The organism is Hoeflea sp. YIM 152468 (assembly GCF_029210485.1).
Lineage (GTDB): Bacteria > Pseudomonadota > Alphaproteobacteria > Rhizobiales > Rhizobiaceae > Hoeflea.
In genome coordinates, this window is sequence record NZ_JARGET010000026.1 from 1 (window position 1) to 115,343 (window position 115,343).

At 60.0% G+C, this 115,343-nt stretch carries 105 protein-coding genes (1 of these 105 running past the window's edge); 49 read left to right on the forward strand and 56 right to left on the reverse strand.

Going from position 1 to position 115,343, the window contains the following annotated elements:
* The 3 genes from PZ897_RS13470 to PZ897_RS13480 all read left to right on the forward strand — a co-directional run.
* A partial coding sequence (locus PZ897_RS13470; protein ID WP_275752893.1) for a hypothetical protein occupies positions 1-186 on the forward strand: 186 nt, incomplete at its 5' end.
* A 120-nt stretch (positions 187-306) separates the two neighbouring features.
* Complete coding sequence (locus tag PZ897_RS13475; protein WP_275752895.1) at positions 307-891, forward strand: TRAP transporter small permease subunit; 585 nt, start codon at positions 307-309, stop codon at positions 889-891.
* A complete protein-coding gene (locus PZ897_RS13480) occupies positions 884-2,713 on the forward strand; it encodes a TRAP transporter large permease subunit (protein WP_275752896.1) in 1,830 nt (609 codons plus the stop codon). Before PZ897_RS13475 ends, PZ897_RS13480 begins: the two co-directional genes overlap by 8 nt.
* Positions 2,714-2,904: 191 nt before the next feature.
* Here the strand turns inward: PZ897_RS13480 and PZ897_RS13485 are convergent, their stop codons facing one another.
* The gene (locus PZ897_RS13485) at positions 2,905-4,011 is read right to left on the reverse strand and encodes a TRAP transporter substrate-binding protein (RefSeq protein WP_275752898.1); all 1,107 of its coding nucleotides are present in this window, start codon (positions 4,009-4,011) and stop codon (positions 2,905-2,907) included.
* 296 nt (positions 4,012-4,307) lie between these two features.
* Here PZ897_RS13485 and PZ897_RS13490 point away from each other — a divergent pair, with 296 nt between their 5' ends.
* Complete coding sequence (locus PZ897_RS13490) at positions 4,308-5,072, forward strand: gamma-glutamyl-gamma-aminobutyrate hydrolase family protein (RefSeq protein WP_275752900.1); 765 nt, start codon at positions 4,308-4,310, stop codon at positions 5,070-5,072.
* 75 nt (positions 5,073-5,147) lie between these two features.
* Here the strand turns inward: PZ897_RS13490 and PZ897_RS13495 are convergent, their stop codons facing one another.
* The 3 genes from PZ897_RS13495 to PZ897_RS13505 form a co-directional block, all read right to left on the reverse strand.
* Entirely contained in the window at positions 5,148-6,122 is a 975-nt protein-coding gene (locus tag PZ897_RS13495; protein WP_275752902.1) for a 2-hydroxyacid dehydrogenase, read from the reverse strand.
* Positions 6,119-7,147 (reverse strand): LacI family DNA-binding transcriptional regulator, encoded by a 1,029-nt coding sequence (locus tag PZ897_RS13500; RefSeq protein ID WP_275752905.1) that lies wholly within the window; start codon positions 7,145-7,147, stop codon positions 6,119-6,121. Before PZ897_RS13500 ends, PZ897_RS13495 begins: the two co-directional genes overlap by 4 nt.
* Before the next feature lie 88 nt (positions 7,148-7,235).
* On the reverse strand, positions 7,236-7,775 hold the full coding sequence (locus PZ897_RS13505) for a MarR family transcriptional regulator (RefSeq protein ID WP_275752906.1): 540 nt from the start codon (positions 7,773-7,775) through the stop codon (positions 7,236-7,238).
* Positions 7,776-7,853: 78 nt separating this feature from the next.
* Here PZ897_RS13505 and PZ897_RS13510 point away from each other — a divergent pair, with 78 nt between their 5' ends.
* The 3 genes from PZ897_RS13510 (at position 7,854) to PZ897_RS13520 (ending at position 10,903) form a co-directional block, all read left to right on the forward strand.
* Positions 7,854-8,597: a creatininase family protein gene (locus PZ897_RS13510; RefSeq protein WP_275752907.1), complete on the forward strand. Its 744-nt coding sequence runs from the start codon at positions 7,854-7,856 to the stop codon at positions 8,595-8,597.
* A 206-nt stretch (positions 8,598-8,803) separates the two neighbouring features.
* Positions 8,804-9,901, forward strand: a complete 1,098-nt coding sequence (locus tag PZ897_RS13515) for a GTP-binding protein (protein WP_275752908.1) — start codon at positions 8,804-8,806, stop codon at positions 9,899-9,901.
* 12 nt (positions 9,902-9,913) lie between these two features.
* On the forward strand, positions 9,914-10,903 hold the full coding sequence (locus PZ897_RS13520; RefSeq protein WP_275752910.1) for a WD40 repeat domain-containing protein: 990 nt from the start codon (positions 9,914-9,916) through the stop codon (positions 10,901-10,903).
* A gap of 12 nt (positions 10,904-10,915) precedes the next feature.
* Here PZ897_RS13520 and PZ897_RS13525 read toward each other — a convergent pair whose 3' ends face one another.
* Positions 10,916-11,362 (reverse strand): glyoxalase superfamily protein, encoded by a 447-nt coding sequence (locus PZ897_RS13525; RefSeq protein ID WP_275752911.1) that lies wholly within the window; start codon positions 11,360-11,362, stop codon positions 10,916-10,918.
* A 296-nt stretch (positions 11,363-11,658) separates the two neighbouring features.
* Between PZ897_RS13525 and PZ897_RS13530 the strand changes: the two genes are divergently transcribed.
* A complete protein-coding gene (locus PZ897_RS13530; protein WP_275752913.1) occupies positions 11,659-12,102 on the forward strand; it encodes a sugar dehydrogenase complex small subunit in 444 nt (147 codons plus the stop codon).
* Positions 12,103-12,144: 42 nt separating this feature from the next.
* Positions 12,145-13,761, forward strand: a complete 1,617-nt coding sequence (locus PZ897_RS13535) for a GMC family oxidoreductase (protein ID WP_275752915.1) — start codon at positions 12,145-12,147, stop codon at positions 13,759-13,761.
* A gap of 53 nt (positions 13,762-13,814) precedes the next feature.
* Here PZ897_RS13535 and PZ897_RS13540 read toward each other — a convergent pair whose 3' ends face one another.
* Positions 13,815-14,981 carry an AraC family transcriptional regulator gene (locus PZ897_RS13540; protein WP_275752916.1) on the reverse strand — a complete coding sequence of 389 codons (1,167 nt, stop codon included), beginning with the start codon at positions 14,979-14,981 and terminating at the stop codon, positions 13,815-13,817.
* Positions 14,982-15,151: 170 nt separating this feature from the next.
* Here PZ897_RS13540 and PZ897_RS13545 point away from each other — a divergent pair, with 170 nt between their 5' ends.
* From PZ897_RS13545 to PZ897_RS13560, 4 genes are all read left to right on the forward strand, one after another.
* Positions 15,152-15,391, forward strand: a complete 240-nt coding sequence (locus tag PZ897_RS13545) for a hypothetical protein (RefSeq protein WP_275752918.1) — start codon at positions 15,152-15,154, stop codon at positions 15,389-15,391.
* Positions 15,392-15,690: 299 nt separating this feature from the next.
* Positions 15,691-16,584 (forward strand): LysR family transcriptional regulator, encoded by an 894-nt coding sequence (locus tag PZ897_RS13550; protein WP_275752920.1) that lies wholly within the window; start codon positions 15,691-15,693, stop codon positions 16,582-16,584.
* Positions 16,585-16,692: 108 nt separating this feature from the next.
* Positions 16,693-17,352: a DUF1007 family protein gene (locus tag PZ897_RS13555; RefSeq protein WP_275752922.1), complete on the forward strand. Its 660-nt coding sequence runs from the start codon at positions 16,693-16,695 to the stop codon at positions 17,350-17,352.
* Positions 17,349-18,368 carry a nickel/cobalt transporter gene (locus PZ897_RS13560; RefSeq protein WP_275752924.1) on the forward strand — a complete coding sequence of 340 codons (1,020 nt, stop codon included), beginning with the start codon at positions 17,349-17,351 and terminating at the stop codon, positions 18,366-18,368. Before PZ897_RS13555 ends, PZ897_RS13560 begins: the two co-directional genes overlap by 4 nt.
* 6 nt (positions 18,369-18,374) lie before the next feature.
* Here PZ897_RS13560 and PZ897_RS13565 read toward each other — a convergent pair whose 3' ends face one another.
* On the reverse strand, positions 18,375-18,599 hold the full coding sequence (locus tag PZ897_RS13565) for a phage holin family protein (RefSeq protein WP_275752926.1): 225 nt from the start codon (positions 18,597-18,599) through the stop codon (positions 18,375-18,377).
* Between the two features lie 193 nt (positions 18,600-18,792).
* Positions 18,793-19,473 (reverse strand): GNAT family protein, encoded by a 681-nt coding sequence (locus tag PZ897_RS13570; protein ID WP_275752928.1) that lies wholly within the window; start codon positions 19,471-19,473, stop codon positions 18,793-18,795.
* 83 nt (positions 19,474-19,556) lie between these two features.
* Here PZ897_RS13570 and PZ897_RS13575 point away from each other — a divergent pair, with 83 nt between their 5' ends.
* Positions 19,557-20,735 (forward strand): pyridoxal phosphate-dependent aminotransferase, encoded by a 1,179-nt coding sequence (locus tag PZ897_RS13575; RefSeq protein WP_275752930.1) that lies wholly within the window; start codon positions 19,557-19,559, stop codon positions 20,733-20,735.
* Positions 20,736-20,974: 239 nt separating this feature from the next.
* Here the strand turns inward: PZ897_RS13575 and PZ897_RS13580 are convergent, their stop codons facing one another.
* The 7 genes from PZ897_RS13580 to PZ897_RS13610 form a co-directional block, all read right to left on the reverse strand.
* Complete coding sequence (locus PZ897_RS13580; RefSeq protein WP_275752931.1) at positions 20,975-22,591, reverse strand: TRAP transporter large permease; 1,617 nt, start codon at positions 22,589-22,591, stop codon at positions 20,975-20,977.
* A gap of 6 nt (positions 22,592-22,597) precedes the next feature.
* Positions 22,598-23,278 (reverse strand): TRAP transporter small permease, encoded by a 681-nt coding sequence (locus tag PZ897_RS13585; RefSeq protein ID WP_275752933.1) that lies wholly within the window; start codon positions 23,276-23,278, stop codon positions 22,598-22,600.
* 93 nt (positions 23,279-23,371) lie between these two features.
* Positions 23,372-24,376: a DctP family TRAP transporter solute-binding subunit gene (locus PZ897_RS13590; RefSeq protein ID WP_275752935.1), complete on the reverse strand. Its 1,005-nt coding sequence runs from the start codon at positions 24,374-24,376 to the stop codon at positions 23,372-23,374.
* A 281-nt stretch (positions 24,377-24,657) separates the two neighbouring features.
* The gene (locus PZ897_RS13595) at positions 24,658-26,025 is read right to left on the reverse strand and encodes a sigma-54 dependent transcriptional regulator (protein ID WP_275752937.1); all 1,368 of its coding nucleotides are present in this window, start codon (positions 26,023-26,025) and stop codon (positions 24,658-24,660) included.
* 66 nt (positions 26,026-26,091) lie between these two features.
* Entirely contained in the window at positions 26,092-27,888 is a 1,797-nt protein-coding gene (locus PZ897_RS13600; RefSeq protein ID WP_275752938.1) for an ATP-binding protein, read from the reverse strand.
* A 74-nt stretch (positions 27,889-27,962) separates the two neighbouring features.
* On the reverse strand, positions 27,963-28,661 hold the full coding sequence (locus PZ897_RS13605; RefSeq protein ID WP_275752940.1) for a tellurite resistance TerB family protein: 699 nt from the start codon (positions 28,659-28,661) through the stop codon (positions 27,963-27,965).
* A 181-nt stretch (positions 28,662-28,842) separates the two neighbouring features.
* Positions 28,843-29,481: a 2-dehydro-3-deoxy-phosphogluconate aldolase gene (locus PZ897_RS13610; RefSeq protein WP_275752943.1), complete on the reverse strand. Its 639-nt coding sequence runs from the start codon at positions 29,479-29,481 to the stop codon at positions 28,843-28,845.
* A 142-nt stretch (positions 29,482-29,623) separates the two neighbouring features.
* Between PZ897_RS13610 and PZ897_RS13615 the strand changes: the two genes are divergently transcribed.
* Genes PZ897_RS13615 through PZ897_RS13625 form a run of 3 tightly spaced genes read left to right on the forward strand, consistent with a single transcriptional unit; the run spans position 29,624 to position 32,834 of the window.
* Positions 29,624-30,565, forward strand: coding sequence for a rhodanese-related sulfurtransferase (locus PZ897_RS13615; protein WP_275752944.1), 942 nt, complete (start codon positions 29,624-29,626; stop codon positions 30,563-30,565).
* Positions 30,562-31,806 carry an FAD-binding oxidoreductase gene (locus PZ897_RS13620; RefSeq protein WP_275752946.1) on the forward strand — a complete coding sequence of 415 codons (1,245 nt, stop codon included), beginning with the start codon at positions 30,562-30,564 and terminating at the stop codon, positions 31,804-31,806. The genes PZ897_RS13615 and PZ897_RS13620 overlap by 4 nt, the downstream gene beginning before the upstream one ends.
* A 23-nt stretch (positions 31,807-31,829) precedes the next feature.
* On the forward strand, positions 31,830-32,834 hold the full coding sequence (locus PZ897_RS13625; protein ID WP_275752947.1) for a 4-hydroxyproline epimerase: 1,005 nt from the start codon (positions 31,830-31,832) through the stop codon (positions 32,832-32,834).
* Here the strand turns inward: PZ897_RS13625 and PZ897_RS13630 are convergent.
* The 5 genes from PZ897_RS13630 to PZ897_RS13650 all read right to left on the reverse strand — a co-directional run bounded on the left by PZ897_RS13630 (position 32,782) and on the right by PZ897_RS13650 (position 39,010).
* The gene (locus PZ897_RS13630; RefSeq protein WP_275752948.1) at positions 32,782-34,197 is read right to left on the reverse strand and encodes a GH1 family beta-glucosidase; all 1,416 of its coding nucleotides are present in this window, start codon (positions 34,195-34,197) and stop codon (positions 32,782-32,784) included. The two genes, PZ897_RS13625 and PZ897_RS13630, sit on opposite strands and share 53 nt — an antisense overlap.
* 42 nt (positions 34,198-34,239) lie before the next feature.
* Positions 34,240-35,037, reverse strand: a complete 798-nt coding sequence (gene pcaD / locus PZ897_RS13635) for a 3-oxoadipate enol-lactonase (protein WP_275752950.1) — start codon at positions 35,035-35,037, stop codon at positions 34,240-34,242.
* Between the two features lie 140 nt (positions 35,038-35,177).
* Positions 35,178-36,488: a xylose isomerase gene (gene xylA / locus PZ897_RS13640; RefSeq protein ID WP_275752951.1), complete on the reverse strand. Its 1,311-nt coding sequence runs from the start codon at positions 36,486-36,488 to the stop codon at positions 35,178-35,180.
* Complete coding sequence (gene xylB / locus PZ897_RS13645) at positions 36,485-37,939, reverse strand: xylulokinase (RefSeq protein WP_275752952.1); 1,455 nt, start codon at positions 37,937-37,939, stop codon at positions 36,485-36,487. The genes xylA and xylB overlap by 4 nt, the downstream gene beginning before the upstream one ends.
* Positions 37,940-37,987: 48 nt before the next feature.
* Positions 37,988-39,010, reverse strand: a complete 1,023-nt coding sequence (locus PZ897_RS13650; protein WP_275752954.1) for a LacI family DNA-binding transcriptional regulator — start codon at positions 39,008-39,010, stop codon at positions 37,988-37,990.
* 273 nt (positions 39,011-39,283) lie between these two features.
* Here PZ897_RS13650 and gltX point away from each other — a divergent pair, with 273 nt between their 5' ends.
* Both gltX and lysS read left to right on the forward strand, forming a co-directional pair.
* Positions 39,284-40,756, forward strand: coding sequence for a glutamate--tRNA ligase (gene gltX, locus PZ897_RS13655; protein WP_275752956.1), 1,473 nt, complete (start codon positions 39,284-39,286; stop codon positions 40,754-40,756).
* A 4-nt stretch (positions 40,757-40,760) separates the two neighbouring features.
* Positions 40,761-42,257 (forward strand): lysine--tRNA ligase, encoded by a 1,497-nt coding sequence (gene lysS / locus PZ897_RS13660; protein ID WP_275752959.1) that lies wholly within the window; start codon positions 40,761-40,763, stop codon positions 42,255-42,257.
* Between the two features lie 12 nt (positions 42,258-42,269).
* Here lysS and PZ897_RS13665 read toward each other — a convergent pair whose 3' ends face one another.
* From PZ897_RS13665 to PZ897_RS13690, 6 genes are all read right to left on the reverse strand, one after another.
* The gene (locus PZ897_RS13665) at positions 42,270-42,899 is read right to left on the reverse strand and encodes a hypothetical protein (protein ID WP_275752960.1); all 630 of its coding nucleotides are present in this window, start codon (positions 42,897-42,899) and stop codon (positions 42,270-42,272) included.
* Positions 42,900-43,017: 118 nt separating this feature from the next.
* Positions 43,018-44,307 (reverse strand): amidohydrolase family protein, encoded by a 1,290-nt coding sequence (locus PZ897_RS13670; protein ID WP_275752962.1) that lies wholly within the window; start codon positions 44,305-44,307, stop codon positions 43,018-43,020.
* A complete protein-coding gene (locus tag PZ897_RS13675) occupies positions 44,304-45,248 on the reverse strand; it encodes an ABC transporter permease (protein ID WP_275752963.1) in 945 nt (314 codons plus the stop codon). Before PZ897_RS13675 ends, PZ897_RS13670 begins: the two co-directional genes overlap by 4 nt.
* Before the next feature lies 1 nt (position 45,249).
* Positions 45,250-46,299, reverse strand: a complete 1,050-nt coding sequence (locus PZ897_RS13680; RefSeq protein WP_275752965.1) for an ABC transporter permease — start codon at positions 46,297-46,299, stop codon at positions 45,250-45,252.
* Positions 46,289-47,839: an ABC transporter ATP-binding protein gene (locus PZ897_RS13685; RefSeq protein ID WP_275752967.1), complete on the reverse strand. Its 1,551-nt coding sequence runs from the start codon at positions 47,837-47,839 to the stop codon at positions 46,289-46,291. The genes PZ897_RS13680 and PZ897_RS13685 overlap by 11 nt, the downstream gene beginning before the upstream one ends.
* Entirely contained in the window at positions 47,839-48,867 is a 1,029-nt protein-coding gene (locus tag PZ897_RS13690) for a BMP family protein (RefSeq protein WP_275753157.1), read from the reverse strand. The genes PZ897_RS13685 and PZ897_RS13690 overlap by 1 nt, the downstream gene beginning before the upstream one ends.
* Before the next feature lie 319 nt (positions 48,868-49,186).
* On the opposite strand from PZ897_RS13690, the gene PZ897_RS13695 reads away from it, so the two are divergent.
* The 13 genes from PZ897_RS13695 (at position 49,187) to PZ897_RS13755 (ending at position 64,967) form a co-directional block, all read left to right on the forward strand.
* Positions 49,187-50,356: an acetate/propionate family kinase gene (locus tag PZ897_RS13695; RefSeq protein WP_275752968.1), complete on the forward strand. Its 1,170-nt coding sequence runs from the start codon at positions 49,187-49,189 to the stop codon at positions 50,354-50,356.
* Positions 50,357-50,567: 211 nt separating this feature from the next.
* The gene (locus PZ897_RS13700) at positions 50,568-51,530 is read left to right on the forward strand and encodes a D-glycerate dehydrogenase (RefSeq protein ID WP_275752970.1); all 963 of its coding nucleotides are present in this window, start codon (positions 50,568-50,570) and stop codon (positions 51,528-51,530) included.
* A 448-nt stretch (positions 51,531-51,978) separates the two neighbouring features.
* Positions 51,979-52,662, forward strand: coding sequence for an HAD family hydrolase (locus PZ897_RS13705; protein WP_275752971.1), 684 nt, complete (start codon positions 51,979-51,981; stop codon positions 52,660-52,662).
* A gap of 4 nt (positions 52,663-52,666) precedes the next feature.
* A complete protein-coding gene (locus tag PZ897_RS13710) occupies positions 52,667-53,623 on the forward strand; it encodes a sugar-binding transcriptional regulator (RefSeq protein WP_275752972.1) in 957 nt (318 codons plus the stop codon).
* Between the two features lie 164 nt (positions 53,624-53,787).
* Positions 53,788-55,095, forward strand: a complete 1,308-nt coding sequence (locus tag PZ897_RS13715; RefSeq protein ID WP_275752974.1) for a sugar ABC transporter substrate-binding protein — start codon at positions 53,788-53,790, stop codon at positions 55,093-55,095.
* Between the two features lie 90 nt (positions 55,096-55,185).
* Positions 55,186-56,058 carry a sugar ABC transporter permease gene (locus PZ897_RS13720; protein WP_275752975.1) on the forward strand — a complete coding sequence of 291 codons (873 nt, stop codon included), beginning with the start codon at positions 55,186-55,188 and terminating at the stop codon, positions 56,056-56,058.
* A gap of 4 nt (positions 56,059-56,062) precedes the next feature.
* Positions 56,063-56,893 carry a carbohydrate ABC transporter permease gene (locus PZ897_RS13725; protein WP_275752977.1) on the forward strand — a complete coding sequence of 277 codons (831 nt, stop codon included), beginning with the start codon at positions 56,063-56,065 and terminating at the stop codon, positions 56,891-56,893.
* Between the two features lie 12 nt (positions 56,894-56,905).
* Positions 56,906-57,910: an ABC transporter ATP-binding protein gene (locus PZ897_RS13730; protein ID WP_275752979.1), complete on the forward strand. Its 1,005-nt coding sequence runs from the start codon at positions 56,906-56,908 to the stop codon at positions 57,908-57,910.
* 36 nt (positions 57,911-57,946) lie between these two features.
* Positions 57,947-59,455: a mannitol dehydrogenase family protein gene (locus PZ897_RS13735; RefSeq protein WP_275752980.1), complete on the forward strand. Its 1,509-nt coding sequence runs from the start codon at positions 57,947-57,949 to the stop codon at positions 59,453-59,455.
* 370 nt (positions 59,456-59,825) lie between these two features.
* Positions 59,826-60,926, forward strand: coding sequence for an ABC transporter ATP-binding protein (locus PZ897_RS13740; RefSeq protein WP_275752981.1), 1,101 nt, complete (start codon positions 59,826-59,828; stop codon positions 60,924-60,926).
* A 152-nt stretch (positions 60,927-61,078) separates the two neighbouring features.
* Positions 61,079-62,113 carry an extracellular solute-binding protein gene (locus PZ897_RS13745; RefSeq protein WP_275753160.1) on the forward strand — a complete coding sequence of 345 codons (1,035 nt, stop codon included), beginning with the start codon at positions 61,079-61,081 and terminating at the stop codon, positions 62,111-62,113.
* Between the two features lie 87 nt (positions 62,114-62,200).
* On the forward strand, positions 62,201-63,784 hold the full coding sequence (locus PZ897_RS13750) for an ABC transporter permease (RefSeq protein ID WP_275752983.1): 1,584 nt from the start codon (positions 62,201-62,203) through the stop codon (positions 63,782-63,784).
* 439 nt (positions 63,785-64,223) lie between these two features.
* The gene (locus PZ897_RS13755) at positions 64,224-64,967 is read left to right on the forward strand and encodes an ABC transporter permease (RefSeq protein WP_275753162.1); all 744 of its coding nucleotides are present in this window, start codon (positions 64,224-64,226) and stop codon (positions 64,965-64,967) included.
* Positions 64,968-65,357: 390 nt separating this feature from the next.
* Here the strand turns inward: PZ897_RS13755 and PZ897_RS13760 are convergent, their stop codons facing one another.
* On the reverse strand, positions 65,358-66,143 hold the full coding sequence (locus PZ897_RS13760) for a DeoR/GlpR family DNA-binding transcription regulator (RefSeq protein ID WP_275752985.1): 786 nt from the start codon (positions 66,141-66,143) through the stop codon (positions 65,358-65,360).
* 237 nt (positions 66,144-66,380) lie between these two features.
* Here PZ897_RS13760 and PZ897_RS13765 point away from each other — a divergent pair, with 237 nt between their 5' ends.
* From PZ897_RS13765 to PZ897_RS13785, 5 genes are all read left to right on the forward strand, one after another.
* A complete protein-coding gene (locus PZ897_RS13765; RefSeq protein WP_275752986.1) occupies positions 66,381-67,367 on the forward strand; it encodes an ABC transporter substrate-binding protein in 987 nt (328 codons plus the stop codon).
* Between the two features lie 144 nt (positions 67,368-67,511).
* A complete protein-coding gene (locus tag PZ897_RS13770; RefSeq protein ID WP_275752988.1) occupies positions 67,512-68,534 on the forward strand; it encodes a betaine/proline/choline family ABC transporter ATP-binding protein in 1,023 nt (340 codons plus the stop codon).
* Between the two features lie 8 nt (positions 68,535-68,542).
* Positions 68,543-70,561: an ABC transporter permease subunit gene (locus PZ897_RS13775; protein ID WP_275752990.1), complete on the forward strand. Its 2,019-nt coding sequence runs from the start codon at positions 68,543-68,545 to the stop codon at positions 70,559-70,561.
* 2 nt (positions 70,562-70,563) lie between these two features.
* Positions 70,564-71,460 carry a choline/ethanolamine kinase family protein gene (locus PZ897_RS13780; protein ID WP_275752991.1) on the forward strand — a complete coding sequence of 299 codons (897 nt, stop codon included), beginning with the start codon at positions 70,564-70,566 and terminating at the stop codon, positions 71,458-71,460.
* Complete coding sequence (locus PZ897_RS13785) at positions 71,457-73,898, forward strand: FAD-dependent oxidoreductase (protein WP_275752992.1); 2,442 nt, start codon at positions 71,457-71,459, stop codon at positions 73,896-73,898. The genes PZ897_RS13780 and PZ897_RS13785 overlap by 4 nt, the downstream gene beginning before the upstream one ends.
* Positions 73,899-73,911: 13 nt before the next feature.
* On the opposite strand, the gene PZ897_RS13790 is transcribed toward PZ897_RS13785, so the two are convergent.
* Complete coding sequence (locus tag PZ897_RS13790) at positions 73,912-74,544, reverse strand: class I SAM-dependent methyltransferase (RefSeq protein ID WP_275752993.1); 633 nt, start codon at positions 74,542-74,544, stop codon at positions 73,912-73,914.
* 99 nt (positions 74,545-74,643) lie between these two features.
* On the opposite strand from PZ897_RS13790, the gene PZ897_RS13795 reads away from it, so the two are divergent.
* Both PZ897_RS13795 and PZ897_RS13800 read left to right on the forward strand, forming a co-directional pair.
* The gene (locus tag PZ897_RS13795) at positions 74,644-75,555 is read left to right on the forward strand and encodes a choline/ethanolamine kinase family protein (RefSeq protein WP_275752995.1); all 912 of its coding nucleotides are present in this window, start codon (positions 74,644-74,646) and stop codon (positions 75,553-75,555) included.
* Positions 75,556-76,053: 498 nt separating this feature from the next.
* Positions 76,054-76,623 carry a hypothetical protein gene (locus PZ897_RS13800; protein WP_275752997.1) on the forward strand — a complete coding sequence of 190 codons (570 nt, stop codon included), beginning with the start codon at positions 76,054-76,056 and terminating at the stop codon, positions 76,621-76,623.
* A gap of 99 nt (positions 76,624-76,722) precedes the next feature.
* On the opposite strand, the gene PZ897_RS13805 is transcribed toward PZ897_RS13800, so the two are convergent.
* From PZ897_RS13805 to PZ897_RS13825, 5 genes are all read right to left on the reverse strand, one after another.
* Complete coding sequence (locus PZ897_RS13805; protein ID WP_275753164.1) at positions 76,723-77,949, reverse strand: ABC transporter substrate-binding protein; 1,227 nt, start codon at positions 77,947-77,949, stop codon at positions 76,723-76,725.
* A 70-nt stretch (positions 77,950-78,019) separates the two neighbouring features.
* Positions 78,020-78,424, reverse strand: coding sequence for a DUF4440 domain-containing protein (locus PZ897_RS13810; RefSeq protein WP_275752998.1), 405 nt, complete (start codon positions 78,422-78,424; stop codon positions 78,020-78,022).
* 4 nt (positions 78,425-78,428) lie between these two features.
* Positions 78,429-79,478, reverse strand: coding sequence for an aldo/keto reductase (locus PZ897_RS13815; RefSeq protein ID WP_275753000.1), 1,050 nt, complete (start codon positions 79,476-79,478; stop codon positions 78,429-78,431).
* Positions 79,465-79,821, reverse strand: a complete 357-nt coding sequence (locus PZ897_RS13820) for a TIGR04076 family protein (RefSeq protein WP_275753002.1) — start codon at positions 79,819-79,821, stop codon at positions 79,465-79,467. The genes PZ897_RS13815 and PZ897_RS13820 overlap by 14 nt, the downstream gene beginning before the upstream one ends.
* Positions 79,818-80,543, reverse strand: a complete 726-nt coding sequence (locus PZ897_RS13825) for a GntR family transcriptional regulator (protein WP_275753003.1) — start codon at positions 80,541-80,543, stop codon at positions 79,818-79,820. The genes PZ897_RS13820 and PZ897_RS13825 overlap by 4 nt, the downstream gene beginning before the upstream one ends.
* 97 nt (positions 80,544-80,640) lie before the next feature.
* Here PZ897_RS13825 and PZ897_RS13830 point away from each other — a divergent pair, with 97 nt between their 5' ends.
* The 5 genes from PZ897_RS13830 to PZ897_RS13850 are packed head-to-tail and all read left to right on the forward strand — an operon-like array spanning position 80,641 to position 85,492.
* Positions 80,641-81,423: an ABC transporter ATP-binding protein gene (locus PZ897_RS13830; protein WP_275753004.1), complete on the forward strand. Its 783-nt coding sequence runs from the start codon at positions 80,641-80,643 to the stop codon at positions 81,421-81,423.
* Positions 81,420-82,151, forward strand: coding sequence for an ABC transporter ATP-binding protein (locus PZ897_RS13835; RefSeq protein WP_275753006.1), 732 nt, complete (start codon positions 81,420-81,422; stop codon positions 82,149-82,151). Before PZ897_RS13830 ends, PZ897_RS13835 begins: the two co-directional genes overlap by 4 nt.
* Complete coding sequence (locus PZ897_RS13840; protein WP_275753007.1) at positions 82,148-83,062, forward strand: branched-chain amino acid ABC transporter permease; 915 nt, start codon at positions 82,148-82,150, stop codon at positions 83,060-83,062. The genes PZ897_RS13835 and PZ897_RS13840 overlap by 4 nt, the downstream gene beginning before the upstream one ends.
* Positions 83,063-84,022, forward strand: coding sequence for a branched-chain amino acid ABC transporter permease (locus PZ897_RS13845; protein WP_275753009.1), 960 nt, complete (start codon positions 83,063-83,065; stop codon positions 84,020-84,022).
* Between the two features lie 3 nt (positions 84,023-84,025).
* Positions 84,026-85,492, forward strand: a complete 1,467-nt coding sequence (locus PZ897_RS13850) for an aldo/keto reductase (RefSeq protein ID WP_275753011.1) — start codon at positions 84,026-84,028, stop codon at positions 85,490-85,492.
* 15 nt (positions 85,493-85,507) lie between these two features.
* Here PZ897_RS13850 and PZ897_RS13855 read toward each other — a convergent pair whose 3' ends face one another.
* The 7 genes from PZ897_RS13855 to PZ897_RS13885 form a co-directional block, all read right to left on the reverse strand.
* Positions 85,508-86,812, reverse strand: coding sequence for an FAD-binding oxidoreductase (locus tag PZ897_RS13855; RefSeq protein ID WP_275753012.1), 1,305 nt, complete (start codon positions 86,810-86,812; stop codon positions 85,508-85,510).
* 1 nt (position 86,813) lies between these two features.
* Positions 86,814-88,436 (reverse strand): GMC family oxidoreductase N-terminal domain-containing protein, encoded by a 1,623-nt coding sequence (locus tag PZ897_RS13860; protein ID WP_275753013.1) that lies wholly within the window; start codon positions 88,434-88,436, stop codon positions 86,814-86,816.
* Positions 88,437-88,477: 41 nt separating this feature from the next.
* A complete protein-coding gene (locus tag PZ897_RS13865; protein WP_275753014.1) occupies positions 88,478-89,335 on the reverse strand; it encodes an ABC transporter permease in 858 nt (285 codons plus the stop codon).
* Positions 89,335-90,204, reverse strand: coding sequence for an ABC transporter permease (locus PZ897_RS13870; RefSeq protein ID WP_275753016.1), 870 nt, complete (start codon positions 90,202-90,204; stop codon positions 89,335-89,337). Before PZ897_RS13870 ends, PZ897_RS13865 begins: the two co-directional genes overlap by 1 nt.
* Positions 90,205-90,214: 10 nt before the next feature.
* Positions 90,215-91,327, reverse strand: a complete 1,113-nt coding sequence (locus PZ897_RS13875; RefSeq protein WP_275753017.1) for an ABC transporter ATP-binding protein — start codon at positions 91,325-91,327, stop codon at positions 90,215-90,217.
* Positions 91,328-91,434: 107 nt separating this feature from the next.
* Entirely contained in the window at positions 91,435-92,511 is a 1,077-nt protein-coding gene (locus PZ897_RS13880; RefSeq protein WP_275753019.1) for an extracellular solute-binding protein, read from the reverse strand.
* A gap of 206 nt (positions 92,512-92,717) precedes the next feature.
* Positions 92,718-94,190: a PLP-dependent aminotransferase family protein gene (locus tag PZ897_RS13885; RefSeq protein ID WP_275753021.1), complete on the reverse strand. Its 1,473-nt coding sequence runs from the start codon at positions 94,188-94,190 to the stop codon at positions 92,718-92,720.
* 113 nt (positions 94,191-94,303) lie between these two features.
* Here PZ897_RS13885 and PZ897_RS13890 point away from each other — a divergent pair, with 113 nt between their 5' ends.
* Both PZ897_RS13890 and PZ897_RS13895 read left to right on the forward strand, forming a co-directional pair.
* Positions 94,304-95,410: a mandelate racemase/muconate lactonizing enzyme family protein gene (locus tag PZ897_RS13890; protein ID WP_275753022.1), complete on the forward strand. Its 1,107-nt coding sequence runs from the start codon at positions 94,304-94,306 to the stop codon at positions 95,408-95,410.
* 3 nt (positions 95,411-95,413) lie between these two features.
* Positions 95,414-96,904 carry an aldehyde dehydrogenase family protein gene (locus PZ897_RS13895; protein WP_275753023.1) on the forward strand — a complete coding sequence of 497 codons (1,491 nt, stop codon included), beginning with the start codon at positions 95,414-95,416 and terminating at the stop codon, positions 96,902-96,904.
* 109 nt (positions 96,905-97,013) lie between these two features.
* On the opposite strand, the gene doeB is transcribed toward PZ897_RS13895, so the two are convergent.
* From doeB to PZ897_RS13945, 10 genes are all read right to left on the reverse strand, one after another.
* The gene (doeB, locus tag PZ897_RS13900) at positions 97,014-98,003 is read right to left on the reverse strand and encodes a N(2)-acetyl-L-2,4-diaminobutanoate deacetylase DoeB (RefSeq protein ID WP_275753024.1); all 990 of its coding nucleotides are present in this window, start codon (positions 98,001-98,003) and stop codon (positions 97,014-97,016) included.
* 6 nt (positions 98,004-98,009) lie between these two features.
* On the reverse strand, positions 98,010-99,197 hold the full coding sequence (doeA, locus tag PZ897_RS13905) for an ectoine hydrolase DoeA (RefSeq protein WP_275753026.1): 1,188 nt from the start codon (positions 99,195-99,197) through the stop codon (positions 98,010-98,012).
* A gap of 30 nt (positions 99,198-99,227) precedes the next feature.
* Positions 99,228-100,220 carry an ectoine utilization protein EutC gene (eutC, locus tag PZ897_RS13910; protein ID WP_275753028.1) on the reverse strand — a complete coding sequence of 331 codons (993 nt, stop codon included), beginning with the start codon at positions 100,218-100,220 and terminating at the stop codon, positions 99,228-99,230.
* Between the two features lies 1 nt (position 100,221).
* The gene (gene eutB, locus PZ897_RS13915; RefSeq protein WP_275753030.1) at positions 100,222-101,226 is read right to left on the reverse strand and encodes a hydroxyectoine utilization dehydratase EutB; all 1,005 of its coding nucleotides are present in this window, start codon (positions 101,224-101,226) and stop codon (positions 100,222-100,224) included.
* Positions 101,223-102,020: an aspartate/glutamate racemase family protein gene (locus PZ897_RS13920; RefSeq protein WP_275753032.1), complete on the reverse strand. Its 798-nt coding sequence runs from the start codon at positions 102,018-102,020 to the stop codon at positions 101,223-101,225. Before PZ897_RS13920 ends, eutB begins: the two co-directional genes overlap by 4 nt.
* A 54-nt stretch (positions 102,021-102,074) precedes the next feature.
* Positions 102,075-102,512 (reverse strand): universal stress protein, encoded by a 438-nt coding sequence (locus PZ897_RS13925; protein WP_275753034.1) that lies wholly within the window; start codon positions 102,510-102,512, stop codon positions 102,075-102,077.
* Between the two features lie 12 nt (positions 102,513-102,524).
* Positions 102,525-103,808 (reverse strand): TRAP transporter large permease, encoded by a 1,284-nt coding sequence (locus tag PZ897_RS13930; RefSeq protein ID WP_275753036.1) that lies wholly within the window; start codon positions 103,806-103,808, stop codon positions 102,525-102,527.
* Between the two features lie 12 nt (positions 103,809-103,820).
* Entirely contained in the window at positions 103,821-104,399 is a 579-nt protein-coding gene (locus PZ897_RS13935) for a TRAP transporter small permease (RefSeq protein WP_275753038.1), read from the reverse strand.
* A gap of 87 nt (positions 104,400-104,486) precedes the next feature.
* Positions 104,487-105,506: a TRAP transporter substrate-binding protein DctP gene (dctP, locus tag PZ897_RS13940; protein WP_275753040.1), complete on the reverse strand. Its 1,020-nt coding sequence runs from the start codon at positions 105,504-105,506 to the stop codon at positions 104,487-104,489.
* A 315-nt stretch (positions 105,507-105,821) separates the two neighbouring features.
* Positions 105,822-107,210 (reverse strand): PLP-dependent aminotransferase family protein, encoded by a 1,389-nt coding sequence (locus PZ897_RS13945; protein ID WP_275753042.1) that lies wholly within the window; start codon positions 107,208-107,210, stop codon positions 105,822-105,824.
* 65 nt (positions 107,211-107,275) lie between these two features.
* Between PZ897_RS13945 and PZ897_RS13950 the strand changes: the two genes are divergently transcribed.
* From PZ897_RS13950 to PZ897_RS13960, 3 genes are all read left to right on the forward strand, one after another.
* Complete coding sequence (locus tag PZ897_RS13950; RefSeq protein WP_275753043.1) at positions 107,276-107,776, forward strand: Lrp/AsnC family transcriptional regulator; 501 nt, start codon at positions 107,276-107,278, stop codon at positions 107,774-107,776.
* Positions 107,777-107,892: 116 nt separating this feature from the next.
* Complete coding sequence (locus tag PZ897_RS13955) at positions 107,893-109,377, forward strand: NAD-dependent succinate-semialdehyde dehydrogenase (RefSeq protein WP_275753044.1); 1,485 nt, start codon at positions 107,893-107,895, stop codon at positions 109,375-109,377.
* Positions 109,378-109,400: 23 nt separating this feature from the next.
* Positions 109,401-110,771, forward strand: coding sequence for an aspartate aminotransferase family protein (locus tag PZ897_RS13960; protein WP_275753045.1), 1,371 nt, complete (start codon positions 109,401-109,403; stop codon positions 110,769-110,771).
* Positions 110,772-111,314: 543 nt separating this feature from the next.
* Here PZ897_RS13960 and PZ897_RS13965 read toward each other — a convergent pair.
* The 6 genes in view from PZ897_RS13965 to PZ897_RS13990 are tightly spaced (at most 11 nt apart) and all read right to left on the reverse strand, a layout consistent with a single transcriptional unit that may run on beyond the window.
* Positions 111,315-111,662, reverse strand: coding sequence for a RidA family protein (locus PZ897_RS13965; RefSeq protein WP_275753047.1), 348 nt, complete (start codon positions 111,660-111,662; stop codon positions 111,315-111,317).
* On the reverse strand, positions 111,659-112,786 hold the full coding sequence (locus PZ897_RS13970; RefSeq protein ID WP_275753049.1) for an FAD-binding oxidoreductase: 1,128 nt from the start codon (positions 112,784-112,786) through the stop codon (positions 111,659-111,661). The genes PZ897_RS13965 and PZ897_RS13970 overlap by 4 nt, the downstream gene beginning before the upstream one ends.
* Positions 112,783-113,805, reverse strand: a complete 1,023-nt coding sequence (locus PZ897_RS13975; RefSeq protein WP_275753051.1) for a histone deacetylase family protein — start codon at positions 113,803-113,805, stop codon at positions 112,783-112,785. Before PZ897_RS13975 ends, PZ897_RS13970 begins: the two co-directional genes overlap by 4 nt.
* Entirely contained in the window at positions 113,802-114,293 is a 492-nt protein-coding gene (locus PZ897_RS13980) for a GNAT family N-acetyltransferase (RefSeq protein ID WP_275753053.1), read from the reverse strand. The genes PZ897_RS13975 and PZ897_RS13980 overlap by 4 nt, the downstream gene beginning before the upstream one ends.
* Positions 114,290-115,216 carry a 3-keto-5-aminohexanoate cleavage protein gene (locus PZ897_RS13985; protein ID WP_275753054.1) on the reverse strand — a complete coding sequence of 309 codons (927 nt, stop codon included), beginning with the start codon at positions 115,214-115,216 and terminating at the stop codon, positions 114,290-114,292. The genes PZ897_RS13980 and PZ897_RS13985 overlap by 4 nt, the downstream gene beginning before the upstream one ends.
* A gap of 11 nt (positions 115,217-115,227) precedes the next feature.
* On the reverse strand, positions 115,228-115,343 hold the 3' end of the coding sequence (locus tag PZ897_RS13990) for an aspartate aminotransferase family protein (RefSeq protein ID WP_275753056.1). The gene runs 1,231 nt beyond the window's last position; only the last 116 of its 1,347 coding nucleotides appear in the window; its start codon lies off the right edge, out of view — the gene reads right to left on this strand; the stop codon is at positions 115,228-115,230.

The window sequence follows — 115,343 nt, forward strand, 5'->3', positions numbered from 1 at the left end:
GCCGAGGCCGGTTCCGCCTCCGGTCACAAGCGCAATTTCGCCGGAAACATCAAACAGCTCGCTGGCCCGCACCCTCAACCCCTTTGTGTGTTGTCGCTCGATTTGTGCACGAAATTGAACAAAAACACGCCATGCGTGCCGCCGCAACTGACAACTGGTAAAGCTTATGCACCACTCGTTGCGTGATGTGCATTTTTCCTGATAAACACTGGCGCAGCATCGCTCGGCAGATCCGGGTGGTGTCAAAAGGGGAACATGGTTGATCACACTCCTATTAACTGGAGGTGAAGCAACCGGGAGAACAAGATGCAAAGTCTATTGACGTTGAGCCGGGCTATTGACCGGATCAATGAGTTTTTCGGCCGCAATGTGGCCTGGCTGGTCCTTGCAGCGGTGTTGATTAGCGCCGGCAATGCGACAATCCGGAAGATGTTTGACATGTCGTCAAATGCCTGGCTGGAAGTACAGTGGTATCTGTTCGGCGCGGTTTTCATGCTCGCAGCCGGATATACTTTGCGCAAGAACGAGCATGTTCGCATCGACGTTCTGGCTGGCAATCTTTCCAAGAAGACACGTGACTGGATCGACCTCGTCGGCCATTTCATCTTCCTGCTCCCCTTCTGCATCATGATGACCTATCTCGCCTGGCCGTTCTTCTGGCGCTCGTTCCTGTCTGGCGAAATGTCAAGCAACGCTGGCGGTCTGATCATCTGGCCGGCCAAGGCCAGCGTTCTGCTCGGTTTCATTCTGCTGACCACGCAAGCTGTGTCCGAGATCATCAAGCGCATCGCCATCATTCGTGGCCTCATTGAGGATGAGCCCGGCAGCCGCCACGACTTGCCGCCGCAAGTGGAAGCCGGGCTTGAAATGAAGGGCGACAGGGATGCTTGATCTTGTTGCTCACAATCTCGCGCCGATCATGTTCATAACCGTCATGGCGATGTTGTTGATCGGGTATCCGGTTGCCTTCACGCTCGCCGCTGGCGGCATGTATTTCTTCGTTGCAGGTGTCGAACTTAGTGAGTATTCGCCCGAAATCCGGCTTTCCTGGCCCTTGGCTCAGGCCAACATGAACCGCGTTTTCGACATCATGCGCAACGACACGCTGCTGGCGATCCCGTTTTTCACCTTCATGGGGCTGATTCTGGAACGCTCGCGCATGGCCGAGGATCTGCTCGATACCGTTGGTCAACTCTTCGGCACCCTTCGCGGCGGCCTCGCCTTTGCCGTCATCATCGTCGGCGCACTGCTGGCAGCCACCACCGGCGTTGTTGCCGCATCTGTCATCGCCATGGGACTGATCTCGCTGCCGATCATGATGCGTTACAATTACAATCCCGGGCTTGCAGCCGGCACGATTGCTGCGTCGGGAACGCTCGCGCAGATTATTCCACCATCCCTTGTCCTCATCGTCATGGCCGACCAGCTTGGCCGTTCGGTGGGCGACATGTATGTCGGTGCATTTTTCCCGGCGATGATAGTCGTTGGCATGTACTGCGCCTACATATTCGCCATTGCCCTGATCAAGCCGCATTGGGTGCCTGCGCTGCCACCGGAAGCACGGCCGCTTGGCAATGGCGGACCTTCACTGATCCTGATCCTCTTGAGCGCAGTGGCGCTGTTTGTTTTGGGCTACATTTATGTCTTCCAGGAACTGCGCTATGAAACCCGGGTCGTTTGGTCGGCGCTTGCCGCGACAATCATTCCTTACGCTTTTGCAATGCTCAACCGCACCCTGAAACTGGGCTTCCTCTCCAGGATGGCCGAGCAGGTGGTGATCGTTCTGATTCCGCCGCTTGCGCTGATTTTTCTGGTGCTTGGCACCATCTTTTTGGGCATAGCAACGCCCACCGAAGGTGGTGCCATGGGCGCCTCCGGTGCACTGGTGATGGCTTCGATGAAGCGCCGTCTGGATATGAAAACACTTGTCCAGGCGCTGGATTCCACCGCGAAACTGGCAACCTTCGTGATGTTCATCCTGATCGGCGCACGGGTTTTCTCGCTGACCTTTTACGGCATTGCCGGGGACCGTTGGGTGGAGGAGTTGATGCTCGCCCTACCGGGTGGCGAGAACGGGTTCCTGGTCACGATCTCGATCATCGTTTTCATCCTCGGCTGCTTTCTCGATTTCTTCGAGATTGCCTTCATTCTTGTGCCGCTTTTGGCGCCAGTGGCGGAAAAACTGGGCATCGACCTGATCTGGTTCGGAGTCTTGCTCGGCTTCAACCTGCAGGCCAGTTTCCTCACCCCGCCATTCGGATTCGCACTGTTCTATCTGCGCTCCGTGGCCCCCATCAAAGCCTGGCACGACAAGACGACCGACCGAATGATCGACCCCATCACCACCAAGGCGATCTACACCGGAACCCTACCCTTCATCATCATACAGATTGTCATGCTGGGCATTCTGATCGCTTTCCCCGGTCTTGTGACCCACTACAAGACCGATCCGATAATGATGGACCAGAACGACATCGACGACGCGATCAACAATATCGGCAGTGGCGGATTTGGTCTGCCCGGCTCGGGTCTGAGCCTGGACGGCGGTTTTGGTCTTCCAGGCACACCAGGCTCCGGGGACTCCGGCGATGTCGGCATGCCCGCAATGCCGAACTTTGGCGGGCCATCTCAGCCGGCCGACAGCGAAGACCTGCCCGCGCCTGAAGGCCTGCCCGCGCCGGGCGGCGCGACAGGGCTGCCCAACTTCAACTGACCAGTTCCGGGTTACCTGAAACCGGCAAGGGGGGGAATGCCTGTGGCAGCAATGCTACCGCGCCATGCATCCAGTTGGATGCGCAAGGGCGGCTGTGGCGCTTTGAAAGCTGACATGTCGCGTTCAAGAAAAAAGCCCCGGAACAGAAAGTTCCCGGGGCTTTCACTCAATTCGCGTGAAATGGCGGCCTGTTAGAGCTTGCCACCGCGCTGCTGGATCATCATGAATGTATCCATATTGTACTCAGCCAGCTGGAACCAGAGATAGCCATCGCCACGATACCCCATATAGGAATCGTGGAGTTTCTTGAACTGAGCGTTTTCTGCGCCGATTTCCGCATACACCTTGTTGGCCGCGCTGAAGCAAGCCTCGAGGATTTCCAGACTGTAGGGACGCAGCTTCGTGCCTTCCGACACCAGCGTCTTGAGTGCTGGTGGATTCAAGATGTCGTAACGCGCCATCATCACGCTGTTGGCGAGCGCTGACGCCGATTTCACGACGCCCTTGTATGCGCTTGGCAACTCATTCCACTTGTCCAGGTTGATCAGGTTCATCAGCGTCACGCCGCCTTCCCACCAACCCGGATAATAATAGTACGGGGCGACCTTGTTGAAGCCGAGCTTGGAGTCATCATAAGGGCCGACAAACTCGGCCGCGTCGATGGTGCCCTTTTCAAGCGCAGCATAGATGTCGCCACCTGGAATATTCTGCGGAACCACGCCGACTTCCTGAATGATCCGGCCGCCAAATCCGCCGATGCGCATCTTGAGGCCTTGCATGTCGGCCACAGTGTTGATTTCCTTGCGGAACCAACCGCCCATCTGGGCGCCGGTGTTACCTGCCGGGAAAGCAATCATGTTGTTGTCGGCGTAAAACTCGTTGAGCAAGTCCAGCCCGCCGCCTTCGTACAGCCAGCCATTGGTCATGCGCTGATTGAGACCGAAGGGAACACCGGTTCCGAACGCCCAGGACGGATCCTTGCCAAAGAAATAGTAAGACGCTGTATGCGCTATCTCGATCGTGCCATCGCGCACCGCGTCGGCACCTTCAAGCGCACCAACGATTTCCCCGGATCCATAGGTCTGAATCTCGAAATTACCGTCGGTGGCTTCGGAAACAGCCTGAGCGAAAACTTCCGCCGCGCCGTAGATCGTGTCGAGTGCCTTTGGAAAGCCTGAAGAGCATCGCCATGTAACCTTCGGCGTTGTCTGCGCTATGGCCGGTGCGGCCAGCGTGGTTGCAGCTGCAGCGCTTGCGCCGGCAACCCCAGCCTTCTTGATAAAGGAACGACGATCCATAAATTTCCTCCCAGTTGAAACAACGCCGGAGGGCGAGTGGTTTGTCCACCTGTTGTACCTCGACGACATGGATGTAACTAACCATGTTGCGGCTGGCCTTTCAACCGCGCGCCGGAATTTCAGCAGCGATGGTCCGTCTTTATTGCCGGTTGCCCTGATCTCGAATCAGGTTCACAATTTCATCGTTTTCCGCAGCCGGATCAGGCAGCGATGGAATTGACAAACTTCGCATGAAACGCAAGAACCAGGCATTGCGGATCGCTGCAAAGCGTCCGTCGGATCAAGGGAATTGGGCAATGCACAGTGGACTAGTCGCAATACCGGCAGATATCCGCGAGTTCGAAGGATACACATGGCATGCAGCTCCCGACCAATACATCATGGCCGCGCTCACAGGCTCCAATGTTCTGCCATTGATAATACCTGCCCTGACCGAGGGCACCGATGTCGATATGGTGCTTGACCGGGTCGACGGTGTGCTGATCAGCGGATCCCGCACCAATGTCCATCCGTCAAATTACGGTGAGGACGAGACAGACCATCACGGCCCTTTCGACCCTGCCCGTGACCTGCTCAGTATCGCCCTTATCCGACGGACCATCGAGCGCGGAATTCCGCTGCTCGCCATCTGCCGCGGCATTCAGGAACTCAACGTCGCGCTTGGCGGCTCACTGGCCACGGAAATCCAGGAGTTGCCAGGACGGATGGATCACCGCAAGCCGCCGACCGAAGAGAGAGACGAGGCGTTTGCGATCCGCCATGCCATCAAGATCACGCAAGGCAGCTGTCTGGCGGCCATCCTCGGAGAAGGCGAGGTTCAGGTGAATTCGTTGCATCGGCAAGCGATCTCGCAATTGGCGCCGCGACTGGCGGTTGACGCGGTCGCAGAGGACGGCACCATTGAGGCTGTCAGCGTGATTGGCGCGCCCGGCTTCGCGATCGGAGTACAATGGCACCCGGAATACTGGGTCGGCAGCGACGTGGTTTCGGACAAGATCTTCGCCGCTTTCGGCGACGCTGTCAGGACGCGCCATACCCACACGGCTCAAGCCGCCGAATAGAACATTTGGCTCCAAGCCGCGCTGCGCATCCCGTCCCGTATGCGGAACGGGATGCCTGTCGAGCCTGGCAAGGTTTCACCGCGCAGCGCGGTCGATGCCAGTGCACTCGGGAACCGGCGTCAGTGCCGGCCGGCCATCAAGCCAGGCGGCGAGATTGTCCACCACCAGATCTGCCATGGCGTTTCGGGTCGACACCGACGCCGACGCCACGTGCGGCAGCAGACTGACGTTCGGCAGGTCCATCAACGCCTGCGGCACATTGGGTTCATCGGCAAACACATCGAGCCCGGCTGCGGCAATCCGCCGGTCAGCCAGCGCTGCTGCCAAAGCCGGTTCGTCAATGGTCGATCCACGCCCGACACTGATCAGCACACCTTGCGGGCCCAGCGCCTCGAGAACATCGGCGTTGACCGCTTTTTCAGTTGCCGCGCCGCCGGGAACCACCACAATCAGCGTATCGACAGCCGCTGCCAGCCCGATCAGGCTCGTGTGCCAGGGGTAGTCGACATCCTTTCTCTCGGTACGGGTATGGTAGTGGATCGGCAATCCGAAAGCTTCCAGGCGCCGGGCGATCGCCAGCCCGATTCGACCCAATCCGAAAATGCCGACGGTACGATTTCTCAAGGTCAGCGGAGTGAGCGGGTAGGCCCCGTCAGTCACCCAGCGTCCGGCACGCAGATACGCCTCGGCCTTTGGAAACTCACGCAGCGTGTTGAGCAGCAATCCGACAGTCGTGTCGGCAACCTCATCAGACAGCACATCCGGCGTGTTGGTCACCATGATGCCCCGCTTGGCCGCGTGGTGTGTATCCACTGCATCGTAACCTACGCCAAAATTGGCAATAATCTCGAGATTGGGCAAAGCATCAATGAAGTCGGCCGTGATCCCGGTCATCGCAGCGATGCCCCTGACACGTCCGCGCGTTTCCTCATTGATCAACCCGGCATCCGCTGCCCCGATCGAGATCGCTTCAAATTCCGCTTCGACTCGTTCGCGAACCCTGGGATGGACCTTGCCCGGCAGCAGAACCACGCGATCCGAACCGCTCATCGGCCCGCTCCCGGATTGAGCGGTGACGTTGACTGCCGGATCCGCATTTCCGGTTTTATCAAGTGCAAGCCATCGGCTTCGCTTGATCCATTGAGTTTGTCGAGCAGTGCCCGTGCCGCGAAACGGCCGACTTCCGACTGGCCGTTCCAGACCGTCGTCAACGCCGGCGTTGCAATTGCCGCTTCTTCAAGATCATCATAGCCCGTCACCGAAATATCCTTTCCTGGTATAAGACCTGCTCGCGCAATGCCGTTCATCAGGCCAATGGCCACAAGGTCGTTCCAACATACCGCCGCCGTCGGCTTAAGCGGATTCGCAAGAAAATTCACCGCCGCCTCAAACCCGCTTCGCTTGGTTCGCGGCCCGGGAATCCTCAATGCCGGGTCGACGGCAAGCCCGGCTTTCTGGAGCGCTTCGGCATACCCTGCATAGCGATCTCGTCCGGTCGACGTATGGTCGGTTCCGCCGATCATGGCGATGCAAGTGTGGCCAAGGCTGATCAGATGGTTGGTTGCAAGCGCCGTGCCATAGGCATCATCACCGCGAAATGTCGGCACATCAATCTCCGGCACCGAGCGGGCAATCAAAATAGCAGGCATGCCATTGTCTTCGGCCAGGCGAATGTCCGTGGCAGGGGTTCCAATAGCCGGCGACATGATCACACCATCCCCGCCAAGTTGCAGCAAAGTCTCGATGAAATTGCGTTGCTTGTCGACGGAATCATAGTGATTGGACAGAATGAAGGTCTGCCGGCTGCGATCGAGCTCGGTCTCGATTGCCTTGAGAATCTCCGCGTAGAACGGGTTCATGATGTCGTGAACGACAACTCCGATGATTCCCGACCGCGAGGTTCTGAGCGAAGCAGCGCGGCGGTTGTAGATGTAACCAAGCTCTTTGGCCTTTTCCTTGATGCGGTCCCGCGTCAGGTCGGCCACCAGCGGACTGTCGCGCAAGGCGAGAGAGACGGTAGCCGTCGAAAGGCCCAGGGCCTCAGCGATGGTAGACAGTTTAACTTTTTGCGCCAAATCCGGATTCCCTTTGGCGGAGCACCTCGCCCCGATTCAAACGTTTAAAGGAAACTAAAAGGTTTAAACGGGACTGGCAATCAATCAGTTACCGAGACGAGCCATCTGCGGACAATGGTGCCTTATCCTGCGGCGGCAAAGCATCCGGCAAATCATCACAATTCAGGCTTGCCGCTATATTGGCATCGACCGCCGCCAGAACCGCAACCAGATCTCTGAGCTGTTTTTTCTTCAGCCCGGCAAACGCCATTTTTTCGGTCCTGCGCTGCGACTTGCGGACCGATTTGATCTGGTCACGCCCGGCTCCGGTCAGAAATACCAGCATCTTCCGCCCGTCATTTTGTGAACTTTCACGCCGCACAAACCCTTGCGCCGCCAGACGCCCAATGGTCTTGGTAATCGTCGGCGCCTTGACCCCCAGCGAGACCGCTATCGCACCCGGTGTCTGGCCGTCCCTCGCATCGAGGGCCAGCATGACGCTATCCTGACCGGCATAAAGGCCAATATCCATCAAATGACGGGACAAAGCGGTCCGCGTGTTGCGCGCAACCTGATTGATCATCGAAAGTGCCTCAGCAGGGACACTCGCTTTGGATTTCTTGCCCTTGATTGTCTTTGTGGCGGACATCGACAGCTCCTCCTTGCGGGCTTAGGCCCATCACCATAGGGTCCGACCCTATTCAAGCCCTAGCGGAAAAACCACCACATGACCCTACAAACCGAACCAATCGCAATCCTTCCCCTGGGAGCCCACGAACACCATGGCCCCCACCTGCCCTTCGAGACCGATGCGTTGATTGCACAAGCTGTGGCCGAACGGCTTTGTGCGGCAGCGCCGGCTGAAGTTCAGACCGAACTGCTGCCGGTCGAACCGGTCGGTTACTCCATCGAGCACATGGACGTGGAGGGAACCCGAACTCTTGGTTTCGATGAGGCGGTCAATCGCTGGCTGAATATCGCTGCCGCCTGCTCCACCCGCGGCCTGTGCCGGCTCATGTTGCTCAATGCCCATGGCGGCAACGCGCCATTGCTGACAATTGTCGCCACCGAAGCCCGGGTGCGGTTCAACATGCTTGTTGTCGCCACAAGCTGGACGCGTTTTGGCATACCCGCCGGCCTGATCCCGCCGGAAGACAAGATCCTGGACATCCATGCGGGAGACATTGAAACCTCGGTGATGCTGGCGCTCAGACCCGATCTTGTCCGGCTTGACGCGTTGCAGGATTTCCCCTCGCGGCAGGCGGACTACGCCACACGCTTCACCCATCTGCGTGCCTATGGCCCGCATGCATTCGGCTGGAAAATGTCGGATCTCAACCCCGACGGCGCCGCCGGCAAGGCCAGCAGGGCCACCGCGGACAAGGGGGAAGCGATCCTGGCGCACGCCGTGCACGGTTTGAGTGACTTGCTGACCGACATGGCATCGTTTGACGTAAACGATCTCACTTAGATCCGTCATCTCATCCCGCCCGGCCCTGCCTGGTCGGACATCAAGGCCTGTTCGCACGCAAGGCACCGGGCGGGAACCTCAAGGCCGGCAATCATCGAGGCCATAGGAGTTGGCAATGGCGCCCCAAATCATATCCTTGTGAATGGCATATGCCGTTCCAACCGCCTATATGAAGGTCAACCGCATTTTCCGGACAGAGAGATCCCATGAGCGAAGCGCCATCCCCTACCCCTGTGGCCCAGATCCCCGTCACCGTGCTGACCGGCTATCTTGGCGCCGGCAAGACCACCCTGCTCAACCGGATTCTCTCCGAGCCGCATGGCAAGCGCTATGCGGTGATTGTCAATGAATTCGGTGAAATCGGTATCGACAATGACCTGATCGTCGAATCCGACGAGGAAATCTACGAGATGAACAATGGCTGCGTCTGCTGCACCGTGCGCGGCGATCTGATCCGCGTGGTCGAAGGCCTGATGCGCCGTCCCGGCCGTTTTGACGCCATCATCGTCGAGACCACAGGACTTGCCGATCCAGTGCCGGTGGCCCAGACATTCTTCATGGACGAGGACGTCCGCGCCAAGACCAGGCTCGACGCTGTCGTCGCGCTGGTGGATGCCTTGCATCTGCCTGCCCGGCTGAAAGACAGCCGCGAGGCCGAAGACCAGATTGCCTTTGCCGATGTGGTGATCCTGAACAAGACCGATCTGGTGACCCCGGAGCAGCTCGAGGCCATCGAACGAACGGTCCGCGCAATCAATCCGTCGGCCCGCATTCACCGCACCGAGCGCGCCGCCATACCACTCGACGCCGTGCTCGACCGTGGCGCTTTTGATCTCAGCCGGGCGCTCGACAACGACCCGCATTTCCTCGATCACGATCACCCCGATCATGTCTGCACACCGGATTGCGATCATGATCATCATCATCATCACCATCATGGTCACGATCACGGTCATGACCATCACGGCCACAGCCATCACGACCATGCCGCTCCGGCCGCCATTCACGATTCAACCATCGAATCGATCTCGTTGCGCGGCGGGCCACTCAATCCGAAACGGTTTTTCCCCTGGATCGAAAAGATCACCCAATTGGACGGCCCGAACATTCTCCGGCTCAAGGGCATCATCGCCTTTGAAGGCGATGCTGATCGCTACATCATCCAGGGCATCCACATGATCGTTGAAGGTGATCACCAGCGCGCCTGGAAAGACGACGAAAAGCGCGAAAGCCGCATCGTCTTCATCGGACGCGATCTCGACCGCGAGAAGCTCGAGCGGACCTTTCTGGCCTGCCAGGCCTGAGGGGTTCAGATCATGCCAACTGTCGCCCCGATTGATCTCGATGACCATTGTCTGGCCGCAGCTTTTCTGGAGGATGTTCCGGTCTTCGCTCTGGCCTCAGGTCAGGTCGTACGCCTCGACCACGGCACCCATAGGCATGAACTGCATGACGGCTTGCTCGCCACCGCCATCACCTGGGACGGCAAGAGCCTGATCAGCGGCGGCGAAGACGGCAAGGTGATGCGGCTTGACGCAGACGGGACAGAAACCACGCTGCGCCCGTCCGGACGCAAATGGATGGGCGCTGTTGCCACCGGTCCGCAGGGCGCGGTCGCGTTTGCCGAGGGTCGCACAGCAACAGTGTTGCTGGCTGACGGAACCGAACGGACTTTCGAAGAGGCGCGCACCATCGAAGGCCTTGCCTTTGCACCGAAAGGCCTTCGGCTGGCGATGACCCGCTACAACGGCGTGTCTCTCGTTTTCGTGCACGGCAGCGCACCTGCAATCGACTTCGAATGGAAGGGTGCCCACAATCAGGTGATGTTCAGCCCTGACGGCCGGTTTCTGGTCACCGCCATGCAGGAAAATGCGCTGCATGGCTGGAAGCTGGACGGCAAGCCGGGCGGGGAACAGCGCCACATGCGCATGACCGGCTACCCCGCCAAGGTCAAATCGCTGTCCTGGTCGAACAAGGGGAAATGGCTCGCCTCCTCCGGGGCTCCCTCAGCAATCGTCTGGCCGTTTTCGGGCAAGGACGGGCCTATGGGCAAAGGACCGCTCGAACTCGGTCAGCGCGCTGACACGATGGTCACCTGCGTCGCCTGCCACCCGCTGGAAGACCTTGTTGCCATTGGTTTTGGCGACGGCATGGTCCTTGCTGTCCGCTTTGCCGACAGCAAGGAAGCACTGTTGCGACGCCCCGGCAAGGGCCCGGTCACGGCCTTGGCGTGGAACAGGTCCGGTCGCCTGCTGGCGTTTGGATCGCAAGCAGGCGATTGCGGCGTTGTCGACATAGCCGGCTGAACTCGTTCCTGATCAAGACCAGGAAATTTCCAGCTGCGGGCGTCCATTGGATGTGCGCGCGCTGCTTGTCCCATGCTTGCCGATGACGCCGTTGACCCGCTTTCGGAAGGCGGAGAAGCTGTCGAAGGTGACAACATCGATGGCTTCATCAAGATCAAGCGACACCCGAAAATGCCCAGGTGCGGATGTGATGGCCTGGATACCCACCACCTTGGCGGTGAAGGGCTGGCCCAGATAAGCTCCGCTCACCCGGCTGCCGGGTGCCAGGCTTTCAGGCCCGGGCCGGTTGCCTATCGCCGCGTACAGCGTGTTCCAGTCATTATACCCGTACTGCGCGGCAATCAGCTCCAGCGCTTTGGAATGGCCGATGGTTTCACCGCTGGATTCCAGTCGGGTTCTCAGGCGTCTGGCCTGATCCTTGAGTGTGCTCAAATTTGGCAAGGGCGTGAAGTCACGCATGGCAGATCTCCTGTCATGACATACCGTATCCAAGGGGTGTCCGCGTTCCACCATCTGGCATGTCATCAAAAAGGTGACTGCTTGAAAGCCGGAGACTTCACCATGGCAATCTGCCTGCGAACGGCCGGGGCTCCAGACCCGAGAGACGTCAAATAGGTATGCCAAAGCTGATTGTCAATCTGCGGCATGTGGCCCAGAATACCGGCCAGGAATACAGAAGGATAAATTTAGCACGGAAAGGAGGGAACCTTTTGCGAAGACGTGCGTTGGAAATCTCAACGCGCGAGGAGAATTGCATGACCCGGCCGAAATCCGCCCCCCTGCTGAGCGCCACACGACGCAGTGTGTTGACCGGAGGAACGGCTCTGGCCGTTTCCGGCTTTGCGCCATGGCCTGGCAAGGCTTTCGCCGCAACTGTCGACATAGATGATTTTCTGGATCTTTCGATAAAGCTCACCGGCAATCCAGACCTTGCGGCGGAAGATGCCGCAAAGATGCTGCAGGCTTTCAAGTCCATCGGAAAAGCCGAGGAACTTGCCGCGCTGGTGGAGGGAAATGCCAATCCGGATCTCAGCAACGGTATCGTTGCCGCCTGGTACAGCGGAGTGTCGCCCGATCCCGAGAGCAACGAAGTCATTACCTACACCGAAGCCCTGATGTGGCCGGCGATGAGTTACAGCAAGCCGATGGGCTATTGTGGCGGCGCAACCGGGTACTGGGCCGATCCTCCCGCCAGCTGACCTCTTCTCGGCCGCATTTTAAGATTTACGGGAGCCAGCACCATGGCGCATGACATCACCGCAGACATTCTCATCATTGGGACCGGCGTCGCCGGCGCGATGGCCGGCGCCAAGCTCGCAGCCAGGGGTCTGAGCGTCGCCTTTCTCGAATCGGGCAAGCGCATCGATCGCTATGACGCGGTCGAAAAATTCTGGAATGCCAAGATCAAGGTGCCGGAGTCCCCTTACCCCAATGATCCCGAGGCGTCTCATCCGCTGTCACATCGGATTGAAGACTTCTATCAGCAAAGCGGGCCGGAACTGTTCAAGTCGACCTACATCAAGGTGGTCGGCGGGACGACCTGGCACTGGCTTGGCACGACATTGCGCAATCTCCCTTCCGACTTCAGACTGAAATCGCTCTACGGGCACGGCGTCGACTGGCCGCTCAGTTACGACGATCTTGAGCCGTTCTATCTCGAAGCTGAAAACGAAATCGGTGTCGCCGGAGATTCGACCGAGGATCTCGGCTCGCCACGCTCGGGCGAATTCCCGATGCCGCAGATTGCGATGACCTATCTCGACAAGCACTTTGCCTCGGCACTGGACGGCACCCGGTATCAGGTCCGCGCCACACCGCAAGGCCGCAACTCGCTGTTCCACGCGGATCGGCCGGAATGTTGCGGCAACAATTCCTGCATTCCGATCTGCCCGATCCAGGCCAAATACGATGCCACTGTGCACATCGCCCTGGCAGAACAGGCCGGCGCCACGATCCACGACCAGACCACAGCAACAAAATTGAATGTCGGAGAAAATGGCGAAATCGGCTCGGTCGAATTCCGCCGTGCAGACGGCACCACCGGCACCGCTTCAGGCAAGGTCGTCATTGTCGCCGCCCATGCCATCGAGACGCCGCGGTTGCTGTTGAATTCCGCACAGGAGAACGCTCCCAACGGCGTCGCCAACAGCTCCGACCAGGTCGGTCGCAATCTGATGGATCACCCCACCCGCCTGAGCTGGGCCGAAGCATCTGAACCGGTATGGCCCTATCGCGGCCCGCTTTCCACATCCGGCATCGAAAACCTGCGCGACGGCGACTTCCGCAAGCAGCGCGGCGCATTCCGCATCGAAATCGGCAATGACGGCCACAGCTGGCCCACCGGCGCGCCCGCGACCACGGCGGCGGATTTGGCAGCTCAGGGTCTGCGCGGTGGGGAGCTGGATGCGGCGATCAAGGACGTCACCTCGCGTCAGATCCGGCTTGCCTCGCTGGTCGAGCAATCACCGGACGCGGAAAACCGTGTGACCCTCGACCCCGACAAACGGGACGCCAATGGCATTCCCTTGCCGCGCATCCGCTATGATTTCGACGCTTACACGCGCAACGGCCTCGAGGCCGCCGAAAAGGCACATGAGGAAGTGTTTGCGGCTCTCGGTGCCAGGAACGTTCGCCATTCGCCCGAGGCTCAGGGCGCCGGCCATATCATCGGCACGACAAGAATGGGCTCGGACTCCGCGAGCGCCGTGGTTGACGCGGATTTGCGCAGCTTCGACCACCGCAATCTTTTTCTGCTGGGGTCGGGAACCTTCCCCACCTCTGCCACGGCCAACCCGACCTTGACCATCGCCGCCCTGTCACTGCGCGCAGTCGATGCGATCGCGGCCTCCGTCAAATAGACGGGCGGCGCATTGGCCCGGCAGCGCGGAAGAACCGAGCCTGGCGCGAGAGATCAAGCAGCCGGACCGGTCGCTTCCATCACCCCGCCCAGCGCTCCTTCGCGGTATTCCGTCGGGCTCACGCCGACACGCTCCCGGAATGCGCGGTTGAAGGGCGCAAGCGACGCGTAGCCAAGACTGAAGGCATGCTGGATGATCTGCTCGCGCGCCATTTCCGGGTCTGAGAGGCGGCGTTTGGCTTCCCGAATCCGGTAATCATTCACAAAAGCTGCGAAGTTGCGGTAGCCGAGACCGCCGTTGATCAGGCGTCGCAGCCGGTGCTCGGGCACGTTGAGCACATCGGCCAGGCCACCGATGGTAAGTCCCGGCTCCAGATAGAGCCCGCCATCCATGGCCTTGATCACCCGGTCCAGTTCAAGCCGATCCGCTGCGGTCAGCTCACCGCGCCCGGCCGCTGCAACTGATCCATTGCCCGCACGCTGGAACAACCCCTCCTTCAGAGCAGTCAGCCAATAGGAAAAACCCAAGGCCAATGTGAAATAGACCGCCGAATAGGCAAGGCACAGGTCGGCATAAAGCGGCGCGTTGATGCTGATGAGGTTGGTGACGAACACCAGCAGTGTGAACGGCGGAACCGAGAACGCCAGCGCCAGACTGAAACTGCGCCGCTCATCGACCAGATCGCTGGCCCGATTGCACAAGGCCCGATAGATGATCAACCCGAACAGCGTCGCATTCATCGCCACAAGCGCCATGGTGAAAGGCCACCGCCAGTCCTCCGGTGCAAAGGCGGCACCAGCAACAAGCGGAAAAGCAACCGCTACCGGCCAGAAAATGCCGACCCGCCAGCTGAACCGGTCATCAAACAACGCCAGCACGAACCACCACAGAGCAATGAAGTGCAATTGCTGGAATGCCAGCATCAGCGCGGGTGGCGGCGCCAGCATCTCGGTGAGTGTTGGTGCGTTGAGAATGATCTCCACCAGACCCGAAACACCGAACAGGATTCCGGTCAGGCACAACGGTCCGAAATCCGGACGGCGCACAAAGCGCGCAATCACCAGCAACAATATCCCGAACGTCGCACCCCGCAGGAAGAGGTCGATAAAGCCAGCCAGAGTCAATTCAATCGACATGTTCGTATCCGTGATTTGCGCGTCACCGGCGCGGGTGCGCGTCAGCCAGTCCTCGAGATAGGTGTTGCCGGGCCAACAATCCAATCGATTCCGGAATTGTCGCCTCAGAAATGAAACTTCCGCTTCGGATTTCAAAGGAGCGCGGCATACCCGCGTCCCGGGCACCAGGTTCAAGACATCGCCGGTTTTGCTCTCCCGCACAGGGTCAGCGGAACCGGCCTGAAAATGCCAAACCACTCTTGAAGGAGATCCCCATGAAAAAGATGACCGCAGCCATGGCCTTTACACTGGCAACCCTGTTGCCGTTCACCGCAGGCTCAGCCTTTGCCGCAACCGCCACCACCCAGGCCGAACTGTGCGCCACGGCGCCGGCCAAGGCTGCAGACGCAAACATTGATTGCGCAGCCACCTCCAGCTTTGACCGCGACGCCAACGCCGCCGCGAGCAAATATCCGTCCAGCCCCATGAACTACGGCAGCGGGCTCGTGTTCTGATCAAGCTCAGACCTGTCAGCAGCGCCGCGTCTTGTGAAAGTCGCGGCGCCTGTCTGTTGGCCATGCCCGCCGGCTCGATATCCCCTCCGGTTTCAAGCGCTCTGCGCCAGGGAATGGGCGCGAGTCCCGCGCGGCACACTCTCCCATTATCAAGGTGGGCCGTGAAAACGGACGCACAAACTTGATTTGCTTGTTTTCCCTTGAAATAACCTATCATTGAACAATATCGGTTTACTGTTCGATTTGTGCAGACAATGCCCATGATTGCCAAGCCGCGACGCGCACCAAGGACCCGACCCATGGATACATTGACCCGGATTCGCGCTTTCATCGACGTGGTCGAAGCCGAAGGCTTTTCGGCCGCCGCGCGCAAGGTTGGCCGGTCCAAGGCGCTTTTGTCAAAATATGTGCGCGAACTCGAAGACGACCTCGGCGCCTTGCTGCTCAACCGCACCACCCGCCAGTTCTCGCTGACGGAAGCCGGCCACACCTACTTTCGCACCGCTTCCGACATCCTCAAGGAAATCGACAATCTGGCTGATCTGGTGCGCGAAGGTTCGAAAGACCTCAAGGGGCGCATCCGGGTATCGGCGCCGCGCACCTTTGCCGACGCTGCCATCGGCCGCTCGCTGATTGAATTTGCAGCCGCCCATCCCGACGTGACGCTGGAAATCATCTCGGATGATCGTTTCGTTGATCTGGTCGAGGAAGGCTATGACGTCGCGATCCGCATCACCAAGCTTGAGGATTCCGGCCTTATCGCCCGCAAGCTTTCATCTTTTTCCCTGATCGCCTGCGCGTCACCGGAATTTCTGGCGAAACATGGACCGATCACGCATCCGTCCCAGCTTGCAGACCTGCCCTGCATCATCGATACCAATGGCCGGTTCCTCAACAATTGGCGTTTTGAGAACAAGGACGGGTCCACTTTCTCGGTCTCGGTCAAGGGACGGCTTGAGGTCAACAGCCCGCTGACGGCGATGCGCGCAGCCGAGGCCGGACTGGGTGTCGCGATTCTCCCGAACTTCGTTTTCAAGGAGCGCCAACCGGTCGGAACGCTGGTGCCGATCCTCGATGATTTCCTTTCTACCGACAGCGGGATCTATGCGATCTATCCGCATCGCCGCTATCTTCCCGCCAAGGTTCGTGCCTTCGTCGATTTTCTGACCCAGTGGTTCAAGACCGCCGCCTGATCCCGCCTGTCCTGGTTCCAAATGTCGCGGTGACTGGCGTCTGCCGAATTTTCGTCCATATTCAATGGCAAAGCACAGCACTGATCAGGACAGACAGAATTGCGGACCATGACCCTACATTCTAAGTGGCGCTTGCCAGCCATCGCTGCTTTTGCCGCCATGCTTGTCCCCGTGCCTGCCTTGGCACATCCGCATGTGTTTGCCGACGCTCGCCTCGAGGTTGAAACGTCTGCCGATGGCAGGGTGTCGGAGTTCCGGAATGTCTGGCGTTTTGACGAAGTGTTCTCGTCCAGCATCGTCCTCGATTTCGATGAAGACTCGAATATGGAGCTCGATGCCGGCGAACTGTCAAAGATCAGCGATTTGGTCACGCATTCACTGGCAGAGTTCGATTACTACACGACAGTCAGCATCGATGGCCGGGATGTCGAGATTGCGCTTCCTGAGAGGATCAATGTTGCCTTCCAGGACGGCCAGTTGCTGATGTTCTTTGCCGTTGTTCCCAAGGAGGAGCTCCGCCTGACCGGCAAGATTGCCATCGGCGTGTTCGATCCGACCATGTATGCCTCTCTCGACTTCATTCATGATGAGGACATGGTCATAACAGGGGAGTCGGCTTCCCGTTGTGCGCGCAAAGTGGTGCGGCCGGACCCGGACGAAGTGATGGCGCAGAATCAGGAATTCCTGACCGAAGCCTTTTTTGAAACAACCACCAACAATGATTTTTCAAAGCTGTTTGCCACACGGCTGGAGCTCGATTGCAAATGAAGCCTGTCATCTCTCGCGTTGTCGTTCTGGCAGCCGTCTGTCTTGTGCTGCTGACCACTATGTCCCATGCCCAGTCATCGCTCGGCATCGGCACCGCCGAACCGATGATCCGCCCCAACGGTTTTGGCGGCCCCTTTCTCGGCTGGATCAATCAGCAGCAGCAGGCATTCTACCGCGCGCTGACCGGGACTCTGAAAGCCATGCGGTCCGATCCCTGGCAAATGTGGGGACTGGTCAGCCTGTCGTTTCTTTATGGTATCTTCCACGCCGCCGGGCCGGGCCACGGCAAAGCGGTGATTTCATCCTACATGATCGCCAATGAAGTGGCGCTCAAACGAGGCGTGGTGCTTGCCTTTTTGTCATCGATGCTGCAGGCGGTAACGGCAGTGGCACTGGTTGGCTTTGCCTATTACGTACTGCGTAGCTTTGCCATATCGATGACCGAGGCGACGCATTTCATGGAAATCACCAGCTATGCGCTGATCGCCGCCTTCGGGTTCTGGCTGCTCAGCCGCAAACTGCTGTCTTTGCGCAGCAAGCAACCCGTCGCGGTGTCAGCTGCGGGGCACCAGCACGCTCATGCCGATCATCATCAAGGCCATGATCATGGTCATCATCACCATCACCATTCAGATAGTGATGCCTGCTCCACCTGCGGACATTCGCATCTTCCCGATCCGGCGCTGATCTCCGGTCGTGACTTCAGCCTGCGCGAAGCCTGGGGCGCAGTGGTGGCGGTCGGTCTCCGGCCTTGCACGGGCGCACTGATTGTGCTGACTTTCTCGATGCTGAACGGCCTCTGGCTGGCCGGCATTGTCTCGACATTCGCCATGGCGCTCGGCACGGCAATCACGGTGTCCGCTCTGGCAACACTTGCGGTGATGGCCAAGGGGGCCGCCGTCCGCCTGTCTGGCGCCTCGATGGGAGGTCATGTCGGCACCCTCATCGAAATACTTGGAGCAGCGATTGTTCTGGCTCTCGGATTGCTGTTGCTGGCCGCATCGCTGCAGGCCTGAGCCGCTCTATTCGGGCTTGTCCTGGGGCTTTTGCTGGCGCTTGCCGCGCAGCCAGAACACGGCAAAAAATGCCAGCACGAACGCGATTCCCACCGCGTAGGAAAGCCAGGGCGAAATCTCCGCCAGGGCGATCATCATCGAGGGCATGAAATAAAAGGCCAGCCCGGTGGCGCCAAGAATCACCGCAGCAGCAATCGCGGAAGAGCGGTTCGTGGCTGTGGGTTCGCTCATGGGACTTGTCCTTTGCAAAGTGGCATTCATCCACCGATTTCATCTGTTTCTGCACCACGGCAACACACGCGGCCATTCTGCCGCATCATCTACCTGTCATTGGTTTGCCGCTGCAAGCCGTTTCACGCTTCGGCGACACCCATCAACCGGTGAACCGCACATTTTCCGGCTGCACCTGCTCGCCATAGCGGCATCATCCGACGGTCTGCCTGATATCCTCCAGACGCTTCTTCTGCCGACCGTCCGGTTGGAAATTGGATGGGGCAAGCCAGGCTTCAAAAGCCCGCTTGCGCTCCGGCCATTCACTGTCGAGCATCGAAAACCAGGCCGTATCGCGGTTCATTCCCTTGGCAACGATGTGCTGCCGGAAGACCCCCTCGAACTGGAAACCCAGACGGGTTGCCGTCACCTTCGAGGGGGCATTGTCGTTGTGGCATTTCCACTCGTAGCGCCGGTAACCGAGACCCTCGAACACATGCCGCGCCATTAGGTAATGCGCTTCAGTTGACATTGGCGACCGCGCCATTGCCGTCCCGTGCGCGACCGACCCCACCTCCACCACACCGTTTGCCGGATCAGGCCGCATCAATGACGCCATGCCGGCAATATCTCCCGTATGGCGGCTACGGAAAATACAGGTGACCCAGCCCAGATTGCGCCCGGAGCGATCCAGCCAGTCACAGAGTTCGGATGCTTGCGAATAGGGGCCATTGGGGAAATAACGGATCAGATCGTTGACGCCAGCCCCGCCCAGCGCCTCCCATAACCCGGCCTCATGAACATCGCGCCGATATGGCTCGATCATCACATACCGCCCCGTCGAAGAAAAACCCTCCGGCGCAGGCCGTGCAGTCCATTTGGTCAAATCACGCATTGGTGCCACCTGAATTGAAATCCGCGCCGGGATAGGACATGAGTTGTTGCGACAAGACAACCACTGCCGCGAGGAAAAACACGATGCTCCATCCCGTTGCCGCCTTTGACCGCATTGGCGAAGAAAATGCCTTCGCAGTGCTCGCCCGTGCTACCGATCTCGCCAACCAGGGACGCGACATCATCAATCTCGGCATAGGCCAGCCGGACTTCAAAACGCCGGAACATATTGTCGAGGCGGCGGTCAAGGCCTTGCGCGACGGTCATCACGGCTACACACCGGCCAATGGCCTGCTGCAGACCCGGGAGGCGGTCTGCCGCAGAACCCTTTTTATGACCGGTGTGGACATCTCACCGGACAGCGTCATGATCATGCCCGGCGGCAAACCCACCATGTATGCCGCCATCCGCATGCTTGGTGAACCCGGCATCGATATCCTCTATCCCGATCCCGGCTTTCCAATCTACCGGTCGATGATCGAACATGTCGGTGCGCGCCCGATCCCGGTTCCGATGCGTGAAGAAAACGGCTTTGCCTTTTCAGCCGAAGAGACACTGGCTTTGATCACGCCCCAAACCCGGCTGCTGATCCTCAATTCGCCAGCCAATCCGACCGGCGGCGTCACCCCGAAGATCGAAATCGACAAGCTGGTCGCCGGACTGGCCGCCCATCCACATGTCGCCATCCTTTCCGATGAAATCTACGACGTCATGACCTATGACGGAGAAAGCCACACCTCGCTGCTGATCTATCCGGAGATCCGGGACCGGCTGATCGTGCTCAATGGCTGGTCCAAGTCCTGGGCCATGACCGGCTGGCGCATGGGCTGGTCGATCTGGCCCGCCAGCCTGATCGGCTATGTCCGCAAACTTGCGGTCAATTGCTGGTCCTGCGTCAACGCTCCGTCGCAATTCGCGGGTATCGCAGCCATAGACGGTCCACAGGATGCGGTGGCCGGGATGCTCACGGCGTTCGACCGCCGCCGCCAGCTGGTCACCGACCTGCTCAACGATTTGCCCGGCGTGTCCTGTGTTCTCCCGAAGGGCGCCTTCTACGCGTTTCCGAACATCTCGGCCACCGGCTGGAAGGCCAAGAAACTCGCCAGCGCTCTGCTTGAAGAGGCCGGTGTCGCCCTGATTGGCGGTCCGGATTTCGGCATTCTCGGCGAGGGCTACATTCGCGTCTCTTGCGCCAACTCCGATGAAAACATCGAAGCCGCCATCGCCCGGGTGGGAGAATTTCTGGCCGTGAAGAAACCCTGAACAGAAAAGGGCGGCTTGCGCCGCCCTTATCCGTCATGCCGTTCTTGGGAGGAGTGAAATGGCATGTCTGACACTCAGGCTGCGCTCAATTAGTTAACAGCAGATTAACGTTGATAGGCCGGTTTGACCTTCAGGATCGTGTAACCTGCAGGCTTTCAGCATCCGGCAAAATGGCGGGGCGCGCATGCGTGCCGCGATCCGTTCGATTTTGCGCAATCCTGGTCTCGGGCTGCCAGTACCTATCTGGTCACGATTTCCGGCCCCATCAGACTGTAGGGCAGCCAGGTCGACAGGCCCGGCACATAGGTCACGATGATCAGGAACAGGAACAGTACCGCCACGAAAGGCAGCGCTGCGCGGACCACCTGCACCAGACTCATGCCTGTGATGCCGGAGGTGACGAACAGGTTGAGCCCGATCGGCGGCGTGATCATGCCGATCTCCATGTTGACCACCATGATGATCCCCAGATGCACCGGGTCGACGCCGAGTTCCATCGCGATCGGAAACACCACTGGCGCCACAATCAGCAGCAGACCGGACGGCTCCATGAACTGGCCGCCGATCAGCAGCAGAATGTTGACGGCAATCAGGAAGGTGAACCAGGTAAACCCGTAGCCGAGCATCAGCTGGGTGATCGCGTCAGGAATCCGCTCCGATGTCAGCACGTGGGCAAACAGCAACGCGTTGACGATGATGAACATCAGCATGATGGTGGTTTTCGACGCGTCCACCATCACCTTGCGGGTGTCTTCGTTGAAGAAAGCCTTGCCGAAATTGCGACCCATCAGGGACAGATTGCGGCTCCAGACAGGAAGCCCGGCCACCAACGCGCCAGGCACACCGGCAAGTCCCTTGTCGCCACGCCAGGCTGTGTAAGCCACCAGAATGGCAAACGAGATTGCCAGCCCCAGATTGGAGCGCCCTGCAAAGGTGATGCTATCGGAATCATTGGTGGCGAAAAACGACAGGATCATCCAGACGAAATAGAATGCCAGGGCATAGACGACCCCGGAAAACCCGGCACGGGCACTGCGTGAATCGGTCTCGCTCACCCATTTGATGCCTGCCATCGGCCCCATGTCCCGATAAATGAAGAGGGCAATAAAGAAAGAATAGACGGCGGCGACGGCAGCGGCTTCGGTCGGGGTGAAGACTCCGCCATAAATGCCGCCGATAATGATGATGATCAGGAACAGTCCCCAGCCGGCATCCTTGCCGCCCGCGACGATTTCACCAAATCCGCGCCATGGCTCCGACGGCAGGCCCTTGATCCGCGCGACGATGTAAATCGCGATCATCAGCATCAATCCCGCAACAATGCCGGGCATCACGCCAGCCAGGAACATCCGGCCGACCGACACATCCGTTGCCGCCGCATAGACCACCATGACAATCGATGGTGGTATGAGGATGCCAAGAGTTCCGGCATTGGCGATGATACCGGCTGCAAATTCCTTCGAATAGCCCACCTGCCGCATGCCGGCGATGGCGATGGTGCCGATGGCGACGACCGTGGCAGGAGACGAACCCGACAAGGCCGCAAACAGCATGCAGGCAAGCACGCTTGCCATGGCCAGGCCGCCCCGGAAATGGCCGACTGTCGCGATGGCAAAGCGGATGATGCGCTTGGCCACGCCCCCTGTCGACATGAACGCCGACGCCAGCACGAAGAACGGGATGGCGAGCAAGGTGTAGTTTTGCGATGCGGTGAACAACTGGATGGCGACTGAGGACATCGAATCGGTGGAGAAGAACGCAATCAGAAGGATCGACGACAGCCCCAGCGACACCGCCACCGGCACACCGACAAACAACAGGCCAAGAACGAGCACAAACAGAATTGTGGTTTCCATGCCGGATCAGTCCTTCAAAACGTTGCGGTTTTCGGCAACGAGGTCTTCCGCCTCATGTCCGGCAATGATCAATTCTCGGTCGCCGCGCCATATCGCGATCATGGCTTGCAGCGCCCGGAAGCCGAACAGGCCCAGGCCGATGGGGAGAATGAGATAGGCAATCCAGCGCTGCACACGCTCCCGCAGCCCGAAGCTGTCCTGCATCCAGTCCGGATAGCGCAGGTCATCAAGGCCGATGCCGATCTGGTACATCTTTGACCAGTAAACCATCGCCCCGCCGCGGGTCTCGGCGCCAAAGACGCCGAGCCACACAGATTCAATCAAAATAGCCGCGTAGAGGAAGGCGCAGACTGCGCCGAAAATTGCAAAAGCCCGGAAAACCGGTTTGGGAAACAAGCGCAGCAGCGCGTCGACGCCCAGATGCATCCCCTGTTTCAGGCCGTAGCTCATACCGAACAGGATCATCCACGCAAACAGGATTCTGGTAAACTCGAGGGCGCCGGTCCAACCGCTGTTGAAGCCGTAGCGCGCGACAACCTGAGTGAAGGAGACGATGGTGATCAGCGCCAGAATGATCGCGAGCACATTCTCCTCGAACCGGGTCACTGAATCCGGGTTGCGCCGTTCCGCGATCCAGAACAGCAAGATCACCCCGCCCATGATAAGATAAGGCAAATACGCGTTCATGGCGTCCCCCTCGATTGCCTGTTACCCGCCCGCAGTCACATGGACGGATCCGGGAGAACGGCCCCCCGGATCCGCCTTGCAGAAAGGACCGACCTAGCTTGCGTCGTTTGAAGCGACCGCAGCTTCAATCACATCGACGCCGATATCGCCTTCGAACTTTGTCCAGACCGGCTTCATCGCATCTATCCAGGCCTTGCGCTGCTCGGCATCAAGTTCGCGGATCGTGCCGCCGGCATCGAGAATGTTCTGCCGGTTTGCAGCTTCCGTCGCGGCGACCGCGGCATTGGCTTCGATCGTCACTTCATCTGCGATCTTGACAAACTGGTCGCGGAAATCGGCGTCAAGGCTGTTGAGCCATTCCGTCGAGGTCACGAGAAGGTAGGCCAGCACCTGGTGGTTCGTTTCAGTGACACCGTCCTGAACCTCGAAGAACTTCTGCGTGTAGATGTTCGACCAGGAATTTTCCTGCCCATCGACAACACCTGTCTGCAACGCGCCATAGACTTCCTTGAACGCCAGTTTCTGGGCCGAGCCCCCCATGGCTTCGATCATCGCCACGGCCACGTCTGAGGTCTGGACCCGGAATTTCAGGCCATTGGCGTCTGCCGGCGTCAGCAGCGGCTTGTTGGCCGAGAACTGCTTCAGGCCTGACGACCAGTAGCCAAGACCGGTGTAACCGACATCTTCCATGACAGTCAGCAGGCCCTTGCCGGATTCTGATTGCGTAAAGCCGTCAACCGCCTTGAGGCTCGAGAACAGAAACGGCAGATCGAACAGACGGTACTTGAGCGTATAGGCTTCGAACTTCGAAAGCGACGGTGCTGCGAGCTGGACATCGCCCAGCAGCAGAGCCTCGAGAACCTTGTCGTCGTCAAACAGCGTCGAATTGGCAAACACTTCCATGCAGGCCTTGCCGTTCATTTCCGAGTTGACGCGCTCGGCCAGCAGGGTTGCTGCGTCACCCTTGGGGTGACCGGTCGCAGCCACGACGTGGCTGAACTTGATGACCATTTCACCGTCATCGCAGTTTGCCGAAGCGGCATTGGCGGTGATCAGGAGGGCGGCGGCAGAAACCGCGCCAGAAAGAAGCTTTTTCATGAGATATCCTCCACTGGGGCAAGACTGCCCGGGACTGCACTGGCGAAGCGGAGACCGGAGAAATCCGGGAATGCCAGCACCGCGTGTGGATGCGCCCTTCCCGGCGATGTCCTCCCGCCCATCGCGTTCACAAACTATAACAGCAAATGCCATGCCATATCCTGGAATCCGCTCGGATCGCCTGGATTTACGCGCAATTTGGGCAAAAACCTGAACACCCATGGATCAAAATCACGTCTGACGGGCAGCAGACGACCCATTCGGCATCCCTCATGGGTTGCCTACGACCCATGCTCGTTGTCGCTGGCCTTGATCCCCAGCCGCCGCATTTTCTCATAAAGCCCCTTGCGGGAAATGCCGAGACCTTCATAGGTGGGCTTCAACGCACCGCCATTTCGACTGATTTCAGCCAGGATCACGGCGCGCTCGAAAGCGTCGATCCGATCCGAAAGGTGACCTGATCCGGTTTCAACACCGGCTTCGGGGTTGCGCCCGAAACCCGACCACATGCCCAGGACAAACCGGTCGGCAACGTTGCGCAACTCCCGCACATTGCCCGGCCAGTCATGAGCGAGCAGACCTGCTTCATCCTGCGGTGTTATGGCCGGGATTTCGCGGCGATAGCGTGCCCTAGCTTCCCTCGCCACGTGGAAGAACAGCAACGGAATGTCGTCCCGGCGCGCCCTAAGTGCAGGAATTTCAAGAGTAATCACATTGAGACGATAATAAAGATCGGTCCGGAACGCAGGATTGTTGTTGAGATCCGACTTGGTCGCGGCGACAAAGCGTACATCGAGCGCCACCTGCCGGTTCGATCCCAGCCGTTCGATCGAGCGGCCTTCGATCGCACGCAGCAGCTTGGCTTGCAGGTCGATCGGCATCGATTCAATTTCATCGAGAAACACGGTGCCGCCATTTGCGTGTTCCAGCTTGCCCACCCTCAATTTTTGCGCCCCGGTAAAGGCCCCGGCTTCGTGACCGAACAATTCGGATTCGAAAATCTCCGCCGGCAGCGCCGCACAATTGATGGCGACAAAATTGCCTTTTCGACGCGGACCATAATCATGCAGCGCGCGTGCCACCACTTCCTTGCCGGTACCGGTTTCCCCGGTGATCAGCACGTCTGCGTCGGTTTCCGCCACCGCCGAAATCTGCGCCCGCAGATGCTGAATCGCCGGATTGCGCCCGACCAGCCGGGAGGACAGTTCGTCGCCGCCTTCGAGCGCCGTGCGCAACGAGCGGTTTTCCAGAACCAGCCGCCGCTTTTCCAGTCCCCTCTCCACCACCGAGAATAGCCGGTTTGCGGCAAATGGTTTCTCGATGAAATCATAGGCTCCGGCGCGCATCGCCTCGACCGCCATTTGCACGTCACCATGTCCGGTAATCAGCACCACGGGAAGGGTCGGATCGATTCCGAGGATATGGCGCATCAGGTCCAGCCCATCCATGCCGGGCATCCGGATATCGGACACGATGACACCATAGAGGCTGCGCAGTGGCAGATCGCCGACATCTTCCGCACCGGCATGGCAAACCACGCTCAGCCCTTCGAGTTCGAGCGATTGCCTGAGCGCATGCCTCAACTCAGCATCGTCGTCGACCAGATGAACGACTCGATCCTGAAGCCTCAATGCGGAAGTATCGTCCAACAGCCGGCTCCTCCTCTGGGTTTTCAAGAAGACCCTGAAACCATGGCCACCCCGTCTTGTCCAGCTTCAGACAACGATGTGGCTGGAGGCAAGCCCAGGCTCTCCCCCTACCACTTCATCATCTGCATTGGCAGCCTGCAAACTGATCGTGAAACACGCTCCGCCGTCTGGATGATTGCCAACAGTGATCGTGCCGCCAAAATCCCGGATGATATTGTCGGCGATCGAAAGCCCTATGCCGATCCCCTCGCCCACCGCCTTGGTGGTGAAGAAGGGATCGAACACTTTCGGCAATTGATCCGGATCGATCCCCCGACCATTGTCGCGCACGGTGACGATCACACGGTCGCCTGCCCGTCCGGCGTCGATGTCCACCACCGCATCGGGCTGTCCAGACAACGAGTCGACCGCATTGTTGATCAGATTGACAAACACCTGGCCGAGTCTGATGCGGCCGCCGCGAACATGGAACCCGGACACGGCGTCGCCGACATGAATGGTGGATATGCCTGCCGCCCGTGCCCGCGGCCGGGCCAGCAGAAGCGCCTCTTCGATCACGGTTCCCAATGGAACCGGGCCGATGGTGGCCCCCGGTTTGCGCGAGAACGAGAGCAAGGTCCGCGATAGTTCCGCCATCCGTTCGACCAGTCCGTTTATCCGCGTCAGGTTCCCCGATACCTCCGATGTCGCACCGCGCTCGAGGAATTTCAGAGCATTGTCTGCATACGTCCGGATCGCTGCCAGCGGCTGGTTGTATTCATGACTGAGCGCAGCAGACATCTGGCCCAGAGCGGCAAGCTTGGCCGTCTGGATCAGTTCATTCTGTGTCTTGTGCAAGCGGGCTTCCGCCTGGCGCCGGACTTCAACTTCCTGACTGAGCGACCGGTTGGTGATCGACAGCGCCCGCGTCCGGTCCCGCACGACACGCTCAAGACGCAACGCAATTGCCCGGTCCCGCCGTGCCCGGATAATTCCCATCTCGTAGCGCCGCAGCACCGTCAGCATGACCAGACCGGCCAGAAGGCAGGCCAGCGTGGCGATCGCGGCCGCATTGAGCCGTGCACTCTCAACCGGCGCCGGATCCGCCAGCACATGCAGATCCCACTCAAGCAACGGCAGATGCCGCAGAAGATCCAGACGCTGTTCAAACCGTCCATTGATCAGATAGCGCCCACCTCCATCGGCCGGGCGGACATCAGAGATGTGCTGAAGTCGCCAGTCCGGATCATTGGCCAGGAACACCGTTCCGGCTTTGTCGGTCACGAAAATACGCCGCGCCGACAACGCCCAGGCCGCTTCGACGCGATAGAAATCAACATAGACGACGACGACACCGACGAACTTCCCGTCCCGGCGCACACCGGAAGAAAACGCATAGGTTCGCTCGTTTTGATCGTTGGAAAGCGCCGCACGGCCAAGCCGGCCCTGCCGGGCGACCTCAATCAGGCTCGGCAGACCTTCATCGCTTCTGGCGAAGGAACCGCGCGCATTGGCCAGCAACTCGCCGTCGGGGAAAAAGAAAGCCACATCCATCGCCGCCGACATGCCGGCGATGTTTTCCGCCATCCGCCGCGCACCGACGTTCTGGGCATTGCCTTCGGCATCCCGCACGAACAGGGTGCGTATCGAGGATTGACGCGACAAAAGCGGCGGCATCAAGCGGTATTTGTCGAGCACTCCGGACAGAATTTCGGTCTGCACCGCCAGTGTTTCGCCGGCCTTCTGCATGACCTCGGAAAGCGCACGATCTTCGGCCGAGCGAACCGACCACGCGACAATGACCGAAGCGAAGATCGCCCATAGGACAAACAGCCCGATTCTGATCCGGCGAAACTGCAATTCGATTGCGGCGCGTGACTGCATGAACCGACTTTAGAATGTTTCCCGGTCGGATTGAAACACTTCCGTTTCCAGTCCGGCAGGAACCATTAAAGGTGTCAGACCTTTGCAGCGGCAACCGTTGCCTCGATGTGATCGACCAGCGGGTCCGGCAGCCCCAGGCGTCCGGCGAGCAGGTCGAGGAACCCCCGCTCGGCGCGGCTATCTGGCTCGATCGCAAGCCGCGCTGCCGTGAACATTTCCACTTTCTCGGCCTCATTCGAAGCTGCCGCGACAATCCCGTCCATATCGACCGGCTTGGACAACTCTTGCTCGAGGAAAGCGATGGCGTCAGAGCCCAGGCCCGACAGGGCCAGCTTGTCATGAATGCGGGCCCGTTCTGCATCATCGACATGACCATCGGCACGCGCAGCGGCAATCATGACGCGGATCAGCGAGAGCATGAAATCGGTCTGTATTGCGTCGGGTTCAACGGAAAATTCGGAATCCGCAGGCGGCGGCAGCACCTCGGTGTCTTGGGTCGCCCCTTCGCCGCTCGCGGAATTGCCAGCCTGGTAGTTTTTCCAAGCCTGATAACCCAGCCCCGCAATCGCGGCCATGCCGCCAAGCCTCAACGCCGATCCGCCCAGGGCGCGTCCCGCCCCCGTTCCAAGCAGCACCGCGGCGAGGGCGCCTGTCGCGATCGGATTTTGCTTGGCAAGTTGCGTGGCCTGATTGGCCTTGTCGCGAACCGTGCCTTCGGTACCGGGAATGTTGGAACCGAGAAACTGGTCAAGCAGGGCTTTGGGATCAAACATGCAAACTGGTCCTTGTCTTCCAGGGGTGGAGCCGGAAAGTCCGACCGTCGATCTCACCTAGGAAGCACAAAAATGGCATTCAAACGGCGCTGGCAAAAAAACACCGCTTCAGCCAGTCAAGCACCGAGGCCGTCCCGAGTGCTCAACCGGGTCCCTGCCGCAGGAACTCGTCGGGGCTCGCCTAGGCCGACAGCCGGGACGCTTCGGTGGCCAGACGGGTGATGCCTTCCCAATCGCCGGCTTCGACCAGCGCGGCTGGCGCCACCCAGGATCCACCTACGCACACCACATTGGGCAAGGACAGATAGTCACGGGCATTGTCAGGCGTTATCCCGCCGGTCGGGCAAAACAGGGTGCCGGCCAGGGGCGACGACAGTGACTTGAGATAGGCCGCACCTCCCGCCTGTTCGGCGGGGAAGAACTTGAGCACTTCATAGCCCTCTTCCCTCAGCGACATCACTTCACTCGGAGTTGCGGCGCCTGGCAGCAACGGCACCGGCGATTTGCGGGCAACGTCAAGCAGTTCAAGCGTCGTGCCGGGCGAAACGACAAATTGCGACCCGGCCTCGACTGCCTGCCGATACTGACGCGCATTGAGCACTGTACCGGCGCCCGGTATCGCATCTTCAACTTCACTTGCGACCGCCTGAATTGCCTGCAGTGCCACCGGCGTTCTCAACGTGATCTCGATCGCTTTCAGCCCCCCCGCCACCAGGGCCCGCGCCAGCGGCACCGCATGAGCCAGATCCTGGATCACAAGCACGGGCACCACCGGCTGCAATTTCAGGATGGAAATGAGGGCTTGGGTTTTTTCGCCCATGGCGATTGTCCTTTCGCGACGTCAAAATGAAGCGTTTCGCATAGCCTTTCGCCGTGGCCTTGTCCATGCTGGGGGCAAGCCAGAGGCGTGCGGCGTCACAGACCGATTGCCTGAAACGCACGAACACGCTATTTCCGCAGGGATGAAAACACCTGCAACAAAACCCGTTCCGAACCAGCCTGTGGTGGTTGCCGCACTCTACCATTTCGCCCGTCTTTCAGACCACGAGGCGCTGCAGCCGCCATTGGCTGAAATGTGCTGCGATCTGGGTCTCAAAGGCACGCTCCTGCTGGCGCGCGAAGGCATCAACGGCACCATTGCCGGCTCCCGAACTGCCATCGACACAGTGCTCGCTCATCTTCGCGCCATTCCCGGGCTCGAGCGGCTCGAACACAAGGAAAGCAGTGCCGCCCGGATGCCGTTCCGGCGCATGAAAGTGCGGTTGAAGACCGAGATCGTCACCATGGGTGTTGCCGACATTGATCCGCTCGAAGGCGTCGGCGCCTATGTCGACCCGAAGGACTGGAATGCGTTGATTTCCGATCCCGACACCATCGTGATTGACACCCGCAATGATTACGAGGTCGGGATTGGCACCTTTGCCGGTGCGATCAACCCTGAGACCCAGACTTTCCGCGAGTTTCCGGGCTGGGTGGAAAAGGCCGGCCTTGACGACAAGTCCAAGCCGGTCGCCATGTTCTGCACCGGCGGAATCCGGTGCGAAAAGGCAACCGCCTTCATGCGCGCCAAAGGCTATGAGAATGTCTATCATCTCAAGGGCGGCATTCTCAAATACCTCGAGAATGTGCCGGAAGAGGAAAGCCTCTGGCAGGGCTCCTGCTTCGTCTTTGACGAGCGCGTTGCCGTGACCCATGGCCTGCGCGAAAGTGATGAAATCCTCTGTCGCGCCTGCCGCAACCCGGTCACGCCGGACGCGCAAGCCTCTCCGCTTTACGAAGATGGCGTCTCCTGCCCGCAGTGTTACGACAGCCGCAGCGAGGAAGACCGCGAACGCTTCCGCATGCGTCAGCGGCAGATGCTGGCAGGGCGGGCAGCCGCCCGCGCAGAAGCTGGAGACGCATGAGCCCGAACCGGATCATCATTGTCGGCGGCGGGATTGTCGGCATCGCCACGGCGGCGTTGCTGTCCGAGCAAGGCTTGAGCGTAACCGTGATCGACCGCTCCGGCATTGCCGAGGAAACCAGCAAGGGCAACGCGGCAGCGCTGGCGTTTTCCGACATCATGCCGCTGGCCTCGCCCAAGATCCTGCTCAAGGCGCCAAAATGGCTGCTTGATCCACTCGGACCGCTGTCGATCCGTCCCTCCTACCTGCCCAAGCTGACACCCTGGTTGTGGCAGTTCTGGAAGGCCAGCCTGCCGGCGCGCCAGGAGACCTCCATCGCGACGCAAACCGCGCTGATGCGGCTGGCCGAATCCGAAATGATGGCGCTGGTCGACCGCGCCGGTCTGGGCGGCAGGGTGCGCCATGACGGCTCGCTGGAGCTTTACGAAAGCGAAGCGGAATTCAAATCCACAGCCAATGGCTGGCAAAGGCGTAAACAGGCCGGCATCGCCTTCGAGCATGTGCGCGGTGCCCGGCTGGCCGAACTTCAACCCGGGCTTTCATCGCGATTTGTCGCCGGCACATTCGTGCCCGGCTGGAAGACCGTCTCGGAACCGCAGCACTTCGCCCAAGCGCTCTGGGCTTATGCCGAACGTTGCGGCGCTGTCTTCGAAAAGGCCGAAGTTCTGGGGCTGGAGCGCTCGGAGACCGGACCATCGGTCCGGCTTGCCGACGGGAGCGCTCGTGAGGCAGACCGGATTGTCGTGTGCGCCGGGTCCTGGTCGACGCGGCTGATCAACAAGGTGACCCGGCTGCGCATTCCGCTGGACACCGAGCGCGGCTACAACACGACCCTGCCGCGGGGTGCATTCGATCTCAAGCGCCAGTTGATCTTCGGCAATCATGGTTTCGTCATGACGCCGCTCGATACCGGAGTGCGGGTGGGCGGCGCGGTCGAACTCGGCGGGCTCGATCTGCCGCCCAATTATGCCCGAGCCAAGTCCATGCTTGCCAAGGCAGCCACATTCCTGCCTGGGCTGAAAACCAGCGGCGGCATTGAATGGATGGGCTTTCGGCCTTCCCTGCCCGACAGCCTGCCGGTGATCGGCGCGCTTCCGGAAGATCCGTCCGTGCTGCTGGCCTTCGGCAATGGCCATCTGGGTCTGACCCAATCGGCGGCGATGGGACGGCTGATCGCCGATCTCGTCGGCAACAGGACGCCAAGTATTGACATTGCGGCCTGCCGGCCCGACCGTTTCTGAAACCTCGCACAAAAGAGCAAGCCATGGCGCGCAATCGTTTCTTCTGCATCGACGGTCACACCTGCGGCAACCCGGTGCGTGTCGTCACCGGCGGCGGCCCGCAGCTTGCGGGTGCCACCATGCTGGAGCGCCGCGCCCATTTCCTTGCCGAATTTGACTGGATCCGCACCGGGCTGATGTTCGAGCCGCGCGGCCACGACATGATGTCGGGCGCCATTCTCTATCCATCAACGCGGGATGATTGCGACATCGCCTTCCTGTTCATCGAGACCTCGGGCTGCCTGCCGATGTGCGGACATGGCACCATAGGCACCGTGACCATGGCAATCGAGAACGGGCTGGTCAGCCCGCGCAATCCGGGCACGCTGGCCATCGACACGCCGGCCGGCCGAATCGTCGCCCGCTATGAGATGAAGGGCCGCAAGGTCACCGAAGTGCGTCTGACGAATGTGCCCGCATTCCTGCACTCCACCGGCATCAAGACCGATTGCGACGGGCTGGGCGAGATCAGCGTCGATGTCGCCTATGGCGGCAATTTCTACGCCATCGTCGATGCCCAGGAGAATTTTTCCGACATGGCAGATTTCTCCGCCGGCGATCTGATCCGCATGAGCGCGAAGCTGAGAGAACGCATCAACGAAGAGTTTGAATTCATCCACCCCGAAAAACCCGAAATCCGTGGCCTGACTCACATATTGTGGACCGGCTCTCCGACCAGGACCGAAGCCCATGCCCGCAACGCCGTCTTCTACGGAGACAAGGCGATCGACCGGTCCCCTTGCGGCACCGGAACCTCGGCCCGCATGGCGCAGTGGGCGGCCAGAGGGAAGCTCAGGCCGGGCGATGATTTCGTCCATGAAAGCATCATCGGCTCGCTGTTTCATGGCCGTGTCGAGGCCGCTGCCGATGTGGCGGGCAAACCCGCGATTATTCCCTCTGTTGCTGGCTGGGCCGTGGAGACCGGGCTCAACACCATCACCATCGACGACGAGGAAGATCCCTTCGCCCACGGCTTCGTGGTGCGCTGATCAGCCTTCCGCTGTGGGCCGCGATCAGATCGCGGTACCAGTATCCAGACTGCTTGATGGTTCGTCTCTGTGTTTGATAGTCGACGTGAACAAGACCGAAGCGCATCGAATAGCCTTCCGCCCATTCGAAATTGTCCATCAGGCTCCAGCCGAAATAGCCTTTCAGCGGATAGTTTTCGCTGACCAGGTCGGCTGCAACCGAGAGATGGGTTGAAACATAATCCAGGCGCATCGTGTCGCTGACAGCGCCGTTTTCAATCTCCGTATTGTCGGCAGCACCATTCTCGGTGATGTAGAAATCCGGCAATCTGTAGCGGTCATAGAGATACCGGACCACGTGGGAGAGGCCCCGGGGTTCGATCTCCCAGCCAATGTCGGTTTTTTCGGGCTTGACCGCCGGTGCGGTTGCAACATGCGGAAAACTGGAATCCGGATCGTCACGCACCCGCATTGGCGTGTAGTAGTTCAGCCCCCAGAAATCGAGCGGTTGGCTGATCGTCTCCAGATCGCCGTCCCTGATACTCTCGGCAAGATCCGGACATGCCTGGAGTACGGACGCTGGATAAGCACCCTCAAACAGCGGCCCGAAGAACACGCCATTGTGGAAATCATTGGCCCGAATCTCAGCGTTGAGGTCTGCCTCGCGCTCTGTCTCAGCCATCACGCTCATCGCGTTGAGAACAATGCCGACGGGGATTTCCGGTCGCTCGGCGCGGATTGCCCGCACGCCCAGGCCGTGAGCCAGGTTGGTCACGTGCAGCGCTGACATTGCCGCCTCGATCGACCGTTCGCCAGGTGCGTGAACACCGGTCAGGTGCCCCAGATAGACCGAGCACCAGGGCTCGTTGAAGGTGACGATGGTGTCGAGCCTGTCTCCGAGGCGCCGCGTTGCGAGACCGGCATACTCGGCGAATGCCACCGCTGTCGTGCGATCCGTCCACCCGCCGCGCCCCATCAGAGCCAATGGCAGGTCCCAATGGTAAAGTGTCGCAAAGGCCTCAATGCCACGGGATTTCAGGCCGTCGAGCAGTCGGTCATAGAAATCGAAGCCCTTTTCATTGATCGGACCTGTTCCGTCAGGCAGAAGCCGCGGCCAGGCCAGCGAAAACCGGTAGGCCTTGGCGCCCAGGTCAGCCATCAGATCGAGATCGGCCTCAAGCCTGTTGTAATGGTCGCAGGCGACATCGCCGGTGTCGCCGCCTTTGACCCGGCCCGGCATGTGTGAGAATGCGTCCCAGATCGATGGCTTGCGGCCATCAGCCTCCGCTGCCCCTTCGATCTGGTAGGACGCCGTCGCCACGCCAAACAGGAAATCGTCCGGAAAGCGGCCGGCAAGCGTTTGAGGTGAAGCGGCGCGTGTCATTTTGCGATCCGATCTCGCCGTTGGTCTGAAGTGAACGGGGCGTCAGTCTGCGGGAAGCCGGTCGATAAAGGCCTTGATGGTCTCACTCAGTTCCACCGGCTTTTCAATGCAGGGCAGATGCGCGGCACCCGGGATTTCCTGATACATCGCACCGGGAATGAGCCGTGCCAGTTCGCCCACCAGTGCAGGCGGCGTAGACCCGTCATCGCTCCCGACCACGCAGATCACCGGGATGCTCAGGTCCGCACTGGACTGGGTGAAGTCACTGTCACGGATCGCAGCACAAGTTCCGACATAGCCTTCCATCGGCGTCCGCTCCAGCATCATCCGGTAACCGCTGAATTCGGCATTGTCGGCGCTGCGATACTCCTTGGTGAACCAGCGCTCCAGAATCGCATCGGAAATGGACGCAATGCCCTGATCGGTGATTGCGGCAATGCGCGCGTTCCACATATCCGGCGTACCGATCTTGTGACCCGTGTCACACAGGATCAGCGCCCGGACCAGATCCGGCCGCTTGGCGGCCAGCCCTTGCGCGATCATCCCGCCGACCGACAGGCCGCACAGGATGACATTCTTGGCTTCAAAATGCTCGATCAGGGCGATCAGGTCATCGATGTGGTCGTCCATGGTGATGTCGCCCTCACCCGATTCTGACAGGCCATGTCCGCGCTTGTCGTAGGCGATGATGCTGTAATCGCCAACCATGCGGACAATCACATCGCGCCAGATGCGGTAATCCGTGCCCAGAGAATTGGCAAACACGATGGTTGGACGGTCCGGTGCCGCGCCAATCACCTGATGATGGAGGACAACACCGTTCAGGCGGGCAAATTGCATGGTCAGGATTCCTTCGGGCATTCTAAAGCAGGGTGGAAGCTGCTGCTTTACGCCAGAGTGCATCCCGGCGCAAATCCCGGCGGGAAATTGGCACGCGGCCTGTGTTTCTACACAACCGCCGCATGCCATTGCCACATCAGTCAGACATACCGGTTGACCACATTCTCCAGCCATTCCTGCTTGCCGGATTTCGGCTGCGGATCGATGTTGTCCGCTTCCACCCGCGCCGCGATCTGGTCGAGCGACATTGATCCATCGAGCATGGATTTGGCTTGCGCGCCGTCCCAGCCCGCATAACGGTCTGCAACAAAGGACGACAAGGCCTTGTCTTCGATCATCTTCGCGGCCGCCTTCAAACCGCGGGCACAACAATCCATCCCGCCGACATGGGCGGCCAGAAGGTCTTCCGGATCAAGCGACTGGCGCCGCAGTTTCGCATCGAAATTGGTGCCGCCGGAGGCAAACCCGCCGGCCTGCAGGATCTCGTAATAGGCCAGTGCCATTTCCGGAACATTGTTGGGGAACTGGTCGGTGTCCCAGCCCGACTGGTAATCGTTGCGGTTCATGTCGATCGAGCCGAAAATGCCCAGCGCCCGCGCGGTAGCCAGTTCATGCTCGAAGGAATGACCGGCCAGAATGGCGTGCCCCTGCTCGATGTTCACCCGCACCTCGTTTTCAAGGCCATAGCGTTTGAGGAAACCGTAAACCGTGGCGACGTCGTAATCGTACTGGTGCTTGGTCGGCTCCTGCGGCTTCGGCTCGATCAGGATGGTGCCCGTAAAGCCGATCTTGTGCTTGTACTCGACCACAAGATTGAGAAACCGGCCCATCTGGTCGAGTTCGCGGCCCATGTCGGTGTTGAGCAGCGTTTCATAGCCTTCACGACCGCCCCACAGCACGTAGTTTTCACCATGGAGGCGCTTGGTGACATCCATGCACGCCTTCACTGTCGCCGCTGAATAGGCAAACACGTCCGGATCGGGGTTGGTGGCTGCCCCCGACATGAAGCGGCGATGCGAGAACAGGTTGGCCGTGCCCCACAAGAGCTTGACCCCGGTCTCGGCCATCTTGCCTTCGAAATAATCGGCGATGGTTTCGAGATTGCGGCGGCTTTCGGCGAATGTGTCGCCTTCCGGCCGCACATCGAGATCGTGAAAGCAGAAATAGGGCGCCTTGAGCAGCGAGAACATCTCGAAAGCGACGTCGGCCTTCAACCGCGCCTGATCCATCGAATCGCCGAACCAGGGCCGTTCAAAGGTCTGGCCACCAAAGGGATCGCCGCCCGGCCAGGTGAAGGAATGCCAGTAGGCGACGGCGAAGCGCAAATGATCTTCCATGCGCTTGCCCATGACGATCTCGTCGGGATTGTAGTGCCGGAAGGCAAGCGGGTTTTTGCTGTCCTTGCCCTCGAACGGAATGGACGTGATGTTGCCGAAAAATCCAGTGCTCATGACATGGCTCCTCTGATTGCAGGATAAAGGGCACGATACTTCAGGTATGCCTCATCAAAAGCGGCTGAGTGATCGCTATTGGGGTCTATGGTTCTGGCCGTGGCCGGTGGTGTGCAAACCGAGAACGGATCTGCGCTTTCAGCCGCGATCAGTCCGAGCCGCGCGGCCCCGAAGGCGGCGCCGAAATCGCCCCCCTCGGGAATGTCGATCGGCAGGCCCAGAACGGTGGCGAGCGCCTCGATCCAGTAGCCGGACCGGGATCCGCCACCAATCGCAGTCACCCGCGACAAAGACGTGCCGGCCTGGGCCAGTGCCTCCAGACTGTCACGGAAAGCGAAAGCCACGCCCTCGACCACGGCGCGGGTCATGGCGACGCGATCGGATTCATGGCCGAGACCGGCGAAAACGCCACGAATGGCGGCATCATTGTGCGGCGTCCGTTCCCCCGAGAGATAGGGCAGGAACAGCACGGAACCCGGCGCAACCAGTGTAGCGCCAAGCTCCGCGGTCAGCGCCGAAGGCTCTGTCGAAGTAATACCCGAAAGCCAGTTCAGCGAATCCGTTGCCGACAGGATGACGCCCATCTGGTGCCAGGTGCCGGGCAGGGCATGGCAGAATGCATGCACGGCACTGTCCGGATTTGGCAGATAGCGGTTGTTGGCTGCAAACAGCACGCCCGAGGTGCCGAGCGAGGCAAAGGCCTGGCCGTCGGCCACCGTGCCCATGCCGCAGGCGGAGGCGGCATTGTCGCCCGCCCCGCCGGCAATCGGGATGCCGGCCGGCAGCCCCAGGTCCGACGCCGCTTCGGCGCGCAACGCGCCAGCACGATCGGAGCCTTCGACCAGCGCCGGCATCTGGCTGCGGTCGAGGCCCGTAGCTGTGAGAAGCCCGTCATCCCAGTCGCGTTTGCCCACATCAAGCCACGAGGTACCGGCCGAATCCGACATCTCGGAGATGGCCTCGCCGCTCAGCCAAAGCCGCAGATAGTCCTTGGGCAAGAGCACCCTGGCGACACGCGAAAAAGCCTCCGGTTCGTTGGCCGCCATCCAAATCAGCTTCGGCGCGGTGAAGCCGGGGAACACGATGTTGCCAGTCAACCGCCGGAATTGCGGATCTGCGTCGAGCTTCGCCGCCTCGCGGTAACTGCGGGTGTCGTTCCACAGGATACAGGGACGGATCACCTTGCCATGTTTGTCGATGGTCGTTGCACCATGCATATGGCCCGACAGGCCGATGCCGCGCACCTTGGCAAGCTCCGCCGCATGGGTTTTCGCAAGCTCCGCCAAGGCAGCCTTCGTTGCCGTGATCCAGCTGTCCGGATCCTGTTCCGACCATCCGGGATGCGGTCGCTCAACGCTGAGTGGCGCGCTGGCCGATCCGACGATTGTTTGTTTGCCATCGATCAAAAGTGCTTTGAGCGACGATGTTCCGAGATCAAGTCCGAGATACATGGCGGAACGTCCTTTCATGGAGAAGCAGGCTGGTCGTGACAACAGGGCTCATGGCAAATTGTCCCTGAGAAATACATCGATGCGGATGCGCTCCTGGGCGGTGAGCGGGTCCAGCCCGTCGGCCCGCGCCTTGAGCACGCGAATGGCGCTGCGCACTTCGTGGCCGCAATCCTGGTTGATGATGGCATCAAACACGCCATCGGCCAGCGCCTGGCGCGAGTGCGGTGTTACCTCATGGGCGACCACGGCAAAATTCCGGTGCCCGTGCTGCGCCAGCGCATCGATGAGGCCGCGATTTCCGGCGCCAAGATTGTAGATGGCAACGATCTCCGGTCCGGTCTCAAGCGCCATTCCGACACGCTGCCTGACGGTGTCGGCATCATCATTGGTTTCCACCGGGCCTATCACGCCAAGCTCCGGGAACTCCGCTTCCAGAACTGCCGCAAAGCCGGACGCCCTTTCCGAATGGTCGGAAAGCTTCATCGAGCCGGCCACAACCAGCACCTTGCCGGGCCGTCCCGTACAAAACCGCCCGATCAGGCTGGCAGCGGTCCGGCCGGCCGCGATATTGTCGATGCCGCAGTAATGGACGCGCTGCGAACCGGGCAGATCGGAGACAAGTGTCACCACCGGCACACCTTGTTCGACCAGCCGGTTGACCGCAGCTGTCACATCGTCAGTGTCCGTGGCGACCAGGCCAACGCCGCTGACGGTTTGGGGATCAATCGACTCCAAGACCCTGACCAAGGCTGCAGGGTCAAATGGCGGCACCGTCTCGATCCGGATCACGGTGCGCTCGATTGACGAGCGCTGAGCTGCAGCGGTGATTTCGGCGGTAAGATTTCGCAGAAAGCTGTTGGGTCCGCCAGGCACGATGAAAACCAGCGGATAGACTCGCTTGCGCGCCAGATTGGCAGCCGTCACATCCCGGACATAGCCCAGCAGACTGACCGCAGCCTCAACCTTGTCGACGGTCGTCTGCCGGACCCCGGGCCTGCCATTGAGAACGCGGTCGACAGTGGCGAGACTGACACCGGCCGTAGCCGCAATATCATGCACAGTTGGTCGCATATCTCCTCCTGAGGGGGTTCTAGGTCAATAATTGAGGTACGTAAATCATAAAATGCGAGAAAGCCCGCGGGCGCTTTGCCCTTCAGCAGCATTTCCGCTACGATCCGCGCAGTTCTTGCCCATACTTGACGCAACCGGCGCAATATGGCCTAACGCAGCGCTTGCCGGTTCCCGCCGCGCCTCGCTTGGCTGCAGTGTATCCGGTGAACGATCGCAGCCGGCACACACCGCTGCGCGCACTATTCAATCGGACCTGAAAGCGGACGAAAACACATGGCCAACACTGCAATGCGGGTGCGGATTGCCCCGTCTCCGACCGGCGAACCGCATGTCGGAACCGCCTACATCGCCCTGTTCAACTATCTTCTGGCCAAGAAACACGGTGGCGAGTTCATTCTGCGCATCGAGGACACCGATGCCGCCCGCTCCACGCCCGAGTTTGAACAAAAGGTTCTCGACGCGCTGACATGGTGCGGTCTTTCCTGGTCTGAAGGTCCCGATGTCGGCGGCCCCTATGGCCCGTATCGCCAGAGCGAGCGCAAGGACCTCTACCTTCCCTACGTCGAGAAGATTGTAGAAAACGGCCATGGCTTCCGTTGCTTCTGCACACCGGAGCGGCTGGGCGAGATGCGCGCCGAACAGCGCGCCGCCGGCAAACCGCCAAAATACGACGGACGATGCCTGAGCCTTACGGCAGAGGAAGTGACCGATCGCATGAAGGCCGGCGAGCCATCCGTGGTACGGATGAAGATCCCGACCGAAGGCTCCTGCAAATTTGTCGACGGGGTCTACGGTGCGGTCGACATTCCCTGGGAGGCCGTCGACATGCAGGTGCTGCTCAAGGCTGACGGCATGCCGACCTACCACATGGCCAATGTGGTTGACGACCACCTGATGAAGATCACCCATGTCGCGCGCGGCGAGGAGTGGCTGTCTTCGGTGCCAAAGCATATCCTGCTCTATCAGTATCTTGGACTTGAACCGCCCGTGTTCATGCACCTGTCGCTGATGCGCAACGCTGACAAGTCGAAGCTGTCGAAACGCAAGAACCCGACCTCGATTTCCTATTACGCAGCACTCGGCTTCCTGCCCGAAGCGCTGATGAACTTCCTCGGCCTGTTCTTCATCCAGATCGCGGAAGGCGAGGAATTTCAGACCATGGATCAACTGGTTGCCAGTTTCGACCCGGAGAACCTCTCCAAGGCTGGCGCGATCTTCGACATGCAGAAACTTGACTGGCTCAATGGCCGCTGGCTCCGCGAAGGTATTTCCGAGGCAGAGTTTGTCAGCCGTGTTCTGGCCTGGGCTCAGGAAAACGACCGCTTTGGCGAAGGCATGAAGCTGGCGCAGTCGCGCATCACCAAGCTGTCTGACCTGCCCGATCTGACGGGTTTCCTGCTCAAGGGTGATCTGGGCCTGACTGCGGATGACTTCTCCCGGATCAAGAAGGTTCCGCTCGAGGACGTCCTGGTTGTCCTGCAGACGGTGCAGCCCGATCTCGAGAAGATCTTTGAATGGAATGCCCAAACCATCGAGGAGGAACTGCGCGCCATTTCCGAACGCAGCGACATCAAGTTGCGCAATCTGCTGGCGCCGCTGTTCATTGCCGTTTCCGGCTCTTCGCGGTCCCTGCCGCTGTTTGATTCCATGGCCATTCTTGGCCGTTCCGTCGTGCGCCAGCGCCTCAAGCAGGCCGAAGCCGCCGTCAAGGCAGGTATCGGCGCCGCCAAAACCAACAACGGATAACACGATGAACGACACCACAACCGAGCCCGGCCTTTCCTCCGACGTCACTGAAGTGCGGGCGCAGAAGCTGGCAAAATTGCGCGACATGGTAGCCGAGGTCTATCCGGCACGTTTTCACCGCACCATGACCAGTGACGAATTCGCGGCAAAATATTCCGATATCGAGCCCGACACCCTGACCGGCGACATCATCACTGTGGCGGGCCGGGTCTATTCCTCCCGCAATTCCGGCATGTTCATGGACATCCATGACGCCTCCGGAAAGGTTCAGATTTGCAGCCACAAGGACACCACGCCGCAACAGGCACGTGATCTGCTGCCGTTGATCGATCTCGGCGACATCATTGGCGTAACCGGCGAAGTCCGGCGCACCAAGCGCGGCGAACTGACCGTCAATGCTCATGAAATCACCATGTTGACCAAGTCGTTGCTGCCGATGCCGGAAAAGTGGCACGGGCTCTCCGACATCGAATTGCGCTACCGCAAGCGCCACCTCGACATCATGGCCAATGAAGAATCCAAGCTTCGCTTCCAGCAGCGTTCGAAGATCGTTTCCGGCATCCGGCACTTCATGGAAGATGAAGGGTTCATGGAAATCGAGACGCCGATGCTGCATTCGGTCTATGGCGGCGCCACTGCCGAGCCATTCAAGACCCACCACAACACGCTCAAGCTTGACATGTATCTGCGCATTGCGCCGGAACTGTATCTGAAACGGGCGCTGGTCTCCGGCCTGACAGACAAGGTGTTCGAGGTAAACCGCAACTTCCGCAATGAAGGCGTCTCGACCCGGCACAATCCCGAATTCACCATGCTTGAGTGCTACTGGGCCTATGCCGATTATGAGGACATCATGGGTCTGGTCGAGCGGCTGTTCGAAAGCCTGGCCCTGTCAATCCACGGCACCTCCGAGTTCATGTATGGCGAGACCGAAATGTCGTTCAAGGGCCCGTTCAAGCGGATTGCCATGCCCGACGCGGTGCTGGAAGCCACAGGCATCGATTTCCGAGCCATCGCCACCGACGAGGAAGCCCGTACAGCGGCCAAGGCTGCCGGTTTCGACGTCGAAGATGACTGGACCTGGGGCGAATGCCTCGCCTTCATCTTTGAGGAGAAGGTCGAAGCCACACTGATTCAGCCGGCCCATGTCACCCATTTTCCCAAGGACATCTCGCCGTTTGCCAAGGAAGTGCCGGGCGAACCGCGTCTGGTCGAACGTTTCGAGACCTACTGCAACGCCTGGGAACTGGGCAATGCCTTTTCCGAGCTTAACGACCCGGAAGAACAGCGCAAGCGCATGATTGAGCAGCTGGAACAGGCCCACGCCCGTGGCGAAATGGAAAAGCAGCTTGATGAGGAATTTCTCGACGCCATCGACCAGGGCATGCCACCGGCAGGCGGCCTGGGCATCGGTGTCGACCGGCTGATCATGCTTTTGACCAATGCGCCATCGATACGCGACGTGATTCTGTTCCCGGCCCGCAAGGCCCGCAGCGAATAGGCAGCGGCTTTCTTAGTGGCCGCCCAAGTCTGCGGACTCGGCGGCCATTTCATCTTCGTCGACCGCAACACTTGTGAGCACGCCATCGATCATCTCGCCATGGCACCCTTCAACCAGGTCAATCTCTCGGTTGATGGCCTCTATCATCAGCATCGGCATATCGACCCGCTCGCCAAAATAGTGTCCGGTTGCTGTCGGCGCGCTGTCCACATAACGCACCTCCCACGGCTTTGACACCGCCAGAGATCGGCTCGGACGAGGCGCATAGACGATCTCCGCGCCAAGCGCAGAGCCACGCAGGTCGGCCCGCGCTGTCGGCCCCCGATAGTCCGAAACCTGGACGATCACGAGATCGGGGTTCAAAGTTTCGGAAAGATGACGGGCCACCCGGACCCCGGTCCTGACCCGCGCTGCAGGTTCGGTATCGTCGGTCGAGATGACGGCGATCAGACGTGTTTCCTCACCCCGCCGGAAATCGGACTGATAGACCGTCTTGCAATGGCCGCCGATCGTGTCCCCATACCCCGGAATCATGTGTGCCGGGGCAAACACCAGCGCGGCGGTTCCCGAAACCCCGAGGAACAGCAGGAACCCGCCTGACAGCAGGACAAGCTTGCGGGAAACGCGAAACAAACGGAACAAACTATGCTGGGCGGCAGCCATAAAAACAGAACCCTTGACGCAAAACACTTGGGGGCACTGTAGTCCAACGCAGTTTCGTAATTATTAACCCTGATTTCGACCGGTGACCCAGATCGGGTCACCGCGGATCCGGGACCAGGAACCGCCTGTCGATATCGGCTTCCCGGCCCGGAATGTTCAACCGCATCGGCGACGCCGCCCGCTGTGCAATGACCCGGCCTCTTGCCATCACCAGAAGCCGTGTGGCCCGCAAACGGATCGCCTCGATCGGATTGCCGGCATCAAGAACCACCAGGTCGGCCCGTTTTCCGACCTCCAGGCCATAGTCCGTCAGCCCCATGATCCCGGCACTTTGGGTGGTGACCATCTCGTAGCAGCGGCGCATGTCATCGGGACTGGTCATCTGCGCCACATGCAGCCCCATGAAAGCGACATCGAGCATGTCGGCGGTGCCCAGCGAATACCAAGGGTCGAGCACGCAATCCTGGCCAAACCCGACACGAATGCCATGCGCCAGCATCTCCGGGACCCGCGTCATGCCGCGTCGTTTCGGATAGCTGTCGTGGCGGCCCTGCAGGGTGATGTTGATCAGCGGATTGGGAATGGCGGCGACTTCCGCCTCTGCCATCAGCGGCAGGAGCTTGGACACATAATAATTGTCCATCGAGTGCATCGAGGTCAGATGCGATCCGGCCACCCGGCCATGAAGGCCGAGCCGCTGGGTCTCAAAGGCCAGTTGCTCGATATGCCGCGACAGCGGGTCATCGGACTCGTCACAATGCATGTCGACCATCAGCCCGCGCTGGGCCGCGATCTGGCAAAGCTCGGTCACCGACGCGCGGCCATCGGCCATGGTCCGCTCAAAGTGCGGAATTCCGCCAACCACATCGACACCGAGATCAAGCGCCCTGATGGTGTTCTGCCGCGCAGTCGGCGAGCGGTAGAGCCCATCCTGCGGAAACGCCACCAGTTGCAGATCAATGTAGTGAGAAATCTCCTGCTTGACCTCGAGCAACGCCTCGACGGCGAGCAGCCGGTCATCGCAGATGTCGACATGGGTGCGGATCGCAAGCAGACCCATCGAGGCGGCCCAGTCGCAATAGGCCAGCGCGCGTTGTTTCACCGCCTCATGGGTCAGCAGCGGCTTGAGTTCGCCCCAAAGGCCGATGCCTTCAAGCAGCGTACCCGAGCCATTGATCCGCGGCTGGCCGTAAGACAGCGTCGCATCCATGTGAAAATGCGGATCGACAAAGGGGGGTGACACCAGGTTGCCGGTGATAACAATGGTTTCACCCGCCTCGGCCTCGATGCCCGGAGCAATCGCTGAAATCCGGCCGTCCTTGACGGCAACGTCCGCGCTCGATCCGTCAGGCAGAACGCCGCCCTTGAGCAATATGTCAAAACTCATCTCTCGCCTTTCTGATAGGGAATCATCAGCGCTTTCGGGTAGGTCGCGCGACGGGCGACGACGACCAGCGCCACGATCGACAGCACGAACGGCATCATCAAAAAGATCTGATAGGGGATGACGCCGCCGGTAATCTGCTGCAGCCGCACCTGATAAGCATCAAACGCCGCGAACAGGATCGCCCCGATCAAGGCCTTGCCGGGCCGCCAGGAGCCGAACACCACCAGCGCAATGGCGATCCAGCCACGTCCGTTGATCATTTCGAAGAAGAACGAATTGAACGCCGACATGGTCAGAAATGCTCCGCCGATCGCCATCAGCGCCGATCCGGCCATCACGGCGCCGATCCTTAAAGCGGTCACCGATATCCCTTGCGCTTCCACAGCGGCCGGATTCTCGCCAACCGCCCGAACCGCCACGCCCAGCGGGGTGCGATAGAAAACCAACGCCACCGCCGCGACCGTGAAATAGGCCAGATAGGTCAGCGGCGTCTGATTGAAAAGCGCCGGCCCAAGCACTGGAATATCCGACAGCAGCGGCACGGCGAACGGCTGGAATGGCTCAATCTTTGGCGGCGAAGTCACCTCCGGCAACAAGATCCGGTAGCTGAAATAGGTCAGGCTCGAAGCCAGCAACGTCACCCCGATACCGGTCACATGCTGCGACAATCCCAAGGGAACGGTGAGGAATCCGTGCAGCAGCCCGAACATCGCACCGGTCATCGCGGCGACAAGCACACCGGTCCACAGATCGCCGCCCATATAGACCGTGAACCAGCCCGAAAACGCACCGGCCACCATGATCCCCTCAATGCCGAGATTGAGCACGCCGGCCCTCTCGCAAATCAGTTCGCCCATGGTCGCAAAAATCAGCGGCGAGGCAATCCGGATCGCCGCGACCCAGAAGCTGGCAGTGAACAAAATCTCCAGGGCTTCGCTCATGTCACCTCCAGCGCACGCGGTAGCGCATCAGCATGATGGCGGCGACCATGGTCAACAGCGATATGGCCACCATCACCTGGGCGATGTAGCTCGGAACATTGGCGCTACGGCTCATCGCATCGGCGCCGACAAAAATTCCGGCCACGAAAATGGCAGCCACGATCACCCCTAACGGGTTGAGCATCGCCAGCATCGCCACAACGATGCCTGTGTAGCCATAGCCGGGCGACAGATCGAGTGTCAGGTTGCCCTTCAGCCCGGCCACTTCCGAGAAGCCTGCAAGCGCCGCAAGACCACCCGACAGCAGCGCCGTCTTGGCAATCACCCGGTTGACCGGAATGCCCGCAAACCGCGCCGCTTCGGCATTGTGCCCGACTGCACGCATCTCGTATCCAAGGGTGGTCTTTTTCATGATCACCCAGACGATGAGTGCCGACACAACAGCCAGCACGAAACCGAAATGCAGCCGCTTGCCCTTTATCAGGCGCGGCAGTTGCGCGTCGGCGATCATTCGCTTTGATTGCGGCCAGCCCATGCCGGTTGGATCCTTCAGCGGCCCTTCAAGCAGCATCGAGACAAACAGCAAAACGATAAAGTTGAGCAGCAGGGTTGTCACAACCTCGTCAACGCCAAACCGGGTCTTGAGAATGGCAGGGCCCAATAATGTCAACGCTCCGGTCAGCATTGCCGCAATCATGATCACGGGGATCAGCCCTGCCGAAGGCAGTGCCACTGCGCCGGTTCCCAGAACCACGGTCATCACGGCCCCAAGATAGAGCTGCGCTTCGGCGCCGATATTCCACAGCCGGGCCCGGAAGGCGACTGCGACTGCCAGCCCGGTAAAGATAAGCGGCGTCGCCCGCGTGAATGTCTCCAGAAGCGCAAATTGCGATCCGGCGGCGCCCTTGACCACCAGCCAGAACACCGTGAACGGAGACGCTCCGGCTATCATCACCAGCAACGAGGATAACAAGATCGTTGCCAGGATCGCGCCAGCCGGCCAGAGCAGCGTGGCGGCCATCGAGGACGAAGGTCTTGGCTCAAGCCGCATGGCTCGCCCCTGCTTCCGTGCCGTGTCCGGCCATCAGTTCACCCAGTTCCATGACGCTGAGCTCGCCGCGGGCCGAGGGGCGCGACAGCTGACCGCGATGGATCACGGCGATACGGTCGGACAGGGTCTGGATCTCATCAAGATCCTCCGAGATCAGCAGCACGGCCGCACCGCGGTCGCGCGCCTCGATCAGCCGGGCATGCACATAGGCCACCGCGCCGACATCGAGCCCGCGGGTCGGTTGGCTGGCGATAATGATATCGGGATCACCATCCAGCGCCCGACCGAGGATAAGTTTTTGCATATTGCCGCCTGATAACAACCGCACACGCGCCTCCGGCGACGGGCATTTGACGTCATAGGCCTTGATGATACCGCTGGCAAAAGACGCCGCCGCCTTCCAGTTGAGAAAGCCGAAGCGGGAGAAACGGGGGCTGCGATAGGCTTCCGAAATCACGTTCTCGGCCACGCTCATATCGCCGATCATGCCGGTGGCGTGCCGGTCTTCCGGGATCCGGCCGATGCCGCAATCCAGCGCCGCGCGCGGAGACCAGCGAACAGTTTTCTGGCCGTGAACAACAATATCACCCCCGCGCGCTTCCAAGGTTCCCGCGATGAGAGCGGCAAGGGCCGCCTGACCGTTGCCGGAAATCCCCGCAAGGCCTGTGATCTCGCCGCCCCGCAATTGCATCGAGACCCCGTTGAGCCCCGCCCCACCCACGCTTCGGGTTGAAATGTTGTTGAGTTCGAACAGGATCTCGCGTGAGGTCGAAGGCCCAATCTCATTGACCGGCAATTGCCCGCCAACCATCAGCTCCGCCAGTTGACGCCGCGTTGCCTCCGACGTCTTGCGCTCACCGGCAAGCTTGCCGCCCCGCAACACCACCACCCGATCAGAAACCGCCTGCACTTCGCCCAGCTTGTGCGAGATGAAGATCACCGACAGCCCCGCCGCCACCAACTTCTTCAAGGTCGCAAACAAGGCTTCGGTTTCCATCGGCGTCAACACCGCCGTCGGTTCATCAAGAATGAGAATCCGCGCTTCTCGATACAGCGCCTTGAGGATCTCGACGCGTTGCCGCTCACCCACGGACAGTTCCGCAATCATCCGGTCCGGCTCCACCTGCAGCCCGTAATCGGAGGCCAGTTGCGTGATCCGTTGCCGGGCCTGCGCCTTGCCGAGATTGAACGACCATAACGGCCGCGTGCCAAGCACGATGTTCTCCAGAGCCGTCATCTGGTCGGCAAGTGCAAAGTGCTGATGCACCATGCCAATTCCGGCCGCCAGCGCCGCGTTCGGGTCACCCGACGGCAAGGCCTTGCCGAAGACTTCGATTTGCCCCTCGTCGGCGGTGTAATGGCCGAAAAGAATGTTCATCAGGGTGGTCTTGCCGGCCCCGTTTTCGCCAAGCAGCGCCACCACCTCACCGCGTTTGAGCGCCAGCGAGATGTGATCATTGGCGACCAGCGCACCGAATCGTTTGGTGATGCCCGTGAGGCGGAGAACCGTCTCCGCCTCCGGGAGGTCAGCAGTGTCCATCAGTTGGACTTGGGCTCTTCGTCGTTGACCTCGACCACCAGGTCGCCAGCTTTGATGGCAGCCTCACGCTCCATGACCAGCTTCATGGCGTCTTCGGGAACCTTGCCTTCGAAAGTTCCGAGCGGCGCCAGCGAGCAGCCGCCTTCCTTCATCAGCGAATAGATCCCGTAATTGTCGGCCTTGAAAGTGCCTGCCTTGACCATCTCGATGGCGTGGTCGAGCGTTGGCTCGAAATGCCACAGCGCTGACGCGACGACGGTTTCGGGATAGTCCGCCTGGGTGTCGATCACGTTGCCGATTGCCAGCACGCCTTTTTCCGTAGCCGCATCGGAAACGCCAAACCGTTCCGCATAGAGAATATCGGCGCCGCCGTCGATCTGGGCGAAGGCGGTTTCCTTGGCCTTCGGCGGGTCGAACCATGAGCCGATAAACGCCACCTGGAACTTTGCATCGGGCGCGGTTTCCTTCACGCCGGCCATGAAGGCATGCATCAGCCGGTTGACTTCCGGTATCGGAAAGCCCCCGACCATGCCGATATTGTTCGACTTGGTCATGGCGCCGGCAATGATCCCGGACAGATAGGAGGCGTCCTGAATGTAATTGTCGAACACGGCAAAATTCGGCGCATCGTCCTTCGGCTGAAAGCTCGATCCCATCAGATAGGCGGTTTCCGGATAATCCGCAGCCACCTGCCGGGCGGCGTCCTCGACACCAAAGACTTCGCCGATGATCAGCTCATGCCCGGCTTCCGAATATTCGCGCATGACGCGCTCATAATCATTGTTGGACGTGTTTTCGGAGAAGACGTATTCAATGTCACCGCGTTCCACCGCAGCATTGGCAGCCTTGTGGATGCGGCTCACCCATTGCTGCTCAACCGGCACGGTATAGATCGCTGCCACCTTGAGCGGCCCGTCAGCGCGAACATGGCGGACAAATCCGGGCAGGGTCAGGACTGCAGCGCTTGCGGCTGCTCCAGCAAGGAGCTGGCGGCGCTTAAGAAGTGGGAAACGGCTCTGTGGTGTCATTCTTGTCATGGCTGACGCTCCTGTTGGACAATGATTTTCTGGCTGTACCCGTGATTATTTTTGACCAAAAGATAAAACGTGCTTCCGGCCTTGGCAACCACGTTATCAGTGCTGTGCATAAACCTCGAAAGCACACCGCCGGAGCATCATGCCAGAATGGGGCTATTCACCAGACCAGCACGGTTTGGGGTTGCACATCAAAGGTAATCCGGCACAACAAACCGGGGAACAGCAATGCTGTATGATCGGCAGAGACTGCGCAAGCGCCCCGGCTGCCGGTCCCAGATGGGCGGAAATGAACCGGAAGGATGCGATCCGAATGACCGATAGCTCCCAAGAAAACCTGCTGGCGCTCAATTGCGGCTCGTCCTCGATTAAATTCGCGCTGTTTGACGCTGATTTCCAGCGCAGATTTTCCGGACTGGTTGAAGCGATCGGGCACGGCCAGACACCACGGCTCAAGACCTCGGAGGGAGATGCCGGACAGTTCGGCGCGCCCGATCAGGTGCACGCAGACGTCTTGCCGCAGCTGTTCACCCAGATCATCCTTCCCCGTGCCGGCACCATTTCGGGCATCGGCCACCGGATCGTGCATGGTGGTGAGCAGTTCGCTGCACCAGTCAAGATAGATAGCCTGGTGCAGGCCGGCATCGCTGACCTGACGCCCCTGGCTCCGGGCCATCAGCCCCACAATCTGGCAGGCATTGACGCCGCAACCCGGGCCTTGCCCGGGGTTCCCCAGATCGCCTGTTTCGACACCGGTTTTCATGCAGGCATCGCCACGGTCCGGCGCGAGATGGCGCTGCCTCGCAGCTTTGCGCGGGACGGTCTGATCCGGTACGGCTTCCACGGAATTTCCTACGAGCACGTCGCCGCAAGCCTGCCCGGTCTCGGCTTGTCTGAAGGGCGGGTGATCGCCTGCCATCTCGGCAATGGCTGTTCGATCTGCGGCATGGCCGATGGCAAAAGCCTCTGGACATCCATGGGCTTCACGCCGCTCGACGGACTGATGATGGGCCAACGCCCGGGGCGGCTTGATCCGGGAGCGGTCCTCTGGCTTGTCGAGCAGCATGGCGGCAGCACGGACGCCGTCAGCAAACTGCTTTATCAGCAGAGCGGCCTGTTGGGCGTCTCCGGATTGTCTGGCGACATGCGTACGCTTCTGGCCAGCAAGGATGCGGATGCGGGCTTTGCGGTCGAGATGTATGTTGATCGGCTGGTTCAGGAAATCGGGGCCGCGGCAACCAGCCTCGGCGGTGTCGATGCGCTGGTGTTCTCAGGCGGTATTGGTGAAAACGCCGCACCGATCCGCGCCATGACCCTGGAAAAGCTTGCATGGCTCGGATTCATGTTCGATCCGACCGCCAATGCCGCCGGCTCCATACGGTTGACGACTGAAGACAGCCCCCGCCAGGCCTTTATTGTCGAAGCTGACGAAGAGCGGGTCATCGCCCAGGCAATAGCTCGCCTGCTTCGGCAACAGGTTTGATCGCCGGCTGACAGGCAACGCGTCGCGACCGTTTGCGCACTGGTGCATGTACTTGAACTTGAAGAGTGCAAATGACAGGATGGACTAGCCTCGGTGCTGTGCGCTGCGTGAATTCCGAGGCGGCAATTGGGTTTAGAAATTTCCATCGCAAGCGTGATTTTATCCCGTATCCCTGACCATTTCTCAGATGAATTTAACCGTAGGCCAAAAAATGAGCAGCAAACCCAGACTCTGGATCACCCGCAAGCTTTCGGACGCGACACTCGAGCGCGCTGCGCGTGATTATGACACTGTTATCAATTTCGACGACGGGTTGAGCACAGCCGATGATCTGGTGAGCATGAGCGCCCAGGTCGACGCCATCATTCCCTGTCATTCCGAGCAGTTCAACGCGGACGTTGCCCGCAGGCTTGATCCACGGCTGAAAATCATCGCCAATCATTCTGTCGGCGTCGATCATTGCGATTTGCCGGCGCTGAAATCGCGCGGGATCGCGGTGACCAACACGCCCGACGTGCTTTCCGACGCAACCGCGGAAATTGCCATGCTGCTGATGCTTGGTGCGGCCAGGCATGCAATCAGGGGCGATCACCTGGTCCGTTCCGGAGGCTGGAATTTCTGGAGCCCGTCCTTCATGGTCGGCAAACAGGTGACCGGAGCCCGTCTGGGCATTGTCGGGATGGGTCGTGTCGGGCAGGCCTTCGCCCGCAAGGCGCGCGGCTTCGACATGGAGATTCACTATTACAACCGCAGCCGTCTGACGCCGGACGAGGAGTTCGGTGCGACCTATCACGATACGATCGACAGCCTGCTTGAGATTTCCGATTTCCTGTCGCTTCATTGCCCGGCCACGCCTGAAACGACCGGCCTGATGAATGCCGGCCGGCTCGCGATGCTGCCGGAGGGCGCTGTTTTGGTGAACACGGCACGTGGCGCCCTGGTCGATGAAGCAGCCCTTCTCGAGGCTATCGTCAGTGGCCGCCTTGCCGCTGCCGGCCTTGATTGCTTCGTCACCGAACCGGGCGGCAATCCGGCCTTTGCCGCACACCAGAACATTTTCATGCTGCCGCATATCGGCAGTGCAACCCGGCACACCCGCGACGCCATGGGGTTCCGGGCACTTGACAATCTGGATGCGTTCTTTCGCGGCGAGACGCCGAAGGATTTGCTGTAGCCCAAAGCCGGAGGCAGCCTTCGACCAAATCGGGATATGGCACCGACCGGCACCGCTCGGCTCACGCAACAGCAATCCCCGGCGGTGGAAGCAGCTATCAACCTGATCACTGATGCGCCATCAGACCTGATGCAGCACTCACACCCGCCGGCGCGGCCCCACCCGCTTTCGCGTCAGGTCATCCTTGCGCTTGACCCGTAAAGCGCGTCGCATCATGGCATAAGCCATCACACCCCAGACGATCTGCCACCAGACCGGAATCAGAACCGGGCTTGCCGGCACAGCGGTCAGCAGAAGTGGACGCGAGCGCGCGTCGCAAGCGTTGAACCGACAAAAAAGTTCGCACCTCAAGCACCACCGGTCGATCCCACAGGAAAGCTGCACTAATGCCAAAAGCTGTGCTATCGGCTACAAGCATTGTTTGAACACCGAGGTCTGACACGAAATCTTGCACCCTCCCGAATTGATCATTTTTGATTGCGACGGCGTCCTCATCGACAGCGAGGTGATCAGCGCCCGCGTGCTGATAGAGGCTCTGGCAGATGTCGGCGTGCCGGTTGATATGGACCATGTCCAAACCCATTTCCTTGGCCGCAGCTGGGCCAAGGTTGCAGCGGAAATCCGCACCTCGCACAGCTTCCTGCCGGGGGCGGATTTCGAGGAAAAGTACCGCACCGACCTGCTCGCCCACTTCGAAAATGAGCTGGCGCAGACCGTGGACATCGAAACATTGCTTGGCAGGCTCAAAACCAGGACTTGCGTGGCCACCAGCAGCTCGCCGAAACGGACTTTGCGCTCTCTCGAACTGACGGGATTGCTCAATCATTTCGAGGGCAGGATTTTCACGGCCTCCGAAGTCGCTCGCGGCAAGCCCGCGCCGGACCTGTTTCTGCATGCGGCTGAACGAATGTGCACCGACCCGGCCCGGTGTCTCGTGATTGAAGATTCCGTGCCAGGCATTGAAGCAGCCCTGGCCGCTGGCATGCCGGTGCTGCGCTTTACCGGCGGCAGCCATCTCAAGGGCAACAGCGAGCGGGTGCTGACACTTGGCGGAAAGGTGCAGTGCTTTGACAATTGGCAGCAATTCCCCGAAATGGTGCCTCTAGCCATTCGCAACCAAGCAGACGGGTAAACCAATGAGCAATGTGGGAGATCAGGAAACCAGCCGTCTCGATGATGCAGCCCGTGCCGGGTGGCTCTACTATGTTGCCGGCAACACCCAGGACGAAATCGCCCGCAAACTTGGCGTCTCCCGGCAATCGGCACAGCGTCTGGTTTCGCTCGCCGTTAGCGAAAAGCTCGTCAAGGTCCGGCTCGATCACCCGATCGCCCGATGCATGGAGCTTGCCCACGGTCTGAAGGAGAAATACGGACTGCTCAGCTGTGAGGTAGCCCCCACCGATCCGGACACCCCGACAGCCTTGACCGGTGTGGCGCAACTGGCCGCAAGCCACATCGAACGTGTTCTGAAATCCGACCATCCGAAAATCATCGCCCTGGGGACCGGCCGCGCTCTGCGCGCCTGCGTCGAGCAATTGCCCAAGATGGATTGTCCGCATCATCGTATTGTCTCGCTGCTCGGCAACATGATGTCCGATGGCGCCGCCACGCCTTACAATGTGGTGATCCGCATGGCTGACCGGGTCAATGCCAGGCATTATCCGATGCCGTTGCCGGTGTTCGCCCGTTCGCTGGAGGAGAAACAATTGCTGCAACGGCAGGAAGCTGTTCACAATATCCTCGACCTGGCGCGGCAGGCTGACGTCACCTATGTCGGGATTGGCAATATCGGCGACAATGCTCCGCTGCTTGTTGACGGATTTGTCAGCCGTGAAGAAACCCGCGCCCTGATAAAGGCCGGCGCGACCGGCGAGATCACATCCTGGGTGTTCGATCGCAACGGCAAGCTGATTGACGGCTTGACCAATGACAGGGTCGCCAGTGCCACCCTCAAGGCCTCGCCGACCAAGCCGGTGATTGCCATTGCGGTTGGCCCGCTCAAGACCGATGCCGTTCTGGCCGCCCTACGCGGCAAGTTGATCAACGGCCTGATCACGGACGAAGCCATGGCCGAACAATTGCTCATCCACTAGTCAAAATTCAGCATTCCTACCGTCCTGATAGTATTAGGCGAATTGAAGCAGAACCCGCTTCTGTGCAGGTGCAGCATCGATTCGCCATTGACATGAACCTGCCCATACGTGAATATTTGCTCGTCCAAATGGCAATTGCCCACCACGGGCATTGGGAGGAATTCATGAAGAGATTTGCAAACGTGCTTCTGTGCGCGTCGGCGTTGTCGATGCTCGGCACAGCTGCGCTAGCCGAAGAAATCACCATCGCGACTGTCAACAACGGCGACATGATCCGAATGCAGGAACTGTCGTCGACGTGGGAAGAGATGTCCGGCCACACGATAAGCTGGGTGGTTCTTGAAGAGAATGTGCTGCGCCAGCGGGTGACGACCGACATCGCCACAGGCGGCGGTCAATACGACGTGATGACCATCGGAACCTACGAAGTGCCGATTTGGGGCAAGCAGGGTTGGCTCGTTTCCTTGAACGACTTGCCGGCCTCCTACGAAATTGACGATCTGCTGCCCGCTATCCGCGGCGGCCTGACGGTCGATGGCGAACTCTATGCGGCACCTTTCTACGGTGAATCATCGATGGTGATGTACCGTACTGACCTGATGCAAAAGGCCGGCATGACAATGCCGGAGGCGCCAACTTGGTCCTTTATCCGCGAAGCCGCCGCGGCCATGACCGACAAAGATGCGGGCATTTACGGGGTCTGCCTGCGCGGCAAGGCCGGTTGGGGCGAGAACATGGCGCTTCTGACCGCCACCGCCAACTCGTTTGGCGCCAAGTGGTTCGACATGGACTGGAACGCCCAGTTCGACAGTCCGCAATGGAAGGAGGCCTTGACCTTCTACATTGAAATGATGAATGAATCAGGCCCTCCCGGTGCAGCCAACAATGGCTTCAACGAAAATCTTGCCCTGTTCCAGACCGGCAAATGCGGCATGTGGATTGACGCCACCGTGGCGGCATCCTTTGTCACCAACCCCACGGATTCTCAGGTTGCCGACAGTGTCGGCTTCGTCCTGGCGCCGGACAACGGTCTGGGCAAGCGCGGCAACTGGTTGTGGGCCTGGTCTCTGGGCATTCCTGCTGGCACGCAGAAAGCTGAGACTGCCAAGGCGTTCGTCGAATGGGCAACGTCGAAAGAGTATCTGGCGCTGGTTGCGGAAAATGAGGGATGGGCCAATGTGCCGCCGGGCACCCGCACGTCGCTTTACGAAAATCCGGAATACGCCAAGGTTCCCTTTGCAAAGATGACTCTCGACAGCATCAATGCAGCAGATCCACAGAACCCGACCGTCGACAAGGTGCCTTATGTCGGCGTCCAGTTTGTTGCCATCCCCGAGTTTCAGGGAATCGCGACGGCTGTTGGCCAGCAGTTCTCCGCAGCCCTTGCCGGAACGACATCGATTGATGATGCACTCGCTAATGCGCAGGCCCTGACCACGCGCGAAATGCAAAAGGCCGGCTACCCCAAGTAGGGTCTCCGACCACCTCGGGAGCCGGAACCTACCCGGGCCGGCTCCCGGATTTACACCCAATCTGTCCCCGTCCTGTCAAGGAACCGAGCCATGGCGACCGCCCACTCACGCAGTGCAGCACGCTTGATGATATCACCCGCAGTGATTTTGCTGCTGGGTTGGATGATTATCCCGCTGTCCATGACAATCTACTTCTCGTTCCTGCGCTACAATCTGCTGTCGCCCGGCAATGAGTCCTGGGCCGGGTTCGACAACTATCGCTATTTTCTGACCGATCCGGCGTTTTTCGATGCGATGGGCAACACTTTCATTCTGGTGCTTGGCGTGTTGTTGATTACCGTTGTCGGCGGCATCTTGCTGGGACTGCTGCTGGATCAGCCCTTCTTCGGCCAGGGCATCGTCCGCATTCTGGTGATTGCACCATTCTTTGTCATGCCGACAGTCTCCGCACTTGTGTGGAAAAACATGTTCATGAATCCGGTCAATGGCTTGTTCGCCTATATGGCAACCGCCGTCGGGCTCGAGCCGTTCGATTTCCTCAGCCACGCGCCGCTGGCGTCGATCATTCTCATCGTCTCCTGGCAGTGGCTGCCGTTTGCGACCTTGATCCTGCTCACAGCTCTGCAATCTCTGGATCAGGAACAGCTTGAGGCCTCAGAGATGGACGGCGCCGGACCTATCAACCGGTTCATTTTCATCATGCTGCCGCATCTCGGTCGGGCGATCACCGTTGTGATCCTGATCCAGACCATTTTCCTGCTCTCCATCTTCGCCGAAATTCTGGTCACCACCAATGGCGGCCCGGGTACTGCGACCACCAACCTGACCTACCTCGTCTATGTGCAATCGCTGTTGCAGTTCGACGTGGGCGGCGGTTCCGCCGGCGGCATCGTTGCTGTCATTCTCGCCAACATTGTCGCGATCTTCCTGATGCGGATGATCGGCAAGAACCTGGACGCTTGAGATCATGGCGCGCGCTGTTTCCACCCGACGTAAACTCATCGTTACCCTTCTGGCTTGGACGATAGGCATTGCGATCTTCTTCCCCATCCTGTGGACTGTCCTGACCAGCTTCAAGACAGAGGCCGAGGCAATCGCTTCACCGCCGTCCCTGTTCTTTTTCGACTGGACCACAGAGAATTACGCCGCCGTGCAGTCACGCTCCAATTACGGCCTGCACTTCTCCAATTCGGTGATAATCTCGCTGGGCTCTACCCTGCTCGGCTTGCTGATTGCCATTCCGGCTGCCTGGTCGATGGCCTTCGTACCCGGCAAATGGACCAAGGACATCCTGATGTGGATGCTATCGACCAAGATGCTGCCTCCGGTCGGCGTTTTGATCCCGATTTACCTGATGTTCCGCGACACCGGTCTGCTCGATTCGCGTCTGGGACTGGTGATCGTGCTGACGCTGATCAACCTGCCGATCATCGTCTGGATGCTCTATACCTACTTCAAGGAAATTCCGGTCGACATACTTGAGGCCGCACGCATGGATGGAGCCGCCCTCTGGTCGGAAATCATCTATGTGCTGACTCCGATGGCGGTGCCCGGCATAGCCTCGACCCTGCTGCTGAACGTCATCCTGGCCTGGAACGAAGCTTTCTGGACCCTCAATCTGACGGCGGCAAAAGCCGCCCCGCTGACCGCCTTCATCGCCAGCTACTCAAGCCCGGAAGGCCTGTTTTATGCCAAGCTGTCGGCTGCCAGCACCATGGCCATTGCACCAATCCTCATTCTTGGCTGGTTCAGCCAGAAACAGCTCGTCCGCGGCCTCACCTTCGGCGCTGTGAAATAAGGAACCTGAATCATGGGACGCATTACACTCGACAAGGTGACCAAGCGCTTCGGCGACGTCGAGGTCATTCCACCGCTCGACCTGACCATAGAAGAGGGCGAGTTCGTCGTCTTCGTCGGCCCTTCGGGCTGCGGAAAGTCCACCCTGCTGCGTCTGATCGCAGGCCTTGAAGATGTCACGGGCGGCCAGATCCGCATTGACGGCAAGGATGCCACCGAAACCCCGCCCGCCAAGCGCGGCCTGGCCATGGTGTTCCAATCCTATGCGCTCTATCCACACATGAGCGTGCGCAAGAACATTGCCTTCCCGCTCAAGATGGCGGGCATGGATCAGGCCGAGCAGAAACGACGCATCGACAATGCCGCCAAGGTGCTCAACCTCGCGGACTACATCGACCGCCGTCCAGGCCAGCTCTCGGGCGGCCAGCGCCAGCGGGTTGCCATCGGCCGCGCCATCGTGCGCGAACCCGCGGCCTTCCTGTTCGACGAGCCGCTGTCCAATCTAGACGCCGCCCTGCGCGTCGGCATGCGTCTGGAAATCTCCGAACTGCATGAGCGGCTCAAGACCACCATGGTCTACGTCACCCACGACCAGGTCGAGGCCATGACCATGGCCGACAAGATCGTGGTGCTGCGCGCCGGCCATATCGAACAGGTGGGATCGCCGCTGGAACTCTACAGGGCTCCGCGCAACCTCTTTGTCGCCAGCTTCATCGGCTCGCCGAAGATGAACCTGATTTCAGGATCCGAGGCGGCAAAACGCAGTGCCAGCACCATCGGCATCCGCCCCGAGCACATTTCTGTCTCCCCGACCGAGGGCCTGTGGAAGGGCCGCGTCGGCGTTTCCGAACACTTGGGATCAGACACTTTCTTCTACGTCCATGACACCGGTCTGGCCGACGACATCACTGTCCGCGTCAGTGGCGAGGTCGAACTGCGGGCCGGAGACACCGTCTACCTGACACCAGATGCCGAGAAGATCCACCGCTTCGACCAAGCCGGGTTGCGACTGAAATGAACCGTCTGACTGGTCTTGCGGCAACGGGATGCACTGATGTCTGAAACTCCTCAATCCAGGCCGCATACACCAGCACGGCTGAACACGGCGGCTTTGATCAACCTCCCCGTAGGCGTCAGCGCGCCCGGCTATGACCGCAGCGCCTTGAGCGCCGGTGTCTTGCACATCGGCGTCGGCAATTTTCACCGCGCCCATCAGGCCCACTATTTTCACCGTCTGTTCGAACTGGGCGAGGATCACGATTGGGCGATCATCGGCGCAGGGCTGATGCATTTCGACACCTCCATGCGCGAGAAGCTTGGGGCCCAGGACTGGCTCACCACCGTGGTCGAACTTGACCCGGACGGATACCGGGCTGACATCATCGGCTCCATGATTGATTTTGCTCCTGTCGATCCCGCTTCTCTCGTTGCGGCGATGCAGGATCCGAAAATCCGCATCGTGTCTTTGACCGTGACGGAAGGTGGCTATTTTCTCAGCGCCGAAACCGGCGGCTTTGATCCGACCCACCCGGCGATCATCCGTGACGCGGGCAACAGGGATGAACCACACACCGTGTTCGGCGCCATGATTGCGGCATTGGCCGCACGGCGGGCAGATGGCATCGCGCCGTTTACAGTGATGTCGTGTGACAACCTTCCCGAAAACGGCCATGTCGCTCGCACCACCCTTCTGGGTTTGGCGCAGCTGATGGATCCTGATCTGTCAGACTGGATCGCCGCCCACGTGGCATTTCCCAATTCGATGGTCGATTGCATAACGCCGGCCACCGGAGCCCGCGAAATTGACCTGGTGCGCAGCAATTACGGTATCGACGATGCGGCGCCGGTTGTTTGCGAACCATTCCGCCAATGGGTGATGGAGGATACGTTTCCGCTTGGACGGCCTTCGCTTGAAAAGGTGGGAGTCGACTTCGTCAGCGATGTTGCGCCCTATGAATTGATGAAACTGCGGATACTGAACGGCGGACACGCAACGATTGCCTATGCCGCGGCATTGTTGGGGCACCATTTCGTCCACGAAGCCATGGCCGACCCTCTGATTGCCGGTTTCCTGAACAAGCTCACCGTCGAGGAGATCCTGCCGACGGTGCCGCATATAGAAGGAGTTAACCTCTCCAGATACATCACCGTTGTGGCTGCGCGATTTGCCAACGCGGCTTTGGGCGACACCATCCCCAGACTTTGCCTTGACGGCTCCAACCGTCAACCAAAGTTCATTTTGCCGACCGTAGAAACGCGATTGCTCGCCGGCCAATCGGTCGACGGTCTGGCACTGGAAGTGGCGCTCTGGTGCCATTACTGCGCCGGTTGCCGCGACGACGGCACCACCATCGATCTTGAAGACACCAATGCGACAAGATTGCGCAAGCACGCTCTGGCGGCCAAGACAGATCCGCACGCATTTCTGGCCATGGCGGATATTTTCGGCACGCTCGCCGATGCGCCTGTCTTCGCCGGAGCCTTCCGCAAGGCTCTCATCCGCCTCCAGACCAATCCAACCCGTGTCGTGCTCGCCGAATATCTGGCTGATGGATCAGACTGAGGCTATGACGGGAGCAGATTGCTGCCAATCGTTTTCGCGGGAAATGCGGTCCATTTCTTCTGCTTGGCTTCCCGCAAATATTGCGACAAACCTCCATCACAGCCCCATCCTGTCCGAGAGGACGTTTTCGCAATTTGCGCAAACTGTACAGCCATCAACAGACACTGCATCAATAGTAGGCCTCTCAACAACGTTGCCTATTATTGACACTCTGCCAAATCATATGCGTCATACGGGTGGACAGCCAAGCCTGCATCTGTAAAAATTAAGCAAGTCGACAATATCGACAGGATGGCAACCGTCAAATCAATTGGCGAACCATCAATAAGGGGAAGGGCGCAACAGCCCGTATCAGTTAGGGAGCGTGTTTTTGGTATCAACCAACACGGATGAAGGCTTTGTCGTCTTCGACGGAGTGCAGAAGAGCTATGACGGGGAAAACCTAGTCGTAAAAGACCTCAATCTTTCCATTGCCCGGGGCGAGTTTCTTACAATGCTGGGCCCGTCGGGATCAGGCAAAACCACCTGTCTGATGATGCTGGCAGGCTTCGAGACCGCCACCAATGGCGCGATCAGGCTGGACGGCAAGGAAATCAACAACATTCCTCCGCACAAGCGCGGCATCGGCATGGTGTTCCAGAATTACGCCCTGTTCCCGCACATGACTGTCGCTGAAAACCTCTCGTTTCCGCTTGAGGTTCGTAAGATGGGCAAGGCGGAACGCGAAACAAAGGTTCAGCGCGCTCTCGACATGGTGCAGATGGGCGACTTTGGCGGCCGTCGGCCAGCGCAACTGTCAGGTGGCCAACAACAGCGCATCGCGCTGGCCCGCGCGTTGGTGTTCGAAGCCGAATTGGTGCTCATGGATGAACCGCTCGGCGCGCTCGACAAGCAATTGCGCGAGCACATGCAGTTCGAGATCAAGCACATTTCCGACAAGCTTGGCATTACGGTTGTGTATGTCACCCATGACCAGACCGAGGCGCTGACGATGTCGGACCGGGTCGCCGTGTTCGAAGACGGCCGCATCCAGCAACTGGCGCCGCCGGACGAACTCTACGAGCAACCGCAAAACAGTTTCGTTGCGCAGTTCATCGGCGAGAACAACACGTTGATGGGCAAAGTCGAGAAGATGGACAAGGACAGCGCGGTTGTCCGCCTCGACAATGGCGATCTCATCGATACCGTTCCGGTCAATGTCAGCAATGTCGGCGACCGGACACTGGTCTCCATTCGCCCCGAACGGGTCGAGTTCAACCGCGAGCGGCTTCTGCCTGACGCCCATACGCTCAAGGCCGAAGTGCTGGAATTCATCTATATGGGTGACATCTACCGCACCCGGCTCAGGGTTGCCGGCAAGGACGATTTCATCGTCAAGACCCGCAACGCCCCGGATCAGCGCCGGCTCAAGCCCGGTGAAATGATCGAGATCGGCTGGCGTCCGCAGGATTGCCGCGCGCTCGACGCTTAACAGCAGAAACCATACCCCCAGTGTCAGCCCGAGCCGTGGGGGGAATCACAACGGGAATCCTAACAAGGAGAACAAGTATGAAATTCAAACTAGCAACATTGTTGTGCGGAGCCGCACTGGCAACCACCGGCGTGCACGCCCAAGACGTCAAGATGGCCGACACCTTGACCCTGGTCAGCTGGGGTGGCGCCTACCAGAAGAGTCAGATCGCGGCCTATTCGGAGCCCTATCAGGCGATGCACCCTGATCTCAAGATCGTCTGGGACGAAAGCTCGGCCGAAGCCGTGGCCAAGCTGCGCGCCATGAACGAAGCCGGCAACATCACCTGGGATCTGGTTGACGTTGTTGCCGCCGATGCCATCCGGCTGTGCGATGAAGGCCTGGCGATGGAATTTGACGCCGATGAGCTGCTGTTGCCTGCCACCGACGGCACACCGGCATCGGAAGACTTCGGCGACCTGCTGGTCAGCGATTGCTTCATCCCGCAAATCGTTTATTCGACCACCTTCGGCTACCGCACCGACATGGTCGGCGACACACCGCCAACCAATATCTGCGACGTGTTTGACCTTGAAAAATATCCGGGCAAGCGTTCGCTCGAGAAGCGCCCGATCAACAACATGGAATGGGCCCTGCTTTGCGACGGTGTCGCCAAGGCTGACGTCTATGACGTGCTCGAGACCGAAGAAGGCCAGGCCCGTGCACTGGCCAAGCTCGACACGATCAAGGATGAGGTGGTCTGGTGGTCGGCAGGTGCCGATACGCCGCAGCTGCTCGCCGATGGCGAAGTGGTCATGGGCTCGACCTATAACGGCCGTCTTTTCAGCGTGATCGAAGAACAGAAGCAGCCTGTCGCCATGCTGTGGGACGCCCAGGTGTTCGATCTGGACGGCTGGATCATTCCCGCAGGTCTGCCTGCCGAGCATCAGGCGCGGGTTGAGGACTTCGTCAAGTTTGCCACCGACACTCAGCGTCTGGCAGATCAGGCCAAGTACATCTCCTATGGTCCTGCCCGCAACTCGTCCGCACCGCTGGTTGGCAAGCATGCCGATCTCGGAATCGACATGGCTCCGCATATGCCGACCGATCCGGCCAATGCGACCAACACCTTCCTGTACAACTACACATGGTGGGCCGATTACCGCGACGATCTGGATGCCAAGTTCCAGGCCTGGCTTGCCCAGTAAGCAACGACAGTGCGGGAGGGGCCGTTTGCGGCCCCTCCCGAGCCATCCGATTCGAATTGATGCGACAGCAGGACGGAGCCGGCCCCTATGACCGATGCCACGCACACCCCTTCAGACGGTCCGATGCTGACTGCTGACGGCATCCCGCTGAAGAAGAGCCTGCAGATCGCGCTTCGCCGGCAGAAGCTCCGGGCGCTGGTATTGATTGCGCCGCTGCTGCTGTTCGTGCTGATAAGCTTCATCGCCCCGATCGCCGACATGCTGTTCCGTTCGGTGGAAAACGATATTGTGTCGCAGACCCTTCCGCGCACCGTCATCGCCTTGCAGGACTGGGACTACGACGACGGCAAGGCCGCGGCGCCGGAAAAAGAAGTTTTCGCGGCGCTTTATGTCGATCTCTCGGAGGCGGAAGAATTCAAGACCCACACGAGATTGGGCTCGCGTCTCAACTACGAGACCACCGGCATGTCGTCGCTGCTGCGCAAGACCGGGCGAGGACTTCGCCGCATGGGCACCAGCATCTATACCGAGCAGTTTGAAGCCCTCGATCCGAAATGGGTCGAACCCGCCGTCTGGGTGGTCCTGATGGAGCAGCCCGGTGTCGCCACCGCATTGCCCGAGACTGCTTCTGCATGGGATTCCTGGAAGCGCATCGTCGCCAACAAGGGCGACTTGCTGGCCGAGGAACAGCCTGACGACTTCATCTACACCACGCTGTATCGCGACCTGGCCAATCAGCCGGCAACGGCCATCGCCGCCTATACCGGTGCCGAAGCCGGGCTCCTCATGGCAGCCGACAGCGCGGTCGACGGATTTGAAACGGTCTCGCTCAAGGATCAGTTCATCAAGATGGACGAGGATTGGGCCAGTCCGCAGGTCTGGGGCACCGTGAAGGCCTTTTCATCGCCCTACACCGCCGGCTATTTTCTCGCCTCGGTGGATCTGAAACAAACCCCCGCCGGTATCGAGCAGCAGCCGGAAAACCAGAAGGTCTACATGCTGTTGTTTGGCCGCACCATGTTCATGAGCGTGGTGATCATGGGCTCATGCATCCTGCTCGGCTACCCGATCGCCTATTTGCTGTCCAACCTGCCGCTCAGGACATCGAACCTGCTGTTGATTTTGGTCCTGCTGCCGTTCTGGACCTCGCTTCTGGTGCGGACATCGGCCTGGAAGGTGCTGCTGCAGCAACAGGGCGTCATCAATGATATTCTGGTCTGGCTTGGCCTGGTCAGCGACGGCGACCGGCTGGTGATGATCAACAACCAGTTCGGCACCATCGTCGCCATGACCCACATCCTGCTGCCGTTCATGATCCTGCCGCTCTACTCGGTGATGAAAACCATTCCACAAACCTATGTGCGCGCCGCCAAATCGCTCGGCGCGACCGACTGGACCGCTTTCTGGAGGGTCTATTTCCCGCAGTCTGTGCCGGGCATCGGCGCCGGATCGATCCTCGTTTTCATCCTGTCCATCGGCTACTACATCACCCCCGAACTGGTCGGCGGCACGACGGGCACCTTCATTTCCAACCGGATCGCCTACCACATCTCGTCCTCGCTCAACTGGGGCCTCGCGGCCGCACTGGGGACGATCCTGCTGGCGGTCGTGCTGTTGCTCTACTGGGTCTATGACCGCATCGTGGGCATCGACAATGTGAGCCTGGGGTAGACCAATGCGCAAATTCAAAAAGCCTGAAGTCGACCTCGTCCGCTTCGTTCTGCCGCTCATGGCCCTTGCCGGCGCCGGCTTTGGCTTCCTCGTCGGCACTGCAAATGGTGCGCCGCTTGCCGGAACGGCCATCGGCGCCGTTTGCGGCGTGATCCTTGCCTGGGTCCTTGCCACCTATGTCCCCTCCAAACGCACGGGCATCGCCGCGACCACCGTCCTTTTCGCAATCGTCGGGCTGGTATTGGCCGGCAGCGGCGGCATTGTCGGCGGACTGATTGTGGGCTTCGTGCTCGGCTGGCTGAGCTATTGGCTGTCCACCGGCAGCTACCGCGCCGGGACGCAGATCTATGCAACACCGGGCCAGGTCTTGTGGCACAACACGTACAAGCTCATCTGCGGCATCATCTTCTTTTTCCTGATTGCACCGATCCTCACGGTGATGCCGTTGAGCTTCAACGCCGAAAATTTCTTCACCTTTACACCGGCAATGCTGTCGTTTGATCCCGAAGGCTATTCATTCAAGCATTACCGCGATTTCTTCACCAATCCCGACTGGCAGCAAGCGCTAAAGAACTCGATCCAGATTGCGCCTGCGGCGACCATGATTTCGGTCTCGCTCGGCACACTGGCCGCCATCGGCCTGTCGCAACCGCATGTGCCGTTCCGGCGGGCGATCATGGCGATCCTGATTTCACCGATGATCGTGCCATTGATCATTTCGGCTGCCGGCATGTATTTCTTCTATTCGCGCATCGGTCTGCAGGGTACCTATATCGGCGTGGTTCTGGCTCATGCCGCCCTTGGCATTCCCTTCGTCATCATCACCGTGACGGCCACATTGGTCGGCTTCGACAAATCGCTGACGCGCGCGGCGGCCAATATGGGCGCCAACCCGGTGACAACCTTCTTCAAGGTGCAGATGCCGCTGATCCTGCCGGGTGTGATTTCCGGCGGCCTGTTCGCCTTCATCACCTCATTCGACGAAGTGGTGGTGGTGCTGTTTGTCGGCTCGGCGGGGCAGAAGACCCTGCCCTGGCAGATGTTCACCGGCTTGCGTGAACAGATCTCGCCCACCATCCTCGCGGTCGCCACGCTTCTTGTCGGCGTTTCGATGCTGCTCTTGACCACGCTCGAATTGCTGCGCCGCCGTTCGGAACGTTTGCGGGGCTTGTCGCCAGGCTGACAGCGGCCAGGCCCGATTGACCAGTCGCTGAGGCCGCCAACCGGCCAAGCCATGTCAATTCCGCGATCGGCTTTGGGTTGAAAATCGGCTACATTACAAGAACCGGCTTCACGTCCCGGTCACGCCAACATTCAGGATGAGGAGCCGATGGTCACGATCCCGGAAGGAACCGCCGGCGCCGGTGGCGAATAGGACATTTTTCATCATCACCGAATCTGGTTCGGGAAACGTCACCGATATCCCCCATGGTCGGGAAGAGACGATCATCCGGCGCTAAGGCAGTTCAGGCTCGATCGGATCGGATTGAACGTCAACGGACATGCATTCAGTCACAGTGCCCCACTGTCCTTTGCGCATCCTGACATGTGACTTACACCGCTTGCGGTGGTTTTACTCCCCTTGCGCGGCTTCGCTCTGGCCGGCTCCGGCAATGGTCAACTGCGTGTCCGCAGCAGCCAGCGCCGCCGAGATATGCGCAGGCGGATCACGGTCTGTGATTAGCTGATCGAATGCCGAATAGTCGCAGACGGTAACCAGGCCGCGCCGGTCAAACTTGGTATGGTCCGAAACCACCAGCTTGCGCTCTCCGCATGACAGTACCATGCGGGCAAATTCCGATTCCTCAAGGTCGAAGTCCATCACCCCACTGGCGTCCATTGCCCCCGCCGAAATAACGGCATGATTGACGGTGAAACGGCTGATGAACTCAATCGCCGAAACCCCGAAAGCGGCGCCAGAATCGCTTCTGAGTTCACCACCCGCCATATAGACCTTGTTGCCGTTTACTGTCGCCAAGGTCCGGGCAATGTCGGAGGAATTGGTCACCACGGTGAGCCGCCGGTGACCGAGCAATTCACGCGCCACAAAGCTTGTCGTCGTTCCCGTGTCGAGCATGACGGAATCGCCATTGTGAATCAGTTGCGCCATTTCGCGGGCAATCCGACGCTTGCTGTCGGAATTTTCACGCATGCGCCGCTGAAACGGCGCTTCTCCAACCTGTCCCGCCAATCCCACAGCCCCGTGGATTTTCAGAACCGACCCGCTTTCAGTCAGCGGGCGCACATCGCGCCGGACCGTCTCAAGCGAAACACCAAGCCGGGCAGCAAGCCGCGAGATGGTCACGGTACCCTCGTCGGCCAGTATCCGCATGATCTCCGTATGACGTTTCGACAGCATTCTGACACCTGTATTCCCGTCTGCTTTCTAGGCGAACAGTCCCATGGAATCAATCAAAACGAACTCAATCGGGCAGCAAAACGAAATATAGCCACAGAATTGATTGACAAGGGCCAAAGCCTGGTGTGGGATTGGAGGGTTAAAAAGTCACGTACGGATGCGCTGCTGCTTGGTCTCTTCTTGGGCAATCAAAGGCGCCGGAATGCGAGACACAACAGGGTGAACAGGAGGCTCGACATGCATTCAGCCAAGTACTTTTCCGGCCGCACCTCCAGGCAACTGACCGCGGCGCTCGTCATCTCGAGCGCTTCTTGTTTCGGTCTGGCTGCTTCGGCAATGGCCCAGGAATCCACCGACTCGATCAAGCTGACGCTCCACGACTGGACCGGACAGTTGATCACCACGGAAATCATGGGCGAGGTGCTCAAGAAAGCCGGCTATTCCATCGAATATGTCCAGGCCGATTATCTGGCCCAGTTCGCCGGACTGGAAACCGGCGACCTCCATGTCGCCATGGAAATGTGGGAAACCACTGGCCGTGATGCCATGGATGCCGCCACTGCAACCGGTAATGTCGAGAATTTCGGGCCGACCGGCATGAAGGCCAAGGAAGAGTGGTGGTACCCGTCCTACATGGTCGAGAAATGTCCGGGCCTGCCCGACTGGGAAGCGCTCAAGGACACCGCTTGCGCCGAAGCTTTCTCCACGGCGGAGACAGCGCCCAAAGGCCGCTACCTGGGTGGACCGGTGACCTGGGGCGGGTTCGATGACGAGCGCGTCGAAGCGCTCGATCTTCCTTTCGAGGTGATCCACGCCGGAACCGATGCCGCGCTTTTTGCGGAACTCGAAAGCGCCTATCAGCGCAAGGCACCGATCATGCTGTGGATCTACGCGCCGCATTGGGCCCCGGCCAAATATGACGGTGCCTGGGTCGAGTTCCCGGAATATTCGGCGGAGTGCTACAATGACGCCGCCACAGGCCTCAATCCTGACATGGCCTATGACTGCGGTAAGCCCTTCGGCGAGATCTGGAAGGTCGGCTGGGCCGGGGTGAAGGACAAATGGCCCGGCGCCTATGACGCCATCAAGGCGTTCACCATCGACAATGACGAGATGGGCAAGATGATCACCGAAGTCGATCTTGACGGCAAGTCGATCTCCGAGGTCGTCGGAGACTGGATGAGCGCCAATGAAGCCCGCTGGTCGGGCTGGATCAAGAAGTAACCGGCCTGGCTGGATGGTGCTGCATCCGTCTGACAAACTGCAACCGGGCTGCAAGGTCCGGGTGCAGGCCACAGATCACGCATCAGACCCCGTGCGGGTCGGCGCATCCCGCCCGGTTTTCCTGCAGTCCAGACTGAGTTATCCATGACCACTCCCGAAGCCAGGCTCGTCTGCCGCAACGTATGGAAATTGTTCGGCGCGGATGCCGCCGCCTTTCTGGCCCAGCACAATGGGCGCCCCGAAGCAGCAGCCATCGCCCGGGCAGGACTCGTCGGCGCTGTCCGGCGGGTCGACCTGGACGTGCACGAAGGCGAGATCTTCGTCATCATGGGCCTGTCGGGATCAGGCAAATCGACGCTGGTCAGGCTGATGTCGCGCCTGATTGAGCCCTCGGGTGGCGATGTGCTGTTCAAGGGTGAGAACCTGCTCAAGCTGTCGCAGTCGCGGATGATCGAGATCCGCCGTCACCAGATGGGCATGGTGTTCCAGCATTTCGCCCTGCTGCCGCACCTCACGGTGCTCGACAATGTTGCCTTTCCACTCGACATCCAGGGCATGAACCGTCCTGCCCGCGAAGCACGGGCGCGCGAGATGATTGACCTGGTCGGTCTGAATGGAAAGGAAAGCGCCTTTCCCCGGCAGCTCTCTGGCGGCCAGCAGCAACGGGTCGGCATTGCCCGCTCGCTCGCCGTTGAACCGGAAATCTGGTTTCTCGACGAGCCTTTCTCGGCGCTCGACCCGCTTATCCGCCGCGAGATGCAGGACGAGTTCATGCGCCTGCAAACCAAGCTGCACAAGACCATCGTCTTCATCACCCATGATTTCGATGAAGCAATTCGCCTTGCTGACCGGATCGCCATCATGAAAGACGGCGAGATCGTCCAGGCCGGCACGCCCGAAGAGATCGTGCTGACACCGGCCACCTCCTATGTGGCGGAATTTACCAAGAATGTTGCCCGCGCCAAGGTGATCCGGACCCGCAGTCTGATGGTCCCTGCCGATTCTGGCAGCGTCGAGGGGCCGGTTGTCTCGGCGCGTTCCACCATCGCCGACGCGGCGCCATTGTTTCTTGATGGCGTTGCGCATCTTGGCGTCACGGATGACGCCGGTGAACTCATAGGCAGGCTCGACCGCGAAACCGTCGTTGCGCTGATGTTGCAAGGCTGATCATGGCGATGTCCGGAGCGCCCCTGTTGAAATCCGATGCAGCCCCGGCGCCGCCACCGTCATTCCGCTTGCCGATTGCCTGGGTGGCGGCCGGTGCAGTGTTTGTGCTTTTCTGGCTCTACGCCAAGCCGGTTTGGCCTGCGGCCTTCGAGTATCCGAAAACCCATGTGGTGAAGCTGGCAAAGTGGATCAGCGCCGCAATGAAGTGGCTGATTGACGAAGCCAGTTTTGGCCTGTTCAGCTTTACCGATTTCACCCGCTTTGTTTCCGCGGTATTGGATGTGCCCTATACCCTGGCCGCGAGCCTGCTTTCTACCGGATTTCTCGAAGGCAGCGGTTCTTCGGCAATCCAGATCGTGCCACCCTTGCCATGCGTTGCCGTGATCGGCCTGGTCATGCTGCTTGGGCATTGGCTTGGCGGCATCTCGCTGGCGCTGCTGGCCGGCGGCTGCTTCCTGTTTCTGGCGGTCTTCGGGCAATGGACCAGCGCCATGATCACCCTTGCCTCGATTCTGGTGGCCGCACCCTTGGGTGTTGTCTTCGGATTGCTGTTCGGCATCGCAGCTTGGCGGTGGCGCTGGGTTGAGCGCGTGATTGCGCCAGTGCTCGACCTGATGCAAACAATTCCGGTGTTTGCCTATCTCGTTCCGGTGCTTTTCCTGTTCGGATTTGGTCCTACCGCAGCGGTGATCGCCACCCTGATTTTCGCGACTCCGCCGATGACTCGCATCGCGATTCTGGCACTGCGTGCCGTCCCCTCCGAAATCATCGACCTGGGCAACATGGTCGGTTGCACCGACCGGCAGATGACCTGGCGGGTGATGGTCCCGGCGGCGCGTGAAAGCCTGATGGTGGGCATGAACCAGGTGATCATGCTGTCGCTGAACATGGTCATCATTGCCTCGATGATCGGCGCTGGCGGGCTGGGTTTTGACGTGCTGGCAGCGCTTCGGCGGCTTGATTTCGGGGCGGGTTTGGAAGCCGGCTTCGCCATCGTCGCGCTCGCCATTGCCATGGACCGGTTGAGCCAGGCTGCGGCTGAAAAACTGTCGGCTCCCGCCGCCGGGAACCAGACATCAGGGCTCGTTGCCCGCCACCCCCATCTCGCTGCGGCCTTGGGACTGGTCCTGATCACCGTCGTCCTGGGCTATGCCGTCCCGGCCATTCACACCTATCCTGAAGCACTGCAACTCTCGACAGGCACTTTCTGGTCGGAAGTCGTTGCCTGGATCAACATCAACTATTTCGATGCGCTGGAAGCGATCAAGAATACCATGCTGCTCAATGTCTTGATCCCGTTCAAGCGCTTTCTCGGCGATCTTCCCTGGCTTGGCGTGACGGCGTTTCTGGGCTTTGCCGGCTACAGGCTTGGCGGCTGGCGGCTGGCACTGCTCACCGTCTGCCTTCCGCTGTTCATTGCCGTCACCGGCCAGTGGGAAAAGGCCATGATCACCGTCTATCTCTGTGGCATCTCGGCGGCGATCGCCGCGCTGATCGGCGTTCCGATCGGCATCTTGTCGGCCACCCGCGACCGCATCTGGTCCGGGGTGCAGGTGGCCATCGACACGCTGCAAACACTGCCGAGCTTTGTCTATCTGATGCCGGCCGTGATGCTGTTCCGGGTCGGCGATTTCACCGCCATGATTGCAGTTGTGGCTTTCGCCGTTGCCCCGGCCATCCGTTACACCGCGCTCGGCATCCGCAAGGTCGACCCCAGGCTGATCGAAGCCGGTCGCGCCATGGGCTGCACAGAGTGGCAGATTCTCACCCGTATCCGGCTCAAATTGGCGCTTCCCGAGATTCTGCTCGGGCTCAACCAGACCATCATGTTTGCCCTGTCCATGCTGGTCATCACCGCGCTGGTCGGCACCCGCGATCTTGGCCAGGAAGTCTACATCGCGCTGACCAAGGCCGACACCGGGCGGGGCCTCGTGGCAGGTCTGTCAATCGCCGCCATCGCCATTGTAGCCGACCGCTTGATCTCGGCCGGCGCCAGTCACACCCGCCGCCGCCTTGGTCTGGAGTAACCATGACTGACCTTGCTTCGCGTGATCAAATCCGCGCCCTGCCCTGCTTTTCCGGCCAAATCGAGATCGAACCGCTAACCGGTGGACTGAGCAACGAAAACTGGCTTGTCAGCGATGGCGCTGGCCGCCATGTCGTCCGGCTCGGGCGGGATTTTCCGTTTCACCATGTCGACCGCGAGCGCGAAGTCATGACGGCTTGCGCCGCCCATGATGCCGGTTTTGCCCCGCGCGTCGAGTACTCCCAACCCGGCATCATGGTCTCGGCCTTTGTCGATGCGAAGACCTTCGATGCAGCCGATGTGCGCGCCAATCCCGAGCGGATCGGGCGGCTGATCCATGAGTTCCACACCACGATGCCGCGTCACATCAAAGGTCCGGGCTTCATGTTCTGGGTCTTCCACGTCATCCGCGATTATGCCCGGACGCTGAAATCCGGCCACTCGCGGATGGCTGACAATTTGCCAGCCTGGCTCGAACTGTCCGACAGCCTCGAAGCCGCCCAGTCGCCACTGCCGATCATTTTCGGACACAACGACCTGCTGCCGGCCAATTTTCTCGACGACGGCCACAAGCTCTGGCTGATCGATTTCGAGTATGCCGGCTTCTCCACCGCCATGTTCGACATCGCCGGCGCAGCCTCGAACGCCGAAATGAATGAAGACGAGGCCGCTGTGCTGCTTGAGGCCGCACTCGGTTCCCCGCCCGATCGCGCGCTGACCCAATCCTTTCACGCCATGCAGTGTGCCTCGCTGCTGCGCGAAACCCTGTGGAGTCTGGTCTCGGAACTGCATCTCGACGCACCCGGCGTGGACTATCAGGCCTACACCTCCGAAAATCTGGCTCGTCTTGACGCTGCACTTGCCCAGTACCATTCGACCTACGGAAAGACATCACCATGACACTCCCTGACAAAGCCCAGATCGTCGTCATCGGCGGCGGCATTATCGGATGTTCGACGGCCTACCATCTGGCGCGCGACCACAAGGCCGATGTCATTGTGCTCGAGCAGGGCCAGCTGACATCGGGCTCGACCTGGCACGCCGCCGGTCTGGTCGGGCAGCTGCGATCTTCGGCCTCCATCACCAAGGTGCTCAAATATTCCGTCGACCTCTACAAGCGGCTTGATCAGGAGACCGGGCTTGAAACCGGCTGGAAGATGTCGGGATGCCTGCGGCTTGCCACCAACCAGGACCGCTGGATCGAATACCGGCGACTGGCCACCACAGCGCAAAGCTTCGGCATGGACATGCAGTTGCTGTCGCCGCAGGAAGCCAAGGCCAAATTTCCGCTGATGCAGGTCGATGATCTCGTCGGCGCAAGCTGGCTGCCGACCGACGGGCAGGCCAGCCCGTCCGACATCACCCAGTCATTGGCCAAAGGCGCACGCATGCACGGCGCCAAGATCCATGAGAATGTCCGGGTCACCGGCTTCGACATGAAGGACGGCCGCATCACGGCAGTGAAGACCAACAAGGGCGACATCGCCTGCGAGACCGTGGTCAATTGTGCCGGGCAATGGGCGCGCCAGATTGGTGTGATGGCGGGCATCAATGTGCCGTTGCAGCCGGTCAAGCACCAGTACGTCATCACCGAGAAGATCGACGGCCTGTCGAGCGACGCGCCGACCATTCGCGACCCTGACCGGCGTACCTATTTCAAGGAGGAGGTCGGCGGGCTGTCCTTTGGCGGCTATGAGCCCAATCCTCTCGGCTGGACCACGGGCGACGTGCCCGATAATTTCGCGTTCCAGCTTTTTGACGATGATTACGACCATTTCGAACAGCACATGACCCAGGCCATGGAGCGGGTTCCGGCGCTCAACACTGTCGGCGTCAAGCAGATGATCAACGGCCCGGAGAGCTTTACGCCGGACGGCAATTTCATTCTCGGGGCGGCGCCGGAATGCTCCAACATGTTCGTCGGCGCCGGTTTCAATGCCTTCGGCATTGCCTCGGGCGGCGGCGCCGGCTGGGTGCTGGCGCAATGGGTGATCGACGGCGAAGCGCCGCTCGATCTCTGGGTGGTCGATATCCGGCGGTTTTCCGAGATGCACAAGGACAGGCAGTGGGTCAATGATCGCACGCTCGAAGCCTATGGCAAGCACTACGCCATCGGCTTTCCCCATGTCGAGTATGAGTCCGGCCGCCCGCGCATCGTTTCCCCGCTCTATGACCGGCTCAAGACCCACCGCGCGGTCTTCGGCTCCAAGCTTGGCTGGGAACGGCCCAACTGGTTTGCACCCGGCGGCATGGAGGCCGCTGACATTCCGACCATGGGCCGCCAGAACTGGTTCGATGCGGTTGGCGACGAACACCGCCATGTGCGCGAAAAGGTCGGCATCTTCGACCAGTCTTCCTTTGCCAAATATGAAATCAGCGGAACCGATGCGCTCGCTGCCCTGAGCCGGATTTGCGCCAATGATGTGACCAAACCGGTCGGACGACTGACCTATACCCAACTCCTCAACACCCGCGGCGGTATCGAGTCCGATCTGACCGTAGCGCGGTTGGCTGACGACAAATTCTACGTCGTGACAGGTACCGGGTTCCGCACCCATGATCTGGCCTGGATCCGCGAGCATGTCCCGCAAGGCGCTGATGTGCGGATCGATGACATCACCGAGGACTATGGCACCCTGTCTCTGATGGGCCCACGGGCTCGTCACGTGCTGGAAAAAATCACCGCTGCCGATGTGTCCAACGACGCATTTCCTTTTGGCCATGTCCGCAACATCGACATCGCCGGCAGCCGGGTTCGGGCGCTGCGCGTCACCTATGTCGGCGAACTCGGCTGGGAACTCCACATCCCGATTGACGTGATCGGCGACGTCTTCGATGCGCTGATGGACGCCGGCAAGCCCTGGGACATTCGCCCCATAGGTTACCGCGCGCTCGAATCCTTGCGTCTCGAGAAGGGCTATCGCGCCTGGGGCTCGGACATTACCCCCAATGACACGCCGTTCGAGGCAGGTCTCGGCTGGGCGGTGCGGCGGAACTCGAATGCCGGCTTCATCGGCGAGGCCGCCCTCAAGGCAATGGCCGGCCAGCCCCTGACCAAACGCTTTGCAGGCTTTGTGATCGACGATCCGGACGCTGTTCTGGTCGGACGGGAAACCATCTTGCGCAATGGCCAGCCAGTCGGCTACCTCACCTCAGGCGGGTATGGCTACACACTCGGCAAGAGCATCGGTTATGGCTATGTCCGCAATGAGGAAGGCGTGTCGAAAGAATTCCTTGAGCAGGGTGACTACGAACTGGTCATTGCTCTTGACCGGGTTCCGGCCCGGATCGGCCTGAAACCCTTTTTCGACCCGGCCAACACCAGGGTCAAAGCCTGAGCCGGGGCAGAACTCAGCTCAGCTTCAGCGCAATGCAGCGGCTCGGCGTGGTTCCTTTCTCGCCGGGCATCGACACGTAAGGCCCGGTGTCATCGACAAGGCTGCAGATATCGGCAGCTTGAAGGTCAGAAATCCGCTGACTGAAACTCGTCTGCCAGAGCTTGTCCTTGACCGTCAGGACAAGGATTCCGCCCGATGCGCAAATTCGCAGCAGATCATCCAGCCCCTCGATCCCGACATGGCCCGACGTGAACACGCCAGCCGAAATGATCGCCGCAAAATGATGGTCGCTGAAGGGCAACGTGCTCCCGAGCGCGGCCTTGTGCAGCCTTTTGTAAACACCCTTGCGCTCGGCCACTGCCAGCATACCGGTTGAAACATCCAGCGCATCGACATCGCAGTAGCCGGTGATCGCCAGCCACTCGCCGATCAGCCCGGTGCCCGCACCGGCATCGAGCAAAGGCCCGGCGCCTTTCGGGACGTGCCGTGCGAGCATCGCCAAAGATATCGCGGGGTGCCGGTAACCGGCGAGCGACATGTCACCATCGTATTGTTCGGCCCATAAATCATAGACCCGCGCCACATCGTCGACGCTTTCAGCCTGGTAGACAGCTCCCAGTCGGGCCGTCTTGTCTTCAGAGGTCATGTCCAGCTCCAGTGTTGATGCGCACTCGGTTACCATAGCCATTTCAACATCTTTGTGGAAATGTGCGGGAACAGTTAAAACAAGGAGATGTACTGCCCCATGCCCGATAACACCGAAAGCATGCTGCGCACCAGTCTTTCAGACATCCCGTCACTTGCCGGCTACACAGGACCTGTCGAACGTCTGGGAGGCCTGACCAATCTGGTCTTCCGGGTCGGTGATGCCTGTGTGCGCCTGCCCGGCGCCGGCACAGAAGAATACATCAACAGAGCCCATGAAGCGGTCGCCGCGCGTGCTGCTGCCGACGCCGGGGTCAGCCCCGAGGTCATTCATGCCGATCCCGAAACCGGCATCATGGCCACCCGTTTTGTCGAGGGAGCCACGACCATGACACCTGACGCGTTTCGCGCCGATATCGGCGCTGTTCGTCGGGCCGGCGAAGCCTTTCGCCAATTGCACACGTCCGGAGCTCAATTCCCCTTTACCTTCGAGTTGTTCGCCATGATCGACGAGTATCTGGCAATCCTGTCGACCAGGGAGGTGGCCTTGCCGGAAGGCTATCATGACGTGGTCAGCGAAGCCCAGACGGTGAGGGCCGCGTTGGCGCGCAACCCCGTCGACCTGGTCGCCTGCCACTGCGATCCATTATGCGAGAACTTCATCGACACGGGCGAGCGCATTTTTATCGTTGATTGGGAATATTCCGGCATGAACGACCCGATGTGGGACCTGGGCGACCTTTCGGTGGAAGGCGAGTTTGATGCCCGGCAGGATCAGGCTCTGTTGCAGGCTTATTGCGGCGGCACGCCTAATTCCGCAGACCAGGCGCGCATGATCATTTACAAGGCGATGTGTGACTTGTTGTGGACGCTGTGGGGCCTGATCCAGCTCGCCAACGGCAATCCGGCGGAGGATTTTCGCGCCTATGCCGACGGCCGCTTCGCCCGCTGCAGAAAGCTGATAGCCAGTGCCGAATTCGCTGACAGCCTGAGCACGCTACAAACAGCCTGACATCAATTGGAATTCGACACAGGCGCACCCCTGCTGCGCCGGCATGTCTCGGCCTTCCTCTCACAAGTCTCTGTCGATGCACATCGTGCTTCAGAAGTGAGGCAGACAGGATACCGGCGTACAAGACCGCAGCTCAATCACGCCGCTTGCCACCTGGTTGCTTGCGTGGCGTTACCAGAGGTTGAAGTCTGTAAGCATTTCTTTGCTCCGGCAATCCGGTCATACCGCCTCCCCAGCCTCGCCCGACACGGTCAAACTGCCGTATAGATGCACATCGACCAATCAACCCCAGGGAACTTTACTGACACAACCACGTTTACGGATTGTGGGGCCGACGCATGGTGCTGGCCTGAATACATCCAAGGAGATTTCCAATGCATGGAATCATTTATCTGGTTGGCCTCGTGGTCGTAGTCTTGTTCATCCTCTCCCTGCTCGGCTTGCGGTAAGACGATGGAGCCGACAGGGGTAAAATCTGCACCGGTTCACTCGGATAATTTGCCCCATGGGCAATCCTATCTCGAATGGGGTGCAGTATGGGGTGGTGGCGTCGTCGCTATCGCCACATCCACGGTCCTCGGACAATTCGGATCAACCGGCGGGCTCGCGCTGGGCGACCCCATGCTCGCCAGTGGTGAACCTTCCTGGCAGGTGCTGGTCGCCAGTCTTTGGCTGTTTGTCATGGCGCTGGCCAGTTCAGCAGGAGGCGGATACATCGCCGGCCGCATGCGCAGCCGCTGGAATGATGCTCCCAAGACCGAGGTTGAGTTCCGCGATGGTGTCCACGGCCTGTCCGTCTGGGCGGTCTCGACAATAGTGGTCGCCGCTTTTGCAGCGAGTGCTGCCGCACTTGCAGCACTCGGTGTCGAGGCAGATGCTACCGCAACGGATCTTCCGGCAAATGTCGTCGAATACACCCAGACCATTACCCTGGTCTATGGTTTTGCGACCGCTGCGGCGAGCGCATTGGGCGCCGGCGCAGCCTGGTGGTTTGCCAGCCTCGGCGGCAGTCATCGCGACGAAGGCACAGACGTCCACCTTCTGACGCCGCGGTTCCTGAGGCGCTGACACCTCGCCCTGTCAGCAGACTGTAAAACCAATCAGGGGCGCCACATTGCGGCGCCCCTTTCTTTCTGCATGCTGCCGATCCAAAACCGGCCGCACAGCCTATTTCATCGAGGCCTTGACCTCGGCCACATCGGCGGCTGTCATCTCGCCGATGGTGACCACTTCGCCGTCCTTGATCTGCCAGAGGCGGAACGGGCCGGAGATATCGCCGTACTGGTCGAACGACACATTGCCGATCACGCCCTGATAATTGATTGCCTTGCCCTCGCCGATCAGCGCCAGCGCCTTCTTGAACTCTTCGGGCCCGGCATAGATCACTTCACCTTCAGGATCGACCACCGAGCGGATCGCATCTCGAATGGAGTCGGATTCGGCCTTGCCTGCCTTGGCAACAGCCAGCCCGACAATCGCGCCGGCATCATAAGACCGGTCAGCCGCCGGTGCCGATGGCGCGATGCCGCCGGAGAACGCTTCATAATTGGCATAGAAATATTTTGTCGATTCCGTCTCGGTGGTGCCCGACGATGTGCCATAGGCGCCGTCGAGATATTGCGCACCGACCGCCTCGATGAAATCGGTCGAGTTCATGCCGTCATTGAGCAGAAAATTCTGCGGACCACCCTGGCTGATCCAGGCGCGCGCCACGGTGGCTCCATCCACCGGATAGCTGATCAGGTAAAGCGCCTCCGGGTCGCCATCCATCGCGGCGGTGACTTCGGCGCTGTAGTTCGGCTGATTTTCATTGTAGGGCGTGGCCGAGGTAATCTCGCCGCCCAGGGCTTCGTAGGAGGCCTTGAATTCGCGCATCATATTGAGGCCGAAATCATTGTTTACGTGGATAATCGCGAGTTTTGTCAGGCCCGAATCCATCGCATATTTCGCGGCCGCAATGCCCTGCAGCGCGTCCGAGGTAATGGTGCGGAAAAAGTAGCCGCCAGTCTTGCCGTCACGGCTGAGCTGCGTCAGCGTCGGGCTGGAGGACGCGGGCGATACCTGCACCACACCGGCGGCGGCGGTTACCGAGGTCAGGATCGGAATCGACACCGATGAGATTATGCCGCCAATGACAACCGGCACCTGTTTGACATTGACCAGCTGGGTTGCCTGATCAACGGCGACATTGCCCTGGCTTTGGCTGTCACGGGTATCCGTCACCAACTGACAATCCAGCACGCCACCGGCTTCATTGATGTCGCGGAAGGCCATTTCCACCGATTTCGCGCCAGCCTGGCCATAGGCGCCGGCGGGTCCGGTCAGTTCCATCACCATGCCGATGGTGATGTCGCACGCCTGCGAACTCAGCGCCGAGGCACAGAGCATGGCCATGGCAAGGCCGGATTTTCTGATCATGTTCATTCGCGTTCTCCTTGTTATGGGGCCTCTCCCGCCCGCTTTGTTATGTCGAAATCCACGTTTCCTGCAGCTGCCGCCAAACCACGCCCTCCGGTGCGTTCGGGTCGGCGCTGAACACGGCAGAGGAGCGACGGGCAGATTTCTGACCATCGATCACCTGGTGTTCGTCGTAAATCAAAAGCGCAACATCGTCATTGAGCTGCCGCGCTGCAATCAAATCCACTCTGATTTCGAAATCCGCCGGACGTTTGCCGCGCGCGCCGGTGATCATGCCGACAATGGCGTCGGTGCCAATGGTGGTGCCGTCAGGTTCAATCATCATCATGTCCGGCGCAAAGGCACGGATCGATCTCTCAAGCTCCGCTTCTCCGGCCCGGCCCGTGAACCACTCGACAAAGAAAACGTGCCGGTTGATGACTTCGGCCTGTGCGCACGCGATCAGATCCATCGGCTCAGTGCCCCTCTTTGTTGAGATTGTACTTCATCACCGAGCCATGCTTGCCGCTCCTGTCCCGCTCCAGCGTGTAGACGTCGCCGGGCACCGGGTTGGCACGCGCCAGGACCGCATCGATCTCGGCATAATCCTGCGCGCTGAGCTCAATGCCGGGGATCGCCAGATTGCGCTCGAGATGATTGCGATTGCGCGCGCCGACAATCACTGCTGCCACGCCCGGGCGTTCAAGCACGGCCCGGCTGGCGATCGAGGCAATGTCACTGCCATGACGGGCGGCAACAGATGCAAGCACGTCCAGCAGGTCCTGGAACAACGGCCAGCCACCGAATTCGTCCACAATCAGCTTGTACTTGATCAGCGAGCGGTTTTCGAAAGGCGGCTGAAGCTCCGGCACACCAAGCATCCGTTCCGAAAACAGCCCGCCTGCGACAGATCCGTAGCACAGCAAGTTGACGCCATGGGCCTGGGCCGCTTGCACCATCGAGCGCGACGGCCGCTCATCGATCAGCGAATACTGAACCTGCATCGACACCAGCGGCACGCCGGCGTTGATGATCCGCAGCATTTGTTCGGTGTCGAAATTGGTTCCGCCGATATTGGCGATCTTGCCTTCCTGCCTGAGGTCCGCAAGCCAGGCGGCGACTTCCACCTGACGGTCAATCTCGTAGTCCCACCAGTGGAACTGAACCAGGTTGAGTTGTTCCAGCCCAAGCCGCGACAGCGAGGTTTCGATGCCTTCGGCCACATCGGCCCGGGTCAAGGTTTCGAGCTTGCCGAGATCCGGTACGAATTTCGTGTGTACCTTGATCCGGTTCAACGCCTCGGCGCCGCGAACCCGGCTGTACTCTTTCCGGAACTCGCCGATCATGGCTTCCACACCGGTGTAGATATCAGCGCAGTCGAACGTCGTGATTCCGGCATCGGCAAAGGCGATCATGTCTTCAATTCCGGCCTGCCGGTCGATCTCGCCATGGCCACCCGCCAACTGCCAGCCGCCCTTGATGACACGAGAAATCCGGTGTCCTGGCGCCAGGTCAAACGTCTGCATTGTCATCTCCCAAAGGCACGGCGGTGGTCTCGGAATGTTTGAAATGCCGGAGTTTGGTGCGGGTGATCTTCAGCCGCGAGGGACAATGCGGGTCCGGACAGGCAATCTCCGCATCGGTGGACATCCAGTCATTCGGATCCGTCGGGCGCTGTTTGGCGGCCAGCAGCGGCAGCACCGAGGCCAGCGAGTAGATCGATATGCCCTGGCCCTCGGGCAGATGCAGCATTTCACCGCGAAGTTCGAAATAGTCACCCACATTCGCGCCGCACCAGATCTTGGCGCCGTCAGGAGCAACCACCTCCACCTTCAAATCCCACAGTTCGAATCCGTCTTCGCCGCTCATGCGACACCTCCACTTTCCGCATCCCAGAATTCGGCTCCAGCCCTTTCGAGAATGGCGAAGGACTGGCTGATATCGGCTGACAATTCCCGCGAAACCCTGGCTTTGTCACCGGCTTCGATTGCGGCCAGAATACCGCGGTGATGCAGGGTTGCTGCCGTATCCGTGAGCGGGCTGTGCAACTTGGCGGCAGCGCGAACATAGGGTCCGGCCTGCATCCACAGGCTTTCGACAATCGGCATGAATACCGATGAACCGGCGGCCTCGTAGAGCAGAAAATGGAAGGCATGGTTGAGGGTGGCGACATCATGGGCCTGCCTGGTTGCCTCATACTCGGCTGTCAGATCTTCAAGTCTGGCGAAATCGGGACCGGTCAGATTGGCGATCGCACGGGCTGCCAGCTCACCTTCGATCAGCGTCCGGGCCTGGGCAATGTCGCGCGCGCGTTCCAGCGTCAACAACGGAACCCGCACCCGGCGGTTCGGCATTGCTTCCAGCGCCCGCTCCGAAACCAGCCGTGCCAGAGCCTCGCGCACCGGCATCGAACTGACAGACATTCGCTGCGCCACGTCGCCGGCCAGGAAAATCTCGCCGGCGTCAAATCTGCCCTGGATCAGCGCATCCCGGAGCTGATGATAGATCCGGTCCTGAACGGTTTCCTTGCCGACCGGCGCGAGCCGGTCGAGGCCTGGCCCGTCAAACTTTGACGTGGTCTGAATGTTCATTCCGCCAAGACAACCTTCTCCGTTTGCAGCTTTACTTTAGGCATCAAACATGGTCCTGTAAATGATAAATGATAGTTGATCAACTTTGGTTGCTTGAATGACAGGACGCAGTCAGACCCCCATTCTCGAGGCGCGCGGCGTCAGCAAATCCTTTGGTGGATTCTGTGTGGTCAACGGGATTTCGCTTGATCTGGCCGCAGCCGAAATCCTCGGCGTGATCGGGCCGAACGGTGCCGGAAAATCAACTCTGTTCAACCTGCTGGCCGGAGCCTTGCCGCTGGATTCAGGCAGCATTCATCTGGCCGGCAGGGATCTGTCGCGCGCCCGTCCTGAAGCCCGCATCCAGTCGGGACTTGGACGCACGTTCCAGATCCCCAGACCATTTCCCCGCATGACAGTTCTCGAAAACGTAATGACCGCTGCCCAGAACCAGCATGGCGAGAGCCTGCTCTCCGCCCTCATCGCGCCGCGCCGGGTGGCGGCACAGGAACGGGCCAATGCCACACGCGCCCGCGACATTCTCGATTTCGTTGCGCTCTCCCATCTGGAGGACCAGCCCGCGGCTGTGCTTTCGGGCGGCCAAAGGAAACTGCTGGAATTGGCGCGCGTGCTGATGGCCGAACCACGCGTCATCCTGCTCGACGAGCCCGCCGCTGGCGTCAACCCGGCGCTTCTCGATCTGATCATCGACAGGATCATTGCCGTCAACAAACTGGGAATTGCTGTGCTGCTGATCGAACACAACATGGAAATGATCGCCCGGCTGTGCCCCCGTGTCATGGTTATGGCCGCAGGCAAGGCACTCGCCGAGGGCACGCCCGCCGATGTCACCAAGCGCGCCGATGTCATTGACGTCTATCTCGAAGGCATGCCGGCGTGACGGCGCTCTCGCTTGCAGATCTTCAGGCCGGCTACGACCCCGACCTGCCCATCGTCAAGGGCGTCAGCTTCACCGTCAAGAAGGGCGAAGCTGTCTGCATTCTCGGTCCCAATGGCGCCGGCAAATCGACGATGATAAAGGCCGTTGCCGGCCTGGTTCGCTCATTTGGCGGCCAGGTCCACCTGGGCGGGCGTGATGTCACCGGTCTTGCCTCCCATGTTCTGGTGCGCAACGGCATGGGCTTCGTGCCGCAGACCGAGAATATTTTCACCCGCCTCAGCATCACCGAAAACCTGCAGATTGCCGCGCAATTGCTTCCCCGGCAGGACCGTGCCGGCCGGATCGAGGCGATGCTCGACATGTTCCCCGATCTCGGATCCCGTCCCCGCGAGCTGGCCGGAGCGCTCTCCGGCGGTCAACGCCAGATGCTGGCCGCCGCCCGGGCATTGCTCACCGAGCCACAGGTGCTGATGCTTGACGAGCCATCCGCCGGCCTGTCCCCCAAACTGGTGGCTCAGGTGTTCGACACCTTGCGCCGCATTTCTCAAACCGGTGTGACTCTGATTCTGGTCGAACAGAATGTCCGCGCGGCGCTGGCGCTCACCGATCGCGCTCTGGTGCTGGTGGATGGCAAGCTGGCTCATGACGGTCCGACGGACGCGTTGCACGACGGAAAGTTTTTGGGTGAGCTTTTCCTTGGCAACCGCGCGGACGAGGCCATCCGATGAACCCTCAAGCCATCATCGATGGACTGATTTCCGGCTCGACCATTGGTCTCGGCGCAATCGGTCTGACACTGACTTACTCCATCCTGCGCTTCGCCAATTTCACCCATGGTGATTTTCTCGCCTGGGGCGCCTATCTCACCCTCACCGTGGCAGGTGTTCTGGGCGGCCTCGCCGCTGGTCTCGGCGCACCGGTCTATCCCTTCAGCTTCGGCTGGGGGTTGCCGCTGGCGATGTTTGGCGGTGTTGTGTTGACTGTAGCGCTGACGCTGGGGCTCGATCGCATTCTGTTCGGACGCCTGCGCGCCCGAGGCGCAGACGCGATCATTGTCGTCATGGCCAGTTTTGGCGCATCGATGGCGCTGCGTTCGCTGCTCGAGTTCATCTTCACCGCCAAGCCTGCCTATTTCACCAAGGCTCTGCAAATCGCCAAGCCGCTGGGGCTTGGCATGCGCGCGACACCGGACCAGCTTCTGATGATCGGGCTGACGGCTCTGCTCGTCCTTGCGCTGCATCTCCTCGTCACCCGCAGCGCCACCGGCCGCGCCATGCGGGCGGTGTCTGAGAACCCCGGTCTGGCCGGTGTGTATGGCGTGGATGTCGACAAGGTCATCCGGGTCACCTGGATCATCGGCGCCAGCATGGCCTGCATTGCCGGCGTCATGGCCGGTCTGCTCGTGCAGATCAGGCCGTATATGGGGTTCGATCTGCTGCTGCCGCTGTTTTCCGCCGCCATTCTCGGCGGCATCGGCTCTATTCCCGGCGCCATGCTCGGCGGCCTGATCATCGGCCTTGCCGAAGCCTTCGCGGTCCAGATTGTCGGTGCCGAGTGGCGTGCTGCCATCTCGTTCATCATTCTTGTGCTCGTGCTGATGTTGCGGCCGCAGGGCCTGTTCGGCCAGAGGGAGGCGTAGATGGAACTGCTCGCCTACGCCGCCTTCTTCCTCACCATCGCCCTGACCTATGCGATCATTTCCCTGGGTCTGAATGTGCAATGGGGACAGACCGGTCTGTTCAATGTCGGCATCGCCGGTTTTGTCGGATTGGGTGCCTATGTCTCCGCGGCGCTGACCACACCGGACGCCGCCGAACGCATTGGCGGCTTCGACCTGCCGATTGCCCTGGGCTGGCTCGCCGCCATGGCCGCAGGCGGTATGCTGGCACTGGCGGTCGGCTTGCTGACCCTGCGAATGCGCTCCGACTATCTGGCGATCACCACATTCGGCATTGCCGTTGCCCTTCAACTTGTCTTCCAGAACACCGAAAGCCTTACCGGCGGCGCCTTCGGCATGGCTTTCATACCGCGCCCGTTTGCGGCCCTGCAGGGTCAGGCCTTTGCCTTCAACGCCCTCAACCTGGCACTGACCGCGGCCGTCGTCCTGGTACTCTATCTGCTGCTCGAACACCTGCTGCGCAGCCCATGGGGCCGGGCGTTGCGCGCGGTGCGTGAGGATGAAACCGCGGCTCAGGCGCTTGGCAAGAACCCGATCCTGCTGCGCATCCAGGCCTTTGCGCTCGGTGGCGCCATCATGGCTTTGGCAGGCGGGGTGCAGGCGCATTTCATCGGCTTCATTGCGCCGGGCAATTACCTGCCGATGATGACTTTCCAGGTCTGGGCCATGCTGATTGTTGGCGGCTCCGGCAACAACAGGGGCGCCATCCTCGGCGCGGTGCTGGTGTGGGCCATCTGGGCACTTTCGGGCGCCCTGATCTCGGAGGTTTTCCCGGCGGATCAGCAGGCGCGTGCCGCCTCACTTCAGATTGTCGTCATCGGCGTCATGCTCTGCGCCATTCTGCTCTGGCGACCGCAGGGAATTCTGCCCGAGGTGCGCTCCGTGTCGCGTCATCTCGGACACCGCAACAAGGACAAGTGATTTATGAAACCTGACCGCATCGATCTCGCTCCGGACCTCTCCATCAGTCGCATTCTCACCGGTCTCTGGCAGGTTGCCGACCAGGAGAAGGACGGAGTTACGCTTGATCCAGTCACCGGAGCCAAAGCGTTGGCGGACTACGCCAATGAAGGTTTCGACACCTTCGATATGGCCGACCACTACGGCAGTGCCGAGCTGATCACCGGCGAATTGCTGCGCAGCTGGCAAGGCGAGGTCCGTCCGAAAGCCTTCACCAAATGGTGCCCCGAGCCCGGACCAATGACCGCCGGGATTGTCCGCGCCGGTGTTGAAGAACGGCTCGACCGGCTTGGTGTCGAGCGTATCGACCTGCTCCAGTTCCATTGGTGGACCTTTGAACATCCGGCCTGGCTCGACGCCCTGCACGAACTCAAGCTTCTCAAACAGGAAGGCCTGATCGGGCAAATCGGTGTCACCAATTTCGATGCCGCCCATCTCAATCTTGCGCTGGCCGAAGGCATTCCGCTTGTCTCCAATCAGGTTTCCTTCTCGCTGATCGACCGCCGCGCGGCAGGTCACCTCGCCGAAACCTGTGCCAAACATGGCGTTCGGCTCCTGGCCTACGGGACTTTATGCGGCGGCTTCTTGTCCGAACGCTGGCTTGGCAAGCCCGAACCCGAAGCCGTGAACGACTGGAGCGGATCCAAATACCTCAGGTTCATCCATACTGCCGGCGGCTGGCAAGGCTATCAGGGCATCCTCAAGGCCGCGGCCTCCATTGCCAAAAAGCATGGCGTCTCGATTTCCAATGTGGCCACGCGCTGGGTGCTCGAACACGCCCATGTCGCCGGCGTCATTGTCGGGGCACGGCTCGGTGAAAACCAGCACCGCGCTGACAATTTGCGCCTGTTCCGGTTTCAACTCGATGCGGACGATCATGCCTTGCTGGATCAGGCCTTCGTTGCGACCCGCATGATCCCGGGCGATTGCGGCGATGAGTACCGTCAGCCGCCATTCCTCACCGCATCGGGCGATCTGAGCCATCACCTGGCGGAAATGCCGAACGCCATGCAAGCGGTCCCCGATCCTGAAAACCCGGACCGGGCGCGGGTCTTCTCCGGATCGCTGTGGGAGCCGATCGCCGGCTATTGCCGCGCAATCCGTGACGGCGACCGCATCGCGGTTTCCGGCACCACCGCCACCCATGGGGTCGATCACACTGTGGCGATCGACGATGCAGGCGCGCAGACGACCTATATTCTCGATAAAATCGCGGCATCTGTACGGGCGCTTGGAGGCGATCCGAAAGACATCCTGCGCACCCGCATGTATCTGCGCGGCAATGAGGATGTCGAACCGGCAGCACGCGCCCACGGACTGCGCTTTGGCACCAGTCCGCCGGCCAACACCACATTTCTGGTTGGCAACCTGATTGGCGATTTTCGCGTTGAAATCGAGGCCGAGGCCATCGTCAGCAAACACCGCAAATAGACCTGCTGGATGAGCTCAGATCCCGAGCCTGTCGCGTAGCCGGTAGGCCGCAACCGAAGGCGCAAGAAACCACGGGTTTCCGGTGTAGAACGGCCGCGTCTGGAACGGGATTTCGCTGAACGCGCCCAGATCTGGATCAACGCCCGCTGCCGCGCGACCGATTTTCGACCCGAGATATCCCGCCATGCCCACGCCTGACCCGCAATAGCCCATGGCGTAATAGAGCCCCTTGTCCTCGCCGCAATGCATCAGCGTGTCGAAGCTAAAGGCCACGATCCCGGCCCAGGAATGGCTGATCCGGGTTTGCCTCAGGTCCGGAAACAGCCGGACCAGTTCGGCCAGCAGTTTCGGCCCGCTCTTGCGCGGATCCGTCTCCTGCAGCGACACCCGGCCACCGAACAGAATGCGCTTCCGGTCCGGTGAAGGCCGGTAGTAATACACCAGCTTTCTTGTGTCGGAGAGAATGCGACTGGTCGGAAACAACCGGTCCATGGTCTCCCCCGGGATTTCCTCGGTGGCAATCACGTAGGACCCGATCGGGATCACCCGCCGCTGCTGCCATGGGGTCAGCGGCCCGGTATATCCATTGGTGGCGACAATCACCTTGTTGGCACGAATCCGGCCCTTGTCAGTGGACACATCAAATCCGTTCGGCCCGCGCTGCAAATCGTTGACCCGGCATTGGCTGATGATCCGCGCGCCAGCGGATCGCGTCACCGCCAGCAATCCGGCGTGATATTTTCCCGGATCAATGCTCGAATGCCGAGGAAAGACAATGCCGCCATAATAGGCATCGGTGCCCAGCTCGCTGTGCTGCTGATCGCGGGGCACCATGAACGCCCCGGTCTCAAAACCCGGATGACGACCCTCACACTCACGCAGCAGCTTGCCATATTGACCCGCTGTATGGGCACCGTGGAACCGGCCGACAACCGAGAAATCGCAATCGATGTTTTCGTCGCTGACAAACTTGGCCACATGATCGAGCGAGGCCTGTCCTTCTTTCAGGATGGCGATCGCACGCGCTTCTCCATACCGCCGCTTGAGTAACGAAAAGGACGGCTTGACGCTGGTCGAAATCTGTCCGCCGTTGCGTGTCGAGCAACCAAAGCCTGCGGCCTCGGCATCCACCACCACCGTATCGAGCCCCGCCCGCGCGGTCTGCAGCGCCGCATGCAGTCCGGTGTAGCCCGACCCGATGATCACCACATCCGCGGCAGCAGGCAATTTCATCAGATCATCAGGCTGGCGCGGGGTTGCATCCCACCAGTAAGGCTGCGGCTTGAAGTCGGCGCTGAAACAATCGCTCGGTGCTGCCATGTTATCGTCCTGCGTGGTCGGAGAGGATCATGTCTGCCCCCTTTTCCGCCACCATGATTGTCGGAGCATTGGTGTTTCCCGAAGTCACGGTCGGGAACACGGAGGCGTCGATCACCCGGAGACTTTCCAGGCCATGCACCTGCAACCGTGGATTGACGACGCTGTCGGTTCCGCTCTCGCCCATGCGGCAGGTACTGACCGGATGAAACACGGTGCCCGCGCGGGCGCGAATGTCGGCGATCATTTCCTCGTCGGTTTCCACCTGCCGCCCGGGACGGATCTCTTCTTCGAGAATCTCTGCAAATGCCGGAGCCTGAGCCAGTTTGCGCATGAACCGGGCGCCTTCCAGTTGCTCGGCGACATCATGATTGGTCGACAGGTAATTCGGATGGATCGCAGGCGCGTCAAACGGATCAGACGATCTGAGTTCGAGATGTCCCCGGCTTGTCGGTCGCGTCGGCTGGGTTCCCAGGATCACACCCGAAAACGGATCCGGGCTCATCAGCGGCCGCTTGCCGGGTGGCGCCTTGGTATAGCTGACCGGCGAGAAATAGAGCTGCATGTTGGGTCGCTCGAGCTCCGGCCGGGTCTTGATGAAGCCACCGGCCTGGTTGACGCCGAGGGACAGCGGCCCCCTGCGTCGCAAGACATAGTTGATGCCGTGCCGCAGCTTGCCAATCAACGGACGCAGGTCATCATTGAGCGTACGCACCTTGGCTCTGTAGGTGTGGTCGATGCAAAGATGGTCCTGCAAATGACGGCCCACATTGGGGTGTTGCCGCACCATTTCGATGCCCTGCCGCTTCAACACATCGGCCGGACCGACACCTGACAGCATCAAAAGCTGCGGCGAGTTCACAGCGCCGCCTGAAACGATCACTTCACGGCCAGCCAGGACCTGCTCGACCTTGCCGTTCCGGACATATTCGACACCGGTGGCGCGCAGGCCGTCAAACAAGATCCGTGTCGCATGCGCCCGTGAAATCACGGTCAGGTTGGATCGCCTGCGCGCCGGCTGCAAATAGGCCCGGGCCGCCGACATGCGGAAGCCGCCCTTGGCGGTATTTTGATACAGCCCGACGCCCTCATTGGTGGAGGCATTGAAATCCGGGTTGTAGGGGAGCCCGCATTCCTCACCGGCTCGAATAAAGTTCTGGCAAGTCGGGTGTAGATCGCGCTCCATGGTCGATACATAGAGCGGCCCGTCACCCCCGCGCCACTCGCTCCCGCCCTGGTCGCTGGTCTCGCTCTTCTTGAAAAAGGGCAGAACCTCATTCCAGCTCCACCCCGGATTGCCCATCGCCGCCCAGTCGTCGAAATCACCGGAATGCCCGCGAATATAGACCATCGCATTGATAGAGGACGAGCCGCCAATGACCTTGCCGCGGGGCCAGTAACTGACGCGATTGCCGGTGCCGGAGTCCGGTTCGGACATGTACATCCAGTTGATGCGCTTGTCGTAAAACGCCATTCCATAGCCAATCGGCATCCAGATCTTGAAGTTCCGGTCATGCCCGCCTGCTTCAAGCAGCAGCACCGAATATCTGCCGTTCTCGGTCAGCCTGTTTGCCAGAACGCAGCCGGCAGACCCTGCGCCGACAATCACAAAATCATAGGTTTGCACGTGATGCGCCAGTCTTTGGTTCGGGTGTTTTGGTTTGCGGTTCAGGTTTGGGGTTTGTCGCGTTGCACCAGGATTGACACCAGCGCCAGCAGCGCCGAGCCGACCATCAGGAAGAAAGACACTGCATTGAGCACCGGTGTCGAGCCGACCTTGACCATCCGGTCATACATGGTGATCGTCAACGGCGCTTCCGATCCGACAAGAAACAACGTGGTGTTGAAGTTTTCAAACGACACCAGAAACGCCACAATACCGGCCGCTGCCATTGCAGGAAAAAGGAACGGCAGCGTGATCGTCCTGAGCACCCGCGCCCGGCTGGCGCCAAGATTGTAGGCTGCCTCTTCCATCGACTGGTCGAATTTGCGCAACCTGGCAATGATCACCAGCGAAGTGATGGTGGTGATGAAAGAGAACTGCCCGAGCACCACCAGCACGATTCCCGGCCGCAGGAAATCCAGATCAAGCGACAAGCTCTCTTCCGCACCATTGGCGATATTGCTGGCGAGCAACAGGATCGAAATCCCCAGGATGACGCCGGGAATGACCAGCGGCACCACCATCATGATGTAGAAGAAATCCTTTGCCGGAAACCGGCAGCGCACGAACAGGAAGGCATTGCAGGTGCCGACAAACACCGAAAGCAGCGAAACGAAGCTTGCAATGACGAAAGAATAATAAAGCCCGCGCAACAGTCTGCGGTCATGGAACATGCCGAGCTTCGGCTCGCTATCGTTGAAAAACCAGTCAAGCGTGAATCCCTGCCAGGGCAACGACGGAAACACCGAATCGTTGAAGGCGAACATGCCCGCCGCAACCAGCGGCGCTGCCAGAAACACGAAGAAGGCCGCCACATAGATGCGATAGCTGGTGAGAAACGCGGTATTGGGTTTGATCGCCATCAGCTTCTCGCCACCGTGCTGTTGAGTGTCTGTCCGGAGAGTTTCAACCCGCCCCAGATCACGAGAGAGGTGAACGCCAGCAGCAGGAAGCCGAACGCCGCACCGGACTCCCAGTTGTAGCGGGTGATGAACTGGTCATAGATCTGTTCGGTGAACCAGCTCGAGTTCTTGCCGCCGAGCAGGATCGGGGTCAGGTAACTGCCTGCCGTCAGCATGAACACCACGATGCAACCCGAGACGATACCCGGCATCGCATACGGAATGATGATCCGCCTGAGCACGGTCGGGCCGTTGCCGCCGAGGTTGTAGCCGGCTTCGATCATCGAATTGTCCATGCCATCGAGTGTCGAAACCAGGGGCACGATCATGAACAAGATGACCGTATAGACCAGTCCCATGATCACCGCCGCATCATTGTAGAGAAATTCGATCGGGGTATTGATCAGGCCGGCCCACTGAAGGCTGCTGGAAATGATGCCGGTTTCCCTGAGCAGCAGGATCCAGCCGAAGGCACGGATCAGGTCGCTGACCCAAAGCGGAATCAGGCACATCAGGAACAGCGCGCCACGGGTGCGGTTACCGGCGATCTTGGCAATGTAATAGGCGATCGGAAATCCCAACAGCAGCGCCAGCACGGTGACCAGCATTGACATCGATCCGGTGCGGATCAGGGTGTTCCAGTAGATCGGCTCATTGAAGAAATTGATGTAATTCGCAAGCCCGAATTCATACACCCGCGGCCCGACCTTCTCCTGCAGGGATATGTAGAACATCCCGAGATGAGGCAGGACAATGAGCAAAATGATCCACAGCGCGAACGGTGCAAACAGCAAAAACAGCGACAGCCGTTTGATATCGTTCTGCATCATCTGTTCGCCCTCAACCCTTGAAGCTCATGGTCTGTTCGCAAGACCATGAAAGCGTGACGTCATCTTTTGGCTTCAGGTCCTGTGTCCCGCCGGTCAACACCACATCCGCCTCGATAAGCTCGCCCGCCCGGTCACGCACCAGCGCGCGGCTGTTGGCGCCGTTAAACAGAATGCTGTCGATCTTGCCACTGATGACATTGTGGGTCTGGTCCGCCACCTTGGGCTGACCGGTGGTTTTTTCCGCCGTGATGAACTCCGGCCGGACAAAGGCGCTGACCGTGTCGCCCACACCGGGAGCGCCAGATCCACGCACCGAACCGCGCATGGTCAGACCTGCTTCGGTTTCGACTTCGACAGTGCCGTTTTCGGCGCGGATAACCCGCCCGGCCCAGCGGTTGGTGTCGCCGACAAACCCGGCGACAAATGCTGCGGTAGGGTTATGATAGAGCTCCTGCGGCGTTCCGATCTGGACAAATTTGCCCTCGTTCATGATCGCCACATTGTCCGACATGACCAGGGCTTCGGACTGGTCGTGGGTGATGTAGACAAAGGTCGTGTCAAACTGATGCTGCAGCAGTTTGAGCTCGATCTTCATCGCCTCGCGCAGCTTCAGATCCAGCGCGCCAAGCGGCTCATCGAGCAGCAGCACGTCAGGATCAAGAACCATGCAGCGGGCAATCGCGATGCGCTGCTTCTGGCCGCCGGAGAGCTGGGTGATTTCACGGTTGGCGACATCAGGCAGCGAAATGCGCTCGAGCACATCGTGCACCTTGGTGCGGATGACATCTTTCGAGGCTCCGGCGCACCGCAGGCCATAAGCGATATTTTCATAGACATTCATCATCGGAAACAAGGCGAGGTGCTGGAACACCATTTTCACGTTGCGCCGGTTTGGCGGCGTGCCGATCACCGAATTCCCCTTGATCCGGATGTCTCCGGAACTTGGCTGCTCAAATCCGGCGATCATCCGCATCAGGGTGGTCTTGCCACATCCCGACGGACCAAGGATCGAAAAGAACGAACCCTTGGGGATCTCGAATGAGACATTATCAACGGCTCGGACCGATCCGAAGTGCTTTTGAATCTGGATGCATTCCAGATCGTTCTCGGTGATTGATTGCATCGAGTGCCCTGTGCAGTAACGTCAGAAGTCTATGGAGATTTTGATGCGGCCGAGCCCTGACGGGGTCAGCCGCATCTCGTCACGAATACAAGATCGTGGTGTCAGGCCTACTCGGAACCGGTGGCAGCCTTGATCTTTTCAAGCGTCTTGCCTTCCATGTCCTCGACACCGGCCGGGATGTTGGCGAAGAACTTCAGATTGTTGATGTCGTCGTCGGTAAAGGAGGCATTGACGGCAGCCTTCTTGTCATCCGGCAGCAGATCCTTGCCGCCTTCAACAGCGGCGATGGCGCCGGTGCTGGCCGACATGATCTTCACGTTTTCGGGCTCGAGCACGAAGTTGATCCACTTGTAGGCGGCATCGTCGGCTTCACCCTTGCGCGGAATGGCGAAGGTGTCGATCCAGGCAAGCGCACCGGTCTTCGGCGGCACGAACACGATATCCTGGTTTTCGCCATGGAGCTTGTAGGCGGTCGAGTCCCAGGTTTCCGACGCCACGATCTCGCCGGACATCATCATCGCCGAAAGGTCGTCGCCGCCCTTCCAGTAGGCCTTCAGATTGTCCTTGCAGGAAATCAGCTTGTCGGCGACCTTGTCCAGGATGGTCTGATACTTGTCGAGATCGGCATAGGCTGCGAACGGATCTTCGCCCATGTCGAACGCCATCCCGAGAAGGATGGTGCGCTTCAGCCGCATCGAGGTCTTGCCCTTGTATTGCGGGTCGCACAGGTCGCCCCACGCCTTGACATCGGGCGCCGATGTCTTGTTGGCCATCAGTCCCGACGTACCCCACTGGTGCGGCACGGCATAGACTTCGCCATCGATCGTGGTGTTGGCCTTCACGCCGTCAAGCAGCTTGGCCTGCATGGCGTCGACATTGATCTTGGAAAGATCCAGTGGTTTGTAGATGTTGTATTCCTGCTGCACGGCATAGATACGGTCGTGGCTCGGCTGAGCCAGGTCGAATCCGGCACCACCGGTCGCGCGCAGTTTGGCAATCATTTCCTCGTTGTTCGAAAACGTCACCTCGACAGTGATGTCGGGATTGGCCGCTTCAAACTTTTTCACCAACTCGTCAGGAGCATAGGAGCCCCAGGTCAAAAGGCGCAAGGTCTCCGCCTGCGCCGGTCCGGCTGCCATGACGGTTGTGGCCAACAGCCCGGCAATTGCTAGTTTCATGATCATGTTAGACTCCCTTTATACCCTCTGAAGATCAGCGCATTATTGTTATAACCCGCGCAGATGACAAGAAGCGTAGCCCCTCATTGGACTGCACCGCATATCCATTATAGATAATTTTCCATACCACTTTATGACAGCATCCTACCCCGCCTGTGGCGGATTGCAATCGAGTGCCGCCCACGTCACAGGCCGGGGCAGACCCTGGCCTGTCATGCGAACAATTGCGCCATCACCTCCATGCCCTGCCGGATTTCGCTCTCGCTGGCTGCCCCATAGCCGATCACCACACCTTTGCGATCGATCGGCGTCAAACAATAGCGTCCGATGCCCGACAGGGTCAGTCCCGCAGCACGAGCCCTGTCGACGAAGTCCTTCTCGTCCGGTTGCTCCGCCTTGAAATAGCCGACCGTGTGAAACCCAGCCGATGCGCGCTGGACATGCATGTGCTGGGCAAATTGCCTGGCATGCTCATGCACGATCTCGTGGCGTTTCTTATAGTGCTGTCGCATGGTTCTGATATGCGTCGAGAAATGCCCCTCGTCGATAAAATCGGCAACAATCGCCTGCGGCCAGGTCGGCACGCCACTCAGGGCGGCGGAAAAGATTGCCGACAAGGAATCGACCATACTGGCCGGCGCCACCAGGAATCCAAGCCGCAGTGACGGAAACAGGGTCTTGGAGAAGGTGCCGACATAGATCACCCGCCCGTTCGTATCGATGCTCTTCAGGGTCGGCAGCGGCTGCCCGCCGAAATAGAAGTCCCCATCATAATCGTCTTCGACAATGAAGGCGTCAGCCCGGTCAGCCGCATCCAGCAGCGCCAGCCTGCGGGACAGGCTCATGACCTTGCTCAACGGCTGCTGATGCGAGGGGGTGACGAAAGCCAGTCTGAAATCCGGCGCCTTGGCCAGACCTTCGGCAACGACAATGCCCTCCTCATCCACTGACACCGGAACCAGCTCGGCCCCTTGCGATATGAAGGCGTTGCGCGCGCCGATGGCGCCGGGGTTTTCAAACCAGACCTTTTCGCCCAGGTCGAGCAGCATGCCGCCAATAACCGAGAAGGCCTGCTGCGCGCCGCCAACGACAAAGACCTGTTCAGGGTCACACTGGATTCCGCGACTGGCGTTGAGGTGGGTTGCAATGGCCGCACGCAATCGGGGCAATCCATACGGACTGCCATACCCCATCACAGCATCCCTGCCCGACCTGAGGTGGCGTGCCGACAGCCGCGCCCATTGCGCCATCGGAAAAGAGTTGAGTGCGGGCAGCGCAGTGACGAAAGCTTGCGACTTGTGCGGCAGCCGCCGCCGCTCGGCAAACAATTGCCGCGCCATGACCGTCGAGTGCGACAACCGCGGCTGTGTTCCCGGATCGCTTCCGGAGGGCTTGCGCTTGACCGGCGTCCGGCCGGTCATCGTGTGACTGACAAAGGTCCCCGCGCCGATCCGCGACTCCAGAAGCCCTTCCGATATCAGCCGCCCGACCGCATCGAGCGCCGTTGTCCGCGACACGCCGACTTCGCTGGCCAGGGTCCGGGTTGCCGGCAATCGCTCGCCGCCCTTCAAGCCGCCCGAGAGAATGATATCGCGCAACCCCATATAGAGTTGCACACTGATTTTACGGTCCTCGGTCCGGTCGATGCGAATCGAGGAGAGAATGGCCCCCGCCTTGGTTTTCATAACAATACTCCGGAGAATCGAAAACTGGTCTGCAATCTTTGCCAGATTGGACCTTATCGTAAGTCCAATCTTCCCGCTACGGTTCCTGAAACATCGGCACGGGTTTGTAAATTATGAAAATCTCTCATATCGAAACGTTCACCAATGAGTTCGTCTGCTTCGTCAAGGTCACGACGGACACCGGTGATATTGGCTGGGGCCAGGTGGCACCCTATTACGCAGATATCACAGCACAAATCGTGCATCGGCAGGTCGCACCCTATGCACTGGGTCAATCGGCACTCGATATCGATTACCTTGTCGATCTCATCCCCGAGAAAGAGCATAAATTCCCCGGTTCCTATCTGAAGCGCGCGATCGGCGGCCTCGACACGGCGCTGTGGGATCTGCGCGGCCGCCTGGAAGGCAAGCCGGTCTGCGAGCTGATCGGCGGCACGCCGGGTCCCCTCCGTGCTTATGCGTCGTCGATGAAACGCGACATCACACCAAAGGACGAGGCGGCACGCTTGAGCCGCCTGCGCGACGAATTCGGCTTCGACGCTTTCAAATTCCGGATTGGCGCCGAATGCGGGCGCGGCAAGGACGAATGGCCCGGCCGCACCGAGGAAATCGTCCCCACCATGCGCAAGGCTATGGATGACAGCGTCGCACTGCTGGTTGACGCCAACTCCTGCTACAGCCCGGATCAGGCAATCGAAATCGGCAAGATGCTTGAGCAAAACGGCATCAGCCATTTCGAAGAACCCTGCCCTTACTGGGAATACGAGCAAACCAGACAAGTCACCCAAGCGCTGTCGATCGATATCACCGGCGGCGAACAGGACTGCGAACTGCCGAACTGGCGCTGGATGATCGACATGAAAGCCGTCGACATCATTCAACCCGACATCTGCTATCTGGGTGGCCTCACACGCACCTTGAGGGTTGCCGACATGGCCCACAAGGCCGGACTGCCATGCACGCCGCACAGCGCCAACTGGTCGATGGTGACGCTGTTCACCATGCACATGCTGCGTGCCATCCCCAATGCCGGAAAATACCTCGAATTCTCCATCGAGGTCGAGGATTACTATCCGTGGCAGTACGGTCTGTTTGTCGAGTCACCCTACACAATCGTCGATGGTAAGGCCACGGTTACGAATGCCCCCGGCTGGGGCGTCGAGATCAGCCCGGCCTGGCTGGAGCAGTCCAAACACCAGATCAGTTCTTTGGGAGCCTGAACAATGCTGACACAACCCGACGGCTTGCTGAAGTATCTGACGGACGCCTCCAGTCTTCGTCTTCCCCAGGGCCATTTTATCGACGGTGAGTTTCGCCGCTCGCGCTCCGGGCGATCGATGCAAAGCGAAGATCCCGGTCGGGGGGAAGCCTTTGCCGATTTTGCCCGCGGTGACGCCGATGACATTGCCGACGCTGTCTCCAGCTCGCGCAAGGGCTTTGCCGTCTGGCGCCGTACGCCACCGGCAGACCGCGGCCGTGTTCTCAACCGCACAGCCGAACTGATCCGGCAGAATGCCGAGCGGCTGGCCATAGCCGAGTGCCTGGACAGCGGCAAGCCGATTGGCGAAGCCCGTGGCGATGTCTCCGGCGCCGCCCGCACTTTTGAGTATTACGCAGGCGCATGTGACAAGCTCGAAGGCCAGGTGTTTCCGCTGCCTTCCGGTTATGTCGGCTTCAGCCAGCACGAGCCCGTCGGCGTGACAGCCCATATCATTCCCTGGAACTTCCCGATTTCGACGGCTGCTCGCGGCATGGCGCCGGCGCTGGCCGCCGGCTGCAGCGTGATCGCCAAACCGGCCGAACAGACCCCGTTCACGGCGCTTCTTCTGGCGGAATTGCTGGCCCAGGCCGGCTTGCCCGCAGGCGTCTGCAATGTCGTCACCGGCACCGGAGTGGAGGCAGGCGCGCCTCTCGTTGCCCACACCGGCATCGACCACGTCACTTTCACCGGCTCGGTTGCCACCGGAGCCCACGTGATGCGCGCCTGCGCCGAAAACGTCACCCGCTCGGTGATGGAACTCGGCGGCAAGTCGCCGGTCGTGGTTCTTGATGATTGTGATTTTGACGCCGCCATCGCCAATGTGACCGGCGCCATCTTCGAGCACGCCGGACAGATCTGCTCGGCCGGGTCGCGCCTGGTGATCGAGGCCGGCATTCACGACCGTTTTGTCGAGACGCTGGCAAAGAAAGCAGCCGCGATTTCCCTGGGCCACGGCCTCCGCTCGCCGGATATGGGGCCGGTCAATTCAGCCGCCCAGCGCGACAAGATCCTCGGATTTCTCGACCGGGCCCGCGAGCGTGGAGCGGAATTCCTGGCTGGCGGACTTGCCGCAACGGCAGCCGAATCCGGCAAGGGCTATTTCATCGAACCGACGATTGTCGCCAGCCGGCCGCAGGACGACGAACTGGTTCAGGAAGAGATTTTTGGCCCGGTTCTCACAGTCCAGAAAGCTGACGATGCAGACCATGCGCTGCACCTGGCCAATTGCACCCGCTTCGGGCTGGTTGCAGGCGTGTTCACCCGTGACTTTTCCAGGGCGCATCAGCTCGCGCGCGATATCGATGCCGGGCAAGTCTACATCAATGAATATTTTGCCGGTGGCATCGAAGTGCCGTTCGGCGGCAACAAGCAGTCAGGCTTCGGCCGAGAAAAGGGCCTTGAAGGGCTCAAGAGCTATTGCAAGACCAAGAGCATTGCCGCCCGAATTGGCTGAACGGATGTAATTCCGGTCCGGCACGCAACATCTGAAGACTGGAAAGACCCGCCAAACTTTGACGGGTCTTTTTCTTGAATGGGCGATCTGCCGTCATCACGCAGCCGGCTTAGACCTTCACCGCCACCACTGCCATGCAGTCTCCGGCCTTGACCAACCCTGGAAAATGCCGTGAAGCCACGATCCCCGCGCGCCTGGCGCGGTAATCCACAGGCGCTCTGCCTGTCCGGTCAATTGGCCAGACGCGGGCGACAACTTCGCCTTCCCTGACCTCGTCACCCAGATCCCGCACCGCCTCGATCATGCCGTCATCCTGGCAGAACACGAAACAATCATCATCAGGCATGTCGAGCATCACCGAGGGCGCGATCTCCAGCTCGCCCTTCATGATTCCCGCATGAATGAGCACATTGCGTACGCCCTTCTTGGCAATGGCATTGGACCGCGCTGTCGAGGTGCCGCCACCACCAAGTTCGGTCGTGACAAAGGTCTTGCCCTGATCTTCGACGCTCGTGTCATACATGCCGACATTGTCGATCTCGAGCATGATCATCGAATAGGGGGCATTGAACGCCTCGACTGCGGCCACACAGGCCGCCTGCTGATCCTTGTTTTCCAGCACATGGGCAGAAGCGAAGGGAATGAAATCCAACGTCTTGCCGCCTGAATGGAAGTCGAGCACGATACTGGCTTCCGGCAACAGAACGGTCTGGATGTAATCCGCGATCTTTTCCGTGACAGTCCCGCTTGGCGAACCGGGAAAGGACCGGTTCATGTTGCCCCGGTCAATCGGCGATGTGCGGCTTCCCGCCCTGAACGCCGGATAGTTCATGGCCGGCACGATGATCACCCGGCCCTCGATATCCTCCGGCTTCAACGACACGGCCAGATCCATCAGCGCAACCGGGCCTTCATATTCGTCCCCGTGATTGGCGCCGGTTAGAAGCGCACAGGGCCCAATTCCGTTCTTGATCACGGTGATGGGGATCATCACCGATCCCCAGGCGGAATCATCACGGCTATAGGGCAGGCGGAGAAAACCGTGATGCACTCCATCTTCGTTCAGCGGAATTGTCGGTGTAATTGGATTGACGGACATGGGCGATCAATCCTTCACCAGCAGGCGGCGCGGAACATTGGCCAGGCACTCGGAGCCGGTTGCGCCGATGACGATGCTCTCGGTGATCTCAAAACCCCAGTCGTCCATCCACAACCCGGTCATGAAGTGGAAGGTCATGTTTTCCTCAAGCACGGTCTTGTCCCCGGGCCGCAGCGACATGGTGCGCTCGCCCCAGTCTGGCGGATAGGACAGACCGATCGGATAGCCGGTGCGGTTATCCTTGCTGATCCCGTACTTGGTCAGCACCTTGAAGAAGGCGATCGCGATATCCTCGCACAGATTGCCCGCCTTGGCAGCCTCGAGCCCGGCCTCCATGCCTTCGAGAACAGCCTTTTCCGCATCGATGAATGTCTGCGTCGGCTTGCCCAGAAACATCGTGCGCGACAGCGGGCAATGGTAGCGCTTGTAGACACCGGCAATTTCGAAGAAGGTGCCCTCGCCGCTTTTCATCGGCTTGTCGTCCCAGGTCAGATGCGGCGCCGACGCGTCAGCGCCCGAGGGCAACAGCGGAACGATCGCCGGATAGTCGCCGCCAAAGCCGAGGTGGTCGTCATAGCGCAGACCGGCTTCATAAATGTCGGCCACGAGGTCGCATTTGCGGTAGCCGGGCTCGCATTTGTCGAAGATCGTCTGATGCATCCGCTCGACAAGACGCGCAGCCTTGCGCATGTAGTCAAGCTCCTGGCTCGACTTGACCGCCCGTTGCCAGTTCACCAGCGTCGTGACGTCGGAAAACCGGGCATTGGGCAAGTGCTTTTGCAAGGAGGCAAAGGCAGCCGCTGAAAACCAGTAATTGTCCATCTCGACGCCGATGCGCTTGTTGCCCCATCCGCGCTCATCAAGCTTTGCCGAGAGATAATCCATCGGATGACGTTCGGTCGATTGAACATAATTGTCCGCATAGCCGATGATGGTGCTCTCAGCCAGGTAAGAGGTGCGCCGCGCGCCATTGGCATCCTGACCGCGGCCGAACCAGATCGGGTCTCCGTCCGGACCGACCACCACGCATTGGTGGACATAGAATGACCAGCCGTCATAGCCCGTCAGCCATGCCATGTTGGACGGGTCGGACACGACAATGACATCGACACCTGCTTTGACCATGGCAGCACGCGTCTTGGCGACGCGCTGCGAATATTCGTCCCTGCTGAAATTAAGAACTGGCGCGGACATTCGGGGGGATTTTCCTTTCTTGGTGGGAAGTCAGTTTGAAAAGTCTGAACCAGCCTTCGCCGCCAGGGCACGCGCGCTGGCAAATGTCGCGATGGCGGTATCCTGGATGCCGGTACCGGTCAGATCGGCAATGGTGATTGCGTCGTCGGACGGCCTGCCCTTGGCTTTGCCGGCGACGATCATGCCCAGTTCTGCAAAATCCGCATCCGACGTTGCGGCACCGGCGGCAATGGCCGACCGCAATTCACCCAGGGTGCGGGTTTGTGTCAGCCGGTCGGGAACATAAAGCTCTGCTTTGGCGAAGCAGCCCGGATCGAGCTCGTTCTTGTGGTCCTGGTCCGAGCCCATGGCCGTGATGTGCTGCCCCGGCCGTAACCAGTCGCTTCGCAGGATCGGCTTTGACGCCGGTGTCGTGGTGACGATGACATCGGCCGCAGACACCGCTGCCGCAATCTCGGTGGCAGCGGTGACCTCGATGCCCAGCTCTCGCGTCATTTCAGCAGCAGCGATCATGGCCCGGTCCGGATCGCGCGCCCAGATGGTCGCCGTCTTGATCGGGCGCACCAGGCAAAGCGCCTTGAGTTGCAGCTTGCCCTGCACGCCCGCCCCCAGGATACAAGCCGTTGACGCATCGGCACGGGCCAGGTGCCTTGCCGCAACCGCGCCGGCCGCTGCCGTGCGCACATCGGTCAGGTAGCCATTGTCGAGCAGCAACGCCTCGAGCATGCCGGTTCTTGCCGCAAACAGCACCATAAGTCCCGATGTGCTTGGCAGGCCGATCTTCGGGTTGTCGAAAAAGCCGGGCGAGATCTTGATGGCAAAGCTGTCGATGCCCGGCACGAATGCGGTTTTGACATCAACCTCGCCATTGAACGCCGCGATCGCCATCGACAGGATCGGCGGCATCACCACATCGCCGGTCGCCAGTGCGGCGAAGGCCTGCTCGATGCAATCGACGGCGTCGAGATCAAGCCCCACCACGCCACGCAATTCCGCCTCGGTCAGGATCTTGATGCGGGCCATGTCATGCAACCTCTTTTGTGACATCGACATCTTCACCGGAGATGATGCGATGGTGCTGTTTCATGTCGATATTGCCGCCGCTCAGAATTGCTGCGACAGGTCCGGCGCTTTCGATCCTGCGCGCCAGCAACAGCGCAACCCCGACAGCCCCGGAGCCTTCGATGATCTGCCGTTCCTGCCAGTAGACATGCCTGATCGCGGCCGCTATTTCCGCCTCGCTGACCAGCACCACCTCGTCGACCAGATCGCGGGTCATGGCAAATGTCAGCTGGTTATCCAGCCCAATGCCGCCACCGAGCGAGTCGGCGAGCGTGGCCAACTCTTCGACCAGCACCGGTTTGCCGGCTGCAAGACAGGCATGCATGGCCGCACCACGTTGCATCGAAACCCCGACGATCCGGACATCCGGCCGTCTGGCCTTGATCGCGGCGGCAACACCGGAGACCAGGCCGCCGCCGGAAACCGGAACCAGAACGGTGGCCACATCCGGCACCTGTTCCAGAAGTTCGAGCCCAAGAGTGCCTTGCCCTGCAATGATCTTGCGGTGATCGAAAGGCGGGATCATGATCATGCCGTCCTCAGTCACCAGACGATCGACCTCCCCTTGCGCCTCGTCCTGCGAGCTGCCGACAATCCGCACTTCGGCGCCTTGCGCCTTGATCCCGTCGATCTTGGCCTGCGGAACCAACCGTGACATGCAGATGATGCATCTCACCCCGGCCGCCCTGGCAGCATAGGCAAGACCCCGCCCGTGATTGCCGGTCGACACACCGACAACACCACGGCGCTTCTCGTCATCGGAGAGGCACGCAACCGCATTGGTTGCCCCGCGCAGTTTGAAGCTGCCGGTGATCTGCGTGTGTTCCAGCTTGAGGGAAACCGGCACACCGGCGAGATCTGTCAGTGAGACGGACAGATTGACCGGTGTGGTGCGCACGGTACCCGCGATGGCCACGCGTGCCCGCTCGATTTCGCCGAGATCGACAAAGGCGTGTGACGTGCTCATGCGACCGCACCGAAAGCATGGTCCGGCAACTCACGCTCAAACAGCCGGCCGAACCGCGCGGGTTTGTGATCGTGAAAACCGCCGAGTCGGGACATCGCCCATGCGCTGGCCTGATTGGAGGTCACCACCGGCTTGCCGAGTCGCTCCTCAAGCTCGGCGATGACGTTGATTGCCGGCAGCCCGGTGCAGGATATGAACAGCGCTTCCGCATCGGGCGTGTCAACCGCGATCGCGGCGTTGAGGATGGTCCGGTCACTCACCCGCGCCATCTCGCGGTCATCCTCCAGGCCGAGACATTCAACACGACACAGCTCCAGCCCGTGTTTCGTGAAATATTCTGCCATCGGCTGGGTGGTCTCAACGAGGTAAGGCGTCAGGAGTGCAAGACGCCGGACCCCGAGCGCCGCAAGAGCCAGCCGCGCCGCCCCCGAAGGCGTGACCACCGGAACATTGCCGATACCCGCCTGGATCGACGCTGTGACGCTGTCGTCGCCAATGGCGACAGAAGCCGAGGTGCAACTGTAGCAAATCGCTCTGAGCGGCTGCAACGGCGCCAGCAATGCCGCCGCGTCGGTGAGACGCGGGGCCATTTTCCGCAGGTTCTCCGGTGTCGTCGGGTTCTCGAAAGCAACCCGTGTGACATGGATGGCAACACTGTCGCCGGGCAATTGCCGGTAAAGGTCACGCTCGCTGGTCATGTCGGTTGCGAGAGCTATGAGCCCGAACCGGGCAGTCGCGCTGGCGTCATCAAACCGGACGATCTCTGCCGATTGTAAGGCTTTGACTGCAGTCATACGCCGTTCCTCCCCACTTCATGGGACATATTCACTGTCCTGCTGACAAAAACGCTAGACCACCATCACCGGAATGGACGCCAGGCTGGTGACTTTGTGAGAGACACTGCCCAGCAGGAATCCCTGCATGTCGCCCAGGCCGCGGCTGCCGACGATGATCAGGTCCACCTTGTGATCTTGCGCAAACTGGACAATCATTCGCGCTGGCTGGCCGGCCTTCACAAATGCGCGAACTTGATCCGCACCTGCTTCGGCGGCGATCTTCTTCGCCTCCTCGGCAACGTCCTTGGCGTAATCACGCATCGAGTCATCAAGGTTTTCCGGGTCTTCCGGTCGCACCATCGACGTTGATGCCTCCAGAAGTGAGTGATGACGAAACACCGTCAGAATCAACAGCTCGCAGCCACAGGTTTGCTGCAGTTTCGACGCCAGCATCAGCGCCTTCTTGGAGCCTTCCGACCCGTCGACCGCAACCAGGATTCGCTCAAACATCGATCTATCCCCTTACCGGAATGCGAGATCGCGCAGGAACAAAGCGATCTGCGGAAAATAAATAAGGGCTACAGAGACGCACAGCAGGATCACCGTAAACGGAAAGATGCCGCGAATGACCTCGATATAGGGTCTCTTGAAGATGGCGATCGCCGTAAAGATGTCACAGCCGAACGGCGGCGTTGCCGACCCGATCGCCACCTGAAGCGTGATGATCGTTCCCACCAGCACCGGGTCGAGACCCACCGTTTTGACCACCGGAGCAAAGATCGGAACCAGGATCAGAATGACCACGATGGGATCGACAAACATGCACCCGATGAAGAAGGAGATCGAGATGACCGCCAACACCCCCTTGGGCCCCATATCCGCGACTCCGACAGCCGCCAGGATCTCCTGCGGCACCTGGGCAAATGAGATCACCCAGGAAAAGGCCGCCCCGGCGCCAACCAGAATGAACACAACGGCCGTGATCAGCCCCGTAGATTTGGCGATCCGGTAGATATCGGGCAGGTTCAGGGATCTGAAGACGATAAATTCGAGAATGACTGCATAGAGCACGCAAGCTGCAGCGGCCTCGGTCGGGCTGAAAATGCCGCCATAGATTCCGCCAACGATAATCACCGGAAAACCCAGCGGCCAGATCGCCCGTTTGACCGATTCACCCCGTTCAGCCCAGGTCGCCTTGGGCTCGGTGGGAACCTTGTTCACAATCGCATAGACCATGCTGTAGGCGGAAAACAGCACGAGCAACAGCAGCCCCGGGCCAATCCCGGCAATGAACAGCTCGGAAATCGATGTGCTGGAAATCACCCCGTAGATGATCATCCCGATCGATGGCGGAATCAGGAACGCGATATCCGACGCATTGATGATCAGCGCCAGAACAAAGGAATCCTTGTACCCGGCCTTGAGCATGCGCGGGCGCAAGGGCGAACCGACGGCGACAACCGTCGCCTGGGTCGAGCCGGATACTGCGCCGAACAGCGTGCACGCAGCCGCGGTACTGACCGCCAGCCCGCCTTTGATGTGACCCACGAACTTCATCACCATGTCAATCAGCCGGTTGGCCGATTGACCGCGGGTCATGATATCGGCGGCAAGAATGAACATCGGTACGGCAATCAGCGACGCCGGCCGGATGCCGGCAATCATCTGCTGAACCATGAAGTCCATTTTGCCCAGATCGCCAAACATGAAGACAAAGCCGACAAAGGTGGAGACGAGCAGCGGAATCATCATCGGAAAGCCGAGCAGCAGCAGAACGATCATGATCAGGAAAATGGTCAGTGCCATGGATCGTCTTCCTCAAACCTCGAGTTCGTCATCGTCGTAACCCTCAAGCACGCGGGTCGACAGATAGATGTTTTTTCCGGTCAGGTTCTTGACCGCGGTCAACGCATATTGAAGTCCGGTCATGAAGAAGCCGATCGGCACCCAAAGGAAGATCCAGTAGACCGGCAACTGAAGCGAAGGCAGTACGCGGCCGGATGTGGCGACCTTTCCGATATAGCCGATCGAGAAGTAGCAGAGCGCAAACATCGTCACGGCAGTGGCCGCCGCGATGAACACCATGAAGCTCCTGCGAGCCCTGGCCGGCAACGCATCGTAGATCGCCGACATGCGGATATGGCGGCCCTGGCGGGCAGCATAGCTGATGCCCGCGAAGGTGATCAGGATGATGAGGATCCGGTTGAGTTCCTCGGAGAAAAACAGGCTGTACTGAAACACAAACCGCCCGACGACATTGGCAATCGTATTGACCGCCATCAGCAGCACGCCGGCGGCGAGCAGTACGGACTCCACCCGGCTGATTGTCGAATCGATCACGCCCAGAAAGCCCGGTAGCGAGGATTCGTGCGGATTGTGCTCCGTTAGCTCTTCCAAGATAGCCTCCCGGCTTGTTGGCTGACCGCACCGGAGGCCATCTTCAAACGGCCTCCGGAAGTATCGATACCTGCAATCCGGAACAGATCAGCCCTTGGTTGCGTCCAGGTCAGCCTTCATCTGATCAAGGATTGCCTTGCCGCTCTCGCCTGTCATTTCGATGAATTTGGCTTCGACGCCAGCGGCGGCGGCCTTGAAGCAGGCGCGCTCTTCTTCCGTAAGGACGGTGACGGTCATCTCCGGCTTGGCTTCCATGATCTTTTTCAGTTCACTGTCGGCCAGTCCCTTCTGGTATTCGACAATGTAGTCATAGGCCGAGGCGGCAGCGTCCTCGATGACCTTCTTGTCGCCATCCCCGAGGCCATCATAGAAATCCTTGTTGGCCATCACTGCCGTGGTGAAATTATTATGCCCGGCATAGGTGATGTAATCTGTCACTTCATACAGTCCGGTCGAATACAGGTAGAAGGTGGGGTTCTCCTGTCCCTGGATGATGTTGGTCTGCAGGCCGCCGTACACTTCGCCCCATGGAAGCGGGGTCGGTGTGGCGCCGAATGCCTTGTAGGATTCAACCAGCAGCGGGTTGGTCATGACGCGGAACTTGACCTCGTTGAGATCGGCGCAACTCCTGACCGGCTCCTTGGTGGTCATCGCCACTTCGCCTTCCGGGAACATCACCAGAAGCTCAAGGCCCTGTTCGGCATACAGGCTTTCGAAATCCTCGTTGATCGCCTTGCTTTCCTTGTAGAACCGGGCGAGATGCGCCTGATCGGTTGGCAGCAGATAGGGCACGAAAAACACCTGTGCCTCCGGAATCAACGCACCGGTAAAGCCGGGTGACTGATCGACAAACTGCAGGATTCCGGCCTGGGCCTGCTCCATGATATCGGCCGATTCACCCAGGGTCCCGTAGGGAAAAAGCTCAATCGTATGATCGGAATTGGCTTCGACCGATTCCTTGAATTTGGTTGCATAAACACCCTGAACCTCGGTCAGGGATTCTTCGAACGCGTATTTCCAGCTGTCGGCCTGCGCGCCGATCGTGCCGGTTGCAAGAATGGCAACGGCAGCAACGCCACCGAGAAAAGTGCGGAGTGTCGAATTCATAGTTGGTTCCTCTCTGAATGATTATCTGTTCGCATCACTGTCCGGCCAACGTGCCGGTGCAAAAATCTGCGGGCAGACAAAAAGCGAGCGCACTTGATGTCGCCGGCGTCCCCCAATGACTGAGCGAGTGGAAAGCGGTGAACCCAGCCCCCTCACTTCTTTATTGTTATGACTTTTAAGAGATTAAAGAAGGACAATAAAGAGTCAATGCGATTATTAAATCATGACAATTATTGCAGTTCACTATTGCGCCATCGGACGAGATGCCCGCGCGACCGCGGCATCCGGCCCCGGCCGCGCGCAGCGTACCAGCCGCTACAATGTGAGCAATGCCGGCTCGGGATTGCTGCGAGCGAGACGCGATATCACCGTCAATCCGCGCTCGAACGCCTGATCCGTTTCGGCTCCCAGACAAATACGGACGCCGTGCTTGGCCACGGTTTCGGACATGGCAAACGCTGACCCGGGCGCCACAGCCACTCCGTTGAGCCGGGCATGGGCCACAAACCCGTCTTCGGTCCAAGAGCCTGGAATGGGCAGCCAGATATGCATTCCATTGCTGCTGGAGTGGAACGGAATTCCTGCAAGAACCTCAGCGGCCAGTTCATTCCGTCTGCCCAGCGCCTGCATCTGCCAGTTCAGCAGCCGCTCTGCCGTGCCATCATCAATCCACCGGCTGCCGATCTCGGCCATCAACGGGGTGGCCATCCAGCTGGTCACAAGATGCCGGTTGGCGGCGGCCGATTCAAAGGCTTCCGGCATCGTCAGATAGCCAAATCTGAGGCCTGGCATGATGCATTTGGTCATGCTGGTGAAATAGAAGGTTCGCTCCGGCGCCATCGCAGCAATCGGATCAGGTCTGCCGGGCTGGAGCGGCCCCCAGGCATCGTTTTCGATGATCAGCACATCATAGCGTCGAGCCAGCGCCACCAGCTCCCGCCGCCGTTCAACCGACATCGTGACGGCGCGTGGATTCAATCCGGCCGGCATCAGATAGACCGCCTTGACTTGGGATTTTTCACAGGCAGCAGCAAAAGCCGATGGAACAATGCCCTCCATGTCGACTTCCAGCCCTTGAATCCGCAATCCCAGATACCGAGAAAGCGCCTTGAGCGTGTGGTGCCCCAACTCCTCGGTCACGATCAGGTCACCAGTGCTGGCCACGGTCATCAGCGCGATTGTCATCGCCGAGGTATTGCCATTGGTCATCAGCAGCCCTTGGGAGGAGGGCTTCAGCCCGCACAGCGCAAGCCAGTTCGCAGCGGCGTCATTGTACTTGCGCAACGCCGTTGAAGGCCTGAAGGCGGACACCGTCGAGGCCGGCATGTCGGTCGCAAGCCGGGCCAGAGCCCGCTGCATTTCGGCAAGGTGCAGGTTCTCAAACACAGGCATCAGCAGCGAAAAGTCGATAAACTCGCCGTTCTGGCTGTCAGGCACAAACGGGGTTTTGGTGTCGCTGCGCCCGACCCTGACGAAGGTTCCGCGCCCGACTTCGCCGGCGATGAAGCCCCTTCGGATCAATTCATCATAGGCCCTGCTGACTGTCTGCACGCTCAGCCCCAGATCATAGGCAAGGGTGCGGTGGGTCGGCAGCCTGTCGCCGTTGCGCAACTCACCTGCGTCGACCGCCCGGATCAGGGCGGCGGCAAGCGATTTGTAGGCAGGGCGGCGCAGGTCTTGTGGTTTTGGAGGCCAAATTGTCATGATTTACTGATGACCTCAATCAGTTAAATTGACAACCCCTCATTGCTGCATCAAAAGTCATCGCCATGGCCTCACTCAAACTCGATGACCGCGACATCAAGATTCTTGCGACGCTGTCGCGGGAAGGTCGGATATCCAAATCCGAACTGGCCAAAAGGGTCAACCTCAGCCCGACCCCCTGCTGGGAACGGCTCAGTCGGCTGGAAAAAGCCGGAATCATTTCTGGCTATCATGCCGATATCGAATTGCGCCATATCGGACCGCAGGTTTCGGTTTTCGTCATGATCGAGTTGGAAAACCATCGCTCGGCGACCTTCCAGACCTTTGAGCAGGCGATCTCTCGCTATGACGAGATCATGTCATGCTGGGCCCTGGGTGGCGGCTTTGATTACCTGCTCCATGTCATCACCCGAGATATCGACAGCTACCAGAGGCTGATTGACGATTTGCTCACGCACAAAGCCGGGCTGGCGCGGTATTTTACCTACATTGTCACCAAACCGGTCAAGCATTCGACAGTTCCGCCTTTCGATATTCTGACCGCTGTGGCGCCGGAGACGAATTAGCCTGCCAAGGGCGAAACAATGGATGAAACCTCTGGCAGAAGCACAGCCATCAGAGAATTCATCTTCGCGGACCCGGCTAAAGTCTGAGCACATCAACCCAACCCGCGAGCAACGCCGTGTCCCTTGTTCAAACGAAATTCAAAACGACGCAGTTCGAGCTGTCCGATCCCGCCCTGTTCCGGGGCTTTTCCTATATAGGCGGGCGCTGGACAGCCGGAGCCGCAGCCCAGATGTTCGCGGTCTCCAACCCGGCCGATGGTAGTCACCTTGGCGATGTCGCCAGTCTTTCCGCCAAGGACAGCATCGGGGCCGTTGATGCCGCTCAGAATGCCTTTGCCGCATGGTCTTCACTGCTGCCGCAGCAGCGATCAGTCATTCTGCGCCGCTGGTTCGAGCTGATGCTGGAACACAAGGAGGATCTGGCCCGGATCATGACGCTGGAACAAGGCAAGCCGATTTCCGAAGCCCGCGGCGAGATCGACTACGGCGCGTCCTTTGTCGAGTTCTTTGCCGAGGAGGCCAAGCGCCCCAACATCGAAAGCGTCACCTCGCATCTGCCTGACGCGGAAGTCGAGATCTGGCGCGAACCCGTCGGCGTCGCGGCCCTGATCACACCGTGGAATTTCCCCTCCGCCATGCTCACCCGCAAGGCAGCAGCAGCCCTCGCCGCCGGATGCACCGTCGTGGCGCATCCATCCGCAGAAACACCTTTCTCAGCTCTCGCCTTGGCCGAGCTTGCCGAGCGCGCCGGCTTCCCCGCGGGTGTCTTCAATGTCGTCACCGGCAGCGCGCCGGTCGTCGTCGAACCCTGGATGACCGACAAGCGGGTCCGTGCTGTCTCCTTCACCGGCTCCACCGAAATCGGCAAACTGCTCTACAGGCAGAGCGCCGACACGGTCAAACGGCTGGTGCTCGAACTGGGTGGCCACGCACCTTTCATCGTGTTTGCCGACGCTGATCTGGACAAGGCGGTTGCCGAGGCCATCAAGGCAAAATTCGCGACTTCCGGCCAGGATTGCCTGGGCGCCAACCGCTTCTTCATCGAGCGGCCGGCCTATGATGCGTTTTGCTCCAGATTTGCAGACGCAACGGCAAAACTGACGGTGGGCATCGGCATGGACAACCGGGACATCGGACCGCTGATGAACGACAAAGCCGTCGCCAAGCAGCGGGAGCACGTCGCCGATGCGCTTGCCAAGGGTGCCAGACTGCTGACCGGCGGGGACCAGCACAAGGCCGGCCCATTGTTCTTTCAGCCCACGGTGCTTGCAGATGTACCTGCCGGCGCGCTCATTATGCACGAAGAGACCTTCGGTCCGGTCGCCGCCATTGCGCCGTTCGACACCGAAGAAGAGGTGCTGCAAAAAGCCAATGATACCGAGTATGGACTTGTCGCCTATCTGCACACCCAGGACCCGCGCCGGATCTACCGCGCCAGCCGGGCGCTGCAGTTCGGCATGGTCGCGATCAACCGAACCAAGGTGACCGGCGCACCGATTCCCTTTGGCGGGATGAAACAATCCGGGTTGGAACGCGAAGGCTCGCGCCTTGGCATGGAGGCCTTCACAGAGGTCAAATATGTCTGCCGCGACTGGGCATGACACATTTCAAAAAGGACACAACAATGCTGACCAACGACCAACTGTCCCAGTGGGACCGGGAGAATTTCTTCCACCCGTCAACCCATCTCGCCCAGCACGCGCGCGGCGAAAGCTCAAGCCGCATTGTCACCGGCGGCGACGGCGTGTTCATCGATGACCGTGACGGCAACAGGCTGCTCGACGCATTTGCCGGGCTTTATTGCGTCAATGTCGGCTATGGCCGCGCCGAGATCCAGGATGCGATCGCCGCCCAGGCCAAGCAACTGGCCTATTACCATGCCTATGTCGGCCATGGCACCGAGGCCTCGATTACGCTCGCCAAGATGGTGCTCGACCGGGCGCCGTCCAACATGTCGAAGGTCTATTTCGGCCTCGGCGGCTCTGACGCCAACGAAACCAACATCAAGCTGGTCTGGTATTACAACAACATTCTCGGTCGCCCCGAGAAGAAGAAGATCATCTCGCGCTGGCGCGGCTATCACGGCTCCGGCCTGGTGACCGGTTCGCTGACCGGCCTTGAAGTCTTTCACAAGAAGTTCGATCTGCCGCTGTCGCAGGTCAAGCACACGGTCGCGCCGGACTATTTCCGCCGCGCCGATCTGAGCCAGACCGAAGCCCAGTTTGTCGCCCATTGCGTGAGCGAACTTGAAGCCCTGATCGCGCACGAAGGCGCCGACACGATTGCCGCCTTCATCGGCGAACCCTTGCTCGGCACCGGTGGCCTGGTGCCGCCGCCGGCCGGTTACTGGGAAGCCATCCAGAAGGTGCTGAAGAAGCACGACATTCTGATGATCGCCGACGAAGTGGTCACCGGTTTCGGCCGCCTCGGCACCATGTTCGGCTCCGATCATTACGGCATCGAATCCGACATCATCACCATCGCCAAGGGTCTGACGTCGGCCTATGCGCCACTGTCGGGATCGATCATCTCCGACAAGGTCTGGAAAGTGCTGGAACAGGGCACCGACGAGAACGGCCCTATCGGTCATGGCTGGACCTACTCCGCCCACCCGATCGGCGCAGCCGCTGGTGTGGCCAATCTCAAGCTGATCGACTCCATGGGTCTGGTTGAAAATGCCGGCAGCATGGGCGCCTATTTCAACAGGACGATGAGCGACGCCCTCGGTGACCACGCCCATGTCGGCGACGTGCGCGGCGAAGGCATGCTCTGTGCTGTCGAATTCGTTGAAGACAAGACAGACCGCGCCTTCTTCGATCCGTCGAAGAAGATCGGCCCGCAGGTGGCCGCGGCCCTGCTCAAGCGAAACGTCATTGCCCGCGCCATGCCCCAGGGCGACATCATCGGCTTCGCACCGCCACTCTGCCTGTCAAAGACAGAGGCCGACACGGTGATTGCGGCGATGGCGGAAGCCGTCAAGGAAGTCCTCGGCTAATGCATGTCGCGCAAAAGTGTGCAGCGATTTTGCGACAACGACATGCATAAACAAAGAGCCTGAAGTGCGTCACCCGGAACCGGCTTGATGCGACGCGCTTCAGGCCTGACAGGAGTCCGGGTCGGCAGCCTTGCCTTTTAACGTGAACCAGCTCCTTCGGGGGCTGGTTTTTTTGTGAGCCTTCCCCGCCGAACACGACGGCACGGCACGGCTCTGCGCTACCGCGCCGACACGACCGGAACGGCGATGCGCCCTGCCAGCCTGTCAGAGGCTCATCAACAACCGCTGCCGCCAGCGTGATCACGGCAGCCGGGCCGTTTGCATCCGGCGCCAACGTGACTGCCCCTGCCCGTGGTCATCCCCTTGCTCCAGGCCACCAAAATGAGACCCCGTCAGCCATATTTTTTTAACGCTGCGCTGAGCAGAAACCCTGGCACGGACGCGCATGCGGGTTCGATCCGATCACCCTGTCAACGCGCGCGGCATCAGGCGAGACAAGAAACGGCATCTGCGCCTTCCGTCCCGCCTGTCTCAACCGAAATCTCAGAGCGCGGCGATGCAGAGAATTTCGACCTTGTAGTCCGGTGTCGCCAACCGGGATTCACCGGCGGCACGGGCCGGGGCATTGCCGGGCGATACCCAGGCATCCCAGACCGCGTTCATCTCGGCAAAATCATCCATCGATGACATCCAGATAGTGCTCTGGAGGATCTTCGACTTGTCCGTTCCCGCAGCCGCCAGCAACCGGTCGATGTTGGCGAGAATATCCTGAGTCTGCACAGTCACGCTGGCCCCTGCGGTGCCGACCTGTCCGGCCAGGTAGACGACACCACCATGGATGACGGCCTGGCTCATGCGAGCCCCGGTTTCAATACGTTTGATATCACTCATGAGTCTTGTCCTTGTTTCAAATTCAATGTTTCGCGTGCGGGGCTTAGCGCCTCAACCACAGACAAGTCCAGAGCTGCCTGCCGGCCCATACAAAGATCTGCAGCCAGCTGTGACAGTGCCGGTGCAGTCTGCATGCCGTAGCCGCCCTGGCCGGCCAGCCAGAAGAACCCTTCCGTTTCCGGGGCAAATCCGACCACAGGTGTCCGGTCCGGAGCAAAGGTCCGCATCCCGGCCCAAGAATGCTCGACCCGTGTCACCGGAATCGTCACGGCCTGTTCGAACCGGTGCAGCCCTTCGGCGATGACCATGTCGTCGGCCCAGACATCATGCGGCTCGACCGGGTCTTCCTCCGCCGGCGAGACCATCAGCTTGCCAGCCTCGGGCTTGGCGTACCATTGGTCTCCGGCATTGGCAAAAAGCGGCCAGCGGTTGATGTCATGGCCCTCGGGTGCCGGAATCAGCGCCGCCGAGCGGCGCAAAGGCGCCAAACCCAACGCCCGCACGCCGGCCATCTGCGCCAGGTGATCGGCCCATCCGCCAGCGGCATTGATCACCACAGCCGCGCTGAACTCGCCCGCCGGCGTCACCACCGTCCAGAGCCCGTCATGACGGGCGATCGACGTCACCGCCGCACCGGTGACAACCTTGCCGCCATGTCCACGATGAAGCCGGGCAAAGCCCTGCAGCATCCGGTCAACATCAATGTCCTGTGCGTCCCACTCGATCGCGGCGGCAGCAATGGCGTCCCTGCGCAGGATCGGCACCAGCTCAAGCGCTTGTTGCGCCGACAGTTTCTCCAGCCCTTCGCTGCCGTCCAGATAGGCCTCGTACCTGTCCAGATCATCCTCTGTCGCAACCAGCAGCTCACCGCGCGGCGTCAGCAGGCTGCTGTCGGAAACCTGGTCGGGCCGCGTCAGAAACGGGGCCGACGCAGCGCTCAGCGCCCGCAATGTCGCATTGCCGTAATTGCGGATGAAGATGGCCGCCGAACGGCCGGTCGAGTGATGGCCAATCATCGGTTCGGCTTCCAGTACGGTGACCCTTGCATCCGGCGCCAGACGCGCCGCGACGCTGATGCCGGCGATACCGCCACCAATCACCAGAATATCGCAATGCGTGCTCATCCTTGCTGATACCCGTCGAGAAAGCTTGTCAGATTGTCGCCCAGGTCGGCGGACAGATAGCCACCTTCCTGCACGATGACGGCAGGAAGATCCAGCCCTGCAATGGCTGCAGCGATCCGGCCAAAGCCCGGCGTGGTCACCTTGAAGCCATGAAACGGATCGTTCTCGTGGGCATCAAGCCCCAGCGCCACGACCAGTGTGTCGGCACCGAAGGAACCGATCCGTGCCAGCGCCACCTCCAGTGCTGCCAGATACTGATCATCATTGGTACCGCGCGGCAGCGGCAGGTTGAGATTGTATCCCAAGCCCTCACCCTCGCCGCGCTCTTCGGCATGCCCCCAGAAAAACGGATAGAAGCGCGCAGGATCGGCATGGATCGACACCGTCAGAACGTCGCGGCGCTGATAGAAGATGCCTTGCGTGCCGTTGCCGTGGTGCACATCGACGTCGAGGATGGCCGGCCGTCTGCCGGAGCGCAGCAAGGCCTGCGCCGCAATTGCCGAATTGTTGAGAAAGCAGAAGCCGCCAGCCAGATCAGCGAACGCATGGTGTCCCGGTGGGCGGCACAGCGCATAGGCGGCTGGCTCGCCGGCGAGCACCGTGTCGACGGCGCTCAGCGCAGACTGGGCCGACCAGTAGGCCGACTGCCAGGTGCCCGCGGCAATCGGGCATGAGGTATCCGCCTGGTGAAACCCGGCCTGTCCGGAAGCGGATTTCGGATAGCTTGCGGTGCGGCGGTCGGGATGGATGTTGGGAATCACCTCGTCGGAAGCGCCCTCGGCCCTGATCCAGCGGCTGTGAATGGTCTCGAGGAAGCGAAGATATTCCGGCGAATGGATCTCCGCGACGGGACCGAGACCATGGTCGGTCGGCCCCACGAAGTCACATCCCGCAGCCCGGGCGCCACGGCTCAACTCCTCGATCCGTTGCGGTTGCTCGGGATTGGCCGACACCTTGCCATTGGCCATGAAGTGCTTCGGATCATGCGCCCGCTGCCGCTCATCGAAAATGGCTTTCATGGTTGTGCTCCCAGGGCATCATAGGCCGTGCCCACCAGTGTCATGTATTGGGTCTCGGTCGTGGGGACGAAGCCAAGACGCTCATAAAAGGCCAGCGCCCGCGGATTGTCATGGTAGACATTCAACCTGAGGAAGCTCGCATTCCAGACCTCAAGACCGGCGGCGCGGACCGCTGCCAGCAGCGCAAGACCCAGGCGATTTCCCCGCGCCTCGTCAGCCACCCACAGGTCCGAAATGTAAACGCCGACCGAACCGTAAACCGTGGAGACGAATGGCGAATAGGCCGCGACACCAACGATGGCCCGGTCAGCCGTCTCCGCCAGCAATGCATGCATCACCGGTGCCGGTCCGAAGCAGAACCGGGCGATGTCCGCATCGCTGGCTCCATGTTCATCCCCCATATCGGCGGACAATTGCGCCAAAGCACGGTTGAGACCCGCCGCATCCGCTGCCACGGCCGGCCTGATCGTGATCTCGTGACTTTTCAAAATGCCACCATCTGTTTTCCCTTCAGCCCCAGCATCGCCCTTGCCTCGTCAGGTGTTGCCACAACCCGGCCGAGCGCTTCAACAACCCCGCGCACCTTCTCGACCTGCTCGGCATTGGACTTCGCCAATTGCCCGCGCGCGATATACAAATTGTCCTCCAGTCCGACCCGCACATGACCGCCCATGGAGGCACCAAGCCGCGCCATCTCCATCTGCTGCCGGCCTGCGGCAAGCACCGAGAACAGGTAGCTGTCGCCAAACAGTTTGTCCGCCGTTTGCTTCAGGTGCGCCAGGTGCTCCGGCTCCGCAGCAATGCCGCCCAGGACCCCCATGACGAACTGGATGAACATCGGTGTCCGGATCAATCCCCGGTCGGCAAAATGCTTGAGCATGTAGAGGTGGCTGACGTCATAGCATTCGAACTCGAAACGCGCACCGCGCTCCTGGCCCATCTGTCTCAGCACGCCCTCGATGTCGCGCGGGGTGTTGCGGAACACGAGATCGTCGGAGTTTCGCAAGAACGGCTCTTCCCAGTCATGCAGCCACTCGGTGCGCTTGCCGAGCATCGGATACAGCGCAAAATTCATCGTCCCCATATTGAGCGAGCACATTTCCGGCTCCGCCGCCAACGGCGCAGCCAGCCGCTGCTCAAGGGACATCACGGCGCTGCCGCCGGTGGTCATGTTGACCACGGCATCGGTTGTCTTGCTGATCACCGGCAGGAAGGCCATGTAGTGCTCGACTGAGGCCGAAGGCTGTCCGGTTTCGGGGTTGCGCGCATGCAGGTGCAGGATTGCCGCACCGGCGTCGGCGGCGCCAACGGCCTGTGCGGCGATGGCTTCGGCTGTCACCGGCAGATAGGGCGACATCGACGGCGTATGGATCGAGCCGGTGATGGCGCATGATATGATGATTTTCGACATGCTGTTTCCTGTCAGGCCAAAGCGGCGGTGAGTCCGGCCTTGGCGGCAAACCTGTCGAGTGCGGCCGTCAGCATGTCGATGATCTCATCGACCTGATCTTCGGTCACGATCATCGGCGGGCAAACGA

Coding starts and splice junctions, on each gene's coding strand:
- PZ897_RS13475 (WP_275752895.1), top strand. CDS start 307: ATGCAAAGTCTATTGACGTTGAGCCGGGCTATTGACCGGATCAATGAG.
- PZ897_RS13480 (WP_275752896.1), top strand. CDS start 884: ATGCTTGATCTTGTTGCTCACAATCTCGCGCCGATCATGTTCATAACC.
- PZ897_RS13485 (WP_275752898.1), bottom strand. CDS start 4,011: ATGGATCGTCGTTCCTTTATCAAGAAGGCTGGGGTTGCCGGCGCAAGC.
- PZ897_RS13490 (WP_275752900.1), top strand. CDS start 4,308: ATGCACAGTGGACTAGTCGCAATACCGGCAGATATCCGCGAGTTCGAA.
- PZ897_RS13495 (WP_275752902.1), bottom strand. CDS start 6,122: ATGAGCGGTTCGGATCGCGTGGTTCTGCTGCCGGGCAAGGTCCATCCC.
- PZ897_RS13505 (WP_275752906.1), bottom strand. CDS start 7,775: ATGTCCGCCACAAAGACAATCAAGGGCAAGAAATCCAAAGCGAGTGTC.
- PZ897_RS13510 (WP_275752907.1), top strand. CDS start 7,854: ATGACCCTACAAACCGAACCAATCGCAATCCTTCCCCTGGGAGCCCAC.
- PZ897_RS13515 (WP_275752908.1), top strand. CDS start 8,804: ATGAGCGAAGCGCCATCCCCTACCCCTGTGGCCCAGATCCCCGTCACC.
- PZ897_RS13520 (WP_275752910.1), top strand. CDS start 9,914: ATGCCAACTGTCGCCCCGATTGATCTCGATGACCATTGTCTGGCCGCA.
- PZ897_RS13525 (WP_275752911.1), bottom strand. CDS start 11,362: ATGCGTGACTTCACGCCCTTGCCAAATTTGAGCACACTCAAGGATCAG.
- PZ897_RS13530 (WP_275752913.1), top strand. CDS start 11,659: ATGACCCGGCCGAAATCCGCCCCCCTGCTGAGCGCCACACGACGCAGT.
- PZ897_RS13535 (WP_275752915.1), top strand. CDS start 12,145: ATGGCGCATGACATCACCGCAGACATTCTCATCATTGGGACCGGCGTC.
- PZ897_RS13545 (WP_275752918.1), top strand. CDS start 15,152: ATGAAAAAGATGACCGCAGCCATGGCCTTTACACTGGCAACCCTGTTG.
- PZ897_RS13550 (WP_275752920.1), top strand. CDS start 15,691: ATGGATACATTGACCCGGATTCGCGCTTTCATCGACGTGGTCGAAGCC.
- PZ897_RS13555 (WP_275752922.1), top strand. CDS start 16,693: ATGACCCTACATTCTAAGTGGCGCTTGCCAGCCATCGCTGCTTTTGCC.
- PZ897_RS13560 (WP_275752924.1), top strand. CDS start 17,349: ATGAAGCCTGTCATCTCTCGCGTTGTCGTTCTGGCAGCCGTCTGTCTT.
- PZ897_RS13565 (WP_275752926.1), bottom strand. CDS start 18,599: ATGAGCGAACCCACAGCCACGAACCGCTCTTCCGCGATTGCTGCTGCG.
- PZ897_RS13570 (WP_275752928.1), bottom strand. CDS start 19,473: ATGCGTGATTTGACCAAATGGACTGCACGGCCTGCGCCGGAGGGTTTT.
- PZ897_RS13575 (WP_275752930.1), top strand. CDS start 19,557: ATGCTCCATCCCGTTGCCGCCTTTGACCGCATTGGCGAAGAAAATGCC.
- PZ897_RS13580 (WP_275752931.1), bottom strand. CDS start 22,591: ATGGAAACCACAATTCTGTTTGTGCTCGTTCTTGGCCTGTTGTTTGTC.
- PZ897_RS13585 (WP_275752933.1), bottom strand. CDS start 23,278: ATGAACGCGTATTTGCCTTATCTTATCATGGGCGGGGTGATCTTGCTG.
- PZ897_RS13590 (WP_275752935.1), bottom strand. CDS start 24,376: ATGAAAAAGCTTCTTTCTGGCGCGGTTTCTGCCGCCGCCCTCCTGATC.
- PZ897_RS13600 (WP_275752938.1), bottom strand. CDS start 27,888: ATGCAGTCACGCGCCGCAATCGAATTGCAGTTTCGCCGGATCAGAATC.
- PZ897_RS13605 (WP_275752940.1), bottom strand. CDS start 28,661: ATGTTTGATCCCAAAGCCCTGCTTGACCAGTTTCTCGGTTCCAACATT.
- PZ897_RS13610 (WP_275752943.1), bottom strand. CDS start 29,481: ATGGGCGAAAAAACCCAAGCCCTCATTTCCATCCTGAAATTGCAGCCG.
- PZ897_RS13615 (WP_275752944.1), top strand. CDS start 29,624: ATGAAAACACCTGCAACAAAACCCGTTCCGAACCAGCCTGTGGTGGTT.
- PZ897_RS13620 (WP_275752946.1), top strand. CDS start 30,562: ATGAGCCCGAACCGGATCATCATTGTCGGCGGCGGGATTGTCGGCATC.
- PZ897_RS13625 (WP_275752947.1), top strand. CDS start 31,830: ATGGCGCGCAATCGTTTCTTCTGCATCGACGGTCACACCTGCGGCAAC.
- PZ897_RS13630 (WP_275752948.1), bottom strand. CDS start 34,197: ATGACACGCGCCGCTTCACCTCAAACGCTTGCCGGCCGCTTTCCGGAC.
- pcaD (WP_275752950.1), bottom strand. CDS start 35,037: ATGCAATTTGCCCGCCTGAACGGTGTTGTCCTCCATCATCAGGTGATT.
- xylA (WP_275752951.1), bottom strand. CDS start 36,488: ATGAGCACTGGATTTTTCGGCAACATCACGTCCATTCCGTTCGAGGGC.
- xylB (WP_275752952.1), bottom strand. CDS start 37,939: ATGTATCTCGGACTTGATCTCGGAACATCGTCGCTCAAAGCACTTTTG.
- PZ897_RS13650 (WP_275752954.1), bottom strand. CDS start 39,010: ATGCGACCAACTGTGCATGATATTGCGGCTACGGCCGGTGTCAGTCTC.
- gltX (WP_275752956.1), top strand. CDS start 39,284: ATGGCCAACACTGCAATGCGGGTGCGGATTGCCCCGTCTCCGACCGGC.
- lysS (WP_275752959.1), top strand. CDS start 40,761: ATGAACGACACCACAACCGAGCCCGGCCTTTCCTCCGACGTCACTGAA.
- PZ897_RS13670 (WP_275752962.1), bottom strand. CDS start 44,307: ATGAGTTTTGACATATTGCTCAAGGGCGGCGTTCTGCCTGACGGATCG.
- PZ897_RS13675 (WP_275752963.1), bottom strand. CDS start 45,248: ATGAGCGAAGCCCTGGAGATTTTGTTCACTGCCAGCTTCTGGGTCGCG.
- PZ897_RS13680 (WP_275752965.1), bottom strand. CDS start 46,299: ATGCGGCTTGAGCCAAGACCTTCGTCCTCGATGGCCGCCACGCTGCTC.
- PZ897_RS13685 (WP_275752967.1), bottom strand. CDS start 47,839: ATGGACACTGCTGACCTCCCGGAGGCGGAGACGGTTCTCCGCCTCACG.
- PZ897_RS13690 (WP_275753157.1), bottom strand. CDS start 48,867: ATGACACCACAGAGCCGTTTCCCACTTCTTAAGCGCCGCCAGCTCCTT.
- PZ897_RS13695 (WP_275752968.1), top strand. CDS start 49,187: ATGACCGATAGCTCCCAAGAAAACCTGCTGGCGCTCAATTGCGGCTCG.
- PZ897_RS13700 (WP_275752970.1), top strand. CDS start 50,568: ATGAGCAGCAAACCCAGACTCTGGATCACCCGCAAGCTTTCGGACGCG.
- PZ897_RS13710 (WP_275752972.1), top strand. CDS start 52,667: ATGAGCAATGTGGGAGATCAGGAAACCAGCCGTCTCGATGATGCAGCC.
- PZ897_RS13715 (WP_275752974.1), top strand. CDS start 53,788: ATGAAGAGATTTGCAAACGTGCTTCTGTGCGCGTCGGCGTTGTCGATG.
- PZ897_RS13720 (WP_275752975.1), top strand. CDS start 55,186: ATGGCGACCGCCCACTCACGCAGTGCAGCACGCTTGATGATATCACCC.
- PZ897_RS13725 (WP_275752977.1), top strand. CDS start 56,063: ATGGCGCGCGCTGTTTCCACCCGACGTAAACTCATCGTTACCCTTCTG.
- PZ897_RS13730 (WP_275752979.1), top strand. CDS start 56,906: ATGGGACGCATTACACTCGACAAGGTGACCAAGCGCTTCGGCGACGTC.
- PZ897_RS13735 (WP_275752980.1), top strand. CDS start 57,947: ATGTCTGAAACTCCTCAATCCAGGCCGCATACACCAGCACGGCTGAAC.
- PZ897_RS13745 (WP_275753160.1), top strand. CDS start 61,079: ATGGCCGACACCTTGACCCTGGTCAGCTGGGGTGGCGCCTACCAGAAG.
- PZ897_RS13750 (WP_275752983.1), top strand. CDS start 62,201: ATGACCGATGCCACGCACACCCCTTCAGACGGTCCGATGCTGACTGCT.
- PZ897_RS13755 (WP_275753162.1), top strand. CDS start 64,224: ATGCCGTTGAGCTTCAACGCCGAAAATTTCTTCACCTTTACACCGGCA.
- PZ897_RS13760 (WP_275752985.1), bottom strand. CDS start 66,143: ATGCTGTCGAAACGTCATACGGAGATCATGCGGATACTGGCCGACGAG.
- PZ897_RS13765 (WP_275752986.1), top strand. CDS start 66,381: ATGCATTCAGCCAAGTACTTTTCCGGCCGCACCTCCAGGCAACTGACC.
- PZ897_RS13770 (WP_275752988.1), top strand. CDS start 67,512: ATGACCACTCCCGAAGCCAGGCTCGTCTGCCGCAACGTATGGAAATTG.
- PZ897_RS13775 (WP_275752990.1), top strand. CDS start 68,543: ATGTCCGGAGCGCCCCTGTTGAAATCCGATGCAGCCCCGGCGCCGCCA.
- PZ897_RS13780 (WP_275752991.1), top strand. CDS start 70,564: ATGACTGACCTTGCTTCGCGTGATCAAATCCGCGCCCTGCCCTGCTTT.
- PZ897_RS13785 (WP_275752992.1), top strand. CDS start 71,457: ATGACACTCCCTGACAAAGCCCAGATCGTCGTCATCGGCGGCGGCATT.
- PZ897_RS13790 (WP_275752993.1), bottom strand. CDS start 74,544: ATGACCTCTGAAGACAAGACGGCCCGACTGGGAGCTGTCTACCAGGCT.
- PZ897_RS13795 (WP_275752995.1), top strand. CDS start 74,644: ATGCCCGATAACACCGAAAGCATGCTGCGCACCAGTCTTTCAGACATC.
- PZ897_RS13805 (WP_275753164.1), bottom strand. CDS start 77,949: ATGGCCATGCTCTGTGCCTCGGCGCTGAGTTCGCAGGCGTGCGACATC.
- PZ897_RS13810 (WP_275752998.1), bottom strand. CDS start 78,424: ATGGATCTGATCGCGTGCGCACAGGCCGAAGTCATCAACCGGCACGTT.
- PZ897_RS13815 (WP_275753000.1), bottom strand. CDS start 79,478: ATGCAGACGTTTGACCTGGCGCCAGGACACCGGATTTCTCGTGTCATC.
- PZ897_RS13820 (WP_275753002.1), bottom strand. CDS start 79,821: ATGAGCGGCGAAGACGGATTCGAACTGTGGGATTTGAAGGTGGAGGTG.
- PZ897_RS13825 (WP_275753003.1), bottom strand. CDS start 80,543: ATGAACATTCAGACCACGTCAAAGTTTGACGGGCCAGGCCTCGACCGG.
- PZ897_RS13830 (WP_275753004.1), top strand. CDS start 80,641: ATGACAGGACGCAGTCAGACCCCCATTCTCGAGGCGCGCGGCGTCAGC.
- PZ897_RS13840 (WP_275753007.1), top strand. CDS start 82,148: ATGAACCCTCAAGCCATCATCGATGGACTGATTTCCGGCTCGACCATT.
- PZ897_RS13845 (WP_275753009.1), top strand. CDS start 83,063: ATGGAACTGCTCGCCTACGCCGCCTTCTTCCTCACCATCGCCCTGACC.
- PZ897_RS13850 (WP_275753011.1), top strand. CDS start 84,026: ATGAAACCTGACCGCATCGATCTCGCTCCGGACCTCTCCATCAGTCGC.
- PZ897_RS13855 (WP_275753012.1), bottom strand. CDS start 86,812: ATGGCAGCACCGAGCGATTGTTTCAGCGCCGACTTCAAGCCGCAGCCT.
- PZ897_RS13865 (WP_275753014.1), bottom strand. CDS start 89,335: ATGGCGATCAAACCCAATACCGCGTTTCTCACCAGCTATCGCATCTAT.
- PZ897_RS13870 (WP_275753016.1), bottom strand. CDS start 90,204: ATGATGCAGAACGATATCAAACGGCTGTCGCTGTTTTTGCTGTTTGCA.
- PZ897_RS13875 (WP_275753017.1), bottom strand. CDS start 91,327: ATGCAATCAATCACCGAGAACGATCTGGAATGCATCCAGATTCAAAAG.
- PZ897_RS13880 (WP_275753019.1), bottom strand. CDS start 92,511: ATGATCATGAAACTAGCAATTGCCGGGCTGTTGGCCACAACCGTCATG.
- PZ897_RS13885 (WP_275753021.1), bottom strand. CDS start 94,190: ATGAAAACCAAGGCGGGGGCCATTCTCTCCTCGATTCGCATCGACCGG.
- PZ897_RS13890 (WP_275753022.1), top strand. CDS start 94,304: ATGAAAATCTCTCATATCGAAACGTTCACCAATGAGTTCGTCTGCTTC.
- PZ897_RS13895 (WP_275753023.1), top strand. CDS start 95,414: ATGCTGACACAACCCGACGGCTTGCTGAAGTATCTGACGGACGCCTCC.
- doeB (WP_275753024.1), bottom strand. CDS start 98,003: ATGTCCGTCAATCCAATTACACCGACAATTCCGCTGAACGAAGATGGA.
- doeA (WP_275753026.1), bottom strand. CDS start 99,197: ATGTCCGCGCCAGTTCTTAATTTCAGCAGGGACGAATATTCGCAGCGC.
- eutC (WP_275753028.1), bottom strand. CDS start 100,220: ATGGCCCGCATCAAGATCCTGACCGAGGCGGAATTGCGTGGCGTGGTG.
- eutB (WP_275753030.1), bottom strand. CDS start 101,226: ATGAGCACGTCACACGCCTTTGTCGATCTCGGCGAAATCGAGCGGGCA.
- PZ897_RS13920 (WP_275753032.1), bottom strand. CDS start 102,020: ATGACTGCAGTCAAAGCCTTACAATCGGCAGAGATCGTCCGGTTTGAT.
- PZ897_RS13925 (WP_275753034.1), bottom strand. CDS start 102,512: ATGTTTGAGCGAATCCTGGTTGCGGTCGACGGGTCGGAAGGCTCCAAG.
- PZ897_RS13930 (WP_275753036.1), bottom strand. CDS start 103,808: ATGGCACTGACCATTTTCCTGATCATGATCGTTCTGCTGCTGCTCGGC.
- dctP (WP_275753040.1), bottom strand. CDS start 105,506: ATGAATTCGACACTCCGCACTTTTCTCGGTGGCGTTGCTGCCGTTGCC.
- PZ897_RS13945 (WP_275753042.1), bottom strand. CDS start 107,210: ATGACAATTTGGCCTCCAAAACCACAAGACCTGCGCCGCCCTGCCTAC.
- PZ897_RS13950 (WP_275753043.1), top strand. CDS start 107,276: ATGGCCTCACTCAAACTCGATGACCGCGACATCAAGATTCTTGCGACG.
- PZ897_RS13960 (WP_275753045.1), top strand. CDS start 109,401: ATGCTGACCAACGACCAACTGTCCCAGTGGGACCGGGAGAATTTCTTC.
- PZ897_RS13965 (WP_275753047.1), bottom strand. CDS start 111,662: ATGAGTGATATCAAACGTATTGAAACCGGGGCTCGCATGAGCCAGGCC.
- PZ897_RS13970 (WP_275753049.1), bottom strand. CDS start 112,786: ATGAGCACGCATTGCGATATTCTGGTGATTGGTGGCGGTATCGCCGGC.
- PZ897_RS13975 (WP_275753051.1), bottom strand. CDS start 113,805: ATGAAAGCCATTTTCGATGAGCGGCAGCGGGCGCATGATCCGAAGCAC.
- PZ897_RS13985 (WP_275753054.1), bottom strand. CDS start 115,216: ATGTCGAAAATCATCATATCATGCGCCATCACCGGCTCGATCCATACG.